Raw genomic sequence first — 96,035 nt, 5'->3', positions numbered from 1 at the left:
GGTTTCCATCATGTACATCACTTGGCTCCAAGAGTTCCAAACTATAATTTAGAAAAGGCGCATGAGTCTACGCCACCATTACAGAAAGCAACAACAATTACACTAAGCACAAGCTTGAAGTCCCTGCGTTTTCGACTTTTAGATCAACAAAATAAAAGTTTTGTAAGCTTCAAAGAAATTAAGCATCTAATAGACAATAAAAAATCTCGTATGAATTTGAATAACAAAAGGCCAAATCTAGATAAAAATTGAATATTCACACGATAAAACTATTCATTTCCTAATAAAAAATACCTGGAAGAGTTGAATTATAATCCGAATAAGGGCCACTACATAAAAAGTGTCCCTTATTCGCTATTTGTCTACATTGTGTATAAATCTTAAAACCTTTTATTTAATACACTTTCACTTAAACTATCCTCTTGACGACAGTTAACAACCCATTCGTGAAAATGTATCTTTTCTAACCCTTAAAACTAAATTTATAAGTACTTAAAAAACATCGGATTAGAAAAAAACGATGTTTTTAGCACTTTAAACTCAGAAACTGATACTAATTTAACTTTTCCTAATGAATCTTGTTCCTTAATTTCACAAGTACCATTGTTATATAACCACAAAGCAGTATAATTTTTGCTTTAAATATGACATTACAATCAACCTTCACTAATTATCCTTAACCCTCCTTAATACTTGCTAATTTTCGACATAAAAAGAGGGATCCCTTTAGAATAACTCCCAGAGAGTATTGCACATGAATATCTCCTATCGATCGTTTGATCACTAATTATCTCTTTACATTGAAGAATATTTTTATTTACCCAGGGTATTTTACGCTCTTAAAATCTACGTATATTTCAAAAAGTCCATAAAAATAATATAATCACTTTTTATAATTACAGATATAACTATTTATAATGTAAACGTTTTCTTTTATAATGAAATCAGGTGGATAGCATGCGTGGCTATCGTTTTATTTGGCGCAGGTGGAGCCCATACAAAAAGAAAGAATGAACTTTTTTTAACTTTGTGTTGTGTTACATACAACTTCGTACATACAAGTTAATACAATCAATAAGTACATTATTAATTTGGATGTATAAGAGATTACTAGATAGGTAATGATAGAAGTAAGAAACATAAATAAAGGAGGAAAAGATGTTGAAAGAATATAAACAGGTGTTTTCTAATTTTATTGATGAAGACCGATTCGAACTACATTCATACCTTACTTATTTATTCAATCAATCTCAGGATAACGATGTAATTCAGTTAGAAGATTAACATATAACATGATAAATGTACACATATTGTAAAGTGGAAGGGTAAATATATGAATGAAAAATAGGATAAGCGACCTTACTGTTCGAATTAGGATAGATAAGTCGCTTTTTATTGTTCTCATGTAAAGTCTTCCTGTTAGTGGGTTAATTCTATTACAGAGGGTATTCTATGAGATACTTCGAAGCTGTTTAGTTAATCGTAAGAGGGTTTCTTTATCTTTATTTTTTGAAGCTTGTTCCATTTGCACTAAAATTTCTGTTTTTTTAACGTCACGTAGATTTTTCATTGATAAAAGTTGATTAAATGTAGCATTCATGTCTTTTATCTCTCCTATCTTTGTGCAACCGTTTTTCTTTGTATTCCACACCCATCATTCTTTTTCCTTTAAAAGCTTTCTATATATAATAAGCAGAAACTCAGTCAAAAAAGACTGAGTTTCTGCTTATTATATGCCATTTACACCACTTTCTACCATAGCATGTTCCCAGCTAGGGAAAAAATAAAGTGCATTTTTCATTAGTTTTGGATGTGTTTGCTTTACTTTTTTCTTTTTTAGAGATTGTCCATTTGTTCCTAAGTACTGGATTTGGGCTTTGACTTCTTCGACCGTCATATCGGCTTGCATAAGATCACTCCCTTTATCAAGTTGACCCTATTATTCCCTTCTTTTAGATAAGTAAAACATATACTTCTAGAATTAGCTTATATTTATTTATATTTAATACAAATTATGAAGAATAACTACAACAAAGACTGCCGATTATGTATAAGCCTTCTACCAAGGATTCTTTCTCCGGAGTATGCAGCTTTTTATACATATGCTTGTCTCAGAAAATAGTCTTTATGAAGAAAAAATATATGTTATTATTTAACTCCATTTATAGACTCCTTTAAAAAGTTACCATTTCAAATGCTTTTAGAATAAGGGTGTTTTTTTTATTTAACTACTAAAGAAACTTCCACTCTTTCTTTTTCTCTTATAATGATGATGTCCATAACTTCCATGATGATCACGGCCTTTTCTATAATCGTCACTACTGCTATAACTCTTAAAAGGTTTTGATTTTCCTCTCTTGTAATCACTACTACTGTAATGCTTATGTTTATTATTCATTAGTGAATCAAACAGTTTCTTGAACATGATTTAACCACTCCTCATAATTAGTTTAAATCTATAAAAAACAAAAAGCGCTTTTATCTTTTTAGTAGATAAAAGCGCTTGATGTATAAACACAGACTTTACCTAACTAAAAATGTAGGCAAAGGTCTTGCTAACAATTAAGATTGCCAACAAAGCCGAAACAAAATGTTTCGTAGTGACGACTTTTGTTGTACAGCTACTCCCCTTTGGAGTATTAAGTTTGTTCAATGTTAGCGTAAATCGATTCTACAAGTCAATTAATAACTAATAGCGTCCAAAAAGGAACATCCTTTTAGACAAATGTACGTCGAAGTATAGGCTAAATTATAATGGACTTTCTGTAGTTTAGAAAAGTAATACCTAAGTACTTTATAGCTTTATAAAGAGAAATTTATATTTATTTCTCCATGTGAAAATATGATATATTATATACATACCGATAATACGCCATACTATAACTAATTTAGGTAATCATAAATAAAAGCACTACTAATCCATAAATATAAATATCATCAAAGGCGTTAGTACAGACCACTAACGTCCTTTTTACTGTCTTCTTCACTTTAAGATTTCTACACGCACTGGAGGGAGATAACATTGAGTAAAAATCAAAAGCTATGGACAACGGAGGAAGATTTATTCCTTAAAAAACAATATGGACAGATGACGTTCCAAAGAATGGGTGAACACTTAAATCGTAGCAAAGAATCTGTTAATAAACGGATTGTACGATTAAACCTTCGAAATGAAGAGAATTGCTTACATAAAAAATGGACAACGGAACAAGATACTTTCTTAAAAGAAAACATTAATATCATGAATAACCGGGAAATAGGAAATCATTTAGGTAAGACACCTTCTTCTATTGCTACTCGTATTAAAATATTAAAACTAACACGACGAGAAACACTGCGGAGATGGACGAATCAAGAGGATGAATACCTATTAAAGTATTATGGATCCAAATCTCTTAAACACATATCTAAACGACTGCAGCGAAGTATACCAGCATTAGAGTCTAGATTAAATCGCTTAGGCGTATATGGAGTAAGAGCTTATACAGGAAGTATTACAGTATATGAACTAGCAAGTTTTCTTCAAATTGATGTTCATACTATCTATAAATGGATTCAAAAAAAGAAATTTCCTCATAAAATCACGAGGGCAAAAACACGAAAATTTGTAGGAATTGAAGTATCAGCCTTTTGGAAATGGGCTGAGCAAAATAAAAAGCTCCTTAATTTTTCTAAAATACCTACAAATACTCTTTTGCCAGAGCCGGATTGGGTAAGGAAACAACGGAAATATGATTATTATAATCGTCCGAAATATGAAAAGAAACAGTGGACTGAAGAAGAAGATGCCCGTCTATGGTATATGTTCTACGAGGAAGGTCGTACTCAACAAGAAATCGGTCAACTTATAGGACGATCAAGGTATGGGGTTCAACGAAGGTTAAACCGATTGCGAAAAAAGAAATTGACCACTTAATGGCTGTATCCTGTACTTATTTTAAGCAATAGATCTATTCACTCGATATTAAAATAAATCTTTTTTAAAAAAAGCACAGACCACTATATATGGTTTGTACTTTGGGCTAAGGAATAACACTAAAAGAAAGATTGTCTAATAACAGATTAACAATTTAACGCTTTAAAGTAAAACGTTAAATTGTTCCATATTATATCCCTCGTTATTTAAGTAAATAGTAAATTATTTCATAAAAAATATAAGTGTTAATACCTGCTCTTACTGACGAATACAGAGCATAAGATCGTATACCTTGCTTTAAACAGATTAATGAGTGAGTTAATCTCCAGACATTAAATATCTTTATTTGAAAATGCATTCAAAAAACAAAAAAACCTATCTCTTCCCAGTCAAAAGAGGTAGGTTTTTTCTGTTGCAGAATTTAGTTGTATACGTCAATGTTTGGCGACATCTTGTGTAGTTTGCTCAATTTACTGTTTATTATTTATTCTATAATTACCAAAAAAAAAGAAACAAACTTAAAAAAGAATGTTTCTTGAAAATTCAATCCAGCTTAATACTCTACCCTTATCATAGAAATCAAAACATATTTTATAAAAAATGTTTTGGTGCTTATAATGAACAGGATCACAACTAAAGATTTATATGAAATAAATCTTTAAAATAGAAAGAATTCATGTGAGGAAAAAATTTGCTTTTTTCTACATTAAATCTTAATTAATTATATAAAAAGACTTATGTTGCAGGACATTAAAAGAAATATGTTGAATAAATAGTATCGATTTCTAATATATTGTTGTTGAATGTTAGAATTTAATTAATTCCGATTAGGAAGGTTGGAGGAATTGTGGGTGTTAAAAGAAGAAGATGGTGGGCTTGATCAGGAGTGGATAAGTCTTATGAAGGAAGCTTATCAATTAGGCCTCTCTTTTGTGGAAGTAAAAGAATTTATATATTCAAACCAAAAGGAAGTTCTTTCTAAATAATTCAGGCTCTTTTTGCTTCTTATAATCTGATTATGTAAACTTTAAAAATGATTTATTACTCAGTGACTTCTTTTTCCACAGTACTTATTATTCTATACAAAGCTAAAGAGGTAGCCTCCACATCTGGAAAATATTCAATATGACCCGTTTCAATATTCTTTACTTGAAAATTCTTTAGTTCCTTAGAATAACTGAGAGAAAAGGTATTATTTTTACTACAAATGGTATGAGTAATTTCACTGTCTTCATACTGTAATAAAGTTTCTAACATTTCTTTAATTTTAATTATTGTCATTTATCATCAACCCATTTCTCGCAATTTAAAGTTTAATCTATTTTACCATAGGGTATATATATAAGTTATTAGCTCCAAATAATTGAAATAAATATTTTAAAAATGAAATAAATTTGTAAAAAAGTGTAATTCCACCTTAAGGTTAGAAACTATATAACAAATGTATCATGGTTGGGAACCACGGATATATATGATATAAAAGATGTACTTGAAATATATATTTAAATGTGGGAAATAAAGGATATTATTTAAAAACATATTTAGTATGGGTAGTATAGGGCATAAAAATAAATAATAATTCATTTGGCGATATTTATTAATTAAGGATAATAATAATCAATAAACAATAAGGGGTGTATTCAAAATGGAGATTATTTATAATCCGAGGGAGAAAATGACGGATTTTATTAAAGATAACAAACAAAATTTCCAGGACAAACTCTTATCAGAGGCGGTTAACGTAGCCTCTAATATTAATGATATTTTAGAAACAGGAAATATTGATCTTTTAAAAAATGCTCAAAAGTTATCTCTATATGTCGTAGAACAAAAAGAAGATCAACTCATTGCTTTCGCTCAGCAAGAAGGCGTAGCATGGGCGGAGCACGCCTTAACTCTTGCCTTCAAACTAGAATGGGTACAGGCCATTAGGCGAACATTATGGCATTTTCTCTATCAATATGATCGAATAAATAACCATTTTAATGACCTTGAAGAATTCTATGCCTTAGAAAAGCGAATTAATGATAGAATTGATCAATTTCTTAACACTTTTGTTATTAGTTACTCCAAGTATAAAGATGAATTAATTGCCTCCCAAAGGGACTTGGTTGAAAATTTATCGGTACCCATTATACCACTTAGCCAATCTGTAGCTGTACTACCGTTGATCGGAATGATTGACATTAATCGTATCCAAACGATTGAGGAGAAAGTACTGATGGGCATCTCAGATTTAAAGATTCAAACATTAATTATAGACCTGTCTGGAATTGCTAACATGGAGATGTATGTCATTGATCATTTCCAAAAAATATTAACTGGAATTTCAATGATGGGATGTAAGGCTGTTCTTACAGGTTTACGTGCGGACCTGGTGCGGGCAATGATTCACTCAGGAATCTCCTTTGAAGAAAAAGCAGAAACAAAAGGGACGTTACAGCAAACATTAAAAGAATATTTAGAACTCCACCAAATGTAGGAGGAATAAGGAAGTTTACTCTACACACAGAAATGAATTTATGAAATTAGAATCATTTTGATGCTTAGAAAATCCATTATTATATAATCTTCTCATGGTTCCTTTAATTCGTTTTATGTTAACTAAGGATGTATACCATATACATCTAAAAAAGAAAAACCCACCTGATTTGTCAGAGGTGGGCTTTTCTTTTAGCTAAATATTAAGGGTGTAATTGCTTGTTACTTACATATCATTTAATATTTTTGTAGATATTTATTATAACCTATCAAATCATTTTGAGAAAGCAGAAAATGAAAACGGTTACTTAACATTAAAACTAAAAGGTATCTTTTCTATTTCATACCGATAAAATCCATTACGTTAAGTAAATAGTAAAGTATTTCGTAAAAATAATTAGTTTCACTATTTACTGTAACTGATGACAAATAGATCATTCATTATAATAGATAAAGACAACAAACTGGTGAGTTTGTTGTCTTTAGATTTCAGTCTATCCTATAATTTTTGTACAGCGTACAATAGCAATTCTTCTACATTCTTTTTGCCTAATTCCTTGGCTTTTTGCTGCAATTCTTGCTTTAAATCACTTGATATCTTTACGCGTACAACTTCCAGATCGCTATCAATATAAATCCCACGGCTGCGTTTATTAATCTTCCCTGAGACAAGAACCGACTCTAATAACTCAACGATTTCTTGTGCTGATTCCGTCAATAATACAGGTTTGATTTCAACGATAAATTGCTCTTTCTCTTCTTGTGGCGTAATTCTCATGTTGGTCGGGCTTAGGTACTGATAGAACAAATCCATGAGCTTATAAAGCTGTGATTTCGCATAGGCTGTTTGCTTAAAGGCAAATGTGGCATAGCCTTCTTTGGTAACAGTTTTTTTTGATTCAATCTCGTAGGCTGCTTCAAAGCCTCGGTGAAGTAACTCCTCTAATGTTATCTCTTCATGTTGTTCTGTAACAGCCATAATTGGATCTTCTACAGAGATGATACGGGCAAACTGCTCTTTTTCTTCATTTTTCTTCACAAAAAGCTGAAATAGCGCAATATTTTGTTCGGCATGATAAAAATGACGCTTACTCGGTTTGCGCCCTACTTCATGCGTGAGCTTAAACGCTTCTAGATCTTCTTCATTCACAAAATAACAATTAATGCCCCGGTATTCTTCTTGAAACGCAGGTAACAGTTCTTGCTTAATATACTTATTCACCGTTGTGACCGAGATATCCAGTTGATGCGCGACTTCTTTTGTCGTAAGTCCTGGCTTTTTTAACTCTTCTTGTAAACGAACAACATCCTCGATATCAAATTCATAACGTCCTTCGATATGCCAGTCATCTTTATTAATAGGGTTTAATTTTCCTTGTTGAATATATGTATAAATGGTTTTCTTTGATGAAATAGTTAACATCTCCATCACATCTTCAATCGTAATAATTTTAACAGGATTATCAATCATGACATACACTCCTATTCTTTTTCTTATATTCAATACTTAATTATATCATATTTATGTATAGTTATAAGTTGAAAGTTTTTTTAACTTATATGTAAATAGTGAAACTAACTTATATAATATTATGTTTTACCATTTACTTCAACTGATGACAAATAGGAGATTTTTCTACAAACTATATAAATAGTAAACTATATTTATAGAAAATAAGTTTATACTTTAACTTTTAAATCAGTTACAATTAATAAGTAATAACTATAATAAATAACTTTAAACAAACATTTAATTAAAAAATCATTAGATATTTAATTAAGATAATTAGTATTTTAAATATTGGTAGTAATATTATTATTACGTTTTAAAGGTTTTTTATCGTTTATATACATATAAATACAAACTTAACCTTTAAATAGAATAAAAATTATCTTAACACAAGGGAGATCTATAAATAAGAAGACATATTTTACGAAAGGAGAGGTTTTATGCGAAATTTCTCATTAGTACATATAGGAACAGAAGTAAGAGAAAGAAAAGGGGATACTAATAAAATTGTTTCATTGATGCTAGATAATAAATATTATGATGCATTAGAAGAAAGAAATGAGCATCACCAGCGAAAAAGCGAAGATATGTTCAGTGATTTTACGGATGAAGAAATGATGTACTACTATGTCCATCAGCGAAAGCACATTCGAAAGGACAGAGAACGAAAAGAAAATACAAAGACCGAATACTTACGAACTTTGTTGCAGTTTTATCAGTATGCTGTAGAAAGTGAATCGTTCCTACGCCAAGATGTAGATAATTATATAGAAGAAACTATTTTTAAAAACCTACGTCCTTGGCATATGCGGAACTACCAGGGTTATTTAAGCACCGCATTGCTAGGAAAGGGAGGTAAACCTTATTCACCTGCAACTTTAGACGCTAAAATGACAATTTTAAAAAGTTTTATGAAATGGCTACATGAAACGAAGTATATTCAGCATCCATTACACAAAGAAATCTTAAGCACGTCATTATCTGAGCAAGAAATTCCTAATCGAGATTTGTATTACCATGAAGTCAAACAGCTTCTAGACCACTACAAAGACCATCCTATTAATTATGGATTGTTAACGATGTTGGCGATGACAGGATTGCGTGTACAGGAAATAGCTAAAGCTTCGTGGGGAGATGTATATCTAGACAGTTTAAGTGGTCATTATCGACTAAGAGGAGTAGGGAAGGGTGGAAAGAAATTTGATAAGTTACTTCATCCATCGCTATATGAACGCATTCTTGCTTTTCGAGAACGACGACACGTCAGCACAGCATTAAATTCAAGTGATCAAGGGCCACTATTCCCAACCAAAGATGGAGGATATTATCAATATAAAAATTTAAGTAATTATATTGTACGTATTATTGAACGAACAGAGTTACCTTTTGTAAAAGAACGGACTGACAGGATTACACCTCATTACTTTCGTCATTTTTATGCGATTTATAGTAGGCAGCAGGGAGCAGATATTTTTTTAATCCAGAAAGAACTAGGGCATAGTGATCGTAAGACAACTGAGCGCTATTTGGAAAAGGTTTTGCAACGAGAGCAAGAAATTGGACTCATGTGGAAGGAGCAAGATTTCTAATTAAAATACATGTGAAAGTCTCTTCATTTAAGTATGCTCATTCTCTGTAATTACACGTTCTGTAATGTTCTTATATATGTTAACCTAATCCGGTTATCCATTAGATCCGGTGGATGTTTCTACATTCGGCCCTATTACTACTGGCTTGTCTACAATTTCATAAGAATTATAAAAAGGAGGGACTTAAATGCAATTTGATGTATCTGAATTAGTTGAAGCAAAACGTCAAATTGATTCAACTTTACACAAACTTAAACAGACAGTAAAGACTTTTGAAGCTAAAGAAAATTCTAATAGATATAAATCTCAAATTACCTTAGCTAAAAGACGGATACAAGCATTTGAAATTTCAGTATCTCTTATTGAAAGAGAAATAAATGACGCTGATAAAAAAAGCTAGTTATGAGCTTTTACAAAGTTCATATTTATCGTCATCTAGAGTAATTTGTAAAACTATTATTTTTTATAAGTAGTTGTATTCATTTATCGGATGGGAGAGGATATTTAATGCTAAGCAAAACAGATGAACGGTTTACGACCGCGATTAATTATTCGTACAAAATTTATAACAGTGAGGTGAAAGTATGAAAGAAAACAATATAAAGAACCCAAAAAACGAAATTATAAAAAAGCATGAGAAATTATTTGTGAAAAAATTAGACCTTGAGAGTGAAGCAAATCGCTTAATGTTAGAAATTAATTTATTAGATGCACGGCATACTCTTGATAAAGTAAATCAGTTAAATCGACAGATAGACGATATAATCTCTGAAATGGATTATTTGAAACAGGCGCTTGAAGCTATTAAGTAAGTCTATATCAAAGTATGCTAAATTCTACTATCGTAATCGATTTTAAAAGGAATTTAACTTGTTTTTCCTAATAGATTATCAGGAAAAACAAGTGGCTGTTTATTTGAAATAAAGTTTGATCGATTATATAAAAAATAAGGCAAGGACTTAACCAATACAACGCTAAGTTAAGGAAAGTAAAGCGTGCCATAAGTGCCTCTTTTTCTTAAAACAAATTGGTTCCTATAATCTATCTTATGTAAACTAGAAAAAGAAATAAGGCAAACCCTACTCATTTCTGAGTTAGGTTTGTAATTTTTATTTATACATGTAACTGCTGATTAACCAATCTCTTTACTCTCTCATAAGCTTTGACCTCACCTTGGTAAAAACAAGCACTGTTCCAGTCTTCTCTTTTCTCCGCATCCTTTCTCCACGCATCAGATTGTTCTAGTAACTTATCAATGTATTCAATAAATTTCTTTCGCTCCATTCAATCACCTTCTTTTATCAAATTTGGAAATATTTTTAAGTTATTTGATAAGTAATATTTCTAGAATTTAGTGAGAATACCTGTTGAAATTTGATATAATCTCCAGGACTTTTAGGAATAAAAGAAATGACCTCCAGTAATGAAAGTCATTTCTTTTATTCTATTACCTGTTTATGCTCATTTTGATGGGTTATTTTAATTCTTTTTGATTTTAAAAACATTACTTATGTTAATTTAAAGAAAAATAAAAAAAGCTGCCAATACAGCTAGGCAGCCCTTCCTTAAATATCCCTAATTATTCTCTTTGCTATAAACCATAGAGGAGATATACTTATTTCTTTTGCTTGTTTGTTGATTTCTCATTATTCTTCCCTTTTTCAGAAGTAGTAATACCCGTATCTTCAACATGACTTTCTGGTTTCTGATTGTTTACTGAGGCTGTGACCTCTTCAATCTCTTTGATAACAGGAGAAGTTGTCACTTTAAGTTGAGCTTCTTGTTTCTTATCGGCTGAAAGTTTAACTTTTTCCTCCTTTGAAGCATCAGAAGCAATTGCAGCTGCAACTTCTTGGTAACTTTGATCTACGTGATTATCCATGTTTTGATAGATTTCAGAGTCAGCAAGTTCAGGAATCGCGGGGAGTTCTGACTGTTCAATTTTTGCTTCTTCCTTTAGAACAGTATCCTTCATCTCTTTAATCTCTTGAATTTTACGCTTACCAATGATGACTTCTTCCACAACTACAGGCCTCTTGGTTACTTCAACTCGCTCCTCCATAATAGGAATACGAATGATCTCGTTCTCTGTCAATGGGCTACCATCATACTGACCGTCTATGACCGGGCGGCGTTCTACGTAGACTTCCTCACGCATAACTGGAACCTGGATAGTTCGTAGTTCTTCTACAATTTCCTTACGAAGTTGTATTTCCCCAGTCTGAACTCGCTCTTTCCTTACATTAAGTTGCTCTTCACGAAGTAGCACTGACCTATGCCCCTTTGTCTCGTATGGAGACTCCCTAACCGTAGTATATGAAGGAATTGTTTGAGTTTCATCCACATCAATTAGGACAAGGATTTTCCCTTCCTTTACATCCATTTCACACTGTTTTGCAGTAAAGTTTTGAATCCCCATTCTAACAAGTTTTGAAGTTAGGCCACCAGCTTGGGTAGTAGAAATCATTCCACCTGTCATCATGGTAAGAAAGCTGTCCATCATCACACCTGCCAACGAACTTACAGCTGGTGTTCCAGCTTCTATCATTACATTCGTCTCAGTCCCTAACTGTAAAGTATTATTGCTATCCTTTGCTACTACTAATATGTCTGTTTCACGATAACCCTGATGTTTTAACCCCTTAATTGCATGTATCGCTTCTTGCTCCGAATAAAAAGTCCCTGCAACTCGTTTTCTTGTTCCCATTTTCCCATCCCCTTAAATTTTAATTAAACGAAAACTTCTTTTCACATTTAATTCCATCCTTATTGTGTATATCATGTACCCAGTGGGTTTCTATTTAAAACTTAATACGGATGACTATGTAAATGACCCCTAAATTATAAAATGTAGAAAGATGAAGTAGAGGCAATATCCATATTCGGGAAAACTTTAGAGTTTTTATTGAAAAAGAACGTTTGTTCGTATATAATATGAAAAAGGAAAAACCTCATATTTTTCCTTAATTGAAACATATAGGATATTTAATACAGAGATAATTTACAATTAGTTTTCATGGGGGAGAAAAAGCGATGAATTCTACATACCATCATTTAAAAGATACAAAAAAAGAAGAAGGGCAAAAAGAATTACTTGAGAGAAACCTAGAAGCTCATAGAAGTAGAAGATGGGTAACCAACTCTATTTACGCTATGTCACTACTTGGAGTCGTACTTTGTTTCTATTTTCATGTACCAAAGGCTGCAATTATTACTCTAATCCTATTTTTAATATGTGCAACTAGCGAAATACTGTATAGAGCGTTAGATAAAAAGATAGAATTACGGTTAAAACGGATTAAACAGGAGAAAAGAAAGATCATATTTAAAGGAAATAAATCCTAACAGCTTTTCTATAAATTCCTTTCTGCTATACAGATTTGAAATTATTTTTCACATGTGAACGAAGAAGAAAGAGTTAGCTTCATTATAGAATGAAGTAAAAAAGCAGTCCTTTAACTATTCAAAGACTGCTTTCTTACTATATAGAAGAGAAAGAGTAGCAAAAAATCATCCTTGATAAAGTTTACGACTATGCTGAATTTCCGAATAAAGTTAGTGTCCAATGCGATAACTGCAGTTCCTCTTACTTCAAAAGTTCTATAAAAGGTGGCATTTTTCTACGTGAATGTCGAGAGTGTGGCATGAAGAAAAGCATTTAGGTGGTATTTAGACTATAAAAAATAGCATGGTTTGAAGGGTAGTTGGTATATTTTTATGTGTATATAGAAAATAAGCCACCCAAGGATATCCAAAGTAGGTGGCTTATACGATAAACTTAATATGGAGCACGCTTTAAAAATTAATTTCTGTCAAAAAGAGAGCTGCCAGATATACCTGGGTTCGTCATTTCATAGGGATTTAAAATTAACTCAAGCTCCTCCTCAGTCAATACGTCATATTGCAAACATAGTTCTCGTACCGACTTTCCATTTAAAATAGCCTCTCTAGCAATTCGTGCTGCTACTTCATATCCGATATGTGGATTTACGGCTGTAATAATCCCTACACTTTTTTCTACATACTCTTTTAAACGTCCCTCATTTGCTTCAATGCCTCTTAGACAATGGTCTGTGAAGACGTGGAATGCGTTATTCATAATACTGATTGACTGAAGCAAGTTAAATACAAGAACAGGCTCCATCACATTTAGTTCAAGTTGACCTGCTTCCGATGCCAGGCAAATTGTATGATCATTACCTATAACTTGAAAAGCTACTTGATTAATCATTTCAGGCATGACAGGATTGACCTTTCCAGGCATAATAGATGAACCAGGTTGACGAGATGGTAGTATAAGTTCAGCTAATCCTGCACGAGGACCAGACGCCATTAATCGGATATCATTTGCAATTTTAGACATATTAATCATGCACACTTTTAAGCTAGCAGAGACTTCTGTATAAGCATCTGTATTTTGAGTCGCGTCTACAAGATGATTGGCCTTCTTAAGTGGTAAACCACTGATATTTGCTAGATATCTTACAACATTTTCGATATAACGTGGATCTGCATTTAAACCCGTTCCAACTGCAGTTGCTCCCATATTAACCTCATATAAATGTCCATAGGATTGCTTAATACGTTTCATATCGCGCTCAAGAACACGACTATATGATTCAAATTCTTGACCAAGACGGATTGGAACCGCATCCTGTAGGTGAGTACGTCCCATCTTTATAATAGAATCAAATTGTTCTGCTTTTTTCTGAAATACACTGTGCATATAATTCATTGTTTTCAGTAACTTATTTAACAGATTAAGCGTTGCAATATGGATAGCAGTTGGGAATACGTCATTTGTTGACTGTGACATGTTTACATGACTATTAGGGCTTAAATCGGAATAAGAACCTTTCTTATGACCAAGTAACTCTAAAGCTCTATTTGCAATAACCTCATTTGCATTCATATTCATTGAGGTCCCCGCGCCACCCTGTATTGGATCAACAATAAATTGATTATTTCTTTTTCCTTCAATAACCTCGTCTGCTGCTTCAATAATTGCATTACCCAACCCATCATATAACCTTTTTGTTTCCATATTAGCAAGAGCAGCAGCTTTTTTAACAATTCCTAATGCTTTAATGAGTTCCGGGTGAATCTGGTAACCTGTTATTGGAAAATTCTCAACTGCACGTAATGTTTGAATTCCATAATAAGCGCTGACAGGCACTTCTTTCGTTCCTAAGAAATCTTTTTCAATTCTTACATCTTGTTTTTCAATCGTTCCCATATCTGTCATAATATTAATCTCCTTCTTTATAAACAAATAAATTATTTTAAGCTACATCTGATTTTTTAATAGAATCTGTATAATGCTTTGCTTTTTCTTTATCGAATCCGCCTTCCCACTTAGACATCACAATAGCAGCTAATGCGTTACCTACTACGTTGACAGATGTACGAAGCATATCTAAGATGCGATCAATGCCAGCAATGAATGCCATACCTTCTAAAGGTAATCCCATTGAGCCCAATGTTGTTAATACAACAACAAATGATGCTCCTGCAACTCCTGCCATTCCCTTAGAAGTCAACATCAATACAAGTAAAAGTGTAATTTGTTCTATGAAAGATAAATGAATGCCATACATTTGTGCAATAAAAAGGGCAGCAATGGCTTGGTAAATGGATGATCCATCAAGGTTAAAGGTATATCCTGTCGGAATAACAAATGATGTAACAGCTTTCGGACAACCAAAGTTCTCCATTTTAGTCATTAACCTTGGCAATACTGCTTCAGAGCTTGCGGTTGTAAACGCTAAAATTAACTCATCTTTTAAGATTTTTATAAGGACTAAAACATTAGTTCCAGCCATTTTTGCAATAATACCTAATACTACAAAAACAAAGAAAATCATGGTCAGATATATAACGAGTACTAACTTTCCTAAAGGGATTAATGAACCAATTCCAAACTTCGCCACATTCAAACCAATTAAAGCAAATACGCCAAATGGAGCAAATTTCATAACTAAGTTTGTCATCCAAAACATGGATTCTAGTACACCTTCAAAAAAGTTTAAAACTGGTTTGCCTTTTTCTCCAATTGCTGCAACTCCTAGACCAAATAAGACTGAGAAAAAGATAATCGCTAATAAATTTCCTTCAGTCAATGATTGGAATATATTAGTTGGGATGATATGAACGATTTGAGCTGCTACACCTGCACTCTCAGTCGTTTTAGATGTTTCTTCATATTTGGATATATCACCTTTCTCAAGGTTTCCCATATCTATACCAGTACCTGGATGGAATAAATTTGCGGCCAATAAGCCCACTGCTAATGCAATTGTAGTCACAATTTCAAAATAAAGAATGGTTTTTCCACCTAGTCTTCCTAACTTTTTAATATCACCTACACCAGCTATAGATACGATGAGTGCGGATACAACGATAGGAATAACAATCATTTTAATTAGGTGAAGAAAAATATCCCCTAAAGGTTGAAGAATGGCCATCACTGTATTATTTCCATAAAAAATAGCGCCTATAGCAATCCCGAACGCAAGTCCAATAAATATTTGTGTAGCTAATCCTAATTTCTTCATAGTTGTAACCCCTTTCAATTTGCAGTTCATTAAAACACTTAAAGAGAGCCTATGCTTAGGCTAGCGTCTATAAAAAAAGACAATAATTAAAAATAAGTCCAATGTGTAAATATTCTTTAAAATAAATGGTAATCATATAATTTGAAATTAACTCCCCCCCTCCAGTAAAGCGTTTTCAAAATCTTTAATGTAAAATACACTTTTTCGGCTCACCTTATATACCTGAGCATATAGTATCGTTTATAAAGAGATTTTCTATTATCCTTTTAACCTTTTTGAAATCCTGTTTATTGTCTAACATTCACATAAATCTAGTGACAGTCACTTATAGATTTATATGAATGTTAGACAATAATACCCTAATCTATTATTCTCCCATTTCAGGTAAAGAAGTATCTTCTTCTTTATCTAGTGTCTAGAGATAAGGTAGCAATAACACTAGATATCTCTATAACTTGTTAAAATAATTAAATCTCTTAAAATGTTTTTCTTTTAATAAAATGATATCGCTTTCAAAAAATCTCAATCGTAGTAACTACACATATCTTCTCCGAAAGCTAAAGAAATTTAGTATTTATTCCAGGTGTAACTTAATTAACGAAACTACAGCATTAAGTTGGGGTATCTCCTTCAATCTCTTCATACTGTAATCTCATTATAATAAACATGCGTTTCTTGCATATAGGTAATGAATGGAATCAAAAAATGATAATAACGAAAAGTGTATTTTAAATTTCATGTTCTCTTTTTGCGTACTTCAGTTACATTATATTTATATACAACAGATAAATCAAGAAGATTATTATTCATTTCGCGTACATTTTATTTAGACAAGCCTCATAGAAGTGAAAAATATTTAAATAACGACGAACTGTTATTTAAATATTAACCTTTCGTAGCGTGAAAGAGTCTATGCCTTTAAGAAATACTATAAGCAAGGTCATTGCATAACAAAGAAAGGATTCATTCAGTTTGTTGATTCTCTTGGGGATTTATTTATTTTTATTGATGATGTATTTGAGTTAAAGAATAAAATGAGATTAAGCGAGCTCATTGATGTTCGCGTGGCTTAGTTCCTGAAGAAATCGTGTGCAGGAATCACTTAATTGGGTAGAGGTACATTCATATACAATTTTAGAGTCTACACGTTACGTGACGGTTCAAAGAGAATCATTTAAACAGGAACTCCAAAGAGCAGGTATTCAAGAAACGCAAATTTTTCAGGTGCAACTAGTGGAAAAAACAAAGTAATTTTAACATACACCTTTTATATAGACCTAATTGTGTTAGTCAAATAGAAAGGAGTGATCAACCTGGAAGAAATAAAAGAGCAAGGATCGATTTTGATAAAGTGTATGACTATGCTAAATTTCCGGATAAAGTTAGTGGCCGTTGCGATAACTGCAACTCAGCTTACTTCAAAAGCTCCGTAAAAGCTGACGTTTTCTTACGTGAATGTAGAGAATGTGGTATGAAGAAGAGTATATAAAATATAAATATATGATAACCAGGCCTTTCAGAATTTAAAGGGGCCTTTTGTTTATGTTCAATAAGGTTGAGTAATAAATACTTCAGTTTAAGTGAGGAAGCTAATCCCTAATCTATAAAAAAAGCGCATATTCTAGATCCGTTTACTCCTGACCTACTGCAGTAAAGAAGCATATCCTTACTTTATTTTTAAATATTTTTCATAATAATAAGCGACCCTATATACCGTAAACAAAGTTACTAAGGTCGCTTATACTATATTTTGATTTATTATTTTTTTGTCTGCTTCTTTATAATAAAATATCTGTAATCTCATTAATCTTCTGACAGAATTTCACTATAATTATTAATTTGATCGAACAAATAAGTAAGATAAGAATCTAGTTCAAATTGATTACCATCAACAAAATCATATAGCATAGAATTATTTTCTTCTCTCATTTTTAGTCACTCCAATTTAAGTTTTTTTGATTTTATACATGATGACCATGATTCTTTTTTTGACCCATTTTTCTTAAAAGAAAGCTTACAATTAATACTAAAATGATTGATCCAATAATTGCTGGGATGATTGCAAAACCGCCAATGACTGGCCCCCAACTTCCCAAGATAAGGCCGCCTAACCAAGAACCAATAAAGCCAGCGATAATATTACCAATAATACCTCCAGGAACATCGCGTCCTGTAATTAAACCGGCGAGCCATCCAATAATTCCACCTACAATTAGCATCCATAGAATCTCCATTAATACTTCCCTCCTTCTAAATTATTTAATTGACTTTACCCTTCACTAAAACTCATTAACCTTGTTATTTTTTTCCTGATTAGAGCTTTTCTCTTATATAAAAGGACATCTTCTCATTTCTCGACTGTTTCATGAAAAAGATAAGCGATTAGGACAAGCCCTCAGCATATAAAAACCCAGCACATATTCTATGACCATCTAGTCATCACCTAGTGCGGTAGCTACTTAGTATTAAAAGAATAACTACTTCGTTTGGTAATCAGTATCTATTTCAGTACCGTTGCCACGTTAATATACGTTGTGGATGTACAGTTCTAATTAGCCACTTTTCCTTTGTTAATCCGGATTACATGTTATCTTTCCATATTTCAATGCATCATAGATAGCTCGCCCATCACTTAAACTCGTTTCTGAATATTCAAAGGGTAAGAGCGAGAAAACAATATAATAAATAGAGAAATAAACAAATTGGTAAGAAAAGAGATTCTTTGAGAGAACACCCAACATAATTAAACCATACACAAGAAGTATAGACGCTAAATTAGCTATGGTACCTCCAGCATAAACACAAGCATGAGTAAACCGATTATCATACTTTAATTTTTCGTAAATACAAAAGGAGTGCAAAAAATAAATAGATTTTATTTTGATTTTTTTCCACCTAAAAATCGTTCTCCCTTGTCCAATGGTAAAATCGACCCTTCCACCTAAAATAATAGCCATAAATGAATGCCCTAGTTGGTGAATAACAGACACAAGTGGAATGACAATTAAAAAAGAAAATAATAATTTCGGCATATCACTCCATCCAAACATACCTGTCTCCCCTTTATCCCAAAATAATCTTACATTTGATATTCCACATTTTCTTCTATCAAAACCGGTAATTTTATGAGGGCTGTATAAGAGAATGGTGCTTTTCTATGCTTTGTGTTTATGATTTTCATTAGGTTAATTAAATAATTAAACCGGACCTTCTTTACAATAAAAAGAGCTACCTCCAAATAGAAAAAGGTAGCTTGCTCTACTCAAGAAAGAAATTACAGATGTTCATCGGGTTAAAACAATTTAAGTATTTTAAACTGATAAAAAATCAGTAGCTTTTCTTGTCTTTTTAATATGTATCTCATAGAGATTTAGCCTTACTTGCATATAAATTCCATTATTATACACAATGATAATAAAATATAATTTCTTAAAAGGGGCTTTCGATAGTGAAAAGAGAACAAGTCATTGAAGTTTATAAAGATGTTCTAGAGAAGAGGAGAAAACGATTTCCAAATTATTTTTTTGCAGGTAATGAAGGGGAAAAATATATGCGCTACATGACATGCTACTTACTTGAACAACACTTATCGATCCCCATCGTTGAAATCCCTTTGCAAGTAGGAGCAAATACATTATGGTCTCATCGTCTTAGACCCCCTGCCATGCTATATGGATGGAATTATTATGAAGTCATAGATAATGCTTACCCAGGAAAATTTAAACCTTGGGAGTTTCAACAAACTCCTGATAAATATTGGGACGGAGAAGAAGGAAAGAGAAGGGCCATTGAGGCGGTAAGATATGTAATAGAGGGAAATATGAAGATTCCCATGAAAGAAATACCCTCTCAAATTAATTTTCATTTTTTTAAACAACATGGTTTAGGGGGCGCCTTTACCCTTTTAGGCTATTCTCCTTTTCAAATAGTTGAAGCGATTTATCCTGGTGTCTTTAGGCCGTGGCAATTTGCTCATGTTCCCATGAATTGTTGGAAAAATGAAGAATATATTCGAGAGGCAATGGATGATCTCCTTTTCAAACAGCTACGCTTTTCTTCTTACAACGAGGCTTTTATCCAATTAAAGAGAATCCACTTTAATGATTTTCATTTAACCGGTCTTTTTCAAATGGCTTTTGGTGCCAGAATGAACAACGTAAGGAAATGGATAAAAAATCAACTAAATAATCTAGATGATGAAATATTTTATGTGAACCATTGATTAATGAAAGAGGGGGTTGAAACGAATAGCCTGAGCTAAATTTCTATTACTTTATTTCATACATTTAAAAATAGAAACTTATAGCTGCGTAGCTACTTGCTCTAATTCCTTTTCTTTATAAAAAGATATGCAGTTTCAACAAAAAAAGAAAAATAAGCAAAAAGAGTACAAATAATTCGGCAACCTCCATTACCTGAAAAGGACTCACAGCGTTATACAATGCCTGAGAAACATCAAATCCTTGTAGCATATCGATGCCTAAAGAAAAAACCATTAAGCACCATACTATTAAAAGGCTAATACCTATAATTTTTATGTGAATCACGCTCCATTTAATAGGTTCTTCTCTTTTTTCTATGATGATACATAAATATTTATTGTTAATTTTTACATAAAAAACTCTTATGTGGTCAAAGTAATAAAAACTGAAAGAAGGGTGCTCAAATCTATGCCTTCGTTTTTTAAAGATCGCAAACAAAAAAAGAAATCAGCACAAGATGACGAGAATCAAACTACTGATCAACCAATAGAACAAATACAAGTTTCATTATCGGGCAATCTTAACATGATTAAGCAAAAGACTGGAAATAGTTCAGATGTTGTTATTCGTGAGATAAAAATGGGAGGGGCTTCTGACATTAAAACGGGGATTGTCTATATAGAGGGAATTGTAGACAATCAGTCAATTCAAGATTATCTACTGCAATCCATGATGAAGGATGATTATAAAGAAGAAATAAATCAGCACAATGCGATAGACCTCCTTTCTAAAGATATAATGACAATTGGAAATATATCCTCCATCACTAACTTGGATGATTTATTTGCATCTTTAATGGCAGGAGATACTCTTATCCTAGTGGATGGAGTAAAACAAGCACTGAGTGCTAGCACCAAAGGTGGAGAAAAACGTTCCATTGTGGAATCCACTACCGAGATGGTCGTACGAGGACCAAAAGGAGCGTTTACAGAGTCTCTTGGAACCAATACAGCTATGGTACGTCGCATCATTAAGACCCCCGATTTGTGGATGGAATCTTTAAAAATTGGACGTGTAACAAAGACAGATGTGACACTTATGTACATACATGGCATTGCCAATGATAAAGTTGTTAAAGAAATTCGTCAGCGATTAAATCGAATTGATATTGATAGCATTTTGGAATCAGGTTATATTGAACAACTAATAGAGGATCAAACATTCACCCCTTTTCCCACTATCTACAATACGGAAAGACCTGATGTTGTAGCTGGAAACTTGTTAGAAGGGCGGATTGCTATATTTGTGGATGGGACACCTTTTGTACTTATTGCGCCTGCTGTATTTATTCAATTTTTCCAATCAGCTGAAGATTATTATGCCCGGTTCGACATTGCAACCTCAATTCGTCTTTTACGTATTTTTATGTTTATGATTTCGCTTATCGCGCCTGCTACCTATGTCGCTGTTACAACCTTCCATCAGGAAATGGTGCCAACTACGCTCATCGTAGCCATTGCGGCACAAAGGGAAGCTGTTCCCTTTCCGGCATTTGTGGAAGCTCTTCTCATGGAATTAACTTTTGAAATTTTACGAGAAGCAGGGATACGATTACCCAAGGCTGTTGGCTCAGCTGTATCTATTGTCGGGGCCCTTGTAATTGGTCAGGCAGCCGTTCAAGCAAGTATTGTGTCACCAGCAATGGTTATCATTGTATCAATCACAGCTATTGCTAGTTTTGCTACACCTTCTTTCGATATGGCAATTTCAGCTCGCTTAATTCGTTTTTTATTTATGATTGGTGCAGCAACATTTGGTTTCTACGGCATCATTCTGTGCCTTTTAATGATGGTTGTCCACCTATGCAGTTTACGTTCCTTTGGGGTACCCTACATGGCTCCATTTGCTCCCTTCATTCCAGTGAATAATGGAGATACTGTTGTAAGATTACCATGGTGGACATTGAGACAGCGACCTCGATTAATTACTGCCAATACAATTCGAGAAGGTAAAGATAGAGCCCCACAGCCTCCTACATCTCGTGGTATGGTGAATCGAGATTTCGAGGAAGGTGGCAATAATGAAGCGTAAAGGAGTTTTTCTTTTACTAATATTGACAATGACCTTGTTTCTTACAAGTTGTTGGAGTAAAAAAGAATTAACTGACCTCGCTATTGTCGCAGCCATGGGTTTGGATAAGACAAAAGACGGAAGGTATCACATAACGCTCCAAATTATAAATCCTGGAAATGTAGCAGGAGGTATGCAAGGAGGCGGCGGCGGTACTCAGAGCCCCCCTATTACCATTTACTCGGCTTCAGGAAATAATATAGTCGAAGCAAGTAGACGGGCTTCAAGCAGGATTTCTCGACGATTGTATTATGCGCATACAAATTTAGTCGTAGTTGGAGAAAAGTTGGCTAAAGAAGAAGGGCTTGGTACATTAATTGATGGTTTAGATCGTGATCCAGAGTTTCGAAATACTTCAACTATTGTGATTGCGAACCATTCAACCGCAGCTGATGTGGTTAAAACGTTAACACCTGTTGATAAAATTCCGGCCAATAAAATATTAAAAACATTGGAGTTCACACAAAGGAAATGGGGAGAGAATGTAAAAACATCACTTCAAGAGGTGATGGCAAGCATTGAATCTCCTGGAAGAGGAACTGTGGTTTCAGGGTTCCGTCTAGTTGGGAATCCTCAGCAAGCTCAAAAGTTGGATAACCTTCAGGAAAGTGCACCTGCGGAAACGCTTAAAGCTTCCGGAATTGCTGTTTTAAAACAAGGGAAGTTAATAGATTGGCTATATGGAAAACCAGCCAGAGGAACCGTGTGGATTCTCAATAAAATTCAGGGAACCGATATCAATATTAATTGGAAAGGAAAAAAGGAAGCCATTGCTTATCAAACCGTTCGTCAAAAAACCAGTATTTCTTATCAAGTTAAAAATGGCCAACCACATATTTTTGTTCATACACGTGTTGAAGGAGATTTAGGGGAAATTGATGTACCTGTTGATATCACTAATCCAAAGCTCATTAAAGAAATTGAACAGTCTATAAGTAAAGAAATAAAAAAAGAGCTAGGGACAGCTGTTGAACGTGCACAAAAAAATAAAACAGATATCTTAGGATTCGGGGAAGTAGTTCACCGTTTTAGACCAAAGCAATTTAAAAGAGTAAAACAGGAATGGAATGATGTCTACTTTCCAAAACTAAATGTCGATATCACTGTAGAAGCCTATGTCCGTCGGGCTGGCTTACGAAACAAATCGTTTCTTTCAGGTTTAAAAGAGAATCAAAAGTAAAGAAAAGGAGGTTCCAGGTAAATGGAAAAAGCAAAGATTAGTGCCATTCAACTCTTTATTTTAATGGTCCTATTTGAACTGGGGAGTGCTTTATTGGTACCTCTTGCGATAGATGCGAAACAAGATGCATGGCTTGCTATTCTGCTTGGAATGGTATGCAGTTTCGCATTGTTATTAGTGTATCATAAGCTTTATACCTATTATCCGGATCTCTTACCTACAGAATATATGCAAAGGATTCTAGGGAAGGTACTGGGAACCGTACTAGCCTTTGTTTACATTCTTTACTTTATGTATGATGCCTCAAGGGTTCTACGTGATTTTGGTGAGATGCTGTTAACCTTTGCCTATCCTGACACACCTTTATTCATCGCAAATGCTTTATTAATGCTTGTCATTATTTATACAATCAGAAAAGGAATTGAGGTCATAGCTCGATCAGGAGAACTACTTTTTATATTTATGTATGTCCTTGCGGTTGCTGGCTTTATCTTAATTGTTTCTTCTGGCTTAATTCACTTTAAAAATTTACAACCTATATTGGAAGAGGGATTATCTCCTGTTCTAAAAGTGGTATTTACTCAAACGTTGTATTTCCCATTTACAGAGGTCATTGTATTTACGATGATTTTGCCCTATTTAGACAATCCAAAGAAAGCAAAGGTAACTATGTTATGCGCAACAGGATTAAGTGGAATCAATTTAATTATTACGATGCTTATTAATGTTTGCGTACTGGGGGTTAATTTGACCGCACGTTCACAATATCCTCTTCTTAGCACGGTGGAAAGCATTCAAGTAGCTAACTTCTTGGAACGTCTTGATGTGTTTTTTATGCTTGCTTTAATTACCACTATCTTTTTTAAAATCTGCGTGTTATTCTATGCAGCTGTCATAGGAACAGCGCATTTATTCAAGGTTAAATCACCTTCACAGTTATCCTATCCTTTAGGTCTAATTGTTCTCTTTTTGTCTATTACCATCGCCAGTAATCTTCAAGAACATAACTATGAAGGACTAAAGGTAGCAATGCGTGTTATACATATTCCTCTTCTTGGAATCGTTCCCCCTTTTCTTCTTCTTGTAGCTTTCATTAAAAATAGGAAGAAGCATGGGAGCAACACATTGAATTAGTTAATTTTTATATGGAATATTGGCATTCTTGTTGAAATTCCTAGTAAAACCTTACCTGTACAAAGAATACTTTTAGTCCAGAATAAGCCTTAAAATGAACCTAATTTCTACTACATAATGTTAAACGTACCATGACGCTATTACATGCGTTTACGGGCGATTTAAGCTGTTTAAAGAAGAGATCAACTAATGAGTCTCGATCCACAGCTCTAAATTGATTGATAAACGCTATGATGTCTTTATCACGTTGAGATAAACGGAAACTCATCGCTGCTCCTCCTTCTCTAATAACCCAAAGATGGATTGTGATGTAACTTCGAGTTCTGGTTCGGGATCTTTCACAAGCCTTTTATAAGAAGAGAGTATTTCCTTACAAGCTCCTTCATCTAAGAAGTAGGCTTGAAACTCTTTGACCTCATCAATCTTAATTTTCATGCGTCCCTGGCTGCAGCATCGATTTCTTCTGCGCCAATTACTCCGGCTACTTTCGCATTTATCGCATCCGCCTGCCAGAGATCCGAACCCTTAAGTTTACTTTGAGTGCGGAATTCAACAAATCGGCATCGGGACGCTGCATGGCAATGATGGTATGAACACCTAGAGCACGACCTTGACTTGCAAACTGTTGAATCATCTCTACAAGATCCGTTTCTCTCTTCACGATGGACATTTCATCAACCACTACTACAATCCGAGGGAGCTTAAACGGAAGCCTGCTTATATGTGTCACACCATGTTCTAACAATAAATCGCCTCTCCGATACATTTCAGCTCGTAATAACGCAAATGGTTTTCTCATATCCTTTGCCTCAAAACAAAGCGTATCTACATGTGCAATCCCATTAAATAGGCCTAAATCAGCTCGCTTGAGATCCACTAATACCCATCGCAAATCTTCAGGAGATGTATATTTCACCCATGTTGTGAGGATCACACGCATGAGACTACTTTTTCCGGCTCCAATTTCCCCAGATATCAATAAGGTTTCTAAATCAGCAAACTCCCATGAAACAGGGTTTCCATAGACATCTTGACCAATGCATACAGGAAGCTCCATTTTCTTAATATGAGGGTAAATGATTTCATACTCATAAGTAAGCATCGTAGGTAGGCTTTTGTGATGAACGGTAATACTAAAGTTCTTTAAGCTGCCGTTTATTTCAATATTGCTGCCTAATACTTGTCGTAATGCCCATCTTTTTTTATTTAAAAGTTCAGGATCAATGCCATTCAGTAAGGAAAAAGCATACCGAGTGTAGGAGTGCTGATGATCGATCCGATGGATTTTAGGAAATTGATAGGAAGTACGATCCCCACGCTTTATAACCCGATAAATTTCTGCTGTACGAAACGCTTTAATAAGCTTTCCACGCAATTTTAGTTTCTCAAACATCTAAAACCCTCCTCAAAACATAAAGGTCCCAAAAAAGTAAATCAACGCGCTATAGAACGTGACAGGCAAGATAAATCGCATTACTTTCGCAAATTGATCAACAAGATCGATGACACCCCATCGCTCTAAGATTCGTTCGATGATAGCAATTCCTAAGACAATGCTTCCTATGGTTAGAATAGTAGGGTCAAGCATGGCTAGTGGACTAAAAGAAACAAAGGAATAAGCCTTGAAGGGACGAGGTTCCACGAAGGGCCTCGCTAGGCGTATATAGCTTGTATAACCGAGGTAATGTTACTGAACTAGCTACTGATTAGGTAACGAAGTCGCGATTCTTTAGATACTATGTAGCTAATGCAGTAGGCTTGCCTGTCCACTCGAAAAATAAAAAATAACTTTTACTGCAGTAGGGGATTAGTAGATGTCGATGTAAGAGGTGCTGGGAGTTGGCTTAGTTGCTTACCTTTTTCATGAAACGGACGAGAATTAATATCCATATATTGTGAGTTGGTTTTTATAAATACTTAATCATATTTATCTATCTTGCGGAATATACTAGTTATTTCTTCGATATATTCAGATTATAAATCTATCAATATTCGTTATCTTATATTTATAGGATCTAGGTGGAATAGCCAAGTGATTAAGGCAAAGGTCTGCAAAACCTTGATCTCCGGTTCAATCCCGGATTCCACCTCTAAATTATAAATATAAGGAGAAGATTATGAAAAAACTCACTATAATCATTACTACCCTCTTACTCTGCTTTTGTTTTACTAATGATATGCATGCTAAAGCAGAAACAAATCAATATTATACGGTTATCTTAAAAAATCGTTCTCAGTGGAAACACTCTATAGAGAAGATTAAAAAGAGCCAGGGAGAAATTACTTATACTGTTTCTGAGATAGGACTAGTTCAATTTAAAGGAAATCAAACAGTTGCTAAAAAAAATGCTTCTTTATTTAAATCCTTAAGCCCTTCTCTAAAACTAGAAAAGCCTTCTATCCCTGAATCTTTAAAAAAGCCTAATTTAGGCGTAAACTCAATAAAAAGTTTAAATAGCACCCTTCCTGCTTTATGGGATATGCAATGGGATATGAAAGAAATTACGCACAATGGAGAAAGTTATAACATAGAATCAGGTTCTCCTAATGTAACTGTTGGAATTGTTGACTCTGGAATTGACATCGACCACCCAGACCTCGTAGACAATCTAAAAAGTGGATCAAAAAATCTTGTTCCAAAAGGTGGGCTCAGAGGGACAGAACCTGAAGAAACAGGCGATATTAATAGTATTAATGATATTAATGGACATGGGACTATGGTAGCTGGATCTATCGCTGCCAATGGCGAAATTAAAGGGGTGGCACCTAATACAGGAATTAAAGCATATCGTGTGTTCGGTAATAAGTCAGCTGATGCTGTGTGGATCATTAAAGCAATTATTCAAGCAGCTAAGGATGACGTCGATGTTATTAATCTTAGCCTTGGTTCCTATTATATTGATGGCGAAATATATAAAGACGGGGAACTTTTAGATAATAAGTGGGCAGATGTTGAAGGATATAAACTTGCAATTGAGTATGCTAATAAGTTAGGTAGTGTGGTAGTTGCTTCTGCAGGAAACGATTCAATAGATGTTTCCAACAAATCAGAGCTAAATGATTTTCTTAAGAAAAAATATGCGGAAGAAGGAAAAACATTTAATGGGGTAGGGATTGAGGCTCCAGGGGAATTGCCTGGTGTAGTTACCGTGTCTTCTACTGGTCCTACGCAACAACTTTCTTTATTCTCTAATTTCGGAAAAAATTATATTGATATCGCTGCTCCAGGGGGAGATTCTAGATTATTAGAAAAATACGGCCAAGAGGCATGGTGGGATGGTGGACTTTTCCGACAAGAACAAGTATTAACTACCTTTAACACGGGCAGATACTTATTTGCTTCTGGAACTTCCATGGCTGCACCGAAGGTTTCTGCTACTGTGGCCTTGATTATCGACCAACGTCATTATAAAAATCGTCCAAATAGTTCTATTGATTATCTCTACAAAAACGGAGTGAAAAAAGATATTACACCTAATTTAGCTTATTGGGGAAATGGTCAACTAGACGTATATAACGCGGTCAAATAAATAAAAAAATGAACTATGAATATCATAGTTCATTTTTTTATTTATTAATAGAAGAGATATTAAATTCAATACATGCTCCTTGAGGTTCATTATTTTTAGCACAAATTTCTCCGCCATGTTTTATAACTAACTCTTTTACAATATATAAACCTAAACCATGATGAAGTTGGTCGTTTCTTGAAGGATCCCCTTGATAAAATTTACTGAATAAGAAAGGTAAATCTTTAGTATCAAAGCCTCTTCCTGTATCAGAAATAGAAAAAAACATCTCATCTTTCTCTATCTGAACTTGAACATGAATACTCCCATCTACTGGAGTAAAACGAATACTATTAGAAATTAAATTAGTAAGAATTTGATGCAAACGTTTTGGATCTAATACAAATTCAGAATTTTCTTCTTCCAATTTGCTAGTGAAGCTGTAAGTAAGATTTATTTTCTCATCCTCAGCCCACTTTTTAAATTCTTCTAACATTTCTGGTAACATTTCTATAGGAAGGACGCTTTCAAGCTCAAGAGTAAAATCTGGGTTATCTACTTCAGACACTCTTTTCATTTCGTCTGTCAAATGCAATACTCTTTGAGTATTGTTTTTTATTGTTTGCAAGTATTGTGGTAAACGTTTCTGCCCATTTAATGATGGATCCATTAAGACCTCTACATGAGATAATATGATTGTTAGAGGTGTTCTTAAATCATGAGCAATAGAAGCCACCATATCTCGACGCTCTTGCTCTAATTTCCATTGAAGATAAAGTGATGTTTTTAACTCTGCTTTCATACTGTTAAAGGAATCAATTAATGTACCAATTTCATTTTCACTTTCATATTTAATTTCAAAATCCAAATCTTGATTTTTAATTTTCTGAGAAGCAGCACTCAATTCTTTAATCGGCTTATTTAATTCTCTCCCTAAACGTCTTGCAAATAAGTATGAGTAAAGTGTTAAAAATAAAAAGGGAATTAATAATATTATAAGAAATATGTATTTTATATAATAGTCAATAGATGATGCTAACACGTATCGTACGGCTAAAGCTCCTACCATTTTATTTTTGTCGAGGACTGGAAGGTACTTCGTTATGACCTTCCCTTTTTGATCAGATCGATTAACTTTTTCATATATACTTTTGTTACTTTCTATTAATTGATCATCTAAGGTGCCATACACTTTCTTTCCTCTAAGGTTTATAACCTGGTATGTAATACCTTCCATAGGAATAACTTTTTCTAAATTCTTTTGAAAAGATACGTCTACTATCTTTTCTCCTTTTGATTCGACAAACTTTTCTATACTAGGAACTTTTTTCTCGTAGTAATTAGCAGGTTGAACTGACTTTTCATTGTAGACAGAGAGAAAATAATATATTAAAACTAAACTACCAATTGTACTTATGAGGCTTAGAAAAATTACAGAAGCAAAGGTTAAGATAAACTGATTTTTTAAAGATAGCCGTTTGATCATCAGCGTTTTTCCAATTTGTATCCTACTCCCCACACTGTTTTAATGTGATAAGTTGACATACCCGAAGTTAATTTAGCCCTTAAGTTGTTAATATGAACTATAATAGTATTTAAGTCACCCATTGCATCAATACCCCAAATTTTCTCATAAATCTGTTCTTTAGAAAATATTTGTCCTAAGTTTACTGTTAAGAGTTCTAATATCTTAAACTCTTTACTGGTCAAATCTATCTTATTACCATCTAATAAAACGTCATGTTGTGAATAGTTAATAGTTAAATTACCTAAAAGACGTTGATTTTGAGTACTAACTCTCTCCCTATGTTCACGCCTTAAGTGTGCCTCTACCCGAGCAATAAGTTCTTTCACTTGAAAAGGCTTTGTTATATAATCGTCTCCCCCTAAAGTTAAACCCTTTACCTTATCCATCTCTGAGTGCTTCGCGCTTAAAAACAGAATAGGACAATGAATTTGTTCCCTAATAACTTTACAAAGATCAAAGCCATCCATTTGAGGCATCATAACATCTAATATTATTAAATCTACCTTTGCCTTTAACTGATCTAATGCTTGTTCTCCATTATAAGCTTTAAGAACTCTATAACCTCGATCTTCAAAGATATCAGAGATTATATCTACAATCTCTAACTCATCATCGACCACAAGAATACTTTCTTGCATAAATACATACCTCCCCGCCCCCCTAATATTTGATTTACCTAGGAGAGGTCAATTAGTTAGTACTCTCCTAGACAAAAAATACCTCTTTTTCACAGCACCTTTTTAGAATAAAAGTAACTAGAAATAAGATAGATAATAAATTGAGACACTCCAAATATTAAAAATATTACTATTATAGAATAAATTGTAATTCCTTCTAATATATTTTGCAAGGCATTAGTAGCTATAAATAAATTTAATCCCCCTATAAATAAAGGAACAAAGAATATGACTGAAATTTGAATATACAAAGTCCTTTTAACTTCTTTATCTGTAAGACCAACTTTTCGTAATGAGTGGAATACTTTTTTATCATCATTCATATCTTCATACAGTTTAAACCAAAGCAGACTAGCTAAAGCAAGAAACAAAACTAAGCATATAAACAGTCCTGTAAGTCTCAGTATTGAGGATAATTGAACTGTATTTTCATAATCGAGAAGTCGAACATTATGAAGATTACCCGATTTTAACAAGGGTGTATCGGATAATTTTTTTAAGAGGTTATAACTTTTTGCATCCTCTTTAAAATCTAGTTTATAAAGTAACAATTTCTTTTCAGAAATCGTTATTCTATATATTTTACTAAAAGTATTTTTCGGTACAGAGATAATACCCTCAATTCCATCTATGGGATTAAGAACTCTTTTACCGTTCATCTCTTTAACTTTTAGATCTCTCTCCCCTTTTTCAGATTTTAATTTTACGATTCCATTAGTAATATCATACTTTTTTTTATTATTAAAAATATAATTGTTATTTTTTAATGAATCTTCATCTTTTATAAAAGATGGATCATTCTGTATTACTAAAAATTCCTTGTTCCCACTCTCTAAAGAAATTTTTAGTCCTTCCCATTTCTTCGTTTGTAAATCCTTTATTCCTTGTCTCTTCAATTCATCTATACTATCTTCTATTTTGTTTTCCTTCCCCTTTGATACAACAAATAATGCTCCTTGAGGGTGAGTTCTTTGCATTCTTTGATTGTTATTTTCTATATATAACTGAATAGAACCTATTGATATCATAATTGCAGATAATAGAATAGATACGATAAAGATAATTTTTGAATTATAATATAATTTTTTTCTTAAACTTATAAGAGTTAACATCTTTATCCCATTTAACTGCCGTTTTTCTTTATTATTTAAATAAGATATTACACCTACTAAACCATTTGAACAGAATAGGTATGTGCCTACTAGTACTAAGACTAATAAGGGTAAAAAGGAAAATAATAGTATAGGTAAAGATGCATAAGAAATAAATATATAAGAGGCTAAAAGAAAACAGATAGATAAAAGGAATTTAATCCTAGAGAATTGAGCTGAAGGTTTAGGTTTTCTTTCTTCTTGAAATAACTCTAGAACTGCAATTCGTTTAATTTTTAAGTAACTTCGACATGAAACAAGTAAAAATACTATTCCAAATAAAATAACCGTAACAAAAACAGCCACGGGAGAGAAAGTATAAATGAACGATTGATTCAAAAATAGAATATCACTCATAAAATTAAAGAAAATCTTTGATAACAGCATTCCAAATAAAATACCTACTAAAATAGAAAACGTACCAACTACGGCGTTCTCTAAAACGAGCACGTTAAACAATTGCCTTCTAGAGGCTCCAAATGTTTTCCAAATACCCATTTCTTTTTTTCTTTCTCTAAGGAAATGCTCATGTGAATATGCGATAAAAAAACAAGAAAATAGTAATATAATAATTTCACATGCAATTAATAATTGTTCCGTTCCTGAAACCTTTGGATACAACAGAAAGGCTGCGTACATATAAAAAATTGCTACAGAAAGAATACTACTAAGTATGTATACTGTGTAATGAGAAAGGTTACGGGTTATATTCTTAATTATATATTTCCGCATTGACACTACGATCCCCCACTTCCTTAGCGACAAATGATAAGATTCTTTGATTAAATTTAGATGTATCTTCTAATTGGCAGCGTTTCATCTCATGGACAATTTTACCATCTTTTAAAAATATGACTCTGTTACAAAAGCTAGCAGCTACAGAATCATGAGTTACCATTAGAATAGTTGTTTTGTACTTCTCATTTAATGCGTTTAGAGTATGTAGAACATTTTGAGCAGATTTAGAATCTAAATTCCCTGTCGGTTCATCGGCAAATAATAAAGCAGGATTGTTAATAAGAGCACGAATGATAGCAGCTCTTTGCTGCTGTCCCCCAGAGACTTCATAAGGATATTTAGTTAAAAATTTTGTCACTTCTAATTCTTCAGCAAATGTTTGAAGTTTATTCTGTACACCTTTCTTATCTCCTTTTTTTAAAGCAGCAGGTAATAAAATATTTTCTTCGATAGTCAAATGATCTAGCAAGTTATAATTTTGAAAGATGAAACCAATATGTTCACGTCGATAAATACCTAACTGTTCTTCTTTCATACCTGTTAGAGTGGTTCCTCCAACCTTGATATCCCCTTCTGAGGGGATATCAAGGGAGGAAAGCACATTTAATAAGGTCGACTTTCCACTTCCCGAAGGACCCATAATTGCTACAAAGTCTCCTTCTTCAACATCTAAACTTATATTTTTCAGGACAGGATACGCTCTGTACTTAGTTTTATAAACTTTTTTAATTTCTCTTGCTTCCAATATAGCCATTTTAGTTTTCCCTCCTATTTTTGCTTAAGAAGTAAATTCTTTTTTACTCCAAATTCGTACGCAAGCACCAAAACCAACTACCATAATAATTAATGCAAAAGCATATAAAGAATTGCTACCGGTACTAAGAGTATGAAAGATACTTTGGACTGATAATAAGAAAAATGAAAGTTGGCTAGAAACATACAAACAACCTACATATAACCCAATTAATAAGAAAAAGCTAATAACCGCATTTGAAATTATTACACTAATTAAACTAGCAAGAGCTAAACAGCACATTTGAATGATGAAAAAGAGACCATAAACTTGTACTGTATATAATATAGCTTCTATAGCATTTTTCTGTTGACCATAAAAAATAAAATCATTATCTGGTTTTAAGAAGATAAAACCAAACGCTATGCCGATCCCTAGAATAATTAATAAATGTACTAGTACCATTAAGGCAAGAGAGAACCATTTTGAAATTAGGAATGATTTTCTTTTAAAAGGTCTAATTAAAAAAAGGCGATACGCTCCTGAGTTATATTCTACATTAAGGCTATTTAGAAAAAATACTGGCATAAAGATTAATGTAAGTAAAAATGAAGATTCTTTTAATAAAAACCATGGAAAATTCCAAGTATTTAGAGGAATTTGCTGATCATTATTATAAATTCCAACTCCATAGTACCTTAAGAACCAAGCTTGAAGAAGTACAATCACAGCAAAAATCCCAATCATCCATTTACTTTTTCTCTGGCTCCAAAGTCTCTCCCATTCGCTTATAAATAATGCTTTCAATTAAAACCCTCCTTGAGTCATATAAAATAATCTCTCTTCACAAACGTCAAATAACCAATTAAACCAAATATAGCAATATATACTGCTTGAACTAAAATTATGTAAGAATTTAGATTGTTAGTTGATGAAAGTAAAAATGCTATTCCCGTGTGCTGAATTTTCACAATAGACATGTACATAAGGTGAACCACTGTATTGTGTCCAATAATAGTTTGTGTGGAAAATTCTAAGAGTTGAGGAATGGCAATTGCTAAGAAAATAAAGCCAACCCCTGCACCAAGTGTTATCATTGTACTTCTGCTTATCGATCCTAATAATGTAAAAACTGATACAACGCTAATCATTGTCACAAAACAAGCAAAGAAATATTTTAAGTTATATAATAAAGCTGCTGTCAAAGATAATTTCTGCTCATCTAAAAATGTTATTAAGGTATCAACCTTTGGAAAAAAGATATAACCAGCAACAGTATTTAAAATCCAAAATAGAGTTAAATACAAGAACATGGTTGTTAAAATAGTAGCTAATTTTGCTAAAAAAAGTTGAGTTGTAGAAAAAGGACGAATGAGGATCATTCTTAACTGCCCATTTTCTATCTCATTAGCTATAACCGTAGAAATTAGTATTATAGCTATGATATTAAAAGAAACAACGAGATGTTCAGAAATGCTGATTATAGGAAAGTTTAAGGAAGTTACATAATCTGGTTCCCCTGGTGACACCCGTTCATTCCAACTCAAGTAATATTTGACTGAGCCTATTGACATCAAGGGTATAAAAAATAGTATGATCCATGATATCTTTTGGGACCATAATCGTTCTAACTCTGAAGTGAAAAGTCCTTTCATGATGTCATCATCTCCACAAATATATCCTCTAGTCTCTTGCTTGGATCTTTAATTAACTCCTCTTTGCTTCCTTGTGTAACAAGTTTACCGTTACGAATAATGACAAGACGATCACACATTTGTTGAATTTCATCAAGTAAATGACTAGAGATGAAAAATGTTAGGTTTTTCTTTTCTCGAAGTTCAAGAATTAATTCTCTTAATTCTCTCATTCCCATAGGATCCAGACCGTTTGCTGGCTCATCTAATAAAATGACATCTGGCTCTCCTAAGAGAGCTTGAGCAATTCCCAGCCTTTGTCGCATACCTAATGAATAATTCTTGATTTTTACATCCGCATCCTCTGTTAGTCTTACAATGGATAATGCTGCCTCCACCTGTTCTAACTGTTCTTTTCTCGATAGATCAGGATATAGTCTCGCTAGATTTTGTAACATCTTTCTTCCTGACATGTAAGGGAAAAAGATAGGAGATTCTATAATTGCTCCTACATTTCTTAAAGCCTGTTGTCTATCTTTATTTACATCTTTACCCCCTACCATTATTGAGCCTTCAGTAGGACGAATAAGTCCTGTAAACATTCGCATAACAGTTGTTTTTCCTGCTCCATTGGGTCCCAAGAAGCCGCATATATCTCCTTTATACACCTTAGTTGAGAATTGGCTTACAATATTCTTTCCACCCACTGCTTTTGTGATGTTATTTGCTTCTAAAACAATTTCTTTTTTCATATTCAATCCCTCCTTATGGTTTAATATAAAAGACAAATATAAATAAAAAATAAAGAAAAGAAAAAAACTCACATTTTTGTGAGTTTTTATTGAACTTCAACTTTTTCACAAACATTCAATAGTGTATTTCTTTCTTCTAATTGTTTAGAAATAATATTTAATATATTTTGCGGATTAGGTAACACATAGTTAGGCCTCAATGACATAGTTGCAATTTCAAAAGCTGTTGTTTTTACAGGAGGTACAACAATATGATCATATTGTTGTAGTAGCTTAACATTATGCTGAACTACTTTCTTTTCCCACATTAATTTATTCATGTTTGGAAAAAAGATAACGGGTTTATCATGAGCTAGTATTACCGTACTTAATAAATCAGTTGCTAGACCATGAGCTGCTTTAGATAATGTGTTTCCTGTAGCTGGAAGTACGACCATTAAATCGGCCCACCTCGCTAATTCCACATGTCCTATGGTTCCACTCAAGCTAAGCTTTTCATCAATAAATACCTCGTCACAATATAACTTTACTGTCTCAGCTGGAATAAGTTGAACTGCACCTTTCGTCATTATAACTTTTACCTCACTAAAGTTTGCCTTTAGCATAGCTAAATATTGAAAAATGCCTGCCACTGCAATCGATCCACTTACCCCTACCAGTATTTTTTTCTCTGCAATATTCTTAACGTCCATTTATCATAGCCCCCCTGAATCTTAATTAAGAAAGTAAAAATGCCCCGTCCCACCAAGGTTCTTCCACTGAACTTAAACTTAGTAAAGGTAATAATACGCCAGTTACACCTTCGAGTAATCCAGCCTTATTTAATTGATGTGACTTCTCTCCATTGAATTCTATATCTCTAAAACCAAAGGGTGCATTAGGATCATATGATTCTTCTATATAATGTACTAACTCTACTATTGATTGAACTGGGATTTGATTCTCTTCATCTTTTGCCATCCTTATAAGCATTTGTAATAACCCTGCTCTTCCATGACAAAATGTTGGCGATACTAATTCCCATTCTTCTTTTTGTTCTACCAGTATGTCCTGATAAGCTCCCACTGCACTCCTTATTGCTGCTGTGTCGTCTAGGGCCTTTCCAGCTAAATATATACTTCTCGCTACGCCTGGATCTCCATAACACCAGCCCTGACGTTTTGGATAAGTATGAGAGATTTTGGAAGTAGCTACTTCTTGAAAACTTAGTCTGGAAGGCCAACCACTACCTACTTGTTTCCACTTCATTAACCAATTGGTAATTTTGCGCACAGCTTCCCTCTGACCAGGTATTTCAATTCCCTTTTGAATCGATAGAGCCATAAGAGAAAGTGGACCCGGTATCCCATGAGCAAGACCACAATTAAAATTCCCTTCTGGAAACATAATTCTATCTTTTTCTAGTAGTTGATTTGCTTTTGAAACATACCAACCCGGTACTTTTTCACCGTATACCTCGATATCAGAAGACATACCCACAAAATAAGTAAGTATTTTTTTTAGTGCTTCCCGATTTTCTTTATACTTCGTATTCTCAATGAGATAGCGACCTATTCCTGTCATTCCTTGTATCACATCATATTTTAGAGGGTGTACACCTGGTTCCTTCTCTGGTTCATTTAATATCTTTTCTAATTGCATCAATATAAAATTATTTAAGACTTGGAGGAATCGAGAATACCTCTCATAATTATGGGATATATACAACGTGGCATAAGCGACACCTGTTATACCTCCAAACATCGAAATACTATTTACCCCTTGCTTTTCAATAACCTTCTGTACTTCTACTAAATGGTTATGTGCAATAAGGTCAAACCCACTATCAGGAAACTGACGGTCAAGTTCCCCAAATAATAAAATAGTGCCTGGAAAACCATGGGACAATGTGATAGGATCCCATGGATTCAAATTACCTGCCAATGATACGTTATCAGGAGCCATTATTATTTTTTCTACACCACTTGGATCCTTTAACTTTGCAGCTATGCTTAACACTAATTTTAGTGCTTTATTTCTTGTCTCATTATCAATTCCCCTTAACCAATACGTTTTTTGTTCAGTAATAGATGGCATAATTTTCTCCTTTCTCCTTATGAGCTTGCTTGTGTTGCACTGGCTTCTATATAACTCTTAGCTTGCAGATTAAATAATCTGGCGTATATTCCATTTGTATCTAAAAGTTCTACATGAGTTCCATACTCAGCGACCTTTCCTTTATCAAGTACCATGATCCTGTCAGCGTATTTTACAGTTGAATAGCGATGAGATATGAAAAGTCCCATACTTTTCTGGGCAATCTCTTGAAAATCTTGAAAAACTTCCTCTTCGGCAGCTGGATCTAAAGCAGCAGTCGGTTCGTCAAGAATGTATAAACTTGCTCTTCTCATATAGGCTCGTGCAATAGCAATTCTTTGCCATTGGCCTCCAGATAATTGAATACCGTTAGCAAAAGTTTTTCCAAGCTGAGTATCCATTTTATCAGGCAAGCTATCAATCATTGTAAGCGCTCCGGACCTCTTAGCTGCTGCTTGTATAGCTACTAAATGATTAGACCTTTTGTAATCACCATAACCAATGTTTTCTTTGACATCTAACTCATATCTCACAAAATCTTGGAAAATAGCACTAATTCTATCCTGCCAATCCTGCGGCTGATAGTCCTCAATTCTTTTACCATCTAAGAGAATAAGTCCCTCATAATCTGTATATAGTCGTGTTAGTAGCTTAACAATTGTTGATTTTCCAGATCCATTAGATCCTACTAAAGCCAAAGTCTCTCCAGGTTTAATATGAAAATTAACATTTTTTAATGTGTAATTTTCTTGTCCTGGATATTTAAAGGATACATTTAAAAATTGAATACCTTTTTCCACTGAAGAGATATTTTCTAATGTTTTTTTCTCGGAGACACTAGGTTTAGCTGTGTTTTCCGGAACGTTAAGGAAGGAAAATAATTGTGTCATATATAGATTGTTCTGATGCATGTTAAAAATCATATACATTAACTCATTTGACGTTTTTTGAGTCGTGTTGACAGCTTGAAAATAAGCAATAAGGCTACCAATAGCAATTAACCCTTGGATTGTATCCCTAACGATCATAAATTGAATGAATATTACAAAAACTACACTTATCAATTGAAAAGATAAATCAATTCTCATCTTTTTTAAAAGCAAATGTCGATCCTGATTATAGAACTTACTAAATAAGTCCGAATAATTTCTTAGTAGTAAGCTACCTAATCCAAATATTTTAACCTCTTTAACAGTAATATCAGTGGTCATTAGATAATAGTAATAAAACTGTTTTCTTGTCTCCTCTGCTCGCTTATGGCTTACTAAAAATATTTCTTTTCCCACATTCACAATAGACCAGGCAGATATTAGAGGTAATAAAATTAAGATCAACGTAAACTCCCAGTTCCAAACCATTAAAATTATTGAAATAGAAATTAAAGTAATAGCACCTTTTACGATACCCATTAACTCTTCAAAAATAGCAAACGGCTTATACGTAGAATCTTGCCTTGCTCGTTGGAGTTTATTATATACCTCTGGATTTTCAAAGCTTGCATAAGGTAATCTTTTCGCTTTTTCAATCAATTTTACATTTATCTTGTTAGACAGTAGATTTCTGTACAATTGCTTATGCGTTTCTAGGATTGAACCCGTAACGCTGGTTAATAAAGTGACAACTGAAAAGAAGATAAAAAAAGGTAAAATGTCGTAAAAATAGTTATCTTTGTACCCTTGGGTATACAGATTTTGGACCATATTTACAAGATATTTAATTGATAAAATCAAGGAAGCTGGTAATAGCCCATTTAGAAAATTTAGGATAAGAACACAGAAGAAATATCCTCTGTGTGTCTCCCACAAAAGCTTAAACAGATTCGGCCAGTATCGAAAAGATTTTAGAATGCTAACAAATGATACCTTCTCATTTTCCATTGTAGGATCTAGCGTATTCTTCATTCTTATTCCTCCAATACTTCTGGCTGGACAAAATATGTCTAGTAAAAGCTAATGCTTTCTTTTCTAATTCTCTATTTGCTCCTAATAATCGATTACAGTACATATGAATAATTGCTCCCATAATCATTTGGTGCTCATTCCAAAGCATATCTCTTTTTTGTAACTCTTTAATTTCAATCACATAACGGGCTAAAGATTCTTTGCGAATCAAGAAGCTTCCATATATAGATTTGCCGACTCCAGAATTATAATTACGCAAGTTTTCCCAATCATTTCGTGAATCTCCTATTAGGGATAGTTCTTTTCGAAATGGTCTAAATTCATCTATATACTCATATTTTTCTGTATTATTTTCTATAGAGGCTAATTGTTGTTCGTAATTCAAGCCAAAGTTATCCATGATGTCTATAATTGAAAGTGATGCCATTACATAAGCTGGAAGATGATTTTGTTGGTTTAACGTACTAAGAATCATGGCTACAGACTGACTATCGTAATAAAAATAATCCTCAGCTTTTTCTATTAATATGGGACCACCATAACGCTCTACTTCTCGTTCATATGTGTCGATAGTAATCTTTTGGATTAATCCTAAATCCATTAGTTTATCTGCCCACTCCCTTAAACGAGGAAGGACTAGCCCACTAAGCTTAGAAGGGTCTCCCTGAAACCGTAAACGAATATGTGAATCTGGATCGCGGTAACGCATAAAAAACCAGGATAATGCCATATCACTTTTAACCATTTCACTAGCAAAAGGCGTAAGATGTTTTAATATTAAGTCATTCTCTCTTGTGTTTGGAGCATAGAGTTTCACATATAACCACTCGCTCCCTGGCAACTTGTAGATTATTTTATTACTTACAATATCTTTTTTCGCTTCCCCTATTGCACCAATTTTCTTTCTTCGCTCAGTGTTTTCTGTTTTCTTTAATGGAACAACTATTTCTACAGCATGTTTCCCCAAAGGGCTGTTTAAGCAATTTTGATCCCGTTCTTGAAAAGTTTCTCTTAATTGTAACCTTCCTTGCTTGAATAATTCATTTTTTAGTTCACGTAGGTGTAAGGTGTTCTCCAAATCAATTAAGATGCGATTATCTCCGTAAGTCATAAATACATTACGAGGAACTGCCCACTTTTCACGCCACTCTTCAAAAGCTTTAAAAAATTCTTCCTCATTCTGAGGTTTCTCTCTCATACCGAAAACATCTTTATTTAATTTCCAAATATTAGGTGAAAATATGATGTTTTTATAACGAATTCTTGGGTAGTAAGGAGAGTGTGTCATACTTCCCCAATTGAATGGTCGCCATTGGTCTAAATCATTGAGTGAAATCTCCCTCATAAAGCGATAAATATTAGGTCCACTTTGATAATTAAGCATGTTACCAGCTACTACTTTAATGCGTTTGCCTAATTTTTTTGACTTCATATAGAAGTTCTCTAACGATGCCCCTACCACAATATCATCGATAGGTAACTGGATTGTCTCTTCATCACCGTTTGTTCCCAAAGTAACGTTCACTTTTCTTGTCGTTTTTCCAATTGCTACGTTGGCTGATCGGCCAGTTGCTGGAAGAAAGGAGCCTTCTACCATCACAGTATCTTCGTTGAATTCAAGGTCAATTTTTTGTTGATACTGTTGTATTTTCAACGAAACATCCGGATCTAAGATATCTAAAAATCGACCAAATGTGCTACCTAAGGCGTTAGATCCAGGGTTAGGACTTAAACAAAATGTATAGTTACCTTGATCTAAGTCTTCTTGTGAAGCAGCATGTAACTCTCCATATACTTCTAAAGAATCCGGCGCATATCTTCTATCTTTTTCTTTACTCAATCTCTGAGCTATTTCTTCAGTAATCTCGATTTCTTTTTCTTGATTATGAATAGCTCTAATAAGAAGATATGATAACTGACTATTACGTTCTTGATTTATAGAAGAGGTGGTAGTATCTCCTCCCCTTTTCCCCTTGGGATTTTGATAAGAGGCAGGTGCACCGAGACCTAACTCCTCACTTAATAATTCCAGTAAAGGAACTTCCCTAGATGTTCCGTATTTTTCTAAAAAATCAACATGATATTTTTGTAAATGAGGAAATCCAACTCCCTCATCAGCTATCGACCATAATATTTGAGCAGCTCTGCTTATGTCTTCTCCTACCTTTTCTCCAATAGTTAAATCTGTGGCATTTAAGGAGAAATCTACTTGAAGAGGCGTTGTGACTTCATTAATCTGTCGCATTTGTGAAATCAAATCACTATAAAGAGAAAGGCCTTCTCCTAATGGTAATTGATTATAAGTATTGATTAGTTCCCTTACCTTTAACAATCCCTCATAGAGCTCTATCTTCTCATCTTTTTCTTCTAATTTTCCAAGGAGATAATTAAATGGATTATCAACAGTTAAAGGAGGCCTTAGTTCCGTTATAAGATATTCTTGTTCCAATAGCTGTATAATAAAGCGTTGAATTATTGTCAAATCTGTATTTGGATAAATAGTATGTAACCTTTGTGTAATTTCTCTGACCGTTATTCTTTCCTCAGCTAAATTGAGAACCTTTTCAACCACTTCGTTGTACATTATAGAAATATTTTCCTTTTTATCCATTCCTTTTTTTCGAAGTTGACCACATTCAGTTGAAAATGGCAAATGAAGACGATCGCCTACTACATACGATGCACGATTCTTATCTACAATTAGAGAAGGAAGGATATTGCTTCTTTCTAAAACTGAAATAACTCCCAAAAGCCACTCCATATCTGGTCGTGCCCTCTTTTTAAACTCTTTGAAATGATCTATTTTTAGGGAAGAAGTCTTTTTAAATTGTCCAGCTGCTACTCCCGAGAAAGCTCCAAAAGGAGTTGGTCTAGTTGTCATTCTCAACATGTAACGCAATGTAGAAGATAGAACTTGTTGGGTTTTTCTATTACTTAAATCACCATGTATATAATGAAGGGAATTTAATAGAGAAGGACTTGCAATAGCAATGGCTTCTTTTACATAATCTTTTTCCACATAATCTCTTAACTTTTCCACTAATGTTGTTTCATCCTTAAGTTGGTCGAAGGTGTGGGTTGGTAGAAACGGGGTTCTTAACATAAAAAATGGAAGAGGTTCAAATAAATTATTTTCGGTAGTTACACTAGATTTATGATTGAATTTTTCTTTTTGTACTATCAATTTTTATCTCCCTTTCCTTTTATAATATAATTCAAAAGAAGAGAAAAGAGGGAACAACATTGTTTCCCTCCTTTTCGACTTCTAATTAGCAGCAGAAGCTGTTCCAACTACCTGTATCTCCACAACCTGGCGTACACAGGGATACACTTGTGATTTGCGGATCTACATCACTTGAAGTTGTTGTTACTTGTACATCTAAATCAAAAAGGTTTTTTACGTTATTCATTTTTCATTCCCCCAGAAAGTTTTTATTAAGAATTATATCTTGTCCATTTCCTTTTTATAAAACTCTATTGTTAATTAGCAGCAGAAGCTGTTCCAGCTACCTGTATCTCCACAACCTGGTGTACACAGGGATACACTTGTGATTTGCGGATCCACATCACTTGAAGTTGTTGTTACTTGTACATCTAAATCAAAAAGGTTTTTTACGTTATTCATTTTTCATTCCCCCAGAAAGTTTTTATTAAGAATTATATCTTGTCCATTTCCTTTTTATAAAACTCTATTGTTAATTAGCAGCAGAAGCTGTTCCAGCTACCTGTATCTCCACAACCTGGTGTACACAGGGATACACTTGTGATTTGCGGATCCACATCACTTGAAGTTGTTGTTACTTGTACATCTAAATCAAAAAGGTTTTTTACGTTATTCATTTTTTATTCCTCCAGAAAGTTTTTATTAAGACGTTATGTCTTATACATTTAATTTACCAGACGCTTTTTTATAAAGAATCCGTATATACCGCAATAAGATTTTGTAAATTTCCGCATATGCAAAAAAATACATAAAAGTATAGTATTGAAAAATAAATAGTTCTATTGTAGATTTTTACTTATAGTAGTTTAATAACCATTTTCTAGAAAGAGGGTTTTTCTTATGACTAAAAAACTATGGAGTTTTTTAATGGAAATGAAAAAAAATAACCTTACCTTTGAAAATTATGAGTTATGTCCATCTTTGAATGCCCTATCATCTGAAGAAAAAGTTATATTAAATGAATATGCAAGAAGTATAGTTCTAGGGAACGAGGCTGGGAATGAATGGGTTTAGAAGTGATTTAATTGACCACATTAAACAACATCTTTCTAGCTATAAGCAAAATGGAAGAGCAGAAGTAGACTTTCTTGCTCTAAAGCAGCTCTCTAAAAGAGGAAAATTATTAAACCAAGAACTTTCAGGATTTTCATGGGGAGAATTATACCTTACTCTCTCTTATTTTTTGAAAAGAAGAAAAATGACAAAGGAAGATTTTGAAAGGGCTTTTGGTATCGAATGTATATTCTTATCTGCAGACATAGTAGATGATATATGTGATTGTGACGATCCAAATCTTCCAACCTTTCAAAATGAAGATCGATATCTTATACTTATTTCTCAATATCTACTGGCAAAAGGCTTCTCCTACCTCAGACCTATCTCAACCTCTTATGAAGACAATTGCCTCTTTAACCTTATAATGGAGTCGGGAAGTGGCGAGTGGCAAGACCTTCACTTCCGTTTCTCTATAAATAAACGAGTTATACCTACTGAAGAAGATTACTTTAAACTGATTAAACAAAAATCTGGTAAACTTACAGAGATAATTGCCCAAGCTATCGATCCTTCACACGTTATATTAAAAAAAATCACTTATTATATAGGTGTAGCTGGTCAATTGAGAAATGATGCTGCAGACGTACTGAATGACGAGAAAAGTGATCTTCGAGATTTAAAAGCGTACCTTCCTTTTTTAAAAGCTTATGAGTATAGCTGTGATACACAAGATGATTTTTTTCATAAGTTAAAAGATGAAGAAATCATGACCTCTCCTTTAAAAAGACAGTTGATAAGGGAGTACATAGAACAATCAGGCTCTATCGATTATTGTCATATCTTATCTAGGTTTTACTACATGAAAGCATTTAAGCTTTTAGAAGAGCATTTTAAGCTTTCAAAGACAGAAATGAAATACTTCAAATCTTTATTTCTACAAAGGAGTCAACAGCATGAACAAACATAATTTATTAATTTGTTTGCCTTTAGGCACTTTGTACATAATAATTTTTATAGTGAACGGATATTATTTATATCTAAGTGATTTTAGAAAATTTGTGGATTCACCAACTTTACATTCTTTTTATGTAGTAAGTGTTATTAGTCTGATATTTTTCAGCATTGGATTATTTAGCTTTTTTAAGAAACAAAAATCAATCGTAATCAAAAATTTCTTCTTATTAACATCCGTCTCTGGTATTGCTATTTCTACCTCTGTTTTGTCCAGTCAAGATATACCAGTTTTCAAAAGTATAGAGATCATTAGTGTATTTATGCTCTCTTACCTATTACTAAGTTTCTTTGCTCACTTCCCAGTTTCGACTAAACCTAAGTATGTGAAAATTATAATTTTTTTATCGTTAATTTTCTCAACTCTATCATCTGTAGTTTACTTAATTTGCAATTACCTTGGTTATGTAGAGCATTCTAATTTTTTTTACATATACAGAGTGTTATTAATTGGTAACTTGTTTCTTAGTATTTCTGGATGTATTTTCTTTATATCTTTGCATCTAAAAACCAATTCATTAAAAGTAAGAAATCAGTTATATATCTTGATTTTCGGAATTGTTTTTAGCTTTGGTCCACTTTTTTTATTCAACTTAATACCTGGATTAATTTTTGGAGAATCTCAAATACCTTTTGTCTATTGTTTGCCCAGCATTGTAGTCTTTCCACTGACGACTTCTTATCTACTGGTGAAACATGAAATTATTGAAGTCGAATTGGAAATTACTAAGTGGATTAATATATTGCTTTTTTACATACTTAACTTTTTACTTTTTAGTATTTTAATTAAACAATTCATGCATCTTTCTAATAGAGAATTATTTGTTATATGTAGTGTAGGCCTTTTGTCTGCATGGTCCTCGATTTTCCTTTATAAGTTAGGTATTAACACTTTTATACATAAAAAGACAAAAAATAAAGAGACTACGGACCTAAATGAAATTGAACTTTTCCAAACATTGTCCAAAGAAAAGCATGCTAAAAACCTTGCAAAAATTATAGGAAAAGTTATTCATCAGAAGTTTGATATCAATGGTTTATGCATTGTATGGAATTCTAATAATATATATCATTCATTACATGAGACGGGCATTTTCCAAACCATGAATCAATTTAACTTTCTTAATGAAATAAATAAGCTTGAAAAAGATATACTTCTTATTGAAGATCAAATCCCGAGTATACATATGCATTTTGAAAAATATCACTTAATCTGTTTTCCAATCGCAATAAACCAATTAGTTCAAGGTGTTATTGTGATAGGTGAGAAAAACAACCATACCCTCTTCCAAGGGAAAGAGTTCAATGAGCTTAAAGAACTAATATGTGAATCAGCAGATATACTTTCAAGTGCAGCTATTCTCAATATTAATGAAAAGCAACTACGTCGAACCAAGACAAGAGTTAAGAACTGGAACCAATTTAACCATCAAGTAATTCAGTCTCTAGAAAACGAGAGGAAAAGATTGTCTATCTTCTTACATGATGAAATCCTTCAGAGTCTGATTTTACAATTAAATGAAGTTAGAATAATGCAAACAAAAAGAAAATTCTCAGTGACTTTACTAGATGAAATGGATGATCAACTTGAAGGAATGATTTATAACATTCGAAAGATGTGTCATGACCTTCACCCTATCATCGTAGAAGATTTGGGCCTAGAGCCAAGTTTACAGTCTTTAAAACGGGAATTTGAATTAAACTATAGTATTTTAATTCATGTTCAATTTAATTGTGAGTTCAAAATCATTTCCAAAAATCATGAAATACAAGTTTATCGTATAATAAAAGAGCTGTTAAACAATGCTGTTAAACACTCAAAAGGTAAAAACATTACGGTTCTTATTTTAGAAGAGAATGGTTTCTACCAGTGCAGTGTAAAAGATGATGGAATAGGATTTGATGTCCCGGACAATTTCTTTGATTTTAGTAAAGGTAACCACCTTGGTTTATTAACTATTCATCGCCAAATTGCCGAATTAAATGGGAGTATAAGAATTTCTTCTGATAAAGGACAAGGTACTTTCGTCACATTCACTATTCCATTGGACTGGGGGGATAAAGATGAGTATACGTACGCTACTAGTGGATGACCATTTACTTGTAATGTTAGGGATTAGAAGATTACTAGAAAGTGAAGAAGACATTGAGATTATAGATACGGTCAGTGATCCTTCTTCTTTACTTGAAGTTGTAGGAACTACATCCCCTGATGTAGTAGTTACAGATGTTCGTATGAAAGAATTTAACGGAATTGAGTTAACAAAAGAACTATTATCTAAATTTCCAGAAACAAAAGTTGTTATTTTATCAGGGTATGATCATGAAGAATACTACAATGCAGCATTCAAAGCCGGCGCTAGTGCGTATATTACAAAAGAAAGATCTGCTTTCGATCTAGCTAATGCTATCCGTCAAAGCAATATGGGTTATATACTATTTTCTAAAAACCAAATTAGTACAAAGGATTTTGAAGCCCTTACTTCTGCAGAGCAAAAGATACTTCTTTTAATTTCCAAAGATAAGACTAATTACGAAATTAGTATGGATCTTTCGATTAGCAAAAGAACAGTAGAATATCATATTTCTTCTATTATTAGAAAACTAGATGTAGATTCACGAGTAGGAGCAGTAGTAAAAGGAATAAAAAAAGGATTAATTGAAGACTTTTAAAACTTAGAAATGACAGTTTTGTAATAAAAAGCGCTAGACACTGTGTCTTGCGCTTTCTTGTTAATATATTATAAATTTATATACGAAAACCTCTAACATTCATCTATCGAATAGCTACCTATACATTTGTTGTGATCTCCATTCCTCCCTCACATTGTGAAAAGGTTTTAAAGAAGGATTTTCATCTTGGACAATACTAAAGCCAGCATTCATGATGGATAATTTTGCTCAACCTAAATCTACTTTTATGTTTCCTCATTTACAACAAGGAGAAGTAAGAACGGCTATGTTAGCAGAGACAAGTTTAGATTTAATTGCAGCAGATGCTATTGCTGCATTTGACAACTCTGAGAAATTCAACAAAAAAAGTATTGAGTTGGCTTCAGAGAGTTTGACAATGAAAGAAGTAGCAGAAATACTGGCAAGTGTTACAGGAGAAAGTATTATATCTGTTTCACTTAGTCCTCAAGAAGCTGAAGAACAAGGTATCTTGCATGGTCTAGTAAGATCTCAAGAATGGAATAATAAAGTTGGATACACAGTAAATATTAATTCATTGAAACCTTATAATATTAAATTAACTTCTTTTAATGAATGGGCTGAGAAATATAAAAACGACATTAAGGTAAATAGAGTGTAAGCAGCTTAACTTAATAATATATAACTCTTTAGTTAATACCTAGAACACGTCTTATGTAAACTAGAAAAAGAAATAAGCTCTTTTTTATTTAATATTTTATTTGGAGTTGCAGCCAGAAGACTGAGCCACCCTCTTCCTTTCTGTCATGTTGATTACACCTGTTCGCTATGTATTTTTATCAAAACATATTCGTATCATACAGTTGGCAAGCACCCATGAATTTTTCACATAGAAAAAAGCACCCTCATCGTTAATGGCATTGGAGAATAAGGGTACTTCTTGAGAATTTAAGTTTTCTATACTAAAGTATAAAAAAGATTAGGTCTATAGTTATTATAACACACAAACTGATAGGTTGTCATACAAATTTGAATGTAGAAGAGCACTCCTCCATTCAAATAACAGGAGTGCTCTTCTACATGGGCATAAATATTTTTATCATTTTGTAACTTAACAAAATATCTTTTTTAAGAAAGCATATAAATTTTTATAGTTTTATATTTCTGAATTCTTAGATTAACCATCTTTTTTCTTTAGAAGCTTTTTATCCTATAAAAGAATAATAGTTCTTACAATATAATGTTTTCCTCATTATGCATATCCGATATATGACTTCGTTGTCCTGGTTTCACAAATATCATAGATACCATTCCAATTATTACAGCAATGGCAGCAGCAGTAAACATAGCATTATACCCATGTGTCGCAACAAGGCTTCCTGTTAGCGTAGGCGCAATGATAGTTGCCAGGTTTGCAATAAAATGAGTTACTCCCCCAAAAGTTCCTGCTTTATTGGGCTCTGTATCAAGAACAACTGTCCAATAGATCGAATTGGGTAGATAATTAAAGGCATTACCTATACACATTAATAAAAGCACTGAGGCCGCGCTTCCAACCGTTGAGATCAGCATAAAACAAATAGCTGTAAAAAATAAGCAGACTACTGTGAACCAGGATCTAGCTATACGCAAATTTCCAGTTTTCTCACGTAATTTATCCGAAATTTTCCCTCCTATTAATCCTGTAACAATAGCACCTACCCATGGGATCATACCTATATACGAAAGAGAAGCTAAAGAATAATTAAATTCATCTTGCAGATATTTTGGAGTCCAAGTTAGTAATAGGATATTGACATACAAAAATGCAAAGTACCCAATAGCGTTCATGACTAATGTAGGGTTTTTAAAAAAATAATACCAAGGAACATTTTGGGGATTTGTTTTATCTAATTGTAATTCACCTTTTATTAAATTATCCGTGCTTCGAATTTTTTGAAGTTCAATTTTTGAAACTATCGGATGATCTTCAGGTAAATTTGTAAATATTTTTCTCCATATTAATACCCAAATAAAACCTAATAAGCCAAGAATAATAAATGTTACCTTCCAATTAGTGAACGTGAGAAGCCCCACTACAATAGGTGCCGTGACCAATGCTCCAATTGGAGTTCCAACTAAGCCAAGTGCTACAGAAAAACCTTTTTCTTTTGGGGACACCCAATTTGCCATTGTTCGGTTCATTGTAGATAAAGTAGGCCCTTCAGCCAGACCAAATAAAACACGAAATACCGCAAAAGCAGCTAATGCAGAACCTCCAAAAAATGCTGCACCTATGTGACCAGCAAATATAGTGCCAATTTCAAATATTGACCATGTAGTTCCAGCAAGAATCCACATAAACTTAGGACCTTTCTTATCTGCTAATGCTCCTCCAAATAGTGCTCCGAAAATATAACCATAGCCAAAATAACCCAAAATTGCTCCCCAGCTTACTGGATTTAAGTTGAATTCTTGAATAATTTCAGCCTGAGCGTATGAAAGTGCTCCTCTATCTATGTAATTTATGATGGTTATAATAACAATCATAAAAATAATAAAGTAGCGATAATTATTTTTCACCAATTATTTCTCTCCTCTCTCATTTGGTCACTCTTCTTACTGAGATAGAAAGCTTCATAATAAATGTCTAGAAATTTGGCACTTTCAAAAGAATAAGGAGGTCAATATTTTATTTCCTACTTGCAAAGCCTGTTAAAAAATTTAAGAATACATGAACTCCTGCTTTAATAGTAATTCCTGATTTATCACGTAAGGGATCTAAACATACAATATCCATCGCTTGGACTAATGGGTGTGAACCAGCAATATATATCGCTTCGAACAATTCATCGGTTCTCATTCCTCCTGTAGTTCCTGCTGGTACACCAGGGGCATAAGCGATATCAAGAACATCCATATCTACTGTAAGATAAATGGCATCCACTTTCTTAGCTAAATCGTCTAAGGCTTTTTCAACTGTATTAGAGATTCCTGTTTTTCTAGCTTGAAGTAAGGTCACGTAATTAACCTTGTGGGTATCTGCATACTCTTTGAGAGATTTAGAGTTATAAAACCCATGCAGGCCAATATTCCAAACGTTTTTGCCTTCAACGTTACCACTCTCAATTAGGTTTCGAATGGGCGTTCCATTTGATGGTCCGTTATCTTCTAAACTGCGTAAATCGAAATGTGTATCGAATTGAAGAATGTCTATACGTTGTTCTGGATGCGACTCTTTCCAGCCTTTTACTAACATAGCCGTAATCGAATGATCTCCCCCTAACATGATAGGCAGTGTATGGGGGTGATATTTCCGCATTGAAATCATTGCTTCTTTAATATACTGATGAGAAAGTGAAATATCTGTTACATGCTGTTTGACATCGCCTAAATCTAAAACCGATAAGGAGGTCAAATCCGTATCATATTCAATGTGATACGGATTAAACGATTTCCATAGTTGCCTCATGGCAAGGGGTGTTTCACTTGCCCCTGAGGCACTAATAGAAGATCTCGAAAGAGGGACTCCCAAAACGGTTACATCTACAGCTTGAAAATCTATTTCATCTTGCACTTCAAAAGTCTCGATCCAATCACTTACCTTAGGTTCAGTTGAACGCTGTCTTTCCCAATGAAAAGAGGGACGATTAAGTTGTGGGTACGGGTACGTCACGTAAGACCCCACCTTCCACAATCACTTGTCCTTTTTTAATCACAGTATCTACAAGGTTCACTGCATAGTTATATTGCAACGTTTGATAATTTGGTGCATCAAATAAAACAAGGTCCCCTTTCTTTCCTACTTCGATACTCCCAACTTCATCAGCTCTTCCAATGGCATGAGCTGCATTAATTGTACATGCTGTTAGGACTTCGGCTGGCGTCATCTTCATCGTAAGACATGCTAGATTCATAATAAAAGGTAATGATTCAGTAGGTGATGACCCTGGGTTACGATCAGTTGAAAGGACAACCGGAACTCCAGCTTCAATCATCTTTCTTGCATTCGCAGGCTTCTCCATTAAAAAGAACGCTGTACCTGGCAACAAGACTGCAATAACCCCACTTTTAGCCATTTGTTTAATACCTTCCTCAGATGCATGTAATAAATGGTCGGCTGAAACAGCCCCTACTTTTGCTGCAAGTTCTGCACCGCCAAATTGAACAATTTCATCTGCATGTATTTTTGGCTTTAATCCGTAGACTTTTCCTGCCTCAAGAATTTGCTCCGACTGTTCAACTGTAAAGACTCCTTCTTCACAAAAAACATCGCAAAACTCAGCTAAATTTTCTTCTGCAACTCTTGGAATCATTTCCTCTATCACTAAACGAACAAATTCGTCTGGGTTTTCTTTATATTCAACTGGAACAGCATGAGCTCCCATGAAGGTAGAAATTAAATCAACAGGGTGTTTTTCGTGTAGCTTTTTTGCTGCTCGTAGCTGTTTCAATTCATCTTCCAGTGTCAAACCATATCCACTTTTCGCTTCAACCGTCGTAACTCCATATTGTAGAAAACGATTCAGGCGTTTAGAGGTTTCTTGGATCAGTTGTTCTTCTGTAGCTTCTCTTGTACTTGTTGTTGTTTGAAGAATTCCTCCGCCTGCTTTTAGGATATCAATATATTTAGCTCCGTTTAATCGCATCTCTAGTTCCTTTTCACGACTGCCCCCAAACACAATGTGAGTATGAGCATCAATTAGACCTGGAGTAACAATCTTTCCTGAAGCATCAATCGTATTTATATGTCCATTCAAAGTATGAATATAGCGTTCTGCTTCAACATCTGATCCAACAAATGTAATCAACCCATTTTCCACTACAACACTACCATGTTCGATAATACCGATATCGGACATATCTTGAGCGCGTTTTGGTTCTTTAGTTCCGCCCCTAACTGTAATCAGTTGTGAAGCACATTTAATATACGTAATACATGACATAATGCTCACTCCTTTTCTTTTAGTCTAATGTTGGAATGTTCATGCCCTTTTCTTTGGCAGTTTGAATGGCTAATTCATAGCCTGCATCTAAATGACGAACTACGCCCATACCAGGATCTGTTGTTAATACGCGTTCAAGACGTTTAGCCGCATCTTCCGTACCATCTGCTACTACGACCATACCTGCGTGAAGAGAATATCCCATGCCTACGCCACCACCATGGTGAACAGATACCCAACTTGCCCCTGCGGCTGTATTAACTAGTGCATTTAAAATAGGCCAATCTGCTACAGCATCACTGCCGTCTCTCATCGCTTCTGTTTCGCGGTTTGGTGAAGCAACAGATCCCGCGTCTAAATGATCTCTACCAATAACAATAGGTGCTGAAAGTTCTCCAGATGCAACCATTTCATTAATGATTTTTCCAAATCGTGCACGTTCTCCATATCCTAACCAACAGATACGTGCCGGTAATCCTTGAAAATCAATTTTTTCTCTCGCCATTTTAATCCAGTTACAAAGATGGGTATTATATGAGAATTCACGTAAAATAACTTCGTCTGTTTTATAAATATCTTCTGGATCACCTGATAAAGCTACCCAACGGAAAGGTCCTTTTCCTTCACAGAATTGAGGACGGATATAAGCAGGTACAAAACCTGGAAAGTTGAACGCGTCTTTTACGCCTTCATCTAACGCTACTTGACGAATATTATTTCCGTAGTCGAAAGCAATGGCTCCTTCTTTCTGCATATCTAACATAGCCTGAACATGAACAGCCATACTCGCCTTAGACTTCCTTACATATTCTTCAGGGTTTTCAGTACGTAATACTTCCCCTTGCTCTAAGGTAAAGCCTACTGGAAGATATCCATTTAATGGATCATGTGCGGATGTCTGATCCGTTACAATATCTGGAATAAATCCGCGTTTAATCATTTGAGGAAGTACTTCAGCTGCGTTTCCAACCAAACCAATTGAGAGTGCTTTTCCTGAGTCCTTTGCTTCTTGTGCTAGAGCAATGGCATCATCTAGGCTTTCTAACACAACGTCACAATAGCGTGTTTCAATTCGTTTTTCAATACGTGTTCGGTCAACATCAATTCCAATGACTACGCCCCCTGCCATTGTAACGGCTAATGGCTGAGCGCCTCCCATGCCTCCTAATCCAGCTGTTACGGTAATGGTACTTTCGAGACTACCATTAAAATGTTGTTTCGCACATTCAGCAAATGTTTCATACGTACCTTGTACAATTCCTTGACTTCCAATATAAATCCAGCTACCGGCTGTCATTTGCCCATACATCATTAATCCTTTTTTATCGAGTTCATGGAATTTTTCCCAATTTGCAAAGGCCGGAACAATATTGGAGTTAGCTAAGAGTACACGTGGTGCATCTTTATGAGTTTTAAAAACAGCTACTGGTTTTCCAGACTGTACTAATAATGTTTCATCCTCTTCTAGATCTTTCAAAGTGGCTACGATACGATTGAATGCATCCCAATTTCGAGCTGCCTTCCCTATTCCCCCATATACAACTAGTTTCTCCGGATGTTCTGCTACTTCTGGATCTAAATTGTTCATTAACATACGAAGAACTGCCTCTTGTACCCAACCTTTTGTATTTAATTCCTTTCCATGAGGCGCCTTAATTACTTTTTGTTCAGTAGTCATATTTCTTCCCCCTATAAATAAATTCAAATAATTTTAAACTGTTTTTTAAAATTTATTCTCATAGATAATTACTTGTAATCTGGCCATATTTCATACGGGTTTACTTTACGCAGGAAATCTCGTAAATCTTTATAATTGAGAAAAAGAAAGATTGATACCCTAATATTTTAATAAGTTTATGCTAGAGTTTTATAATAAAAACGACTTTACACGTTCATTAACGTACCATTTCGTAATTAACTTCTTTTACAACCCCTTTTAAATCAGCAGCCAATTTTTCAATATCACGTGAGAAGATTCGATCTTTTGTAATTGTTGGAACGGATTTTCTAATTCTTGAATAAAGTTTCGTTGTTTCTGGAGCTAACTTACTTACACCTCTAATATCAGCAGCCTGAGCAGCACAGATAGCTTCGATGGCAAGTACCCTTCTACTATTTTGAATAATTTGATAAGCATGGCGAGCAGCAGTTGTTCCCATACTCACATGATCTTCTTGATTAGCAGAAGATGGAATAGAGTCTACACTAGAAGGATGAGCTAACGTCTTATTTTCCGAAACTAATGAAGCAGCAGCATATTGAGTAATCATTAAGCCTGATTGAAGACCAGGGTCAGGACTTAAAAATGCCGGTAAATCACTTAGTTGGGGATTCACCAATCGTTCGATACGTCTTTCAGAAATATTTCCTACTTCAGACATTGCAATTCCAAGAAAGTCCATCGCAAAAGCAATAGGTTGACCATGAAAGTTTCCACCGGAAATAACATTTCCACTGTCCGAGAAGATTAGTGGATTATCGGTTGCTGAGTTTATCTCAATCGATAGTTTCTCTTTTACATAATTTAAAACTTGTTGAATAGCACCATGGACTTGTGGGATGCATCGTAATGAATACGCATCTTGAACTCGAATTTGTCCTTGAGTAGTTGTTAGTTGACTACCGTCAAGGTAAGAAAGAATTCGTTCAGCCACTTGTTTCTGTTCAGGGTAAGGTCTTACAGAATGAGATTCTGGTGTGAAAGCGTCAACAATTCCTTGTAAACCTTCTAATGTTAGGGAAGCAATTCCATCTGAAAGGTCAGCTAACTTTTGAGCCTCCATATAAGCAACCACACCTACAGCAGTCATGGCTTGGGTTCCATTGATTAAAGCAAGCCCTTCCTTAGCTTGCAATTTGATTGGTTGAAGACCTGCTAATTTCAATGCTTCTGCACCTGACATTTTTTCACCATTAAAAACGGCTTCTCCTTCTCCAACTAATAATAGGGCTAAGTGCGATAGAGGAGCTAGATCACCACTTGCTCCTAGCGATCCTTGACTAGGAATAACTGGAACGATATTTTGATTTAAACAATCTATTAATAACTGCAGTGTTTCTAGACGAATTCCTGAATAGCCTTTCGCTAATGCATTAGCTCTTAGAAGTAACATAACCTGGCTTACTTCTATAGGAAATGGCTCCCCAAGCCCACAAGCATGGCTTCGAATTAAATTGATTTGTAAGTCAGCTAAATCATCCTTTGAAATAACTGTGTCACTGAATTTCCCAAACCCTGTGTTCACACCGTAAATTACCTTGTTATTGGTAATACTATCCTCCACTAAAGCTCTACTTCTTTTGATATTTTCTAGAGCGTGATCACTAATTTTAACCGAATAACCTTCATAAATAACTTGATGAATTTGTTCATACGTTAATGAGTTACCGTCTATTTGAACAAACATTCTAATCACTCCTTCTTAAATTAAAAAGTCTTATTGTTTTTTGAACATAAAAAGGGGCTATATCAAAAAAGAAACAAATCTTTTTTGATATAGCCCCCTATAAACTAAACTGAATAAACTATGGGCTTTAAATACAATTTTAAAATCTAAAACAAACATAACTAACAATGCTAAATAAATCTATACTTTAAGGTCTAAAGCTTAAAGCAACTAATGTGTCTGAAACTAGTATCCCTTTATCTGAATAATTTGTCAATTGTTTTTTTAAAGATTTAAAATTATTTATTTAAATTGCTTTGAATAGATTTTTTTAGATATGGTTAAACCCAAAACCTAATGCATCATGTTCAAATCCTTTTTTTGGAGCCCCTATAGTTCCATAAACGCATACACTAATCCATTCTCCACCATAACCAGAGGAGTCGATATTTCCTCTGACAATTGAAAAAGTTAAACCAACTGTACGTAAAATATCGCCTAACTGTAAAGTCCCCCTACTTACTCCCTGAATTGCCTCCAATATGGCATGATAAAGAGCATGGACTTCCCTATACGAATTAGCATTTATAATATGGTTATTTTTAGCACTTGTTTCAACAGCAGCAACTACTTTTGATAGCTCCATAGCCCCCACTTTTCCAACTGTATAGTTATAACCCCTTGAGTCCAGTTCTTGTTCAACTTCTTTCACCAGTTCAGTATTATGCAAGAGAACCAATAAAGAAGTTAACTTACCCATTGAAAAATTATTCTTTTGTTTAACCTGATTGCTCATAAGATGTTCCCCCTTTGTGCTTCCCTTACTACTAGATTAGTATATACTGAAGAGTATATTAGGTGTCAACCCAGCCTTTGGTAGCGCATACATTTCTGCATTGACAACTATTTATTCGGTAGATATACTAAAAATAATTCTGAAAATTCTAGATAATATAGCCTTTAGTGGATGAATTAAATTTTAGTTAACGGAGGATCTTAATAAAAAGATGGAAATATAAAAATCAGGTATGATGTTATTTTTTAGAATAGGGTTTTCTCCAAGAGAGTAGATCAGATACCTATCAAACTTAAAAATATTACTTATATAAGTTTATTTAGGCGTAGTTAAGCAAATAAGACAAGACTCCAATTTAGTTATTAGTTTATAGAATGGAACTTGGCAAAAAGGAAATTAGTATTTTTGCGAAGTTTTTTTGTGTTGGAAAGACTTATAGTAACTTGGAAAGGAAAGTTGGATTATATTTTTTGAGGTTTTAATAGATATTTTAAAAATCATAAAGAAACTATATTCATTCAAAACATATTTAAAATTATGTCCAACCAATCTGCTCATTTAAATTTTTAGTTTAAAGGAGAACCCTGCTTATAACATAAAAATAATTAAATCATACTATTAGGAAGAGGGTTATACATGCATAGTAAAAAAATAGAAGTATCCAATGAGCTTCAAAGAAATATGAAAAGCAGACATTTATTTATGATTTCAATCGGTGGAGTAATTGGAACAGGCCTTTTTCTAAATTCGGGTCATATTATCAATGAAGCAGGTCCTGGTGGGGCTATATTAGCTTACCTTGTTGTGGGTTTCTTAATGTACTTAGTTATGCTTTGTCTTGGTGAATTGACCGTATCTATGCCGGTGACAGGATCATTTCAAGCCTACGCAACAAAATATATAGGACCTGGAACAGGTTTTACTGTGGGGTGGATGTACTGGTTGAATTGGGCAGTTACAGTAAGTGTTGAATTCACAGCATCTGGATTATTAATGCAGCGCTGGTTTCCTGATATTCCTGTTTGGGTTTGGTGTGCTATTTTTGGAACTTCTTTGTTTATCATTAACTCTCTGTCTACTCGCAGTTTTGCAGAAACAGAATTTTGGTTTTCAAGTATTAAAATCGTAACCATTTTATTATTTATTATAATTGGGGCAGGTATAATTTTTGGATTTCTTGATACTCATGGGGCAAAAAACCCAGTTCAAAGTGTTTCTACCATAATGAATAATGGAGGACTTTTTCCAAATGGATTTAGTAGTGTTTTCTTTGCCATGATTGGAGTTGTTTTTTCTTTTCAGGGAACCGAATTGATTGGTATTGCAGCTGGAGAATCTGAAAATCCACATAGAGAAATCCCTAGAGCTATTAAAAATACGGTTTGGCGAACAGTATTTTTTTATGTAATTTCCATGCTTATCCTCGTTAGTTTAGTTTCCTGGAAAAAAGCAGGATCAGTAGATAGCCCATTTGTCTATGTTTTCGACAATGTTGGGATACCGTATGCAGCAGATGTGATGAATTTTGTTATTCTCACTGCGGTTTTATCGGTTGCAAATTCAGGATTATATGCATCCACACGAATGTTATGGGCTATGAGCCGCGAAGGATTTGCTGGGAAATCTTTTTCGAAATTAAGCCAAAAAGGGGTACCATTACGCGCATTAAGTGTAACTTTTTTAGTAGCATGTCTATCCCTCTTAACAAGCTTCATTGCTGCTAATACTGTTTTTCTAATTTTAGTATCGATTGCTGGCCTAGCTGGCATCACTGTTTGGATGTTAACTGCCTTATCTCAATTAAATTTCCGTAAAGCTTATATTGCGGAAGGAAATGATATTAATCAATTAAACTTCCGTACACCTCTGTATCCTATTGTTCCAATTACCTGCTTTGTACTCTGTTTAGTAGTCATTGTTAGTATGGCTTTTGTTGATTCTCTCAGGGCTGCTTTATATTGCGGTCTCCCATTTGCAATTGGGTGCTATGCCTACTATTACTTACGTATTCATAAGAAAATAGATAAGGAAAAAGATACAATAATATTAAAGAGAAGTTCTGGGGAATAGACCTAGTGGGAATTATATTCTTCCTTTAATTAATGAATCATTGAGTAAATCAAGATGTTTTCATTATCTCTTTTTGATTTTTTAGCAGATTTTATCCTTGGATAAGATCTGCTTTTTAATTACACTAATAAACATTATACACAAATTAATCCATCAACCCTTTTTATAAAACATGTGATTAAACTTTGCCATCTGAATATGGGTTACCTCTATATTTTTCAAAAGACCTTTATTCGTGTATTCTAAAATAAAAAGTGCCTCTGAGATTTCTTATGATATTTACCATGTGCTTCGGAACGAGATATTATGGGTATCGATTAAGGCTTATGTAAACCTCGTTAATAATTTAATACAAATCAAAAAGATAGAATAGATCCTGATAATTAGGCCTATTTTCTTTTAGTCTCCACCTATAGTTAATTTTCCACCGTGATAACAATAATAAGTTTCTGCTTTAAGATTTTTAATCTTTCTTAAAGACTGTTCTGCTTCCTTAATATTTAAACAAAAGTATGGATTAGCGATAGCCAATGCATGATTCTCATTAACAGCTGCATCACCCGTAATTACACTCTTTAAACTTGGAAAATATAATGAAATATGTCCGGAAGTATGCCCTGGTGTTGCTACTACTCTACATTTGTTATCTAAAATCATATCGCCATCAAGTACCTTTTCATCAATAGAAACATGATTTAAAGTCTTTAATTGCTGTATAAACCATTTACCAAATTCAATTTTTTCATTTGACATAGTTTTGAGCATTTTCTCGGCTTGAAACAACCTCTCTGACTTCATTGCCCCACTTATATATTTTGATTCGGTTTCACTGGCAATAATATTGACCCAAGGATACTTTTCTTTGAAGTCATATAAGGAACCTATATGGTCATCATCATAATGAGTAATAATTATATTCTTTAACTCCTTTATTTCATATCCTTTTTTTGAGATTTCTTTACTAATTAAATTTAAAAAACCCGTATACCCTGTATCGACTAAGGTTAGTTCATTATTCAATATAATTAGGCTAGGATAAATGAGATTTTTTTGTCCATTAAATTCAAATTCAATTGGTAGTTCTACTATTTTCACTTTTCTCCCTCCATACTACTCATTTGTGAATCATTGGGTAATCGAATATACTCTACATTTATTTTTCGTCTCTTTCTTTTCTAATTCTTATAAATTATATCACCGTTTTTTATGTTAATTTCACATATCAATTAGATATTGAAACCCCTTATACTTTTTCTAATCATGATAGTCACTCTAAAATTCATCTTAAAATCACATTAAAAATAGATGAAAATAGTAGAAATTTATAAATTTAGTGGTATAGTAACAGCTACATAAGCTCTCTAAGAAAGAAACTTTATTATAAATTAGCTATATTATATTAATAAAGACAGGAGTAATTGTAATGAAAAAATTGACCTTAATATTTGTATTAATATTTGCAATAGCTTTACCAAATGTTGCTCAGGCAAAAGGATTTAGTGGTCATAGTTCTTTCAGTCACAATTCTTCGTTCAGTTCTCATTCAGGTAGGGACACATATTCAAGTGGCACTTATCATTCTGGATATAAGTCTCCGTCAAGCAACGTTACAAGAACACCATCATATACTAGGTCTCACACGACATATAACCAGACCCAGCCTTCACGAGCAAAAAGTATACTGACTCATGCTGCAGCTTTTGGAACAGGTGCGTTTTTAGGTCATATGCTTCATCCATTTGGTGGGAATTATAACGGTGCATATGGAAATAATCCTTCACATGGATTTTCTTTTTTAGGAATTCTTGTAGATATACTTGTGATTTTAGTCATCATTTGGGTAGTTAAAAACATCTTTACAAGAAGAAGATATTAAGGAGAAATTTAGAATGGAAGTACTATTTAACGAACAAGATATTGTGGATAGCGTTTGTATTTATATTGCTCTAAAAGAAAGAATTGAACCTGAACAGGTAGAAGTAGATTTGGAGCTTCATCCTTCCCTTGGGATTACTGCTTCCACCTTAGCATTAGGACGTACAGCGCGATTACATGAACAAGACATCATTGATGCTGTTGCAGTATATTTACAGGACTATCACCAGTTCGTCGCGAATCATCTACAAGTTAATTTATCTTTTTCAGAAAAGAATGGATTTACTGCATCTATTCAAGTATTAAGTAATTAGTTTTGACATGAGACTTCCCAGCATTTTCGTACTGGAAGCAATAAGTTATCTCATTATAAGTTTAATTTATTATAAAAAAAATATATATGTGAAATAAAAAGAAGCCTCAGTCTTTAAAAAAGAAGGCTTCTTTTTAATGAATTTCTTCTATATTACGTCGGTTTTATTATGACACGGATTTAAGTTCCTCTGTTAAACGTAAAAAAGCTTGTTTATCTTTATTCTTTAAAGACTGGTCTATTGCTTTAAGGATCTTACTTCTTTTGAAGTCGTTCATCATCTGATCCAAAAACAATTCAGCCAACATTTCATCACGTAAACTTGGATCAACTTCGTTAAGTACATTATTTTCCATTAAAAATCAACCCCTTTATCTTTGCTCCTTTTTAAACAGTATGCTCCTTTTTGACGTTGTTTATACGAGATTGATAGATAAAGAGAAATAATGAATATATTTACCCCACGTATTGATAACCCTCTTGTTATTCTGATTGTTATTTCATACTTATAAACCCTAAAGCGAGCACAAAAACTGTTTTATTTATTTGTTGAAGGAGATCTACAAACTAACTTTTAAGAATATAGGTTCTGACAGTCATGTTTAACGACGGCAAACCACTAACTTAATCTATTTTCCTATCAGAAAAGTTCGTAAAGATGTAAAGTTTTCAGAAGACGTTCGTAATTTATTTTCAAACTTAATCGAACGATGAAAATGACAGGTTTTCTATATAAGAGAAAAGTTCGTAAACGTATACTTTTACGGACGGCAAATTTAATTGTGTTCCAAACGTTAGAGAAATAAAGCCAAGGATTTTCTTTGAATTGTTGGGATTTTTTCAACTTCACCTAAATCGGCACACTTTCCTTTGTTATCTTTCATGAAATCATAGGTAAAACTATCACTCACTTTAGAAATCTGCATGTATGGCTATTAATTTCACTAGGTGTGTTAATCATTTATATTTACCAAAATTCACTCTCATTGTTACCGGACATTAGAATGATTAAATATAATTGTGCCAAAAAAACAACTCCAAATTTATACAACTATACCTCATTCTGCGCATTTATAAAATTAGATCATTCTCCTATATAATTATTGATAATTTTCAAATTGCAGAATATAATAATAATAAGAGTTTACCACAGGAAACTTTTTAGCGTACGGTAAATAAGCGTTTCATCATTTAAAAATGATTCCCTCATTATGAATAAAAAGAGTGAGAGGTAGCCTGGAACTATCCCTCACTCTTTTTATCATTATTTTACTTGTAATTCAGCAATCATATCTTCTAGACGCTCTTTCTGTGCTTGAAGCTCTTCCATAGAAGGTTGATAAGATGAAATAGTTTGTTGTCCACCATATGCCTGTTTAGGTTGAACCAAACGTTGTAATTGCACACCGTTTTGTTCATATAAACGGTAGCCTACTGCGCCTACCACTGTTCCTGATACAAATCCCATTAGAAAATCGCGATTAATCATTATAAAACTCCCCCATAATCTTAAGTTTTTTATATCAATTCATACAAAAGGTATGAATGAATATCTTACGTAATTGTAGATAACTTTTGTGATTGCACTTTCTGCTTTTCATGTAACAATTCCAACACATTCACAATCCATGTAATCATGGCTACATATAGCATATTTGATGGCCCTAGAGATAACATCGTAACAATTCCAGTTAAAATATCTGGGTGCCTCATTTTATTACTCGTACCATGTGATAAGACCGTATAGCCTGTTGCAACTACTGCTCCATATACGAGTGCATCTGGTTTATAAAAAGATGATTTTCGAATACCTGCCAGTAGAAGTAATCCCCCAGAAAACAATGTACGTAGCCAATCATTTCGTGTGGCAGGATCCATTTGAATCATAATATCATCTAATGGATCTAAACGCGTTTGCTGAAAAAAGATAGATACATAACGAAAAATGGTATTCCGAGAAAGTTGTGAAACATCATAGTAAATAAGCATGGTTTGAATGGTGGGTTCTATTCTCACACTCGTTATACCTTTTAAAGCAGAAAACATATGCTCTATTTCCACATGATTTTTCTTATCTCTCAACGCGGGAATATGAAATCGAATACGACCTGGTATATCATGCAGAACGTAGAATTTGGGATTCATGGTTTTCCCTCCCTAACCATAAAATTCTTGCACTATTCATTACTACACCAATAGTGGCCGCATTATGAATAGCTGCTCCCACGATTGGAGAGAAGATACCTAAAGCACCGAATAAAATTGCCATACCATTAATAGCAAACGTGGCAATAAAGTTTTGTTTAATAATGTTCATAGTCTTTTTAGATAGTCCAACTAACTCAGAAAGCATTTCTGGGCTATCAGACGTGATAATAACATCACTGGCTTCCGAAGCAATGTCTGTTCGTTTAGCACCCATCGTTACACCTACATCGGCATGAGCTAAAGCTGGTGCATCGTTAATGCCGTCACCTACCATCATGACAGCTCCTGTTCTCCCATACTTCTTCACATAAAAGGCTTTATCATCTGGCAAAGCCTCTGCATGATACCAGTTCAGTTTTAAGCGACGCGCCATCTCTCTTGCAACCGTTCTCTTATCTCCAGTAAGCATAATGATGTCGTTAATACCTTGATGTCGAAGATTGTTCACTGCGCGGTGCATACCAGAACGTATTTTATCAAAAATGCTAACTACTCCTACAAGTGTTTGATCATAAGCTACATAAATCACATTTTCGTCGTTTTGCATTTGTTGAAGTAAGTTGGTTGTTTTAACTTTTAATTCATTCATAAAGCGTAAACTTCCAACAACAACTCTTTTACCATTTAGCCAAGTGGAAATTCCTTTTCCTACCGTTGTTTCTACCTGAGCATTGTTGTCTCTAAGAGGAATTAAAATGTTCCACTCTTTCGCTTGCTTCATAATTGCATCAGCAATAGGATGGGTGGAATTTTTCTCAGCTGCTGCAGCTAAACGAATAACATCTTCTTGATTAAAGCCTTCAGCAGCAATTACTTGCTGAACCACAGGCGTTCCTTCTGTTATAGTTCCGGTCTTATCAAGAATAACTGTATTTAGTTTAGACATCTTTTCAATATGATCACTGCCTTTAACAATAGCGCCTTCTTTTGCAGCACGTCCGATGGATGCGTATAAAGCTGTTGCCGTTGATAATTTAATTCCGCAAATAAAATCAATAACTAACATACTCATTGCCCTGTTAAGATTTCGAGTGAAGAAAAATGCAAGCAGTGCCAAACCAAAAGAAACAGGAACCATTTTTTCAGCTACTGTATCGGCTATATTTTGAATAGGAGCGCGTTTATCTTGTGCTTCCTCCAACAATTTCACAATTTTAGAGAGAGATGTATCTTCTCCTACTTTTTCAACTGTTACGGTAACATGTCCACTCTGCAAGACACTTCCAGCGTACACATTATCCCCACCACTTACCTCTCGCGGCATATACTCCCCAGTAATTGAGGCCTCATCTACTGTACCATTCCCCTCTATTATGATTCCATCCACGGGAATTTTTTCTCCAGTGAAAACTACAACCTTATCACCAACTTCAATATCCTCAACTAAAACCTTTTCTTCAATGCCCTTTTCCTTTACTCTCCAAGCATATGAGACATCTAATTTTAGGACGGAGTGAATATAATGCTTGGTTTGTTCAGACGTATAGTCTGTTAGCAGCTCACTAATAGTAGACATCAAAGTGATAATTAAAGCCGATCCTGGATTCTTCATATACAAAGAAGCGAATATGGAAGCAGCTGTTAATGTATTAGCATTACCTTTTCGTTCTTTTAGGACATGAACAACACCATCTTTAATTACCTCATAGGAAGTACCAATAGCAGTAATGGTGCTAATCCAATAAAATACTGTCTTTACTATAATAGGATACGAAGAACGTTGGAGATACCAGTTAACTAAAAAAATAGTTCCACAAGCTATGATAGGTATAGCCTTTTTCCATGAACATGCTACTTGCTTTAGTGTGTGTTTATATTTATGGATGAATGATTTTAGACTGTATAAAGAGAGAGTAATATGATGATAAATGAGTAGACTTCCGGTTACTTGATTATAATTTGCAGAATATACCCCTGGAAACGAGCGTAACCAAGTTTCAATATGGCCTGTTTCTAACAGTTTAGGTATATAAAATCGGGTTCTTCCAGGGAGAGAATGAGCTACCTTTACCCCGAACATCATCACCTATTCTTTCCCCCCTTATCCTTAATGATGTTGTATGACCAATAAAGTAAGCTTGCAGAGAAAGCAGGCGCACTTCCAAACATCTGAATTCCCTTTCCTAATAAGAAGAGAACAAATAAACTATCAAAGTCAGCAAAGCCATTGGTTTGCTTTTTAATCCCTTTATCTATAAATCCAAGTGTGTTAGTCATGCCATTCATCAATGTAGCATCTTTGTTTAAAATGGCGTTAGCTGCTATTTGTACGATATAACTCATCAGTTCATCTAGCTCTTCCTGGTTAATATGAGGTACAACAAATTGAAGCAGCAAACTTCCGGTTAGTTCTGAAGCTTCCGATGTTAAAATAAGAGGATGTTTTTTTACTTCTTCCGTTAGAGCATGTGCAATGATACGGTGCTTCCAACTGTCACATTGTATACGCAGTCGCCCCGGCATCGCATGCAATACTTTTATTTTTTGATCACGGAATTGAGACATAATTTTTGGAGCAATAAAAGAGGCACCTAAACCAATTACAGTAGGAAGCATGCTCATCCCTCCCTTTCCTTAAGCTCTATATTCTTCTTGATATAGTTGTTCAATAAGTCGAAACCATTCTTCAAGTTCTTTGTTATTTGTCATATAAGAAGCGTTATATGTAATAAGTAAACTCCCGGTATCTGATGTAAATATTGCGTCATAGACAAGGGTTTGAGACTTCAAATTTAAAATAATTAATTTAACTAGTTTTTCATTCTCTTTCCAAACAGTTGAACGAAGTCTAATTCTTCCTGGAATAAAATGCACAAGATCAATTTGTAACTTATGTAGTTTTCTTTCTACATGCTTCATCAGTATCTTCTCTTTAATGCTCATCAATATTTAGATACCACCAATCATTTTTCTTTATTTTACCAACTTATATATTTTATAACAATATAAGTATTAAAATATTGTAAATTTTATTACGTACAAATCAGTACTAAAATTTACAGTATTTTAGTACTGATTTTCAATAATAAGATAAGAAATTGTAAAACTAAACTTATCTATATTTCTCAGTTCTATACCTTATGCTTTTTACATAACATATATCAAATCGTAAACATTACGTTTTGTTGAAGGGATAATTATTATTTTTAAGGTTTTTATCTTTTAAATATTTTTTATATTAACTCTTTCTTATTAGCTGCATAATGTGTTTAAACTTTATCATATAGTTCTAGTAATTGGAGGTGAAATGATAGATTATGACAACTCTATCACAGTTAAGTAAAGACCTAATAGGTGTGCTGTTACTAGTGCTTTTTGGTTACTGTTTTTTCTTTGTTGATATAAATACGAAAGATTTAGCCATTCCAGCATCTCTATTGAATGTAAACTCAATCTTTTTAAGTATTGTACTTGAAGCTATCCCTTTTATCTTGCTCGGAGTTTTTGCATCTGCTCTTATTCAAGTATTTGTCTCAGAAGAACTTATTCAACGTCTGATTCCCAAAAACCCATATATAGCTCTTTTACCAGCTGTTCTAGTCAGTACTCTTTTACCGGTTTGTGAATGTGCCATTATTCCCGTTGTAAGAAGGTTATTAAAAAAGGGAATGCCTCTTCATATTGGAATTGTTATTCTAGTCGGGGCGCCCATTTTAAATCCCGTTGTATTTGCTGCTACTTTTTATGCATTCCAATCAAATATGTCCATCGTTTACAGTCGTATGGCACTAGCTGTTGTTACTTGCCTATTAATTGGTCTATCTGTTTATTTCTTCTTTAAGAACTCCAATCAATTACGAGATGTATACGTTCACGAACATGAGGAAGAAAAAGTAGGAAATAAGTTAAAACAAACGTTGTATCATGCCAGTGATGAATTTTTCGACATGGGCAAATACTTATTATTTGGTGCACTTGTAGCAAGCCTGTTTCAAACCTTTTTAGATAGACAACTATTAACGAACCTTGCCAGCAATGACTATATGGCTTCTGCCGTTATGATGGGATTTGCTTATGTGCTGTCACTTTGTTCAGAAGCAGATGCTTTTGTTGCTTCATCTTTTTCTCATACATTTTCACCTACAGCTCTTCTTGCCTTTCTACTATATGGACCTATGATAGATTTTAAAAACACCATTATGCTATTGTCTTTTTTTAAAAAACGCTTTGCATTTAGTCTGATTCTTATCATTACGGTGGTTGTATACGTTATTGTCATGACCTATGGAATAGTTAGTAGATAGGAGAATTGGTATGAAAAAAATTGACCAGCAATTTGTCATCTATATAAGGGGGATATTACTAATTGGTTTTTCCCTCCTTATGTTTAAACTCATATTAACAGGTAAAATCATTCAATTTATTGCTCCTAAAATGATGCCTTTTATATTATTTTCTTCTGGTACTTTTTTTTTGTTAGGAATTATACAAATTTGGCGAAGTAGTATAAATCAGGATTTATCTTGTGAATGCGGTCATAATCATACGGAAAAAGGAAAAATACGAACAACTTTTATTTACTCTTTATTTCTATTACCTATTATGACGGGATTTTTATTTTCTAATCACACGCTTGATAGTTCGATTGCAGTAAGAAGAGGGTTAAGCTTTTCAGTTAATACGCCTGATACTTTACAACAAGCCGGAAATGATGAAGAAATTGACACCACTAATTCAAAATTGGAAAAGGATACAAATGATTTATTGTCTGGAAATTCAGAAGAAACTCTAAAGAATGTTCCAACAAGACACAAAAATAGTATTGCTGCTAAAGTAGCACCTAAAGGTTTTTATGAATTACTTGAAAAGAAACTACGCGAAAAAACGAAAATTTCTATAAATGACACGGATTATATTTCAGTCATAAATACTATTGAAGACAATACAGATCAGTTTGTTGGAAAAAAAATCGAAGTCAGTGGCTTTGTATATCACGAAAAAGGATTTAAAAATAATCAATTTGTTGTTGCTCGTTTTGGAATATCTTGTTGTGCAGCAGATGCATCTGTATACGGCTTATTATCTACACTAGAAAATGCCTTAACATTAAAAAAAGATACTTGGGTTCATATAAAAGGAATTATACAAAAAACTACGTATAACGGAGAAAATGTCCCCTATATTCAGGTTCAACAGATTGAGTCCATTGACCAGCCTGATAACCCGTACGTATATGAACTTTATCAAGGTGAACAACTGATAGGCCCTGAAGAATAAAAAGACTATAAGATATATGTATGCTACCAAGATCCAGCTACATGTAATTTATTGGTTACGTTAGATACTTGGCAAGTACAATGCTGCTTAAAAAAATATACCTTTTTAGACCACCTACATTGAAAGAAATTAATATTTGCAAAATAAAAAGCCACCCAGTATTTGCAGGATAGGTGGCTTTTCACTATTAAAATGCATGTGCAAAAATATAATAATACATTATTTCCATATAGAGTATATTTTACCGTACAAGCATATGTATAAAGGGTGCACTTTTTATACATTCGTTTGGGTTATGCCCTAGTATGAAACCCTTACGCGTCAAGGATGTATAAAAAGCTGCATAATTCATATGAGCAATCTCTTTTAAACCCTTACTCCCAGAAGGGTTCTTTTTGGTGGTGTCTTCAGGAAAGAGACATTATGTTAACTAACTTTGTATAGAGTATACAGCTTAAAAAGCAAAAAAACTCCCTATTTCCGTAGGGAGTTTTTCTGTCTTGCACCATTATTTTTGATGATCTATCTATCGTGAGTAGTTTGCTCAAGGTATCAAAATTTATTCATTATAGAAAGAAGCTTATTATACAGTCTTGAATCCCAAAATTTTCACATCTTGAATGAAGATTCTTTCCATTGTAGATATATTTAATTTGGCTAATCTTATAATTTTATTTGGATCGTTAATAGATTCTATAATTATGGATCTATTAACGATACTATTATTCTTTTGTATAGAGTATTCCACCTCGAATTTTTTCAACTTTTCCTCTTTATTTTTTAACATTAGCCTAATGTCATCTCCTAATTAATTTATAGGTAATAAAATATATAAACTTAAAAAGCTAAACCTCATACATAGGTTGATCTTTTTTATTTAGTCAATACTGATGAAAGATAAAATATCACCTAAAAGACTATCAATTTAACACTTTAAAGTAAAGGTGTATCTCATATACATCAAAAGAACAGAAAAAACTACCTCAATGGGGGTAAGGTAGTTTTTTCGCTGTTGAGTAATTGGGTTTTGTAAGCTGATGTCCCGTTTTTTCTTGAGTAGTTTGCTCAAGATATAAAAATCTATACATTTTCAACCATGCTAAAGTTATAGGAGGATTCATACTATTGCTGTATGTTAGAACAACTTTATTGTAATAAACTATAGGTAGCAGGATTAATAAAGGAGAGGTCACATGCCAAAAATTGAAGAAAATCAGTTGTTTACGGTGATTATTGAATGGGAAGTTAATCCGAAATATCAACAAGAATTAATTAATGGTCTTTCAAATCAAATCGACACATACTTTAAGGATTATGATGGCTTTATTTCAACAAGTTTCCATGCTAGTGAAGACGGTAAACGAGTCATTAACTATGCTCAGTGGGTATCGAGAGAAGCTTGGTCTAACTCGTTTCAAGCCTCAGGTCGTAATGAGGTCCAAACTACTAATGATGAAATAATTAAAAATTGTGAGGTTACAACACTAAAGCTTAACAGTTATCATGTTGCTAGAGTAATAGAAAATATATAAATTAATAATTGATTATCTGTTAGAGCTTAAAAACAAAAAGCCTATCTCTTTCCAGTCAAAAGAGGTAGGTTTTTTTATTGCAGAATTTAGTTGTATGAGTCGATGTTTGGGACATCCTGAGTAGTTTGCTCTTAGTAAATAAATTTATGCATTCACAAAAAGTAGTTTTTGTTTGAGAAAAGTTAAGTATGTACTGCTTTGAGTGGGTATTTTTCTATTTCTCATGGTTCAGATAATCAAAAATCGTACGATTAGCAAAGTGAGCTTAACTAATCGTACGATTTTTAAGATTTATATTAGATGAACAGATTAGTTTTCTTTTTACAAAGTACATTATAAAAAAGGAAAGTGAAAATATGATGAAATCATAATGAGTTATATAGTTAATATAGCTTTAAATGGAGTATACAGTCTAAAAAAAGCGAAAAATTACTGCTTCCGTCAGTGATTTTTCTGGTTACCAGTATGCTATACATACTCTAATGTCTTTTAAGTTCATAAGCAGTTTACTTCAGTTATAAAAAAATATTCATAGTGGTTAAGTGTTAAGTTACATATAATTATTCTTTTATGATTTCTAAGAGAAACAATTATAATAATCTTGCTTTTTATTAAATGGTGTTTAAGTTTTGTGAACTCATTAGTTTTACGACTGTTTCACCAATTTGCCTTCCCAATCTTAAACCTTCATCATTGTCTACTTTAAAATGTACCCCAGCGTACAAACGAGATTGAGCACTTTCTTTCATCAAATTTTTTATTCTTGCTGACTCTGAGGGGAAGAAATAACTTAATAATATTTCTGAACATCCTGCAATAGTAGCATGGGCAGAAGGATAAGATGGAAAACTAGGAGTAATCAACACAGTAGATAAATTTCTCCCATATTGATTTGGTCGTGCTACATCCCATAGATATTTTAAAAACCATGTGATTACGAATGTATCGTTTATAGCAGCATTGGAATACCCTAGAGCTCTAGCAATATGAGGTGATCCTAGCCGATATTTTTCACCTAAATCAAAAATCGTAGCAGTAATTTTTGCACTTAGTTCACCTGTACCCCAATATTGCGCAATTTGTCTTTGTTGAGGAGTTAGCGACTTTAATGTTTGATCTACTAGAAAAAGTTCTGTTTGCCAATTAATATCATCAGGATTTTTAATTCTCCAATTGATAGGTTGATGAAAGGGATCTAAGAAATTATTATCTCTGCCTTTTGAAAAAAAAACATTGGCCAATATCCTGCTTCTGAAGAGCCTTTAGGAGGGGTATTCTCTCCGTCATAAGGATGTTCTTTCCATTTTCTATAACTTGCTCGCATCAGTCTCAACCCCTTACAGAATTTATTCTTCTTGTTCTTTATGATTAAGAATAATAAAATATGTCAATATCTTTTTTTAGAAATAAACCCCCGATATTACTTACTCAATTTATAGAGGAAAGAATGTAAATCATATGTAGCTTAAAAACAGAAAAAACTACCTTATACGAGTAAGATAGTTCTTCTGGTGAATGCTCTAAATAGATATATTTGACACCTTATAGTGTCTTGGGTAGTTTGCTCAAGTTATCAATAACTTATCCCTAACAAAGAAAGACCTCCTAGACCTAGGGAGACCTTAAGGTCCCCTTTCTTAAGAATTTCTGTTGATGCCTCATTTTATCGGCGCTCCCGGAGCATAATAGTATGGAGGGACTTTAAGCCACCCTCGTCTTTTCACAAGTTCTTTTAGGGTTGCTCCAAATGTCATATATTCCTGCAGGTATTCAATCCATATCAAAGTAACATCATTGCGTGTAGATTGAATGATGGCATTTGCACAATAGGTAATTAAAATAACCATTTTAATATTAAGGCTGTTTGCAAGTTCATCATCCGTTAACTTGACCCCCAATGGAACATCGCTTGGGTTAGACTGCGGCTTGGATTCACTTAATGGTGGAATAGGAACTCCCTCTGATAACATAAAGGCAATAATTCGTTCTTTCTGTGATTTGAACATCTTAACTGCTTCATGGAAAGCTTTTCTTAATTCGAGATCCGTTGTACTGTTAATCCCTGCTTCGGAATGAACTTGTTCGTCAGCTAATTCAGAAAGATAGGACCAGCAGGACATGACCTCCCCCACATGTAAGGGTGATTTGGGTTCCTCGTCAACAAATGATTGAATAATATTTTTAAGAGCTTTTCCGACATCTGGCATCTTCCTTACCTCACTTTTCTATTTGGGGTAGACCTGTAGGATGATACGGTGGTGGAACCTTGAGCCATCCCCGTTTTCGCATCAATGATTTAAATGTTATTAAAAAGGTTATGTGTTCTTGCAAGAATTCGGCCCACATCAGACTAACATCGCTGCGAAGGGATTGCGACGCCGCCTCCGAACAGTTTGTAATTGCCATCGATATCTTTTTCTTAAGGCTGTTTGCAAGTTCATTATCCGTCAGCTTAACCCCTAAGGGAACACTATTGGGATCGGAGATTGGTTTAGATTCACTAAGAGGTGGTGACGGAATTCCTTCTGACCGCATAAATGCTACAATCCGTTCTTTTTCTGACTTGAACATATTGACGGCTTCTTGAAGCGCTTTTCTCAATTCAGGGTCCGTTGTACTGTTAATTCCTGCTTCAGTCTGTACTTGTGTCTCACCGGCTAACGCTAAAAATATCCAGCACCCCATTGCCTCACCAATGTGAAGAGGCGTTTTATTCTCATCTTTAATAAAAGACTGAACTACATTTTTCAAGGCTTGCAAAAGATCAGGCACATATTTCACCTTCCTTTCTTTTTTTTACTTTCCCCTAACGAGAATTTCTAATACACAGAAGACTTTTTGGTGCAACACTTATTAGAAAACGGGCTGATTAGTGAGCCTCTTAGGATGAAAAAACAAAAGCTTATTTGTACTTATACCTGATAGGAGAGTTATACTTTCCTATTGGACAAAATGAGGAAAACCCTTTAAAAGGAACTAATCACTTGTCGAAAGACAGTTAGAATTTCCAAAATTATAGTTATCCATTAACGAGATCTTTAATGTAATAGGCAGATTTAAAGAGGGTTATTTTTGATATTCTCCCCTTATAGTAGACAGTAAAAAGAAAGGTCATGAATCTATAAGATTCATGACCTTATTGGTGCCTATATTTGTGATTATGGTAACTAAGGGCGTATATCGTAGTCATCTTAAAAAACAGAAAAACCTATCTCTTCCCAGTCAAAAGAGGTAGGTTTTTTCTGCTACAGAATTTAGTTGTATGAGTCGATGCTCGGAGACATCTTGAGTAGTTTGCCCAAGTTGCTATTTATTATCCGTTTATAGTGGGGAAGAATTTAAATCAATTTCTTTTATTGGTTATTTGCACCAAAAAATCGGTAAGAAAGATAATAATAAAGGGAACAATGCAAACAATGAAAATTTCACGAAAGACCATATAAACCTTATTATTCATTTATATTGGATCCCCCTTTATATTTTAGAGTAAACATTCTAGGGTTTCTTCAGTAATAAAATGTTCGAATAAAAGAAAAGTATTCATAAGGGTGAGTACGTTCAAGAAAATAAAAATTATATTAACTGGATTTGTATACCATACACAGACTAAGAACAGAAAAAACTACCTTTGTGGCAACATAAGGTAGTTTTTCTAGTTGTAAAATATAGATGTTAAGCTGATGCCTCGCGGCTTCTTGAGTAGTTTGCTCAAGATATAAAGAATTCATGTAAGGAAAAACAAAGAATTAGTGTTTTCTCATTCTTAGTATTTTACCAACTTTGTTTATAGTTTTTTCTGATTCCTTTAACCGTTTTTGGGTATTTAGTAAAGAGCGTTCAACAGATAACGGTGTAAGAACTTTACTACTCTTTACTTCCGTACATACTAGATGACCTATCTCACCTTTCCATTGGATCGTACATTTAAAATTTCCAAAGAACCCGTTCTTTATCTGTAAAATTAGATGTTTTGTTACAGAATGAGAATTAGTACTTTGTGATAGCATTACTATAGCTTTATTCCGGTCTTCTTTATGAATGATCGTCCATATATTAGATATAGGAGGAAAATATGAATGAGTTATGTTTGAAGAATTTAGAATTGCACCCTCTTGATTGATTTGAAAATAAGGAACAGGAATCCATTTAGTTGTAGAAGTATCCATATTCTAGCTCCTTTCAATTAAAGAATGAATCTTTCTATTTCACCATAACATATCTAAATAAGTTTTGTATGTACCGATAAAGCACATTATGGTAACTAACCTTTCATATTATATACAGCCTGAAAATAGAAGAAACTACCTTGCTGCATGGGGTAGTTTCTTCTGCTCTATTGCAGCATTACCCCTTACTCTTTTGTTTCACTATGGATAACACAAAAGAAAGGATTAATAGCCCTACAAAGAAGGAGAAGGAAAAAATAAGATTTGAAGAAATCTCTAATAAACGACTGGATATGGAAGGACCAAAAGACATCCCTAAAAAGTTGAAGAGATTGTATACCCCTATCCCCATCGACATATTCTCCTTCTCTATTGTATGAGGAATTTCAATGTTAATAATTACAGTTAGAGCACTAAAACTTATATAGATAAATAATACTCCTAGCGTGATCATAACCATAGAATGAAGACCAAGAAAGATTAGAATGCCAAAACCTATTAATTGTACACCAATAGATATAACCATTAATTTCTTATTACTTATAAAATGAACAGCTTTCCTCACAAGTAGACTAATCAAAAAGCCTACTATTGAGATACTACATAAGATGAAACCAATTAGGATAACTGATACATGAAATGTTCGAATGGCTTGTAAAGGAAAAAGAAACAAAATAGCTACCATGGCTGCATTATTAATAAAACTAATTAAGATTAATTTGTTAAAAGAATAAGATCGGAATACGGAAAAATCAATAAATAACAAGACTCCTTGTTTTTTACTATGCAAGCCCAATAAGAGGATAGAAAGGACGCTTAGAATAAGCAAATATCCATTTAATTTTATTCCTAAGATAAAAGAAATAACAAAGAGAAGTAAATAAAACAATCCGGAAAAATCAAAGGGTTTAGTTACTTTCTCGCTATCAGCATATCCAGAGGGGATAAAGTAGTATAGGCCAAAAACTGTGAGTAAAGTCAGGCTCATAAATAAGAATAAGGATGGCCACCCCCATATATGGGTTAGTATTCCTCCCATCAAAAAACCAAATCCAGAACCTAGAGACAAACACCCTCCTATTAATGTAAGAGTGACATTTCGTTTAGCTAAAGGAAGATATTGATTTGCTGTGATCATGGATAAAGCAATAAAAGAACTGCCCCCCATAGCTTGAATAATACGGCCTATCAGAACTCCAATATATCCATTAGATAAATAGCCTATTACTGAACCTAAAGTGAATAAAAGGACACCAATCATTAATAATTTTTTAATCTGAATGTAGGAAGATAATTTGCTATATGTAATTGATCCAAAAGTAATAACCAATGTATAAGAAATAACAATCCAACTGATTGCAGAGCTCGTAACACTCAGATCTTTTGTCATATCCTCAAGAGCTACGTTAAATAAAATAGCATTAATGACACCAGATAGAACAATGAAACATAACGTTACAATGAGATAATTCATCCTGTTTTTCATAAATAACTCCTCTTTAATAAAATAGTCATAAAACCTTAAAACTAATTAGTAAAAAAAAAGCTACTTTATAATGTAGCCAAAAATCCAGGAAGGTATTGTTTAAACATTTCAGTATTCAAAGAAACGTATTTAGTTACACCTTCTCGTTTAATTGTTACCAGCTGTGCATCAGATAAAATTTTCAAATGATAAGAACCATTTGATTTACTAACCCCTAAACTCCTTCCAATATCTGTACATCGCGGGCAATTTTCTTCTTGAGATAAGATACGAATAATATTTATTCTCTTTTCATCTGCTAATGCATTAAATATTTTAACTCTTTGAAGATCATTTGTTTGTTCTAAAGTCATAGAACTATTATATAATAAACAACCAGATTGTCAAATATCGTTATTTTCCTTAACAATAACTGCTTCAATTTATTTTTAGTACCTAGAATCGGTTTTATGGTAACTAGAAAACCGAAAAGCCTATCTCTTCCCAGTCAAAAGAGGCAGGTTTTTCTGTTGCGTAATTGGGTTTCATGAGTGATGCCTCATTGCATCTTGAGTAGTTTGCTCAATTTACTGTTTATGATTCGGTCTATAATTATCAAAAAAAAGAAACATTCTTTAAAAAAGAGTGTTTCTTGAAAATTCAATCCAGCTCAATACTATACCCTTATCATAGAAATCAAAACACATTTTATAAACAATATGTTTTGATACATATAATGAACTTTTCTGACTTTAAAGATCTATTTGAAATGCATCTTTAAAGCCAGAAAAGTTCATGTGAGGAAAAAATAATTAGTGTTTTTTTAGGCTTACTATTTTAGCAACTTTATTTAAATGTTTTTCTGATTCCTCTAACCGTTTTTGAGTGTTGACTAAAGAGTTTTGAATAGATAAAGGTGCAAGAACTTTACTATTTTTCACTTCTGTACATACTAGGTGACCTATACCATCTTTCCATTGGATCGTACATTTAAAATTCCCAAATAACTTGTTACTTGTCTGTAAAATAAGCTGTTTGGTTATAGAATGAGAATTAGGACTCTTTGAAAACATTACTATGGCTTTATTTCGGTCTTCTTTATAAATGATCGTCCATATATTCGATGTAGGAGGAAAATGTGAATGGGTTATGTGTGAAACATTTAGAATTGTACCTTCCTCATTGATTTGAAAATAAGGAACAGGAAGCCATTTAGTTCTACTAGTATCCATGTTCTAACTCCTTTACATTCATTAATGGATCTTTATACTTACGATATCATATCTAAGTGATTTTTGTATGTGTTTAGAATCGTGATTATGTTAACTAAAAACAGAAAAGCTTCTGATGCCTAATCAGGAGCTTTTCTGTCTACAACAAAAATTTTATGGTATTGGATAGACGGATCCAGTATAGTACCCGTAATTTGTCACTAACATATATCCCTTCTTTGTGTGCAATCAATATACTTAATTCCCCTTTATCTAAATTAATAACCAACTAAAGGAAGTATTTTCAAAAAAAGAATCCTTTGCATATCTGCAAAGAATTTTCAAAATTATTGGAATAGGGGGAATACGTTAGTAGTCTGGCCAGATTTGTAGATTCATATACATATCACTTTAAAAATAAATATTATAATCCACTCTACTTAGAAAAAAGCAACTTTTCTATTTCACCTATTTTTTGCCATTCGTTAAGTAAATACTAAAGTGCTTCTTGTGTTATTTAAGTTTTACTATTTACAGTTAGTGACGACAAATATGAACTATAGTCGTTGCATCGATTGTTGCAGTGTACCTAGCTATAAAAACAATATTTTAAAAGAGGGGATGTTCCCTCCATAGTAGACAAATAAAAGAAAGCAACCTATTCTCCCTACGATGGAGGGGATTTTTTATGGTGTCTTAGATCTAGATAAAAAAATGTCCCTCGATTTGAGGTAATGATTTATAAAGATTAAGTTATTCCTCATAGTAGTATTCATGACAATTCTCATTAAATTAATGGTTGTATTAATCAATTATTTGACCTGCCCTCTATATATTTTTGTAGTTGTTCCAAAAGATAACGAATCTCCATACATGTGTATAGAGGTAAAACAATATACTTGAGCAAGATTAAATGAACTGTTTTTTCTTTTTTATATAATTTAATACAACCTCACGTTCATCTTCAAATAACATGTTCAAATGATTAATTTTAGATATCGGTTGCCAGCAATATGAATCTACGATCTGAACTTTCTTCTCTCCAGCTAATACCTTAACTTCAAAATAGGTCATGTGAACTTCAACATTATAGGTAGTTGCCCTATTCTCTTGTATCTTTTTTACTATCTCTACTTGATAACCTGTTTGATTCCACATTTCTCGAACACAACAATCTTCAATCCTTTCATAGTCTTCAATAGCACCAGAAGGAACAGACCAACGCTTTGGTGTGTTGGGTTTCTCTTGGGAGACCATTAATAATTCATCTTTATTATTTAAACAAATTATTGCAAAACCACTACACTTATTCACTGAGATCTCCCCTTAGAAAAACATTGTAGGCATACAAGTGTTTCTAATAAATAGAACTTAATCAAACTGGATTTTAATCTTAAGCAAGTTCTTAAAAAAATGTTAGAGCGTGAGCTTAAACATAGGTAATCACTTTATTTGGTAAGTGTAACTTTAAATACTACTTCTGTGTTATCTGTTACTTCAGCTCCTTGATAAAATGTACTATGCGAAACACTATGAGTTATAAATATTTCACTCGTTTCAGGGATCACAACAGTATAATGAGTATTCTCAAAAAAGGTATCATATAATTGATAATCTTGTTTACCCAAAACAGAAAATGAAAACTTAATTTGATCTCTTCCCTTAGTCATTTTTCCATTATTAATAATTCTTTTTTCAAGTCCCACTTCTTCTTTGCTGGCTGTAGACGTAGTAAGGTATTTTACATCAAATACAACATCATTAATGACCAATTCTTTCACTATTAAGTCCTCCTTCTCTATTTGTTTCCTCTCCTTAATTCGCCAAAGATTAACAGGTCACCTCTTTTCTACTGTATAACATATATCTTTCCAGAACCCATCTAAAAAAGCACCCTGAGAGGATACTTAAAAGTTAACCTGTAAATCTTCAATTTTTTTCTTGAGTTTTTGGCTTTCTTCCTTTAACTCGATGATTCTATCTTAGAGTTCTTTATTATCCCAGTTACTTTCCAACTCTTCAGATAACTTCATTCGCTTTTTATGGATTTCAATTCGTTGTTTAGCCATCTCTTCTACATCTTTATTTAATAGTATCAATTTCTAATGGCTTGTTATTAACTGTTAGAGCCTAATTAATTCCGATTAGGAAAGTTGGAGGAATCGTGAGTGCTAAGAAAAGAAGATAGTAGGCTTGATCAGGAATGGATAAGTCTTATGAAAGAAGCTTATCCATTAGGTCTCTCAATTGTAGAAGTAAAAGAATTTATATACTCAAATCAAAAAGGACCCGTTTCGAAATGAATCAGGCCTTTTTTTGCGCTTATAAAGTGCTCTATGTTAACTAAGTTTGTAGACTTTATACGGCTTAAAAAGGGGAAAAACCACCATCGGGAAAGAGGTGGTTTTTTCTAGTCGTTAAAATATAGATGTTCAGTTGATGCTCTATTGCATCTTGATTAGTTTGCTGAATAGATTCGTTTGTATTCATTTCTTTATCATTTTTCTTTTGCAATTTCTTTTCTATTAGGAGCAAGTGGTGGCTGTTCTAACCATTTATTTTTCATCATAATATTAAACCATTTTTTTGTTACCATTAAATTCTTTAGAATAACGCCTTCATAAGCAGCTACAAGATCTGTTCGCATGGCTGATGCTAAACCTGTTCCATGATACGCTTGTGCAGCTTGGAACAAGAAACCAATATGATACATCATTAATTTATCAGAAAAAGGAGCGTCTGTTGAAGTTGTTACTTCTGTCTCCCACGATTTAGGAACTGGTAAATTATCCGCGTGCATTATTTTTGAAAAGGATTGTATTTGTTCATCAGCTGTTTTCTCCGAATCCTCTAAAAATTCCCTTACTTCTTTTGATTGAGAGACCTGACTAAATCCAATAGAAAGAGTTTTAGCCATAATGCTTTTCTTAAGGTTGAAGGAAATACTTATGATTTCTAGTGCCGTTAAGCGTCTGCCTTTTCCGAAAAATCCATCTAAAAAATCCTGGCTAGAAATATATTCAGGGTTTTTAGCAGGATAAAAATAAGGGTCCCTCTGAAACTCCCCTTTTTCAAGTAATAATTCAATCGTTTGATGATACATCCTTTTTGCCTCATTATCACATGAATCGTAGAAGTAACGTAAGTCTTCTCTGACAGAAACACCTAATGAGGTTGTATGTCCTAGCAAGCCATGTAATGTCATGATATGTAAATAATTCAAGCAGAATATATCAGTAAATAATTTTTTAGTACCTTTATTGAGGTCAAACTCAGTAAATCCAATTGGAACTGGAAACCCTTCGTTTTCTATAAAAGCTACAATTTGTTTCTTTTGGTTTGCGAAGGTCTTAATAGCATCTTCAAAAACGGCCTTTATTGACTCGTCTTCAATAATAGAGAACATATATTGATTTACTACATCTGTCATTGTTCCGTTTACATACTCTCCCCATAGTGTCCCTATTTCGGAAGATGTGAGTTTTAACTTATTCTTATCCATATTATCACCTCATGGATAATATTTACTAATTTATTAATAGATATGAATTTTATCTTAACAAAAATGGCTTTTAGCTTGTAATTTCAGATAACGTACATTATAGTAACTACGATTGTATGTCATATACAGCTTAAAAACAGAAAAACCTATCTCTTCACAGTCAAAAGAGGTAGTTTTTTCTGTTGCAAAATTTAGTTGTATGAGTCGATATTTAGTAACATCTTGGGTAGTTTGCTCAATTTGCTATTCATTATTCGTTTTATAATCTTAAATAAAAAAAGAAACAGATCTAAAAAGACTGTTTCTTTTAAAATTCCACTCCAACATAATACTTTACCCTTTTGATTGAAAATGAAACATGAAATATGATTATTTTTATAAAACTTATTTTGCTTCTGATAATTCACATTATGGACATTTATGGCGACAAATTTTTTTCGCTGAAGGTGGAACTCAACTCGCCGATAATCTCCCCTTATTATTCCGATTAAATCTTCTGCAAGGTATCTTCACTGACCATGAATTACACGACCTATGTATATTAGTAGATGTAAAAAACACTTTGAATCAACAATCAACTATTTCTCAGGATGATTTTGACCACCTTAAATATTTTTCTCACCAACTAAACAGAAAGAAATTTCTCTCATTATCTATCTAACTTTATTCACAATGAACATGAAAAGCCTACTTGTATAAGACCAAGTAGGCTTTTCTGCTACGTTAAAGTCGATAAATTTATGCATTGTTTCCAAGAGAATTATAATATTTTCTATCTACATATCAAAAAAATCATGTGCCTTTAAATTTGGATCTATTTTCCTTAAAGCTTTGAGTATTTTGGTCATAGTTCGCTGTGTAGGTGCATGTTCTACATTTCTCTTACAAAGTTCGCTAACAGTGGATCTACTAACCTTTGAAGTACTCGCTAACCATTGTTGCGAAATTCCTCTTTGATCTAACCATTTTCCTAATTTACTACGTTGCTTACCTAACCCAAACATATATAATCACCTTTTTAGTATCAGTCTTGTCCAAGAATTCGAAGTTTCATACACTTTTGAAGAAAATATCGGAATAGTGGACAAGTTATCGTTCATATCATTTAGTAAGACGTCACCTCAAGACGTCAGGATAATCATCAGGAATGGAGCGAATCAAATGACAAAAGAATTAGCAATCTCGTTATTAAGTCGAAAAGACGTCTATTTAACGGTAGAAGGCAAACAGATGTTAGAGGTCATTTTGAAAGAGAAAAACGCGTATGAAGAAAAATAAGAAGGCCCAAAATCAAGTAGACACCTATCGACCGACTGTGCGGTATCATTCTATTTACCGTACATATGTAGATAGCCTTTTTCAGGCTACCGAGTTAGACCGAAATCAAATTATAAGGTGTGCACTTTTTACTGCAGCGCACAATCCTGTTTTCTTAGCGTTAATGAATCAGTATAAAATGAGAGACGTCCCTCTTCCCTCATCTCCGTGGCAGCCTTCTTCCCACCCATTATGGATGGAACAAGAGCCCAACATCGAAAAGAAAGGAGGAGGAGAACATGATGATCTTGAGCGAAAAGGAGCGCTTACAAACACTTCTACGTTACTTGGAACACCAACAGATGGCCAATCAGTGTCAGGAACTACTACTCAACCCGACCGACAGTCTTCCACCAATGAGAAGACAGCGCGGGTTACAAGACGTCAGCAACCGATTAAGAGACGAACAAGGGAGATTCCTACCTTACAATTATCAAACAATGGAGGAATTAGACTTGATTTTAGATGAAGAATTCGAGATACAACGAAAACTAAAAATAGATCCGATTGAAGGTTCTTATAATAGCTATGCGGTGAATGAAAAAGAAAAGAGGGACTGGAGTGGAAATATCTATTTAGCTTGTGTCGCAGCAATTTTAGCCATTGCCTTTTTCACCTGACGTCTTTTTAGAATAGTGTCGATATTTTGGTCATAAACATATAGCATGAATACAGTTAAGACCGCCTTATAAACTGATACATAATGGGCGGTCTTTGTTCTAAATATGATTAAAAACGTTTGGAAAATGAAAATGATTTCGGTAACGAAAAATAAGGAAATAGAGATATATTAAATGTACCTTTTTATACTTGTGACATAGGAGGAATGTAGATGGAAAATAGCCCTCGTTTTGGAGAATTAGTTTCTGATTTTGAGAAATGTTTAGATCGACATTTAAATGACAAAGAAAAAGAGTTACTTGCATGGATAGTGAAAAAAGAAAGTAATAAGTATGTTCAATAATCTACAGTTAACCTTTTCATATTTCAAGAAACTTTCTGATGTGTAGCTATTCTACTCAAAACTGGTAGTTGCTACACAGAAAAACCGCCTACACCTTAATGTGTAGGCGGTTTGAATAGTCCCCAATAGTAGATTAGAAATAGAAGGTATTTGGCATTGTTGATTAAGTATTAATCTATAAATGCTTGTTTATCCTCTATTTCACCGGGCTTTGAATATGTAACATACGTCCCTGCCATCATGTCATGCAGACTTCTTTTATCCTTACGGAAAACCACCATAAACACACTCACAATTAACGCAATACCTAATGTAAGGCCATAAACAATGCCGGCCACAAGAACTCTTAGTAGCATTGCTCCGATTCCAAGTTTCTTTCCATTTATTTTGACAATTCTAACCCCAACAATTCGTTTCCCTATAGTATATCCATACCATAAAATAGGTACAGCAACCGCATAGATGAAACCTATGAGTGATGTAATGGGATCTTCACGATCAAAGTCTCCTGTAATAAGAAAGCCAATAAGTCCCAAAAGAATACTTACAATAATGCCATCTAACAGATTTCCTAATAGGCGTATCCAAAATCCTGCTGGTTTTGTTACTTGATCCACTTTATATTTCTCCCCTTCTTGTAAATTAACACTTTATCTATCTAAATAGCTCCTCAGATGATGATAACATGATTGAAGATGAAGGTAAAAAATATAAAATATTTTAAATTTATCCACTAATAATAAAACACATAACATTGCTCTTTTAAAAAAAGCTAATGATAGCAACTATTCCTATTGTAAGACCACACATAAGACTCACGATGAAGACACGTAAAACCATAGATCCGAAGCCTACATTTCGCTAAGGTTATAGTTAAATCGTTTGTATACCTTGTTTTTGTGTTGGTGATTCGTTTTCATAATGTTGATGATGACATGTTGCTCACTTTTCCAATGCACATTCACATCATGAATCATAGAAGGTTGAATTCCATGAAGCTCTTTATATTGGTTAAGAGTGCTTCCGGGTTGTCCGTAGTACATTCTAAGAGAATCAGCCTTTTGTTTTTGTTCATAATCAAAGTAATCAGTGGTTTGTTTATACATCTTTTTTACTTCAACAATGTTTTGTTTATTAGGAGATGTGCTGGTCGTAAGTGAGACGTTACGTATCATGTTTGGCTGTTGCTCGTTTTTATCCAAGAAGTAATTCATCATAAATACGAGAAAAATTACTCCAAAGGATAACATGATCCAAAGCCATTTTTTCATGTCGACACTTCCTCTTTTATGATTGAAAATCAAAATGAGTAGATGATCTCATTGCAAAATAGCATTTTCTGCTATTTCGTATCCTTAGATAATAACATACTCAAAAACTCTTGAAAGTTCTCAGCCACTTTTGATGTAGCTGGATCACACTCATATGATTCTTCGTAATCTAGAAAATCAACAGACGGATTGTTTTTATCATAGTGAAAGTTTAAACATAAGTAATCTCCCCATGCTAGCTTCGCAATTGGAATTAATTCAGATCCGATAAGGTCTTCATCATAAAAATTCCGTCCTTGTTCTCCTAAGGAAGTTTCGCAGCAACCAATATCATACACACCATAAGGATACTCACTAAAGTTTTTAATAATGCCTAAAAAACGTTCAATTTGACACCTCTTATTGATGGCTGTTAGTGGTGTAGAATCTATTACTGTACATTCGTTATATTGTTTCAAGAATTCTTTATACGCATTGGACAATTGGATGCGAAAAGAAGCTTCTATTTTTGCAATGTCATGATCCTCTGGCAATGGATAAATGATGCTTTCCTTCACCAATCTCATTGTTATCAGTCTCCTTGCAATAGGCCATCTTCAAGGAAATACATTATGACTTTTGGTATTCATACATAACCGGAACTTTATCCATTTTAACGGTTTTGGCTACAACATAACGACGATAACCGTCTTTTAAGACATTCGATCCTTTTTCAATCGTCAATGGCTCATCTAAGCGTCCTGTGCGTTTCACAAAATCAATGACCTTTTGGGTTTTTTCAGCATTTGGACGTGTCTTTAAGAATTCTTCAGGTACGATAATGTCATCAAAGTTCAACAAATCCTGTGTCCCTTTAGGTTGGTTCGGTAGTGTATTCTTTTTAGGCTCAGCCTTCTTCGCTTCTGTATGCTCTTGCTTTACTTCTGGCTGAACAGCTTTTGTTTCCTTCTTTTCTTCTTTTGGTGCAGGTTGAGAAGTAGCTACCGGTTTTTCTTCCTGTTTGGTAGCAGCAACTTCTTGTTGCGCTGCAGAAGCCTCTTGTTTGGTCTCTTTTTTATCGTTTGATTCATTGCCTTCTTTGTCTTTCTTATTCGGGAGAACGGTAATCTGGAAGCAGATTACGCCTACTTCACCAGGGCATTCATCAATCGGAATGTCTAATGTTGGTTCTCCTTGAATTAAGATTTTTTCCTGCATAATACTTTTTTTCGTGAGACCTGTTTTGTTAAAAGCTTTCTTTGCAACAAATACCGTGTACGAAATAAACGTACTCTTTTTCAAGCCTTTAGGCGCAGATGGTGACCCTTTTTCACGCATATCAAAGGCAACATAGCGATCGTATTCTCGTAGTGGTCCTGTGGCTGATCCAGTTAACGTAATTTTATGTGGCATAATGTTCTCCTCCTGCGTAGATATAGATTTATTTATTACTTAGAACAGTGTTCTAAGTAAACATATCCTACTAATAATTCAGCTTATAAGGGATTTCTTTACTTTTTACATTTTCTCCTATCGTACATATAAACAGAGACAACGCGCATACTTTGAGTATGGACTTGTAGCTCAATGGCAGAGCAGCCAGTCGTATTACCCTATACAACTTCGGCTTCTTGCGGGTTCAAATCCTGCCAAGTCCTTTCTTAAAACACTGAATACGTTAAAAATAATGAAATTCCTTGCTATGCTTTAACTATTTTTAAACATTAAGAAGCTGGTTCCTTTAATTTAGCATGTTGATGCAATAATCCTTGCTCCTCAGATGTTAATGCTTGTCCTAACTCTTGTTTCAGTTCCGCCATTTCTAATGAACTGTACGTAGAGCAGTGTTCTTGCAGCAAGCATTCCTCTTCTGGTGTAAGTTCTTGCCCTAAGTCTTGCTTTAATTGAATCGTTTCAAGCTGTTGTTCTAAAGATATTTCTACTTTTTTTGTACCCTTCTCTTGATCCTGCTCAGCCTTTAACCAATTAGGAACTATTTCTTTACGGATAATATGTTTTGGTATAAACAATTTTGTTGATGAAGCTTCTTTATGTATAACTTCCTCATGAGTTGGATATACTGATGAATAATCCTGGTTTTTAGGATCCACCAACTGATAGAATTGGTTTTTCGCAATTTTATAGAGTAATTGGCACATATTATCTAAGGACAAAGATTTGCCTTTATGATTAGCTTCATGTACATATTTGTCTAACCCAATAATCGATGTATACGCAATTTCATGTACTTGGCCTTTGGTAATATCAATCTCTGTATCTCGTTTAACCGTTTTTGCAGCATTTTGAATGCGAGCATAAAAGTCTTTTAATTGATGACTATACTTACCTGCGTAGACTTGATTGACTTTCTTAGGAACACCTTTGATATAGGTAAATGACTGTGAAGCAGACATTAAATGATTATTTATATGATTTACAGGTAAATCAAGGTTAATAAAGGCACCAGGTGATTTATCAGTCTTTAAGCTTGGTGTATCAACGTTTTCCGCACTTTCTGGATACATCACAGGAAGCGTCACAGGAGTTGTCATTTCTTCTTGTTGGACCGTTTGTATACCTGTTGTATCATGGGCAAAAAAGATTTCGTCGCAAATCCGATTAAAGTTCTTATGACTTTTAAGAATAAATACATAGCTATCAGGGTGAGTACCTGTTGCATCCTCTTTAATGTAACGTGCTACAAGTATAAAAGGTGTCGCTTTTAACGAACGTACAAAACGAGAAACCGTACTTTTAGAAACTTTAAATTTCTTCATGAGTGTTTCAGAACGAATGGCTTGAATGCCTGTAGCCACTAGGTTATAGATGACATGATCGAGCATTTCCATTCTTTTTTTAGGAAATTCTTTATGTATAGCTGATTGGTTCTGTTTGTAATGAGTACGAATAATTTCTAAAAACTCTTCTTTCTTTTTCCGAAGTGTGGATTTGTTCTTCCATAACCACTTAAACCGTCCGTTGAAGGTGTCTACATCTTTTAAATAGCAGGTCAATATTTTTGTCATTTGTTCATTATCTCCTTTAAGGAACAAAAAAAGACACTGTTTCCCTGGAAAAAGGAAAACAATGTCGTGATTTTGATGAACTAAGCCCTTGAAATAGATAGCTATTTCATATAAAATAAAACCATAAGTTTTATTTTATAAAAAAACTAACTCTATTAACAAGAGACTTCGACAAGTGTTTTCCCTACTGTAACTAGGGGGAACGGTTTAAGAGTGCTACCAACACGTCTTAAACAGTTGAAGTCTTTTTTCTATTCCGGTCATTTTTGTTAGTTTTATTATAGCGTTAATTAATCTCATAATTCAATAAGAATTAGTAATATATCTCAAAAGATTTAGTTTTGCGTCTTTTATGAGGTGAAAATCCTATCTATATTCAAATGAATTTATTGTTGAAGGTATTAAGAGAACTTTCTCTGACAACTGCTACAAAAATAATAAAACAGCTTCTAATTACTAACCAGTAATTAGAAGCTGTTTTATTATTTTGTGAACATTCTTTTCCATATACTTTTTCCTTGTTCTTTTTGAATTTCGGTCATAGCTGAATGGATAGAATCTAGTTTTTTAAGTAATTGGTCATTCACTTCTTTTAAACGCTGATTGTCTTGTTCAAGTTTATTCATCTGTTCTTTTATCTCTATAACATCTTTTTTTTCTGCCAAATTTTCAGATGGAAGCGTTAGTTGTTCTTTCTTTTCCATTTTTTTATCCATTTCTTCTATTTTTTTAGCAAGCAATAAAAACGCTTCTTTAAAGGAGTTTTCGTTTGTATCTTCTTCCTCTAAATCCTTGTTAATAATTTTTGTTTGTTCTTCGCTCATTAAATTTGCTTTAATTAATTCTTCACGAATCATTTCATTCGGTGCATGTTTTCCGAATTTTTCCTTTAGTTCAATAATCTTCTCAATTTTTTTATCTTCATCAGTAAATATGTATCTTATTCTTCCAATTCTTTTATGTCGTACTAACCCTACTTCGCACCAGTCCCGTAACTGATGATTTTCTATATTAAATTTTCTAGCAACTTCTGAAATAACCATTGTTTCTTCGCTCATAATTGTACCTCCCTCACAAACGAATTAACCTAACTTAGTTAGTATTTTCTTATATGAAATATTTTTAATAACTCAATTAAGTCTAACTTAATTGGTCCTGACTAATTAATTACTACTTCTTTTAAAGCTTGTCTTTATTATTTTAGCAGATTTCACACTTAACTGAATTAGATTTATTATATTTTACGTTATGCAGTTCAATTAAATTTGAACTGAGTCCTTCAAAAAACTACAAATCCATTATAGTTTTTTAAAATATTACAATAAGTTTAATTAAAATGCAATTAAGTTCAACTAATTGTAACTTAATTGCATTTTAATTAAACTGCTACTTATTTATATTCGATTTAGTTTAACTTATTTCATTTTAAGTTAAACTAAATTAAGGTTGTGTGCAAGGGGGTGATTTTAAGTTAATCTTAAGTTAAACTATCAAGTTTAAATCAATAATTTGGAAACAAAAAAGTTATGTGTTAAGTTATTTTTCTCATTTGATCCTCGATAGATTGAGGAGTTTAATAGCTGAGACTACTGTCGATTCTGTTTAGATAATACACTTCTTCTGTAATATGGTGTGAAACATATCTATGGAGGTATTATCATAAAAGCAGTCTTTTTAGCTAAAAAGATGCTTTATCTCTTATTTGTGGACATGCTGAGTGAACTCATCGCTTATTTATTGTAAATCGAAATCGTTACAAATAGGTAGACCCTTTCAGGGGCTTGGATAGTGTAAGCTTTTTGAAGTGCTTCAATGATTAATTCTGATGTGATTAAACGAGAAAAAATAGCACACAATTCCTTTAATGTGAATTTAATGAAGATGCTAAACAGAACCAACCGCCTCGTATCATAGGACATACTTAATTTCAGGCACCCATTGTCTAGAGAGATTTAATAAATTTTTGAAACGCTAGAATGTGTTTTGCTTTTTCGTCAATATGACCATAGCCTCTTTTTTGAATATCTATCTCTTATTTTAACCAGAGTTTTTTTGGAGAATCTTAGCTAATTCTCTAGGTATTAGAGAGCCTTGCTCTGCATTAAAAGATGTTAATACATTCACGCAGTTATAAATCGTTACTTCTGATCACTATATTCGCTGCTTGATTATTTAACCAAGTTTTTAGCATAGTATAAATACATAATCGATTTTTTAAGTCATCATTTTATTTTCTCCAGTAGTCATAACTAATCCAGACTCAATTGAGTCTGGATTAGTTATCTTATTTGAATGAATATTAATTTGGCAGAGTCAGTTTTTACTGGAAGATTTAGTCTATGTATACCTAATTGAAATTAATTTAAATCAATTAATTACTAATTGGGTATAAAAAATATAGATTCGACAGCTTTTAATAAGAGAAGTTGATATGCTCTATTTTAATTAAATTAAACTTCTTTTCTATTGAGTTAATTTTAATTCATTTTAGTCTAAATTAGTGATAATTAACTTGGTTTTTTTGAAATTAGAGTTGGATTCTTGTAAAAGAAAAAAGAAAATCTAATTGTTTAGTTACATATTCGAGTGATAATAAAATCTTAAAAGGTTATTTAGTGAATTAATGAAAAGTTTTTAATTTAAAAAGTACATGTCTTTAATTTTTATCAAAAGAATAGAGAAACAGAAACAAGGATATAAAAGATTCACTTTGATGCTAAAAGCAACCTGCTTCATGAATATAAGCAGAAAATTTTACGTGAAAAGATGAAAAAAATGAATGAAAAGCAACAAGATTTAGCCATGAAGTGAAAAAACACATGTTAACAGTAGGTCAACATGTGTTTTTTTGAGGTTCACAGTAGGTTCACATCACTGATTTTTTATGTTAACAGTAGGTTCACTTGGCAGGGTTTAGGTCAACAGTAGGTTCACATTCAACAGGTTTTCTTGTACCCACGGTTTCGCTAGGCTCTGCCTAGCCCCACACCTATGGTGGGGGCAAAAACCCCTTATGCTCTTCTCTCTTTTGTAGTGGGGAACCACACTTTACAGGAAAGGAACGAATGTCATGGATATGTTTTTACGAAATATTGATCCAATTGCCGTTAAAAAAATAGATGAAATCGCAAAAGAAAAAAAGATTTCTCGTCAGGAATTCTTAAAAGCTCAAATTGAAACACTAGCTGTTTTTCAAGAACAATCTTTTACTTTTCAAGACTGTATGGAAGTGGGCAGTCAAATGCAATTCCAAAAACGTACAGGTATCATCAAAAAGAAAAAAGAAGAACAGGAACTCGAAAGGTAAGGGAGCGTAAAGAGCTCTCTTTTTTATTAATGTTGGCTGTTCTCGTTTGCGGTACAATGAACAATATAATATAAGTGGGAATATTCAAATAAAAGGAGTAGAGAGTATGGAAAACCAAGAGTATGAATGGGTAAAGCAAACACGTCAAATCTTATTAGCACAATGTAAAGAGTTAAATGAAGATGATTTTACAAAAGAACTAGGATTTGGTTCTCAGAGTGTAAGAGATTCTTTGATTCATATTGCAGGTTGCTATCATGCTTGGCTGGGGTCTTTTGTTCTTCTACGAACGAAATCGCCTCTTTTACCAAAAGAAGTAATTAATAATATGCAGATAAGTGATATTCAACTTTATTTTAAACAAGCAGATGCATATGTGGATGCTGTATTCCAACAATTTAGAGATAATTTCGATGACATTATTGAAGGGGAACTTGCTTGGAGACCAGAGGTTAATAGTATAAGAAAGACTCCTCGACAATTGCTCATGCATGCAATTACACATGAGTTCCACCATAAGGGACAAATTGTAGCCATGTTACGTTTATTAGGTCATATCCCTAAACATACAGACATAATTGGTCTACCTGACAAGGAAGTTGGATCAGATGCTTCAAGTAAGGAATAAGGGAGTTAGTTAAAGGTTCCACTTTTGAAAGTAACAAACTTTATCGATCATCTAAATTTAACTTAATAAAATTAAATGTAAAAAAGCAGAGGTTGTTTATTCCTCTGCTTTTTCTCATGCAACTTGGAATTTATTTATTATCTAAATACTAATTACTTGGGGGAATAATGATGAAAAAAATTACGTCTCTTTCAAATGACCAATTTAAAACGATTGTTTCCGATAAACGAGAATTAAAGAAGTTTATGAAGCACCCACACAATGAAAAAATCGAGGCAGATTGGGCGAACATTAGTGAGAAACAGCTCCAAGACATTCCTTCTGGTGCTGTTTACTTAACACAATCAGCTCTAGGAGAGGAAAAACTGCAAGTTTTACTTGTTTCTACGGATGAAAAAGGGCAAAAACAAGCCTATAAAAGTGAAGCAACAGTTGATTTTTTGAGAGGTCATGATGTGAATCTTGTTTTAGAGAAAGATCGAGAAACGCAGCTTAAAACAAGCTATCTTACATTTTTACAAGCTCATGAAAAAGAAAAGCCTCAAGATATTGATAGTATGTTAGCCCATGTGAACGAAGAAAACGATTATGTGATGTTGAAATCCAGTGCTTTAAAGGAAAAACAGTTCACCCCTAACCAATTGAAAGGAATGGAAAATGAACTTTCTCATCAGTTTCAAGCACGAAAACAAGCACAAGAAAAGGAGCAATATCAAGAAGATTACAAACAAGAAGTACTAGAAGTTATGCAGCAGCCTAGTGAAGAAACACAGTATAAGCAGCTATTTAAACAAAGCTTGNGAAGGACCGATATCAAGAAGATTACAAACAAGAAGTACTAGAAGTTATGCAGCAGCCTAGTGAAGAAACACAGTATAAGCAGCTATTTAAACAAAGCTTGTTAGCCCAATTAGGCATATCAGATGAAAAAGATTCTTCTAAAGAAGAAAAAAAGGAAGCTGAATCTGAAAAAGCTCCTGTCGAAAAGCAGCTCAAGCAAGAAACACCTCAAGAGAGAGACCAGCGTTTGGCCAAAATGAAGGAGTTTGAACAAAAGCATTCCTTTGATAAGGTGTACAAATTGAAAAAAGAGGTGCTGCAGGAATTAAAAGAGCTGAATTTGACTGATTCTCAACGTGAGAAGTTAACGAAGCTCGAAAAGGCTTTGGACACAGAGAAAAAGGATCACGACAAGCAGAAAAAAGAAGAGAAATCACAAAATGGATTTACAAAGTTTTTTGCACGGAACAGTGGAGCATTTTCTTCAAAGAAACGGGACCAGACACAAGAAATGGAACGTTAAAAAAAGCAAAAGTGTAGACAGAATGGGAGGGCTGAAAAGCCCTCTTTTTTCATAGGGTGAAAGAGAAGGAGGGATTAGGTGGGAGAACGAAAACACGTCAATGAGGGGGAAATCATGAAAGCACGAGATGTTGATTTGTTGTCGTATCTGGAAGCCAAAGGCGAAACCTTTATAAAAGAAGGAAAGTACTATCGTCACACGGAACATGATAGCTTACTTATTAAAGGAAATATGTACGCTTGGAACAGCCGGAATGAAACAGGGTATGGAGCGATCAGTTTTGCTCGAATGTATTATGGGATGTCGTTTCCCCAAGCCGTATTAGATATCAACAAAGGCGATTATAAAGAGCTTTCTCAGTCGCATGAACAACCGTCGGTTTCACCATCAAAAGAGCCTTTTCGCTATCCAAAAGAGTTAGAAGTAAAGGATCAAAGCAAAATAAAGGATTATCTCATAAAAGAACGTAAAATAGATTCTCGGTTGGTTGACTGGCTTCTTCAAAAAGATTTAATCGCCCAGGACAAACGGAACAATGTGGTGTTTAAGTGGCGTGAACATGGAGGTAAAGGAAAGGTAATTGGGGCGGATCGGCAAGGCACAGCTTCTATAAGTAATAAGCGTGGTTCCTTTAAACAAGTCTTACCAAACGATAACCCACATACAGGCTTTTCAGTTGACGTTGGTCGCCCAAATAAAATTCATTTTTTTGAAAGTCCAATTGATTTGCTTTCTTATTGGAGTATTCAGGAGAATAGCCTACAAAATACACGACTCATTAGTATGAATGGCTTAAAGCCTAAAACTGTTGCACAGTCTTATATCGAAGCTCGAAAAGAAGGCTTAGGTATCAAAGAAATGGTGTTAGCTGTCGATAATGACCAAGGGGGAAAAGAATTTATTGACAAAATGAACCAAATCGTTAATGCTGATTTAATAAGAGCAGATATTCCAAAGGGAGCGAAAGATTGGAACGAAGAATTAAAGAAGAATGGAAAAAGCATTCAACCTGTGGCATCACGTCTCCGGAATAAACAAACTGAACAGGAGCTTTCAATGAATGGATAAAGTGTTTCAAGGTGTATTTTACCTCTTTCTTATCATGATTTTAGTGAAACTTTCTCAATTTGCTTACCGTGTCCTTCGTGAACGGAGGTATATGAAAGAGTTAGCCCAATCGGGTATGCCCTATATTGATAAAATGGATGGTTATCAGTTTGAAATATATTTGCAGGCCCTTTTCCAACAGTTAGGATATAAACCTCAAGTAACCAAAAAGTCTGGTGACTTTGGGGCTGATTTAGTGATGAAAGGCAAAGAAAAAATTGTCATTCAAGCTAAACGATATGGAATCAAAAATCGGGTCAGTATTTCAGCTGTACAAGAAGTGTATGGGGCAAAAGCGTATTATAAAGCGAATCAGGCGTGGGTTGTGACCAATAGTTATTTTACGAAACAAGCGAAAGAGCTTGCAGCTGCATGTGATGTGACTTTATTGGATCGGGCGGATCTTCAAAAGTTTATTAACGAAGTCAATCCCGTTTTTAAGGCAAGGGAAATCTTTGAAAATATCACACCAGAACCTCGTAAATGTCCAAAGTGTGGGCAAGATCTAGTCGTACGAGATGGGAATGGTACTCGCTTTTTTGGTTGTTCCTCTTTCCCTTCTTGTCGTCATACAGAAAAAATTAATAAGGAAGTAAGTAAGAGCAGACCTTCAGTATAGTAAGGTCTGTTTTTTCTTGCTCTAAAAAGGAGCTGATGTTGTGAGTTCATATAATCTTTATAAAACGTTGTGTGATGTAATCGATCAAGCTTATCCTTTGGAAAGGTATCCAGACAATAAATTCAAGAACTTTTTTATTGATATTAAAGTAAAAGAAATGAAGTCTATTCATGGACGATATTATCCGCACAATAGAAAAATAGAAATATTTAATCTTTCAAGGCCAAATGGGCATACCATTGCTACAACGCTTCATGAAGTAGCGCATCATATAGACCATTGTTTGCGTAAAAAAAGTGACCACTCAAAGACGTTTTATGAGATTTTTCATCCATTACTTGTAACAGCTATTGGAATGGGGGTTATATCAAAACAGGATATCTTAACAGCACGTGATAATACAGATAAGAAATGGCTAGAAAAGTATTTTGGTGACATCGAGGAATGGGATATTTCAACTTTAGATTATAAGCAAGATTCCTACTTTATCAAAGTGTATCAGTCCTTTTCTATTAAAGATAAACTGAAAAATCGGGGCTATAAATATAGCTCCTTAGATCAAGCTTGGGTGAAGGAAATGAGTGTTTCTGAAGCTGAAGAAGAAAAACAGGTTGTATCTCAATGGATTGAAGAAAAGAATATTAAAATTGAGCAGGCCAATACAATCAAAATCGAGTCTTATTATTATTTATGTGTGTCCAATTGTTACGATCATAAAGCCTACTTAAAAGAAAACGGCTTTATGTGGAACGGTTATGGAATGAAGAAGGCTTGGGTTAAAAAGATTCCTTCTCAATCCTTAAAATCAGAAGAAGCAAAACTTCTTAAGTTGCCTAATATTAAAGTATCTGTAGCAGCAAAGAAATGATTCTTTTTCTAGGTGCTGATATTTGCATCGAATGAGCAGTTATACGCAAAACAAAAGTTAATTTCGTCAGAGAACGTTTCTCTGCAAGGAGTAGAACTGAAATAATGCCTAATAGAGAATAAAAACAGGGGGATTTCAAATAATATTAATAATTCATAAATAATGGAGGTCGTCTATGCGTTCAAATAATAATTTTGTGGCACTACTGTTCTTCTCTATTTTGGGTATGGTTGCTACCATTGTTTTTAGCAGTGTTATTATTTCTCAGAATAACCGTCTATTAAGGGAAAGAAAACAAAGATAAAAAGAGGTCAATTTGTTGTAATGCAAAGCTGGCCTCTTTATTTATTAAATAATCGTTATGATAAGCATCTTTCCATTTGGAAGGTGCTTTTTTCAATTTATATAAACATATAACAAAGAGGAGAGATATTTTTATGAAAAACATCTTTATGAAATCGATGACCGTTCTTACATTATTAATGGTCGCATTATGTGGAGTAAATCAGGGGAAAACAGAAGCAGCAAGTAAGCCAGCGAATCAGGATTTAATCATCATTAACAAATACTACAATAAGCTTGCGTATTTTCATAATGGCTATATCGAAATCGTTGATCCAGTAGCAACGGGAAAAACGTGGGACAAAACACCAGTTGGCTTTTTTAAAGTCGTGAATAAGATTAAAAACCGTTCTTATTATACAGGACATATTCCTGGGGGCGATCCTCGCAATCCGTTAGGAAAACGTTGGTTAGGATTAAATGCAAATGGTACGTATGGCGATATATACGGCATTCACGGTAATAACAATGAAAGCAGCATTGGAAAATATGTGAGCCAAGGTTGCGTGAGAATGCATAATGCAGACATCGAAAAGCTTTATGATAAAGTCCAAGTAGGTACACCTGTTGCGATTACTTATTCTTATAAGAGCTTTGTTGATCTTACAAGTGTATACGGATATAAATTTAAAGGTTACAAGTTAAAAAGCAATTAATGACTAAGCAGCATTCTGTTATTACGGGATGCTGTTTTTTCTTTGTCTTCTTTCCATATAGCCCTTATCATAGAAATATATGAAAAATATGGTGAAGGAGGATATGATTATGCGAGCAAAAATCGAAAAAGCTAGACATGTGGTCATGTTTAAAGCCACTGGGGAGTTTTATGCGCATGAGATCAATCAAGATAAAATAAGAATGGGTTTTTTTATCTGTCCTTCGTGTGAAGTCAGAGTATATTATAAACACGATCATTTCTTTTCCCGTGAACATAAACGAACTTGTGTCTATGTAAAAGAACAGTTTAAGCAAAAAGCTTAAAAGACAATTGAATGATATAAAATCCTAGTTAACATAATCAACTTCATAAAAAAATATAGAAAAAGAGAAGATTATTTTCTTAATCTTCTCTTTTTCTATATTTAGAATTTTCTTCCTTGTAAATGAAATTTATCATTAGACAAAATACTGCTAGAAGCCAACCTAGAATAGGAGAATAAATAAAAATATTTGTTAGTAACAATCCTCCACAAATAAAAATCACTGAAAACATTAATAAAAAAATATTTGTATTCTCAGTTTTATTCATATAAAACACCTCTCTAATTAATCAACAAAGTCAAAAAATAAAACCTTTTGGAAACGTTCATAGTCCGTAATGTTTTCAAACTAAAAAAGGACATTTTTTTTATGCCCTGTTC

Annotated in this window: 95 protein-coding genes, 2 tRNA genes and 1 pseudogene; 40 read left to right on the top strand and 58 right to left on the bottom strand. The window is 33.6% G+C overall.

Going from position 1 to position 96,035, the window contains the following annotated elements:
• Positions 1-252, top strand: a pseudogene (locus tag AC0KUU_RS24365) (fatty acid desaturase); the annotation flags it as partial.
• 1,198 nt (positions 253-1,450) lie between these two features.
• Here the strand turns inward: AC0KUU_RS24365 and AC0KUU_RS24360 are convergent.
• The 3 genes from AC0KUU_RS24360 to AC0KUU_RS24350 all read right to left on the bottom strand — a co-directional run bounded on the left by AC0KUU_RS24360 (position 1,451) and on the right by AC0KUU_RS24350 (position 2,425).
• Complete coding sequence (locus AC0KUU_RS24360) at positions 1,451-1,600, bottom strand: phosphoesterase (protein WP_097825524.1); 150 nt, start codon at positions 1,598-1,600, stop codon at positions 1,451-1,453.
• Positions 1,601-1,729: 129 nt separating this feature from the next.
• Positions 1,730-1,909, bottom strand: a complete 180-nt coding sequence (locus AC0KUU_RS24355) for a hypothetical protein (protein WP_043978786.1) — start codon at positions 1,907-1,909, stop codon at positions 1,730-1,732.
• A gap of 315 nt (positions 1,910-2,224) precedes the next feature.
• Positions 2,225-2,425 carry a hypothetical protein gene (locus AC0KUU_RS24350; protein WP_025751504.1) on the bottom strand — a complete coding sequence of 67 codons (201 nt, stop codon included), beginning with the start codon at positions 2,423-2,425 and terminating at the stop codon, positions 2,225-2,227.
• Between the two features lie 597 nt (positions 2,426-3,022).
• Between AC0KUU_RS24350 and AC0KUU_RS24345 the strand changes: the two genes are divergently transcribed.
• Together AC0KUU_RS24345 and sinI are read left to right on the top strand one after the other, a co-directional pair.
• Entirely contained in the window at positions 3,023-3,916 is an 894-nt protein-coding gene (locus tag AC0KUU_RS24345) for a MarR family transcriptional regulator (protein WP_322552746.1), read from the top strand.
• A gap of 851 nt (positions 3,917-4,767) precedes the next feature.
• A complete protein-coding gene (gene sinI, locus AC0KUU_RS24340) occupies positions 4,768-4,902 on the top strand; it encodes a DNA-binding anti-repressor SinI (protein WP_116733209.1) in 135 nt (44 codons plus the stop codon).
• Between the two features lie 55 nt (positions 4,903-4,957).
• Here sinI and AC0KUU_RS24335 read toward each other — a convergent pair whose 3' ends face one another.
• Positions 4,958-5,197: a hypothetical protein gene (locus AC0KUU_RS24335; protein WP_043978780.1), complete on the bottom strand. Its 240-nt coding sequence runs from the start codon at positions 5,195-5,197 to the stop codon at positions 4,958-4,960.
• A gap of 364 nt (positions 5,198-5,561) precedes the next feature.
• On the opposite strand from AC0KUU_RS24335, the gene AC0KUU_RS24330 reads away from it, so the two are divergent.
• Complete coding sequence (locus AC0KUU_RS24330) at positions 5,562-6,398, top strand: STAS domain-containing protein (protein WP_473453303.1); 837 nt, start codon at positions 5,562-5,564, stop codon at positions 6,396-6,398.
• Between the two features lie 498 nt (positions 6,399-6,896).
• On the opposite strand, the gene AC0KUU_RS24325 is transcribed toward AC0KUU_RS24330, so the two are convergent.
• On the bottom strand, positions 6,897-7,868 hold the full coding sequence (locus tag AC0KUU_RS24325; protein WP_322552748.1) for a helix-turn-helix domain-containing protein: 972 nt from the start codon (positions 7,866-7,868) through the stop codon (positions 6,897-6,899).
• 479 nt (positions 7,869-8,347) lie between these two features.
• Between AC0KUU_RS24325 and AC0KUU_RS24320 the strand changes: the two genes are divergently transcribed.
• The 3 genes from AC0KUU_RS24320 to AC0KUU_RS24310 all read left to right on the top strand — a co-directional run bounded on the left by AC0KUU_RS24320 (position 8,348) and on the right by AC0KUU_RS24310 (position 10,308).
• Positions 8,348-9,496: a tyrosine-type recombinase/integrase gene (locus AC0KUU_RS24320; protein ID WP_322552749.1), complete on the top strand. Its 1,149-nt coding sequence runs from the start codon at positions 8,348-8,350 to the stop codon at positions 9,494-9,496.
• 187 nt (positions 9,497-9,683) lie between these two features.
• On the top strand, positions 9,684-9,896 hold the full coding sequence (locus AC0KUU_RS24315; RefSeq protein ID WP_043978770.1) for a hypothetical protein: 213 nt from the start codon (positions 9,684-9,686) through the stop codon (positions 9,894-9,896).
• Between the two features lie 184 nt (positions 9,897-10,080).
• A complete protein-coding gene (locus AC0KUU_RS24310) occupies positions 10,081-10,308 on the top strand; it encodes a hypothetical protein (RefSeq protein ID WP_165574758.1) in 228 nt (75 codons plus the stop codon).
• Positions 10,309-10,609: 301 nt separating this feature from the next.
• On the opposite strand, the gene AC0KUU_RS24305 is transcribed toward AC0KUU_RS24310, so the two are convergent.
• Both AC0KUU_RS24305 and AC0KUU_RS24300 read right to left on the bottom strand, forming a co-directional pair.
• Positions 10,610-10,780, bottom strand: coding sequence for a hypothetical protein (locus tag AC0KUU_RS24305; protein WP_165574757.1), 171 nt, complete (start codon positions 10,778-10,780; stop codon positions 10,610-10,612).
• Between the two features lie 331 nt (positions 10,781-11,111).
• Entirely contained in the window at positions 11,112-12,203 is a 1,092-nt protein-coding gene (locus AC0KUU_RS24300) for a YsnF/AvaK domain-containing protein (RefSeq protein WP_322552750.1), read from the bottom strand.
• Between the two features lie 326 nt (positions 12,204-12,529).
• Between AC0KUU_RS24300 and AC0KUU_RS24295 the strand changes: the two genes are divergently transcribed.
• A complete protein-coding gene (locus tag AC0KUU_RS24295; RefSeq protein ID WP_028408938.1) occupies positions 12,530-12,841 on the top strand; it encodes a hypothetical protein in 312 nt (103 codons plus the stop codon).
• A 164-nt stretch (positions 12,842-13,005) separates the two neighbouring features.
• On the top strand, positions 13,006-13,158 hold the full coding sequence (locus AC0KUU_RS24290; protein ID WP_473453317.1) for a DUF8096 family protein: 153 nt from the start codon (positions 13,006-13,008) through the stop codon (positions 13,156-13,158).
• A gap of 140 nt (positions 13,159-13,298) precedes the next feature.
• On the opposite strand, the gene aspA is transcribed toward AC0KUU_RS24290, so the two are convergent.
• A complete protein-coding gene (aspA, locus tag AC0KUU_RS24285) occupies positions 13,299-14,732 on the bottom strand; it encodes an aspartate ammonia-lyase (RefSeq protein ID WP_322552765.1) in 1,434 nt (477 codons plus the stop codon).
• A gap of 46 nt (positions 14,733-14,778) precedes the next feature.
• Complete coding sequence (locus AC0KUU_RS24280) at positions 14,779-16,050, bottom strand: cation:dicarboxylate symporter family transporter (protein WP_043981780.1); 1,272 nt, start codon at positions 16,048-16,050, stop codon at positions 14,779-14,781.
• Between the two features lie 1,336 nt (positions 16,051-17,386).
• On the opposite strand from AC0KUU_RS24280, the gene AC0KUU_RS24275 reads away from it, so the two are divergent.
• Positions 17,387-17,539, top strand: coding sequence for a DUF8096 family protein (locus AC0KUU_RS24275; protein WP_473453315.1), 153 nt, complete (start codon positions 17,387-17,389; stop codon positions 17,537-17,539).
• A gap of 472 nt (positions 17,540-18,011) precedes the next feature.
• Here the strand turns inward: AC0KUU_RS24275 and AC0KUU_RS24270 are convergent, their stop codons facing one another.
• Together AC0KUU_RS24270 and AC0KUU_RS24265 are read right to left on the bottom strand one after the other, a co-directional pair.
• A complete protein-coding gene (locus AC0KUU_RS24270; protein WP_028408939.1) occupies positions 18,012-18,284 on the bottom strand; it encodes a GlsB/YeaQ/YmgE family stress response membrane protein in 273 nt (90 codons plus the stop codon).
• A gap of 336 nt (positions 18,285-18,620) precedes the next feature.
• A complete protein-coding gene (locus AC0KUU_RS24265; protein WP_043981779.1) occupies positions 18,621-19,100 on the bottom strand; it encodes a site-2 protease family protein in 480 nt (159 codons plus the stop codon).
• Between the two features lie 398 nt (positions 19,101-19,498).
• On the opposite strand from AC0KUU_RS24265, the gene AC0KUU_RS24260 reads away from it, so the two are divergent.
• The gene (locus AC0KUU_RS24260) at positions 19,499-20,272 is read left to right on the top strand and encodes a DUF4046 domain-containing protein (RefSeq protein WP_322552751.1); all 774 of its coding nucleotides are present in this window, start codon (positions 19,499-19,501) and stop codon (positions 20,270-20,272) included.
• A 115-nt stretch (positions 20,273-20,387) separates the two neighbouring features.
• On the opposite strand, the gene AC0KUU_RS24255 is transcribed toward AC0KUU_RS24260, so the two are convergent.
• Entirely contained in the window at positions 20,388-20,546 is a 159-nt protein-coding gene (locus tag AC0KUU_RS24255) for a YczF family membrane protein (RefSeq protein ID WP_473453298.1), read from the bottom strand.
• A 174-nt stretch (positions 20,547-20,720) separates the two neighbouring features.
• Between AC0KUU_RS24255 and AC0KUU_RS24250 the strand changes: the two genes are divergently transcribed.
• The 3 genes from AC0KUU_RS24250 to AC0KUU_RS24240 are packed head-to-tail and all read left to right on the top strand — an operon-like array spanning position 20,721 to position 24,696.
• Positions 20,721-22,343 (top strand): spore germination protein, encoded by a 1,623-nt coding sequence (locus tag AC0KUU_RS24250; RefSeq protein WP_322552752.1) that lies wholly within the window; start codon positions 20,721-20,723, stop codon positions 22,341-22,343.
• Positions 22,333-23,562, top strand: a complete 1,230-nt coding sequence (locus AC0KUU_RS24245; protein WP_162213394.1) for a Ger(x)C family spore germination protein — start codon at positions 22,333-22,335, stop codon at positions 23,560-23,562. Before AC0KUU_RS24250 ends, AC0KUU_RS24245 begins: the two co-directional genes overlap by 11 nt.
• A 21-nt stretch (positions 23,563-23,583) precedes the next feature.
• Positions 23,584-24,696 carry a GerAB/ArcD/ProY family transporter gene (locus AC0KUU_RS24240; protein WP_322552753.1) on the top strand — a complete coding sequence of 371 codons (1,113 nt, stop codon included), beginning with the start codon at positions 23,584-23,586 and terminating at the stop codon, positions 24,694-24,696.
• A gap of 493 nt (positions 24,697-25,189) precedes the next feature.
• On the opposite strand, the gene AC0KUU_RS24235 is transcribed toward AC0KUU_RS24240, so the two are convergent.
• The gene (locus AC0KUU_RS24235) at positions 25,190-26,089 is read right to left on the bottom strand and encodes an FtsK/SpoIIIE domain-containing protein (RefSeq protein ID WP_322552754.1); all 900 of its coding nucleotides are present in this window, start codon (positions 26,087-26,089) and stop codon (positions 25,190-25,192) included.
• Positions 26,090-26,101: 12 nt separating this feature from the next.
• Positions 26,102-26,338, bottom strand: a complete 237-nt coding sequence (locus AC0KUU_RS24230) for a hypothetical protein (RefSeq protein WP_241771387.1) — start codon at positions 26,336-26,338, stop codon at positions 26,102-26,104.
• A 376-nt stretch (positions 26,339-26,714) separates the two neighbouring features.
• On the opposite strand from AC0KUU_RS24230, the gene AC0KUU_RS24225 reads away from it, so the two are divergent.
• Positions 26,715-26,786: transfer RNA gene (locus AC0KUU_RS24225), tRNA-Cys, on the top strand.
• A gap of 27 nt (positions 26,787-26,813) precedes the next feature.
• On the top strand, positions 26,814-28,226 hold the full coding sequence (locus tag AC0KUU_RS24220; RefSeq protein WP_322552755.1) for a S8 family peptidase: 1,413 nt from the start codon (positions 26,814-26,816) through the stop codon (positions 28,224-28,226).
• Between the two features lie 37 nt (positions 28,227-28,263).
• Here AC0KUU_RS24220 and AC0KUU_RS24215 read toward each other — a convergent pair whose 3' ends face one another.
• From AC0KUU_RS24215 to AC0KUU_RS24150, 14 genes are all read right to left on the bottom strand, one after another.
• The gene (locus tag AC0KUU_RS24215) at positions 28,264-29,691 is read right to left on the bottom strand and encodes a sensor histidine kinase (RefSeq protein WP_116733227.1); all 1,428 of its coding nucleotides are present in this window, start codon (positions 29,689-29,691) and stop codon (positions 28,264-28,266) included.
• Positions 29,691-30,371, bottom strand: coding sequence for a response regulator transcription factor (locus AC0KUU_RS24210; protein ID WP_043981776.1), 681 nt, complete (start codon positions 30,369-30,371; stop codon positions 29,691-29,693). The genes AC0KUU_RS24215 and AC0KUU_RS24210 overlap by 1 nt, the downstream gene beginning before the upstream one ends.
• 89 nt (positions 30,372-30,460) lie before the next feature.
• Positions 30,461-32,293, bottom strand: a complete 1,833-nt coding sequence (locus AC0KUU_RS24205; RefSeq protein WP_322552766.1) for an ABC transporter permease — start codon at positions 32,291-32,293, stop codon at positions 30,461-30,463.
• The gene (locus AC0KUU_RS24200) at positions 32,274-33,053 is read right to left on the bottom strand and encodes an ABC transporter ATP-binding protein (protein ID WP_043981774.1); all 780 of its coding nucleotides are present in this window, start codon (positions 33,051-33,053) and stop codon (positions 32,274-32,276) included. The genes AC0KUU_RS24205 and AC0KUU_RS24200 overlap by 20 nt, the downstream gene beginning before the upstream one ends.
• Before the next feature lie 24 nt (positions 33,054-33,077).
• A complete protein-coding gene (locus tag AC0KUU_RS24195; protein WP_043981773.1) occupies positions 33,078-33,839 on the bottom strand; it encodes an ABC transporter permease in 762 nt (253 codons plus the stop codon).
• 17 nt (positions 33,840-33,856) lie between these two features.
• Entirely contained in the window at positions 33,857-34,687 is an 831-nt protein-coding gene (locus AC0KUU_RS24190; RefSeq protein ID WP_322552756.1) for an ABC transporter permease, read from the bottom strand.
• Positions 34,684-35,418 (bottom strand): ABC transporter ATP-binding protein, encoded by a 735-nt coding sequence (locus AC0KUU_RS24185; protein ID WP_322552757.1) that lies wholly within the window; start codon positions 35,416-35,418, stop codon positions 34,684-34,686. Before AC0KUU_RS24185 ends, AC0KUU_RS24190 begins: the two co-directional genes overlap by 4 nt.
• Before the next feature lie 86 nt (positions 35,419-35,504).
• Positions 35,505-36,110, bottom strand: coding sequence for a flavoprotein (locus tag AC0KUU_RS24180; protein WP_043981770.1), 606 nt, complete (start codon positions 36,108-36,110; stop codon positions 35,505-35,507).
• Positions 36,111-36,135: 25 nt separating this feature from the next.
• Positions 36,136-37,494, bottom strand: a complete 1,359-nt coding sequence (locus tag AC0KUU_RS24175; RefSeq protein WP_322552758.1) for a lanthionine synthetase C family protein — start codon at positions 37,492-37,494, stop codon at positions 36,136-36,138.
• Between the two features lie 17 nt (positions 37,495-37,511).
• On the bottom strand, positions 37,512-39,395 hold the full coding sequence (locus tag AC0KUU_RS24170; RefSeq protein WP_043981768.1) for an ABC transporter ATP-binding protein: 1,884 nt from the start codon (positions 39,393-39,395) through the stop codon (positions 37,512-37,514).
• On the bottom strand, positions 39,361-42,579 hold the full coding sequence (locus tag AC0KUU_RS24165) for a lantibiotic dehydratase (protein WP_322552759.1): 3,219 nt from the start codon (positions 42,577-42,579) through the stop codon (positions 39,361-39,363). The genes AC0KUU_RS24170 and AC0KUU_RS24165 overlap by 35 nt, the downstream gene beginning before the upstream one ends.
• 85 nt (positions 42,580-42,664) lie before the next feature.
• Complete coding sequence (locus tag AC0KUU_RS24160) at positions 42,665-42,805, bottom strand: gallidermin family lantibiotic (RefSeq protein WP_043981766.1); 141 nt, start codon at positions 42,803-42,805, stop codon at positions 42,665-42,667.
• 74 nt (positions 42,806-42,879) lie between these two features.
• Entirely contained in the window at positions 42,880-43,020 is a 141-nt protein-coding gene (locus AC0KUU_RS24155) for a gallidermin family lantibiotic (RefSeq protein WP_043981766.1), read from the bottom strand.
• A gap of 74 nt (positions 43,021-43,094) precedes the next feature.
• Positions 43,095-43,235 (bottom strand): gallidermin family lantibiotic, encoded by a 141-nt coding sequence (locus tag AC0KUU_RS24150; protein WP_043981766.1) that lies wholly within the window; start codon positions 43,233-43,235, stop codon positions 43,095-43,097.
• 223 nt (positions 43,236-43,458) lie between these two features.
• Between AC0KUU_RS24150 and AC0KUU_RS24145 the strand changes: the two genes are divergently transcribed.
• The 5 genes from AC0KUU_RS24145 to AC0KUU_RS24125 all read left to right on the top strand — a co-directional run bounded on the left by AC0KUU_RS24145 (position 43,459) and on the right by AC0KUU_RS24125 (position 47,938).
• On the top strand, positions 43,459-43,632 hold the full coding sequence (locus tag AC0KUU_RS24145; protein ID WP_322552760.1) for a hypothetical protein: 174 nt from the start codon (positions 43,459-43,461) through the stop codon (positions 43,630-43,632).
• Positions 43,619-44,581, top strand: a complete 963-nt coding sequence (locus AC0KUU_RS24140; RefSeq protein WP_043981765.1) for a polyprenyl synthetase family protein — start codon at positions 43,619-43,621, stop codon at positions 44,579-44,581. The genes AC0KUU_RS24145 and AC0KUU_RS24140 overlap by 14 nt, the downstream gene beginning before the upstream one ends.
• Entirely contained in the window at positions 44,568-46,718 is a 2,151-nt protein-coding gene (locus AC0KUU_RS24135; protein ID WP_322552761.1) for a sensor histidine kinase, read from the top strand. The genes AC0KUU_RS24140 and AC0KUU_RS24135 overlap by 14 nt, the downstream gene beginning before the upstream one ends.
• Positions 46,690-47,298 (top strand): response regulator transcription factor, encoded by a 609-nt coding sequence (locus tag AC0KUU_RS24130; protein ID WP_080781677.1) that lies wholly within the window; start codon positions 46,690-46,692, stop codon positions 47,296-47,298. Before AC0KUU_RS24135 ends, AC0KUU_RS24130 begins: the two co-directional genes overlap by 29 nt.
• 193 nt (positions 47,299-47,491) lie before the next feature.
• Complete coding sequence (locus AC0KUU_RS24125) at positions 47,492-47,938, top strand: NmrA family NAD(P)-binding protein (RefSeq protein WP_457770730.1); 447 nt, start codon at positions 47,492-47,494, stop codon at positions 47,936-47,938.
• Positions 47,939-48,507: 569 nt separating this feature from the next.
• On the opposite strand, the gene AC0KUU_RS24120 is transcribed toward AC0KUU_RS24125, so the two are convergent.
• From AC0KUU_RS24120 to hutP, 6 genes are all read right to left on the bottom strand, one after another.
• A complete protein-coding gene (locus AC0KUU_RS24120; protein WP_377559511.1) occupies positions 48,508-49,842 on the bottom strand; it encodes an MFS transporter in 1,335 nt (444 codons plus the stop codon).
• 106 nt (positions 49,843-49,948) lie between these two features.
• Positions 49,949-50,932: an agmatinase family protein gene (locus AC0KUU_RS24115; RefSeq protein WP_322552762.1), complete on the bottom strand. Its 984-nt coding sequence runs from the start codon at positions 50,930-50,932 to the stop codon at positions 49,949-49,951.
• Positions 50,907-52,202, bottom strand: coding sequence for an imidazolonepropionase (hutI, locus tag AC0KUU_RS24110; protein WP_322552697.1), 1,296 nt, complete (start codon positions 52,200-52,202; stop codon positions 50,907-50,909). Before hutI ends, AC0KUU_RS24115 begins: the two co-directional genes overlap by 26 nt.
• A gap of 19 nt (positions 52,203-52,221) precedes the next feature.
• Positions 52,222-53,880 (bottom strand): urocanate hydratase, encoded by a 1,659-nt coding sequence (gene hutU / locus AC0KUU_RS24105; RefSeq protein WP_322552698.1) that lies wholly within the window; start codon positions 53,878-53,880, stop codon positions 52,222-52,224.
• Between the two features lie 217 nt (positions 53,881-54,097).
• Entirely contained in the window at positions 54,098-55,609 is a 1,512-nt protein-coding gene (gene hutH / locus AC0KUU_RS24100; RefSeq protein WP_028408944.1) for a histidine ammonia-lyase, read from the bottom strand.
• Between the two features lie 310 nt (positions 55,610-55,919).
• Positions 55,920-56,384 (bottom strand): hut operon transcriptional regulator HutP, encoded by a 465-nt coding sequence (hutP, locus tag AC0KUU_RS24095; protein ID WP_028408945.1) that lies wholly within the window; start codon positions 56,382-56,384, stop codon positions 55,920-55,922.
• Between the two features lie 636 nt (positions 56,385-57,020).
• Between hutP and AC0KUU_RS24090 the strand changes: the two genes are divergently transcribed.
• Entirely contained in the window at positions 57,021-58,454 is a 1,434-nt protein-coding gene (locus tag AC0KUU_RS24090; protein ID WP_043981759.1) for an amino acid permease, read from the top strand.
• A 399-nt stretch (positions 58,455-58,853) separates the two neighbouring features.
• On the opposite strand, the gene AC0KUU_RS24085 is transcribed toward AC0KUU_RS24090, so the two are convergent.
• The gene (locus AC0KUU_RS24085) at positions 58,854-59,549 is read right to left on the bottom strand and encodes an MBL fold metallo-hydrolase (protein ID WP_322552699.1); all 696 of its coding nucleotides are present in this window, start codon (positions 59,547-59,549) and stop codon (positions 58,854-58,856) included.
• Between the two features lie 328 nt (positions 59,550-59,877).
• On the opposite strand from AC0KUU_RS24085, the gene AC0KUU_RS24080 reads away from it, so the two are divergent.
• Together AC0KUU_RS24080 and AC0KUU_RS24075 are read left to right on the top strand one after the other, a co-directional pair.
• Positions 59,878-60,330: a hypothetical protein gene (locus AC0KUU_RS24080; RefSeq protein ID WP_043981757.1), complete on the top strand. Its 453-nt coding sequence runs from the start codon at positions 59,878-59,880 to the stop codon at positions 60,328-60,330.
• Positions 60,331-60,343: 13 nt separating this feature from the next.
• Complete coding sequence (locus tag AC0KUU_RS24075; RefSeq protein ID WP_043981756.1) at positions 60,344-60,643, top strand: DUF2653 family protein; 300 nt, start codon at positions 60,344-60,346, stop codon at positions 60,641-60,643.
• A 166-nt stretch (positions 60,644-60,809) separates the two neighbouring features.
• Here AC0KUU_RS24075 and AC0KUU_RS24070 read toward each other — a convergent pair whose 3' ends face one another.
• The 6 genes from AC0KUU_RS24070 to AC0KUU_RS24045 all read right to left on the bottom strand — a co-directional run bounded on the left by AC0KUU_RS24070 (position 60,810) and on the right by AC0KUU_RS24045 (position 65,709).
• Positions 60,810-60,998: an IDEAL domain-containing protein gene (locus AC0KUU_RS24070; RefSeq protein ID WP_043981755.1), complete on the bottom strand. Its 189-nt coding sequence runs from the start codon at positions 60,996-60,998 to the stop codon at positions 60,810-60,812.
• 908 nt (positions 60,999-61,906) lie between these two features.
• A complete protein-coding gene (locus AC0KUU_RS24065) occupies positions 61,907-62,131 on the bottom strand; it encodes a hypothetical protein (RefSeq protein ID WP_322552741.1) in 225 nt (74 codons plus the stop codon).
• Positions 62,132-62,196: 65 nt separating this feature from the next.
• A complete protein-coding gene (locus tag AC0KUU_RS24060) occupies positions 62,197-62,787 on the bottom strand; it encodes an HMA2 domain-containing protein (protein ID WP_029714746.1) in 591 nt (196 codons plus the stop codon).
• Positions 62,759-64,873 (bottom strand): heavy metal translocating P-type ATPase, encoded by a 2,115-nt coding sequence (locus AC0KUU_RS24055; RefSeq protein WP_377570569.1) that lies wholly within the window; start codon positions 64,871-64,873, stop codon positions 62,759-62,761. The genes AC0KUU_RS24060 and AC0KUU_RS24055 overlap by 29 nt, the downstream gene beginning before the upstream one ends.
• The gene (locus AC0KUU_RS24050) at positions 64,873-65,406 is read right to left on the bottom strand and encodes an HMA2 domain-containing protein (protein ID WP_322552740.1); all 534 of its coding nucleotides are present in this window, start codon (positions 65,404-65,406) and stop codon (positions 64,873-64,875) included. The genes AC0KUU_RS24055 and AC0KUU_RS24050 overlap by 1 nt, the downstream gene beginning before the upstream one ends.
• An 18-nt stretch (positions 65,407-65,424) precedes the next feature.
• A complete protein-coding gene (locus AC0KUU_RS24045; RefSeq protein ID WP_322552739.1) occupies positions 65,425-65,709 on the bottom strand; it encodes an HMA2 domain-containing protein in 285 nt (94 codons plus the stop codon).
• Between the two features lie 398 nt (positions 65,710-66,107).
• On the opposite strand from AC0KUU_RS24045, the gene AC0KUU_RS24040 reads away from it, so the two are divergent.
• The 3 genes from AC0KUU_RS24040 to AC0KUU_RS24030 all read left to right on the top strand — a co-directional run bounded on the left by AC0KUU_RS24040 (position 66,108) and on the right by AC0KUU_RS24030 (position 69,599).
• Complete coding sequence (locus AC0KUU_RS24040; protein ID WP_322552738.1) at positions 66,108-67,094, top strand: permease; 987 nt, start codon at positions 66,108-66,110, stop codon at positions 67,092-67,094.
• A gap of 10 nt (positions 67,095-67,104) precedes the next feature.
• The gene (locus AC0KUU_RS24035) at positions 67,105-68,067 is read left to right on the top strand and encodes a TIGR03943 family putative permease subunit (RefSeq protein ID WP_322552737.1); all 963 of its coding nucleotides are present in this window, start codon (positions 67,105-67,107) and stop codon (positions 68,065-68,067) included.
• Positions 68,068-69,260: 1,193 nt separating this feature from the next.
• Positions 69,261-69,599, top strand: a complete 339-nt coding sequence (locus AC0KUU_RS24030; protein WP_237075580.1) for an antibiotic biosynthesis monooxygenase family protein — start codon at positions 69,261-69,263, stop codon at positions 69,597-69,599.
• Between the two features lie 611 nt (positions 69,600-70,210).
• Here the strand turns inward: AC0KUU_RS24030 and AC0KUU_RS24025 are convergent.
• The 9 genes from AC0KUU_RS24025 to AC0KUU_RS23985 form a co-directional block, all read right to left on the bottom strand.
• The gene (locus AC0KUU_RS24025) at positions 70,211-70,840 is read right to left on the bottom strand and encodes a vanadium-dependent haloperoxidase (protein WP_237075581.1); all 630 of its coding nucleotides are present in this window, start codon (positions 70,838-70,840) and stop codon (positions 70,211-70,213) included.
• A gap of 417 nt (positions 70,841-71,257) precedes the next feature.
• Positions 71,258-71,806 (bottom strand): DUF3231 family protein, encoded by a 549-nt coding sequence (locus tag AC0KUU_RS24020; RefSeq protein WP_272911293.1) that lies wholly within the window; start codon positions 71,804-71,806, stop codon positions 71,258-71,260.
• Positions 71,807-71,816: 10 nt separating this feature from the next.
• Positions 71,817-72,371, bottom strand: a complete 555-nt coding sequence (locus tag AC0KUU_RS24015; RefSeq protein WP_237075583.1) for a DUF3231 family protein — start codon at positions 72,369-72,371, stop codon at positions 71,817-71,819.
• Positions 72,372-73,345: 974 nt separating this feature from the next.
• The gene (locus AC0KUU_RS24010) at positions 73,346-73,765 is read right to left on the bottom strand and encodes a hypothetical protein (RefSeq protein ID WP_322552736.1); all 420 of its coding nucleotides are present in this window, start codon (positions 73,763-73,765) and stop codon (positions 73,346-73,348) included.
• A gap of 178 nt (positions 73,766-73,943) precedes the next feature.
• The gene (locus AC0KUU_RS24005; RefSeq protein WP_322552735.1) at positions 73,944-75,251 is read right to left on the bottom strand and encodes an MFS transporter; all 1,308 of its coding nucleotides are present in this window, start codon (positions 75,249-75,251) and stop codon (positions 73,944-73,946) included.
• 65 nt (positions 75,252-75,316) lie between these two features.
• A complete protein-coding gene (locus AC0KUU_RS24000) occupies positions 75,317-75,604 on the bottom strand; it encodes an ArsR/SmtB family transcription factor (RefSeq protein WP_176585834.1) in 288 nt (95 codons plus the stop codon).
• A gap of 438 nt (positions 75,605-76,042) precedes the next feature.
• Entirely contained in the window at positions 76,043-76,462 is a 420-nt protein-coding gene (locus AC0KUU_RS23995) for a hypothetical protein (RefSeq protein WP_322552734.1), read from the bottom strand.
• 888 nt (positions 76,463-77,350) lie between these two features.
• Positions 77,351-77,755, bottom strand: a complete 405-nt coding sequence (locus AC0KUU_RS23990; RefSeq protein ID WP_322552733.1) for an NUDIX hydrolase — start codon at positions 77,753-77,755, stop codon at positions 77,351-77,353.
• A gap of 134 nt (positions 77,756-77,889) precedes the next feature.
• Complete coding sequence (locus tag AC0KUU_RS23985; protein ID WP_322552732.1) at positions 77,890-78,222, bottom strand: hypothetical protein; 333 nt, start codon at positions 78,220-78,222, stop codon at positions 77,890-77,892.
• A 387-nt stretch (positions 78,223-78,609) separates the two neighbouring features.
• Here AC0KUU_RS23985 and AC0KUU_RS23980 point away from each other — a divergent pair, with 387 nt between their 5' ends.
• Positions 78,610-78,744 carry an anti-repressor SinI family protein gene (locus tag AC0KUU_RS23980; protein ID WP_116733225.1) on the top strand — a complete coding sequence of 45 codons (135 nt, stop codon included), beginning with the start codon at positions 78,610-78,612 and terminating at the stop codon, positions 78,742-78,744.
• Between the two features lie 194 nt (positions 78,745-78,938).
• On the opposite strand, the gene AC0KUU_RS23975 is transcribed toward AC0KUU_RS23980, so the two are convergent.
• Together AC0KUU_RS23975 and AC0KUU_RS23970 are read right to left on the bottom strand one after the other, a co-directional pair.
• Positions 78,939-79,943: a DUF3231 family protein gene (locus AC0KUU_RS23975; RefSeq protein WP_322552731.1), complete on the bottom strand. Its 1,005-nt coding sequence runs from the start codon at positions 79,941-79,943 to the stop codon at positions 78,939-78,941.
• Positions 79,944-80,719: 776 nt separating this feature from the next.
• A complete protein-coding gene (locus tag AC0KUU_RS23970; RefSeq protein ID WP_043981743.1) occupies positions 80,720-80,947 on the bottom strand; it encodes a helix-turn-helix domain-containing protein in 228 nt (75 codons plus the stop codon).
• 260 nt (positions 80,948-81,207) lie between these two features.
• Here AC0KUU_RS23970 and AC0KUU_RS23965 point away from each other — a divergent pair, with 260 nt between their 5' ends.
• The 3 genes from AC0KUU_RS23965 (at position 81,208) to AC0KUU_RS23955 (ending at position 82,224) form a co-directional block, all read left to right on the top strand.
• Positions 81,208-81,729, top strand: a complete 522-nt coding sequence (locus AC0KUU_RS23965; RefSeq protein WP_322552730.1) for a hypothetical protein — start codon at positions 81,208-81,210, stop codon at positions 81,727-81,729.
• Positions 81,716-81,880, top strand: coding sequence for a hypothetical protein (locus AC0KUU_RS23960; RefSeq protein WP_162213431.1), 165 nt, complete (start codon positions 81,716-81,718; stop codon positions 81,878-81,880). The genes AC0KUU_RS23965 and AC0KUU_RS23960 overlap by 14 nt, the downstream gene beginning before the upstream one ends.
• 212 nt (positions 81,881-82,092) lie before the next feature.
• Entirely contained in the window at positions 82,093-82,224 is a 132-nt protein-coding gene (locus tag AC0KUU_RS23955) for a hypothetical protein (RefSeq protein ID WP_276510979.1), read from the top strand.
• 170 nt (positions 82,225-82,394) lie between these two features.
• Here the strand turns inward: AC0KUU_RS23955 and AC0KUU_RS23950 are convergent, their stop codons facing one another.
• The 4 genes from AC0KUU_RS23950 to AC0KUU_RS23935 form a co-directional block, all read right to left on the bottom strand.
• On the bottom strand, positions 82,395-82,841 hold the full coding sequence (locus AC0KUU_RS23950; protein WP_322552729.1) for an RDD family protein: 447 nt from the start codon (positions 82,839-82,841) through the stop codon (positions 82,395-82,397).
• Positions 82,842-83,075: 234 nt separating this feature from the next.
• Positions 83,076-83,495: a hypothetical protein gene (locus AC0KUU_RS23945; protein WP_473453281.1), complete on the bottom strand. Its 420-nt coding sequence runs from the start codon at positions 83,493-83,495 to the stop codon at positions 83,076-83,078.
• Between the two features lie 71 nt (positions 83,496-83,566).
• Positions 83,567-84,061 carry an SMI1/KNR4 family protein gene (locus AC0KUU_RS23940; protein WP_322552728.1) on the bottom strand — a complete coding sequence of 165 codons (495 nt, stop codon included), beginning with the start codon at positions 84,059-84,061 and terminating at the stop codon, positions 83,567-83,569.
• Between the two features lie 43 nt (positions 84,062-84,104).
• On the bottom strand, positions 84,105-84,887 hold the full coding sequence (locus AC0KUU_RS23935; RefSeq protein WP_322552727.1) for a ParB N-terminal domain-containing protein: 783 nt from the start codon (positions 84,885-84,887) through the stop codon (positions 84,105-84,107).
• A gap of 160 nt (positions 84,888-85,047) precedes the next feature.
• On the opposite strand from AC0KUU_RS23935, the gene AC0KUU_RS23930 reads away from it, so the two are divergent.
• Positions 85,048-85,132 (top strand) — tRNA-OTHER (locus AC0KUU_RS23930).
• Between the two features lie 66 nt (positions 85,133-85,198).
• Here the strand turns inward: AC0KUU_RS23930 and AC0KUU_RS23925 are convergent.
• Positions 85,199-86,500, bottom strand: a complete 1,302-nt coding sequence (locus tag AC0KUU_RS23925; RefSeq protein WP_322552726.1) for a replication protein — start codon at positions 86,498-86,500, stop codon at positions 85,199-85,201.
• A 482-nt stretch (positions 86,501-86,982) separates the two neighbouring features.
• On the bottom strand, positions 86,983-87,558 hold the full coding sequence (locus AC0KUU_RS23920) for a MerR family transcriptional regulator (protein ID WP_029321043.1): 576 nt from the start codon (positions 87,556-87,558) through the stop codon (positions 86,983-86,985).
• A 2,012-nt stretch (positions 87,559-89,570) separates the two neighbouring features.
• Between AC0KUU_RS23920 and AC0KUU_RS23915 the strand changes: the two genes are divergently transcribed.
• The 8 genes from AC0KUU_RS23915 (at position 89,571) to AC0KUU_RS23880 (ending at position 95,655) form a co-directional block, all read left to right on the top strand.
• A complete protein-coding gene (locus tag AC0KUU_RS23915; RefSeq protein WP_043981749.1) occupies positions 89,571-89,807 on the top strand; it encodes a hypothetical protein in 237 nt (78 codons plus the stop codon).
• A 106-nt stretch (positions 89,808-89,913) separates the two neighbouring features.
• Positions 89,914-90,435: a DinB family protein gene (locus AC0KUU_RS23910; RefSeq protein WP_322552725.1), complete on the top strand. Its 522-nt coding sequence runs from the start codon at positions 89,914-89,916 to the stop codon at positions 90,433-90,435.
• Between the two features lie 847 nt (positions 90,436-91,282).
• Positions 91,283-91,738 carry a guided entry of tail-anchored proteins factor 1 gene (locus AC0KUU_RS23905; RefSeq protein WP_473453278.1) on the top strand — a complete coding sequence of 152 codons (456 nt, stop codon included), beginning with the start codon at positions 91,283-91,285 and terminating at the stop codon, positions 91,736-91,738.
• A 114-nt stretch (positions 91,739-91,852) separates the two neighbouring features.
• Positions 91,853-92,806: a toprim domain-containing protein gene (locus AC0KUU_RS23900; RefSeq protein WP_473453312.1), complete on the top strand. Its 954-nt coding sequence runs from the start codon at positions 91,853-91,855 to the stop codon at positions 92,804-92,806.
• Complete coding sequence (locus tag AC0KUU_RS23895; RefSeq protein WP_047751927.1) at positions 92,799-93,464, top strand: restriction endonuclease; 666 nt, start codon at positions 92,799-92,801, stop codon at positions 93,462-93,464. Before AC0KUU_RS23900 ends, AC0KUU_RS23895 begins: the two co-directional genes overlap by 8 nt.
• Before the next feature lie 40 nt (positions 93,465-93,504).
• A complete protein-coding gene (locus tag AC0KUU_RS23890; RefSeq protein WP_473453275.1) occupies positions 93,505-94,332 on the top strand; it encodes a hypothetical protein in 828 nt (275 codons plus the stop codon).
• 437 nt (positions 94,333-94,769) lie between these two features.
• A complete protein-coding gene (locus AC0KUU_RS23885) occupies positions 94,770-95,330 on the top strand; it encodes a L,D-transpeptidase (protein WP_473453273.1) in 561 nt (186 codons plus the stop codon).
• Positions 95,331-95,439: 109 nt separating this feature from the next.
• Positions 95,440-95,655: a hypothetical protein gene (locus AC0KUU_RS23880; RefSeq protein WP_473453271.1), complete on the top strand. Its 216-nt coding sequence runs from the start codon at positions 95,440-95,442 to the stop codon at positions 95,653-95,655.
• The last annotated feature ends 380 nt before the right edge of the window (positions 95,656-96,035 follow it).

Source organism: Priestia sp. ST2, assembly GCF_055810735.1.
Note: the sequence above shows the minus strand (reverse complement) of the source record. Positions and strands in the feature narration are given on the sequence as shown.

Coding starts and splice junctions, on each gene's coding strand:
- AC0KUU_RS24360 (WP_097825524.1), bottom strand. CDS start 1,600: ATGAATGCTACATTTAATCAACTTTTATCAATGAAAAATCTACGTGAC.
- AC0KUU_RS24355 (WP_043978786.1), bottom strand. CDS start 1,909: ATGCAAGCCGATATGACGGTCGAAGAAGTCAAAGCCCAAATCCAGTAC.
- AC0KUU_RS24350 (WP_025751504.1), bottom strand. CDS start 2,425: ATGTTCAAGAAACTGTTTGATTCACTAATGAATAATAAACATAAGCAT.
- AC0KUU_RS24335 (WP_043978780.1), bottom strand. CDS start 5,197: ATGACAATAATTAAAATTAAAGAAATGTTAGAAACTTTATTACAGTAT.
- AC0KUU_RS24330 (WP_473453303.1), top strand. CDS start 5,562: ATGGAGATTATTTATAATCCGAGGGAGAAAATGACGGATTTTATTAAA.
- AC0KUU_RS24325 (WP_322552748.1), bottom strand. CDS start 7,868: ATGATTGATAATCCTGTTAAAATTATTACGATTGAAGATGTGATGGAG.
- AC0KUU_RS24320 (WP_322552749.1), top strand. CDS start 8,348: ATGCGAAATTTCTCATTAGTACATATAGGAACAGAAGTAAGAGAAAGA.
- AC0KUU_RS24315 (WP_043978770.1), top strand. CDS start 9,684: ATGCAATTTGATGTATCTGAATTAGTTGAAGCAAAACGTCAAATTGAT.
- AC0KUU_RS24310 (WP_165574758.1), top strand. CDS start 10,081: ATGAAAGAAAACAATATAAAGAACCCAAAAAACGAAATTATAAAAAAG.
- AC0KUU_RS24305 (WP_165574757.1), bottom strand. CDS start 10,780: ATGGAGCGAAAGAAATTTATTGAATACATTGATAAGTTACTAGAACAA.
- AC0KUU_RS24300 (WP_322552750.1), bottom strand. CDS start 12,203: ATGGGAACAAGAAAACGAGTTGCAGGGACTTTTTATTCGGAGCAAGAA.
- AC0KUU_RS24295 (WP_028408938.1), top strand. CDS start 12,530: ATGAATTCTACATACCATCATTTAAAAGATACAAAAAAAGAAGAAGGG.
- aspA (WP_322552765.1), bottom strand. CDS start 14,732: ATGGGAACGATTGAAAAACAAGATGTAAGAATTGAAAAAGATTTCTTA.
- AC0KUU_RS24280 (WP_043981780.1), bottom strand. CDS start 16,050: ATGAAGAAATTAGGATTAGCTACACAAATATTTATTGGACTTGCGTTC.
- AC0KUU_RS24270 (WP_028408939.1), bottom strand. CDS start 18,284: ATGGAGATTCTATGGATGCTAATTGTAGGTGGAATTATTGGATGGCTC.
- AC0KUU_RS24265 (WP_043981779.1), bottom strand. CDS start 19,100: ATGTTTGGATGGAGTGATATGCCGAAATTATTATTTTCTTTTTTAATT.
- AC0KUU_RS24255 (WP_473453298.1), bottom strand. CDS start 20,546: ATGGTTTTTTCTTTAGGCATCGATATGCTACAAGGATTTGATGTTTCT.
- AC0KUU_RS24250 (WP_322552752.1), top strand. CDS start 20,721: ATGCCTTCGTTTTTTAAAGATCGCAAACAAAAAAAGAAATCAGCACAA.
- AC0KUU_RS24245 (WP_162213394.1), top strand. CDS start 22,333: ATGAAGCGTAAAGGAGTTTTTCTTTTACTAATATTGACAATGACCTTG.
- AC0KUU_RS24240 (WP_322552753.1), top strand. CDS start 23,584: ATGGAAAAAGCAAAGATTAGTGCCATTCAACTCTTTATTTTAATGGTC.
- AC0KUU_RS24235 (WP_322552754.1), bottom strand. CDS start 26,089: ATGTTTGAGAAACTAAAATTGCGTGGAAAGCTTATTAAAGCGTTTCGT.
- AC0KUU_RS24220 (WP_322552755.1), top strand. CDS start 26,814: ATGAAAAAACTCACTATAATCATTACTACCCTCTTACTCTGCTTTTGT.
- AC0KUU_RS24215 (WP_116733227.1), bottom strand. CDS start 29,691: ATGATCAAACGGCTATCTTTAAAAAATCAGTTTATCTTAACCTTTGCT.
- AC0KUU_RS24210 (WP_043981776.1), bottom strand. CDS start 30,371: ATGCAAGAAAGTATTCTTGTGGTCGATGATGAGTTAGAGATTGTAGAT.
- AC0KUU_RS24205 (WP_322552766.1), bottom strand. CDS start 32,293: ATGCGGAAATATATAATTAAGAATATAACCCGTAACCTTTCTCATTAC.
- AC0KUU_RS24200 (WP_043981774.1), bottom strand. CDS start 33,053: ATGGCTATATTGGAAGCAAGAGAAATTAAAAAAGTTTATAAAACTAAG.
- AC0KUU_RS24190 (WP_322552756.1), bottom strand. CDS start 34,687: ATGAAAGGACTTTTCACTTCAGAGTTAGAACGATTATGGTCCCAAAAG.
- AC0KUU_RS24185 (WP_322552757.1), bottom strand. CDS start 35,418: ATGAAAAAAGAAATTGTTTTAGAAGCAAATAACATCACAAAAGCAGTG.
- AC0KUU_RS24180 (WP_043981770.1), bottom strand. CDS start 36,110: ATGGACGTTAAGAATATTGCAGAGAAAAAAATACTGGTAGGGGTAAGT.
- AC0KUU_RS24175 (WP_322552758.1), bottom strand. CDS start 37,494: ATGCCATCTATTACTGAACAAAAAACGTATTGGTTAAGGGGAATTGAT.
- AC0KUU_RS24170 (WP_043981768.1), bottom strand. CDS start 39,395: ATGAAGAATACGCTAGATCCTACAATGGAAAATGAGAAGGTATCATTT.
- AC0KUU_RS24160 (WP_043981766.1), bottom strand. CDS start 42,805: ATGAATAACGTAAAAAACCTTTTTGATTTAGATGTACAAGTAACAACA.
- AC0KUU_RS24155 (WP_043981766.1), bottom strand. CDS start 43,020: ATGAATAACGTAAAAAACCTTTTTGATTTAGATGTACAAGTAACAACA.
- AC0KUU_RS24150 (WP_043981766.1), bottom strand. CDS start 43,235: ATGAATAACGTAAAAAACCTTTTTGATTTAGATGTACAAGTAACAACA.
- AC0KUU_RS24145 (WP_322552760.1), top strand. CDS start 43,459: ATGACTAAAAAACTATGGAGTTTTTTAATGGAAATGAAAAAAAATAAC.
- AC0KUU_RS24140 (WP_043981765.1), top strand. CDS start 43,619: ATGAATGGGTTTAGAAGTGATTTAATTGACCACATTAAACAACATCTT.
- AC0KUU_RS24135 (WP_322552761.1), top strand. CDS start 44,568: ATGAACAAACATAATTTATTAATTTGTTTGCCTTTAGGCACTTTGTAC.
- AC0KUU_RS24130 (WP_080781677.1), top strand. CDS start 46,690: ATGAGTATACGTACGCTACTAGTGGATGACCATTTACTTGTAATGTTA.
- hutI (WP_322552697.1), bottom strand. CDS start 52,202: ATGTCATGTATTACGTATATTAAATGTGCTTCACAACTGATTACAGTT.
- hutU (WP_322552698.1), bottom strand. CDS start 53,880: ATGACTACTGAACAAAAAGTAATTAAGGCGCCTCATGGAAAGGAATTA.
- hutH (WP_028408944.1), bottom strand. CDS start 55,609: ATGTTTGTTCAAATAGACGGTAACTCATTAACGTATGAACAAATTCAT.
- hutP (WP_028408945.1), bottom strand. CDS start 56,384: ATGAGCAATCAGGTTAAACAAAAGAATAATTTTTCAATGGGTAAGTTA.
- AC0KUU_RS24090 (WP_043981759.1), top strand. CDS start 57,021: ATGCATAGTAAAAAAATAGAAGTATCCAATGAGCTTCAAAGAAATATG.
- AC0KUU_RS24080 (WP_043981757.1), top strand. CDS start 59,878: ATGAAAAAATTGACCTTAATATTTGTATTAATATTTGCAATAGCTTTA.
- AC0KUU_RS24075 (WP_043981756.1), top strand. CDS start 60,344: ATGGAAGTACTATTTAACGAACAAGATATTGTGGATAGCGTTTGTATT.
- AC0KUU_RS24070 (WP_043981755.1), bottom strand. CDS start 60,998: ATGGAAAATAATGTACTTAACGAAGTTGATCCAAGTTTACGTGATGAA.
- AC0KUU_RS24065 (WP_322552741.1), bottom strand. CDS start 62,131: ATGATTAATCGCGATTTTCTAATGGGATTTGTATCAGGAACAGTGGTA.
- AC0KUU_RS24060 (WP_029714746.1), bottom strand. CDS start 62,787: ATGAATCCCAAATTCTACGTTCTGCATGATATACCAGGTCGTATTCGA.
- AC0KUU_RS24055 (WP_377570569.1), bottom strand. CDS start 64,873: ATGATGTTCGGGGTAAAGGTAGCTCATTCTCTCCCTGGAAGAACCCGA.
- AC0KUU_RS24050 (WP_322552740.1), bottom strand. CDS start 65,406: ATGCTTCCTACTGTAATTGGTTTAGGTGCCTCTTTTATTGCTCCAAAA.
- AC0KUU_RS24045 (WP_322552739.1), bottom strand. CDS start 65,709: ATGAAGCATGTAGAAAGAAAACTACATAAGTTACAAATTGATCTTGTG.
- AC0KUU_RS24040 (WP_322552738.1), top strand. CDS start 66,108: ATGACAACTCTATCACAGTTAAGTAAAGACCTAATAGGTGTGCTGTTA.
- AC0KUU_RS24035 (WP_322552737.1), top strand. CDS start 67,105: ATGAAAAAAATTGACCAGCAATTTGTCATCTATATAAGGGGGATATTA.
- AC0KUU_RS24030 (WP_237075580.1), top strand. CDS start 69,261: ATGCCAAAAATTGAAGAAAATCAGTTGTTTACGGTGATTATTGAATGG.
- AC0KUU_RS24020 (WP_272911293.1), bottom strand. CDS start 71,806: ATGCCAGATGTCGGAAAAGCTCTTAAAAATATTATTCAATCATTTGTT.
- AC0KUU_RS24010 (WP_322552736.1), bottom strand. CDS start 73,765: ATGGATACTTCTACAACTAAATGGATTCCTGTTCCTTATTTTCAAATC.
- AC0KUU_RS24005 (WP_322552735.1), bottom strand. CDS start 75,251: ATGAAAAACAGGATGAATTATCTCATTGTAACGTTATGTTTCATTGTT.
- AC0KUU_RS24000 (WP_176585834.1), bottom strand. CDS start 75,604: ATGACTTTAGAACAAACAAATGATCTTCAAAGAGTTAAAATATTTAAT.
- AC0KUU_RS23995 (WP_322552734.1), bottom strand. CDS start 76,462: ATGGATACTAGTAGAACTAAATGGCTTCCTGTTCCTTATTTTCAAATC.
- AC0KUU_RS23975 (WP_322552731.1), bottom strand. CDS start 79,943: ATGGATAAGAATAAGTTAAAACTCACATCTTCCGAAATAGGGACACTA.
- AC0KUU_RS23970 (WP_043981743.1), bottom strand. CDS start 80,947: ATGTTTGGGTTAGGTAAGCAACGTAGTAAATTAGGAAAATGGTTAGAT.
- AC0KUU_RS23965 (WP_322552730.1), top strand. CDS start 81,208: ATGAAGAAAAATAAGAAGGCCCAAAATCAAGTAGACACCTATCGACCG.
- AC0KUU_RS23955 (WP_276510979.1), top strand. CDS start 82,093: ATGGAAAATAGCCCTCGTTTTGGAGAATTAGTTTCTGATTTTGAGAAA.
- AC0KUU_RS23945 (WP_473453281.1), bottom strand. CDS start 83,495: ATGAAAAAATGGCTTTGGATCATGTTATCCTTTGGAGTAATTTTTCTC.
- AC0KUU_RS23940 (WP_322552728.1), bottom strand. CDS start 84,061: ATGAGATTGGTGAAGGAAAGCATCATTTATCCATTGCCAGAGGATCAT.
- AC0KUU_RS23935 (WP_322552727.1), bottom strand. CDS start 84,887: ATGCCACATAAAATTACGTTAACTGGATCAGCCACAGGACCACTACGA.
- AC0KUU_RS23925 (WP_322552726.1), bottom strand. CDS start 86,500: ATGACAAAAATATTGACCTGCTATTTAAAAGATGTAGACACCTTCAAC.
- AC0KUU_RS23920 (WP_029321043.1), bottom strand. CDS start 87,558: ATGAGCGAAGAAACAATGGTTATTTCAGAAGTTGCTAGAAAATTTAAT.
- AC0KUU_RS23915 (WP_043981749.1), top strand. CDS start 89,571: ATGGATATGTTTTTACGAAATATTGATCCAATTGCCGTTAAAAAAATA.
- AC0KUU_RS23910 (WP_322552725.1), top strand. CDS start 89,914: ATGGAAAACCAAGAGTATGAATGGGTAAAGCAAACACGTCAAATCTTA.
- AC0KUU_RS23905 (WP_473453278.1), top strand. CDS start 91,283: ATGCAGCAGCCTAGTGAAGAAACACAGTATAAGCAGCTATTTAAACAA.
- AC0KUU_RS23900 (WP_473453312.1), top strand. CDS start 91,853: ATGAAAGCACGAGATGTTGATTTGTTGTCGTATCTGGAAGCCAAAGGC.
- AC0KUU_RS23895 (WP_047751927.1), top strand. CDS start 92,799: ATGGATAAAGTGTTTCAAGGTGTATTTTACCTCTTTCTTATCATGATT.
- AC0KUU_RS23885 (WP_473453273.1), top strand. CDS start 94,770: ATGAAAAACATCTTTATGAAATCGATGACCGTTCTTACATTATTAATG.
- AC0KUU_RS23880 (WP_473453271.1), top strand. CDS start 95,440: ATGCGAGCAAAAATCGAAAAAGCTAGACATGTGGTCATGTTTAAAGCC.